Origin of the sequence: Streptomyces sp. NPDC047002, assembly GCF_040704505.1 — a bacterium.
Lineage (GTDB): Bacteria > Actinomycetota > Actinomycetes > Streptomycetales > Streptomycetaceae > Streptomyces.
In genome coordinates this window covers 114489-229831 of sequence record NZ_JBEYWC010000004.1, presented here as the reverse complement: position 1 = coordinate 229831, position 115343 = coordinate 114489, and the positions used below count along the sequence as shown (strand labels likewise).

The 115343-nt window shown below is 73.3% G+C and carries 91 protein-coding genes and 1 pseudogene (2 of these 92 cut by a window edge); 70 read left to right on the top strand and 22 right to left on the bottom strand.

Annotated elements, in window-relative coordinates; genetic code table 11:
• Nucleotides 1–717: the 3' portion of a hypothetical protein gene (locus AB0910_RS06760; RefSeq protein WP_366743448.1), read on the top strand. The gene continues 9 nt to the left of window position 1, outside the view; 717 of the gene's 726 nt are visible here — the last part of the coding sequence; its start codon lies off the left edge, out of view; it ends in the stop codon at nucleotides 715–717.
• Between the two features lie 47 nt (nucleotides 718–764).
• On the opposite strand, the gene AB0910_RS06755 is transcribed toward AB0910_RS06760, so the two are convergent.
• Nucleotides 765–1010 carry an antitoxin gene (locus tag AB0910_RS06755; protein ID WP_366743447.1) on the bottom strand — a complete coding sequence of 82 codons (246 nt, stop codon included), beginning with the start codon at nucleotides 1008–1010 and terminating at the stop codon, nucleotides 765–767.
• A 127-nt stretch (nucleotides 1011–1137) separates the two neighbouring features.
• Here AB0910_RS06755 and miaA point away from each other — a divergent pair, with 127 nt between their 5' ends.
• The 6 genes from miaA to hflX all read left to right on the top strand — a co-directional run bounded on the left by miaA (nucleotide 1138) and on the right by hflX (nucleotide 9344).
• Nucleotides 1138–2076: a tRNA (adenosine(37)-N6)-dimethylallyltransferase MiaA gene (gene miaA / locus AB0910_RS06750; protein ID WP_366743446.1), complete on the top strand. Its 939-nt coding sequence runs from the start codon at nucleotides 1138–1140 to the stop codon at nucleotides 2074–2076.
• Nucleotides 2077–2420: 344 nt separating this feature from the next.
• Nucleotides 2421–2822, top strand: coding sequence for a hypothetical protein (locus AB0910_RS06745; RefSeq protein ID WP_366743489.1), 402 nt, complete (start codon nucleotides 2421–2423; stop codon nucleotides 2820–2822).
• 49 nt (nucleotides 2823–2871) lie between these two features.
• Complete coding sequence (dapF, locus tag AB0910_RS06740; RefSeq protein WP_366743445.1) at nucleotides 2872–3753, top strand: diaminopimelate epimerase; 882 nt, start codon at nucleotides 2872–2874, stop codon at nucleotides 3751–3753.
• Nucleotides 3754–3904: 151 nt separating this feature from the next.
• Nucleotides 3905–5995: an HD domain-containing protein gene (locus tag AB0910_RS06735; protein WP_366743444.1), complete on the top strand. Its 2091-nt coding sequence runs from the start codon at nucleotides 3905–3907 to the stop codon at nucleotides 5993–5995.
• 120 nt (nucleotides 5996–6115) lie between these two features.
• On the top strand, nucleotides 6116–7684 hold the full coding sequence (locus AB0910_RS06730; protein WP_366743443.1) for a M1 family metallopeptidase: 1569 nt from the start codon (nucleotides 6116–6118) through the stop codon (nucleotides 7682–7684).
• 136 nt (nucleotides 7685–7820) lie between these two features.
• Nucleotides 7821–9344: a GTPase HflX gene (hflX, locus tag AB0910_RS06725; RefSeq protein ID WP_366743442.1), complete on the top strand. Its 1524-nt coding sequence runs from the start codon at nucleotides 7821–7823 to the stop codon at nucleotides 9342–9344.
• Between the two features lie 78 nt (nucleotides 9345–9422).
• Here hflX and AB0910_RS06720 read toward each other — a convergent pair whose 3' ends face one another.
• On the bottom strand, nucleotides 9423–10589 hold the full coding sequence (locus tag AB0910_RS06720) for a hypothetical protein (RefSeq protein ID WP_366743488.1): 1167 nt from the start codon (nucleotides 10587–10589) through the stop codon (nucleotides 9423–9425).
• A 381-nt stretch (nucleotides 10590–10970) separates the two neighbouring features.
• Between AB0910_RS06720 and AB0910_RS06715 the strand changes: the two genes are divergently transcribed.
• The 5 genes from AB0910_RS06715 to AB0910_RS06695 all read left to right on the top strand — a co-directional run bounded on the left by AB0910_RS06715 (nucleotide 10971) and on the right by AB0910_RS06695 (nucleotide 19062).
• Entirely contained in the window at nucleotides 10971–12353 is a 1383-nt protein-coding gene (locus tag AB0910_RS06715; RefSeq protein ID WP_366743441.1) for a diaminobutyrate--2-oxoglutarate transaminase family protein, read from the top strand.
• Between the two features lie 32 nt (nucleotides 12354–12385).
• A complete protein-coding gene (locus AB0910_RS06710) occupies nucleotides 12386–14251 on the top strand; it encodes an IucA/IucC family protein (protein WP_366743440.1) in 1866 nt (621 codons plus the stop codon).
• 67 nt (nucleotides 14252–14318) lie between these two features.
• A complete protein-coding gene (locus AB0910_RS06705; RefSeq protein ID WP_366743439.1) occupies nucleotides 14319–15005 on the top strand; it encodes a GNAT family N-acetyltransferase in 687 nt (228 codons plus the stop codon).
• 201 nt (nucleotides 15006–15206) lie between these two features.
• The gene (locus tag AB0910_RS06700; protein ID WP_366743487.1) at nucleotides 15207–17000 is read left to right on the top strand and encodes an IucA/IucC family siderophore biosynthesis protein; all 1794 of its coding nucleotides are present in this window, start codon (nucleotides 15207–15209) and stop codon (nucleotides 16998–17000) included.
• Nucleotides 17001–17091: 91 nt separating this feature from the next.
• The gene (locus AB0910_RS06695; RefSeq protein WP_366743438.1) at nucleotides 17092–19062 is read left to right on the top strand and encodes an ATP-dependent DNA helicase; all 1971 of its coding nucleotides are present in this window, start codon (nucleotides 17092–17094) and stop codon (nucleotides 19060–19062) included.
• Between the two features lie 200 nt (nucleotides 19063–19262).
• On the opposite strand, the gene lexA is transcribed toward AB0910_RS06695, so the two are convergent.
• The gene (lexA, locus tag AB0910_RS06690; protein WP_366743437.1) at nucleotides 19263–20054 is read right to left on the bottom strand and encodes a transcriptional repressor LexA; all 792 of its coding nucleotides are present in this window, start codon (nucleotides 20052–20054) and stop codon (nucleotides 19263–19265) included.
• Between the two features lie 703 nt (nucleotides 20055–20757).
• Here lexA and nrdR point away from each other — a divergent pair.
• The 3 genes from nrdR to AB0910_RS06675 all read left to right on the top strand — a co-directional run bounded on the left by nrdR (nucleotide 20758) and on the right by AB0910_RS06675 (nucleotide 24851).
• Nucleotides 20758–21273 (top strand): transcriptional regulator NrdR, encoded by a 516-nt coding sequence (gene nrdR / locus AB0910_RS06685; RefSeq protein ID WP_366743436.1) that lies wholly within the window; start codon nucleotides 20758–20760, stop codon nucleotides 21271–21273.
• A 150-nt stretch (nucleotides 21274–21423) separates the two neighbouring features.
• Nucleotides 21424–24333 (top strand): vitamin B12-dependent ribonucleotide reductase, encoded by a 2910-nt coding sequence (locus AB0910_RS06680; RefSeq protein WP_366743435.1) that lies wholly within the window; start codon nucleotides 21424–21426, stop codon nucleotides 24331–24333.
• 170 nt (nucleotides 24334–24503) lie between these two features.
• Entirely contained in the window at nucleotides 24504–24851 is a 348-nt protein-coding gene (locus tag AB0910_RS06675) for a VOC family protein (RefSeq protein WP_366743434.1), read from the top strand.
• Nucleotides 24852–24893: 42 nt separating this feature from the next.
• Here the strand turns inward: AB0910_RS06675 and AB0910_RS06670 are convergent, their stop codons facing one another.
• Entirely contained in the window at nucleotides 24894–25421 is a 528-nt protein-coding gene (locus AB0910_RS06670; RefSeq protein ID WP_366743433.1) for a TerD family protein, read from the bottom strand.
• 136 nt (nucleotides 25422–25557) lie between these two features.
• Between AB0910_RS06670 and AB0910_RS06665 the strand changes: the two genes are divergently transcribed.
• The 4 genes from AB0910_RS06665 (at nucleotide 25558) to AB0910_RS06650 (ending at nucleotide 28605) form a co-directional block, all read left to right on the top strand.
• Nucleotides 25558–26163: a YdbC family protein gene (locus tag AB0910_RS06665; RefSeq protein WP_366743432.1), complete on the top strand. Its 606-nt coding sequence runs from the start codon at nucleotides 25558–25560 to the stop codon at nucleotides 26161–26163.
• Between the two features lie 90 nt (nucleotides 26164–26253).
• A complete protein-coding gene (locus AB0910_RS06660; RefSeq protein ID WP_366743431.1) occupies nucleotides 26254–26910 on the top strand; it encodes a histidine phosphatase family protein in 657 nt (218 codons plus the stop codon).
• A 200-nt stretch (nucleotides 26911–27110) separates the two neighbouring features.
• Nucleotides 27111–27836, top strand: coding sequence for a ribonuclease HII (locus AB0910_RS06655; RefSeq protein ID WP_366743430.1), 726 nt, complete (start codon nucleotides 27111–27113; stop codon nucleotides 27834–27836).
• A 127-nt stretch (nucleotides 27837–27963) separates the two neighbouring features.
• Nucleotides 27964–28605, top strand: a complete 642-nt coding sequence (locus tag AB0910_RS06650) for a hypothetical protein (protein WP_366743429.1) — start codon at nucleotides 27964–27966, stop codon at nucleotides 28603–28605.
• A gap of 335 nt (nucleotides 28606–28940) precedes the next feature.
• On the opposite strand, the gene AB0910_RS06645 is transcribed toward AB0910_RS06650, so the two are convergent.
• Together AB0910_RS06645 and AB0910_RS06640 are read right to left on the bottom strand one after the other, a co-directional pair.
• Nucleotides 28941–29567 carry a hypothetical protein gene (locus tag AB0910_RS06645; RefSeq protein ID WP_366743428.1) on the bottom strand — a complete coding sequence of 209 codons (627 nt, stop codon included), beginning with the start codon at nucleotides 29565–29567 and terminating at the stop codon, nucleotides 28941–28943.
• A gap of 233 nt (nucleotides 29568–29800) precedes the next feature.
• Nucleotides 29801–31975: a DEAD/DEAH box helicase gene (locus AB0910_RS06640; RefSeq protein ID WP_366743427.1), complete on the bottom strand. Its 2175-nt coding sequence runs from the start codon at nucleotides 31973–31975 to the stop codon at nucleotides 29801–29803.
• Between the two features lie 423 nt (nucleotides 31976–32398).
• Between AB0910_RS06640 and AB0910_RS06635 the strand changes: the two genes are divergently transcribed.
• The 7 genes from AB0910_RS06635 (at nucleotide 32399) to AB0910_RS06605 (ending at nucleotide 43330) form a co-directional block, all read left to right on the top strand.
• Nucleotides 32399–34159, top strand: a complete 1761-nt coding sequence (locus tag AB0910_RS06635; protein WP_366743426.1) for a DUF4192 domain-containing protein — start codon at nucleotides 32399–32401, stop codon at nucleotides 34157–34159.
• A complete protein-coding gene (locus AB0910_RS06630; RefSeq protein ID WP_366743425.1) occupies nucleotides 34156–36258 on the top strand; it encodes a glycogen debranching N-terminal domain-containing protein in 2103 nt (700 codons plus the stop codon). Before AB0910_RS06635 ends, AB0910_RS06630 begins: the two co-directional genes overlap by 4 nt.
• A 118-nt stretch (nucleotides 36259–36376) precedes the next feature.
• Nucleotides 36377–37141 carry an NUDIX hydrolase gene (locus tag AB0910_RS06625; protein ID WP_366743424.1) on the top strand — a complete coding sequence of 255 codons (765 nt, stop codon included), beginning with the start codon at nucleotides 36377–36379 and terminating at the stop codon, nucleotides 37139–37141.
• 385 nt (nucleotides 37142–37526) lie between these two features.
• Nucleotides 37527–39302 (top strand): ATP-binding cassette domain-containing protein, encoded by a 1776-nt coding sequence (locus AB0910_RS06620; RefSeq protein ID WP_366743423.1) that lies wholly within the window; start codon nucleotides 37527–37529, stop codon nucleotides 39300–39302.
• A 115-nt stretch (nucleotides 39303–39417) separates the two neighbouring features.
• On the top strand, nucleotides 39418–40359 hold the full coding sequence (locus AB0910_RS06615) for an FCD domain-containing protein (protein WP_366743422.1): 942 nt from the start codon (nucleotides 39418–39420) through the stop codon (nucleotides 40357–40359).
• 385 nt (nucleotides 40360–40744) lie between these two features.
• A complete protein-coding gene (locus AB0910_RS06610) occupies nucleotides 40745–42304 on the top strand; it encodes an RNA polymerase sigma factor (protein ID WP_366743421.1) in 1560 nt (519 codons plus the stop codon).
• 141 nt (nucleotides 42305–42445) lie between these two features.
• Nucleotides 42446–43330 carry a serine protease gene (locus tag AB0910_RS06605; protein WP_366743420.1) on the top strand — a complete coding sequence of 295 codons (885 nt, stop codon included), beginning with the start codon at nucleotides 42446–42448 and terminating at the stop codon, nucleotides 43328–43330.
• 463 nt (nucleotides 43331–43793) lie between these two features.
• Here AB0910_RS06605 and AB0910_RS06600 read toward each other — a convergent pair whose 3' ends face one another.
• Nucleotides 43794–44024, bottom strand: a complete 231-nt coding sequence (locus AB0910_RS06600) for a hypothetical protein (RefSeq protein WP_366743419.1) — start codon at nucleotides 44022–44024, stop codon at nucleotides 43794–43796.
• 449 nt (nucleotides 44025–44473) lie between these two features.
• Between AB0910_RS06600 and AB0910_RS06595 the strand changes: the two genes are divergently transcribed.
• The 12 genes from AB0910_RS06595 (at nucleotide 44474) to AB0910_RS06540 (ending at nucleotide 62523) form a co-directional block, all read left to right on the top strand.
• Nucleotides 44474–46600 (top strand): DNA topoisomerase IV subunit B, encoded by a 2127-nt coding sequence (locus AB0910_RS06595; RefSeq protein ID WP_366743418.1) that lies wholly within the window; start codon nucleotides 44474–44476, stop codon nucleotides 46598–46600.
• A 160-nt stretch (nucleotides 46601–46760) separates the two neighbouring features.
• Nucleotides 46761–47267, top strand: coding sequence for a DUF1453 domain-containing protein (locus AB0910_RS06590; protein ID WP_366743417.1), 507 nt, complete (start codon nucleotides 46761–46763; stop codon nucleotides 47265–47267).
• A gap of 41 nt (nucleotides 47268–47308) precedes the next feature.
• A complete protein-coding gene (locus AB0910_RS06585; protein WP_366743416.1) occupies nucleotides 47309–48490 on the top strand; it encodes a histidine kinase in 1182 nt (393 codons plus the stop codon).
• Entirely contained in the window at nucleotides 48487–49200 is a 714-nt protein-coding gene (locus AB0910_RS06580; protein WP_366743415.1) for a response regulator transcription factor, read from the top strand. The genes AB0910_RS06585 and AB0910_RS06580 overlap by 4 nt, the downstream gene beginning before the upstream one ends.
• An 87-nt stretch (nucleotides 49201–49287) precedes the next feature.
• A complete protein-coding gene (locus AB0910_RS06575; RefSeq protein WP_366743414.1) occupies nucleotides 49288–49773 on the top strand; it encodes a DUF485 domain-containing protein in 486 nt (161 codons plus the stop codon).
• Nucleotides 49770–51401, top strand: coding sequence for a cation acetate symporter (locus AB0910_RS06570; RefSeq protein ID WP_366743413.1), 1632 nt, complete (start codon nucleotides 49770–49772; stop codon nucleotides 51399–51401). Before AB0910_RS06575 ends, AB0910_RS06570 begins: the two co-directional genes overlap by 4 nt.
• 412 nt (nucleotides 51402–51813) lie before the next feature.
• Nucleotides 51814–56088 carry a discoidin domain-containing protein gene (locus tag AB0910_RS06565; RefSeq protein WP_366743412.1) on the top strand — a complete coding sequence of 1425 codons (4275 nt, stop codon included), beginning with the start codon at nucleotides 51814–51816 and terminating at the stop codon, nucleotides 56086–56088.
• A 133-nt stretch (nucleotides 56089–56221) separates the two neighbouring features.
• Nucleotides 56222–57232: a LacI family DNA-binding transcriptional regulator gene (locus AB0910_RS06560; RefSeq protein ID WP_366743411.1), complete on the top strand. Its 1011-nt coding sequence runs from the start codon at nucleotides 56222–56224 to the stop codon at nucleotides 57230–57232.
• Nucleotides 57233–57390: 158 nt separating this feature from the next.
• On the top strand, nucleotides 57391–58758 hold the full coding sequence (locus AB0910_RS06555) for an extracellular solute-binding protein (RefSeq protein WP_366743410.1): 1368 nt from the start codon (nucleotides 57391–57393) through the stop codon (nucleotides 58756–58758).
• Nucleotides 58759–58764: 6 nt separating this feature from the next.
• A complete protein-coding gene (locus tag AB0910_RS06550; protein WP_366743409.1) occupies nucleotides 58765–59727 on the top strand; it encodes a sugar ABC transporter permease in 963 nt (320 codons plus the stop codon).
• A gap of 13 nt (nucleotides 59728–59740) precedes the next feature.
• Complete coding sequence (locus AB0910_RS06545; RefSeq protein ID WP_366743408.1) at nucleotides 59741–60700, top strand: carbohydrate ABC transporter permease; 960 nt, start codon at nucleotides 59741–59743, stop codon at nucleotides 60698–60700.
• A gap of 212 nt (nucleotides 60701–60912) precedes the next feature.
• Entirely contained in the window at nucleotides 60913–62523 is a 1611-nt protein-coding gene (locus tag AB0910_RS06540) for a glycoside hydrolase family 13 protein (protein WP_366743407.1), read from the top strand.
• 379 nt (nucleotides 62524–62902) lie between these two features.
• Here the strand turns inward: AB0910_RS06540 and AB0910_RS06535 are convergent, their stop codons facing one another.
• Entirely contained in the window at nucleotides 62903–64156 is a 1254-nt protein-coding gene (locus AB0910_RS06535; RefSeq protein ID WP_366743406.1) for a citrate synthase, read from the bottom strand.
• A 97-nt stretch (nucleotides 64157–64253) separates the two neighbouring features.
• Between AB0910_RS06535 and AB0910_RS06530 the strand changes: the two genes are divergently transcribed.
• The gene (locus AB0910_RS06530) at nucleotides 64254–65411 is read left to right on the top strand and encodes a citrate synthase (protein WP_366743405.1); all 1158 of its coding nucleotides are present in this window, start codon (nucleotides 64254–64256) and stop codon (nucleotides 65409–65411) included.
• A 201-nt stretch (nucleotides 65412–65612) separates the two neighbouring features.
• Entirely contained in the window at nucleotides 65613–66680 is a 1068-nt protein-coding gene (locus tag AB0910_RS06525) for a GTP-binding protein (RefSeq protein WP_366743486.1), read from the top strand.
• 92 nt (nucleotides 66681–66772) lie between these two features.
• On the opposite strand, the gene AB0910_RS06520 is transcribed toward AB0910_RS06525, so the two are convergent.
• Entirely contained in the window at nucleotides 66773–69226 is a 2454-nt protein-coding gene (locus AB0910_RS06520) for a DNA topoisomerase IV subunit A (protein ID WP_366743404.1), read from the bottom strand.
• A gap of 396 nt (nucleotides 69227–69622) precedes the next feature.
• Here AB0910_RS06520 and AB0910_RS06515 point away from each other — a divergent pair, with 396 nt between their 5' ends.
• Both AB0910_RS06515 and AB0910_RS06510 read left to right on the top strand, forming a co-directional pair.
• Nucleotides 69623–70984, top strand: coding sequence for a pitrilysin family protein (locus AB0910_RS06515; protein WP_366743403.1), 1362 nt, complete (start codon nucleotides 69623–69625; stop codon nucleotides 70982–70984).
• Between the two features lie 17 nt (nucleotides 70985–71001).
• A complete protein-coding gene (locus AB0910_RS06510) occupies nucleotides 71002–72363 on the top strand; it encodes a pitrilysin family protein (RefSeq protein ID WP_366743485.1) in 1362 nt (453 codons plus the stop codon).
• Between the two features lie 85 nt (nucleotides 72364–72448).
• Here the strand turns inward: AB0910_RS06510 and AB0910_RS06505 are convergent, their stop codons facing one another.
• Nucleotides 72449–72730 (bottom strand): HPr family phosphocarrier protein, encoded by a 282-nt coding sequence (locus AB0910_RS06505; RefSeq protein ID WP_366743402.1) that lies wholly within the window; start codon nucleotides 72728–72730, stop codon nucleotides 72449–72451.
• Between the two features lie 92 nt (nucleotides 72731–72822).
• On the opposite strand from AB0910_RS06505, the gene AB0910_RS06500 reads away from it, so the two are divergent.
• The 6 genes from AB0910_RS06500 to AB0910_RS06475 all read left to right on the top strand — a co-directional run bounded on the left by AB0910_RS06500 (nucleotide 72823) and on the right by AB0910_RS06475 (nucleotide 79899).
• Nucleotides 72823–75675, top strand: coding sequence for a GNAT family N-acetyltransferase (locus tag AB0910_RS06500; RefSeq protein ID WP_366743401.1), 2853 nt, complete (start codon nucleotides 72823–72825; stop codon nucleotides 75673–75675).
• 69 nt (nucleotides 75676–75744) lie between these two features.
• Nucleotides 75745–76341 carry a DUF5998 family protein gene (locus tag AB0910_RS06495; protein WP_366743400.1) on the top strand — a complete coding sequence of 199 codons (597 nt, stop codon included), beginning with the start codon at nucleotides 75745–75747 and terminating at the stop codon, nucleotides 76339–76341.
• Entirely contained in the window at nucleotides 76338–77552 is a 1215-nt protein-coding gene (locus AB0910_RS06490; protein ID WP_366743399.1) for a nucleotide pyrophosphatase/phosphodiesterase family protein, read from the top strand. The genes AB0910_RS06495 and AB0910_RS06490 overlap by 4 nt, the downstream gene beginning before the upstream one ends.
• Before the next feature lie 95 nt (nucleotides 77553–77647).
• On the top strand, nucleotides 77648–78298 hold the full coding sequence (locus AB0910_RS06485) for a thymidine kinase (protein ID WP_366743398.1): 651 nt from the start codon (nucleotides 77648–77650) through the stop codon (nucleotides 78296–78298).
• Nucleotides 78299–78453: 155 nt separating this feature from the next.
• Nucleotides 78454–79023, top strand: a complete 570-nt coding sequence (locus AB0910_RS06480; protein ID WP_366743397.1) for an NADPH-dependent FMN reductase — start codon at nucleotides 78454–78456, stop codon at nucleotides 79021–79023.
• Nucleotides 79024–79062: 39 nt separating this feature from the next.
• Nucleotides 79063–79899 (top strand): sulfurtransferase, encoded by an 837-nt coding sequence (locus AB0910_RS06475; RefSeq protein ID WP_366743396.1) that lies wholly within the window; start codon nucleotides 79063–79065, stop codon nucleotides 79897–79899.
• Between the two features lie 326 nt (nucleotides 79900–80225).
• Here the strand turns inward: AB0910_RS06475 and sepH are convergent, their stop codons facing one another.
• Complete coding sequence (gene sepH / locus AB0910_RS06470; RefSeq protein WP_366743395.1) at nucleotides 80226–81356, bottom strand: septation protein SepH; 1131 nt, start codon at nucleotides 81354–81356, stop codon at nucleotides 80226–80228.
• A 458-nt stretch (nucleotides 81357–81814) separates the two neighbouring features.
• Here sepH and AB0910_RS06465 point away from each other — a divergent pair, with 458 nt between their 5' ends.
• Complete coding sequence (locus AB0910_RS06465) at nucleotides 81815–82687, top strand: hypothetical protein (protein WP_366743394.1); 873 nt, start codon at nucleotides 81815–81817, stop codon at nucleotides 82685–82687.
• Between the two features lie 102 nt (nucleotides 82688–82789).
• On the opposite strand, the gene AB0910_RS06460 is transcribed toward AB0910_RS06465, so the two are convergent.
• Complete coding sequence (locus AB0910_RS06460) at nucleotides 82790–84199, bottom strand: D-arabinono-1,4-lactone oxidase (RefSeq protein ID WP_366743393.1); 1410 nt, start codon at nucleotides 84197–84199, stop codon at nucleotides 82790–82792.
• Nucleotides 84096–85412 (bottom strand): MFS transporter, encoded by a 1317-nt coding sequence (locus AB0910_RS06455; protein WP_366743392.1) that lies wholly within the window; start codon nucleotides 85410–85412, stop codon nucleotides 84096–84098. The genes AB0910_RS06460 and AB0910_RS06455 overlap by 104 nt, the downstream gene beginning before the upstream one ends.
• Nucleotides 85413–85554: 142 nt before the next feature.
• Between AB0910_RS06455 and AB0910_RS06450 the strand changes: the two genes are divergently transcribed.
• Together AB0910_RS06450 and AB0910_RS06445 are read left to right on the top strand one after the other, a co-directional pair.
• Complete coding sequence (locus AB0910_RS06450; protein WP_366743391.1) at nucleotides 85555–86682, top strand: ferrochelatase; 1128 nt, start codon at nucleotides 85555–85557, stop codon at nucleotides 86680–86682.
• 11 nt (nucleotides 86683–86693) lie between these two features.
• A complete protein-coding gene (locus tag AB0910_RS06445; RefSeq protein WP_366743390.1) occupies nucleotides 86694–87527 on the top strand; it encodes an inositol monophosphatase family protein in 834 nt (277 codons plus the stop codon).
• A gap of 94 nt (nucleotides 87528–87621) precedes the next feature.
• Here AB0910_RS06445 and AB0910_RS06440 read toward each other — a convergent pair whose 3' ends face one another.
• Nucleotides 87622–87795, bottom strand: coding sequence for a hypothetical protein (locus AB0910_RS06440; RefSeq protein WP_345640028.1), 174 nt, complete (start codon nucleotides 87793–87795; stop codon nucleotides 87622–87624).
• 394 nt (nucleotides 87796–88189) lie between these two features.
• Here AB0910_RS06440 and AB0910_RS06435 point away from each other — a divergent pair, with 394 nt between their 5' ends.
• From AB0910_RS06435 to AB0910_RS06420, 4 genes and pseudogenes are all read left to right on the top strand, one after another.
• Complete coding sequence (locus tag AB0910_RS06435) at nucleotides 88190–88843, top strand: response regulator transcription factor (RefSeq protein ID WP_366743389.1); 654 nt, start codon at nucleotides 88190–88192, stop codon at nucleotides 88841–88843.
• A 5-nt stretch (nucleotides 88844–88848) separates the two neighbouring features.
• A complete protein-coding gene (locus tag AB0910_RS06430) occupies nucleotides 88849–90084 on the top strand; it encodes a HAMP domain-containing sensor histidine kinase (protein WP_366743388.1) in 1236 nt (411 codons plus the stop codon).
• A gap of 405 nt (nucleotides 90085–90489) precedes the next feature.
• On the top strand, nucleotides 90490–90786 hold the full coding sequence (locus tag AB0910_RS06425) for a DUF4193 domain-containing protein (RefSeq protein ID WP_030350183.1): 297 nt from the start codon (nucleotides 90490–90492) through the stop codon (nucleotides 90784–90786).
• A gap of 346 nt (nucleotides 90787–91132) precedes the next feature.
• Nucleotides 91133–91831, top strand: a pseudogene (locus AB0910_RS06420) (hypothetical protein); the annotation flags it as partial.
• Nucleotides 91832–91882: 51 nt separating this feature from the next.
• Here the strand turns inward: AB0910_RS06420 and AB0910_RS06415 are convergent.
• Nucleotides 91883–92341: a DUF3093 domain-containing protein gene (locus AB0910_RS06415; RefSeq protein ID WP_366743387.1), complete on the bottom strand. Its 459-nt coding sequence runs from the start codon at nucleotides 92339–92341 to the stop codon at nucleotides 91883–91885.
• Nucleotides 92342–92414: 73 nt separating this feature from the next.
• Between AB0910_RS06415 and dut the strand changes: the two genes are divergently transcribed.
• From dut to AB0910_RS06365, 10 genes are all read left to right on the top strand, one after another.
• Nucleotides 92415–92927 carry a dUTP diphosphatase gene (dut, locus tag AB0910_RS06410; protein WP_366743484.1) on the top strand — a complete coding sequence of 171 codons (513 nt, stop codon included), beginning with the start codon at nucleotides 92415–92417 and terminating at the stop codon, nucleotides 92925–92927.
• A gap of 1 nt (nucleotide 92928) precedes the next feature.
• Nucleotides 92929–93729, top strand: coding sequence for a DUF3710 domain-containing protein (locus AB0910_RS06405; RefSeq protein WP_366743386.1), 801 nt, complete (start codon nucleotides 92929–92931; stop codon nucleotides 93727–93729).
• Nucleotides 93730–94030: 301 nt separating this feature from the next.
• Nucleotides 94031–94120, top strand: a complete 90-nt coding sequence (gene kdpF, locus AB0910_RS06400) for a K(+)-transporting ATPase subunit F (RefSeq protein WP_366743385.1) — start codon at nucleotides 94031–94033, stop codon at nucleotides 94118–94120.
• 2 nt (nucleotides 94121–94122) lie between these two features.
• On the top strand, nucleotides 94123–95847 hold the full coding sequence (gene kdpA, locus AB0910_RS06395) for a potassium-transporting ATPase subunit KdpA (protein WP_366743384.1): 1725 nt from the start codon (nucleotides 94123–94125) through the stop codon (nucleotides 95845–95847).
• A gap of 32 nt (nucleotides 95848–95879) precedes the next feature.
• Nucleotides 95880–97979: a potassium-transporting ATPase subunit KdpB gene (gene kdpB / locus AB0910_RS06390; protein ID WP_366743383.1), complete on the top strand. Its 2100-nt coding sequence runs from the start codon at nucleotides 95880–95882 to the stop codon at nucleotides 97977–97979.
• A gap of 5 nt (nucleotides 97980–97984) precedes the next feature.
• The gene (gene kdpC, locus AB0910_RS06385) at nucleotides 97985–98677 is read left to right on the top strand and encodes a K(+)-transporting ATPase subunit C (protein ID WP_366743382.1); all 693 of its coding nucleotides are present in this window, start codon (nucleotides 97985–97987) and stop codon (nucleotides 98675–98677) included.
• A 201-nt stretch (nucleotides 98678–98878) separates the two neighbouring features.
• A complete protein-coding gene (locus tag AB0910_RS06380; RefSeq protein WP_366743381.1) occupies nucleotides 98879–101422 on the top strand; it encodes a DUF4118 domain-containing protein in 2544 nt (847 codons plus the stop codon).
• A 26-nt stretch (nucleotides 101423–101448) separates the two neighbouring features.
• The gene (locus AB0910_RS06375) at nucleotides 101449–102171 is read left to right on the top strand and encodes a response regulator (protein WP_366743380.1); all 723 of its coding nucleotides are present in this window, start codon (nucleotides 101449–101451) and stop codon (nucleotides 102169–102171) included.
• A 47-nt stretch (nucleotides 102172–102218) separates the two neighbouring features.
• Nucleotides 102219–102605 (top strand): OB-fold nucleic acid binding domain-containing protein, encoded by a 387-nt coding sequence (locus tag AB0910_RS06370; RefSeq protein ID WP_366743379.1) that lies wholly within the window; start codon nucleotides 102219–102221, stop codon nucleotides 102603–102605.
• A gap of 3 nt (nucleotides 102606–102608) precedes the next feature.
• Nucleotides 102609–103400: a DUF3159 domain-containing protein gene (locus tag AB0910_RS06365; protein WP_366743378.1), complete on the top strand. Its 792-nt coding sequence runs from the start codon at nucleotides 102609–102611 to the stop codon at nucleotides 103398–103400.
• Between the two features lie 182 nt (nucleotides 103401–103582).
• On the opposite strand, the gene AB0910_RS06360 is transcribed toward AB0910_RS06365, so the two are convergent.
• Nucleotides 103583–104251, bottom strand: a complete 669-nt coding sequence (locus AB0910_RS06360; RefSeq protein WP_345640002.1) for a TrkA family potassium uptake protein — start codon at nucleotides 104249–104251, stop codon at nucleotides 103583–103585.
• Nucleotides 104251–104919, bottom strand: coding sequence for a TrkA family potassium uptake protein (locus tag AB0910_RS06355; protein WP_366743377.1), 669 nt, complete (start codon nucleotides 104917–104919; stop codon nucleotides 104251–104253). Before AB0910_RS06355 ends, AB0910_RS06360 begins: the two co-directional genes overlap by 1 nt.
• A gap of 438 nt (nucleotides 104920–105357) precedes the next feature.
• Between AB0910_RS06355 and AB0910_RS06350 the strand changes: the two genes are divergently transcribed.
• Nucleotides 105358–107436, top strand: a complete 2079-nt coding sequence (locus tag AB0910_RS06350; protein ID WP_366743376.1) for an APC family permease — start codon at nucleotides 105358–105360, stop codon at nucleotides 107434–107436.
• 175 nt (nucleotides 107437–107611) lie between these two features.
• Here AB0910_RS06350 and rpmB read toward each other — a convergent pair whose 3' ends face one another.
• Complete coding sequence (rpmB, locus tag AB0910_RS06345; RefSeq protein WP_030902726.1) at nucleotides 107612–107836, bottom strand: 50S ribosomal protein L28; 225 nt, start codon at nucleotides 107834–107836, stop codon at nucleotides 107612–107614.
• Between the two features lie 541 nt (nucleotides 107837–108377).
• Here rpmB and AB0910_RS06340 point away from each other — a divergent pair.
• The 3 genes from AB0910_RS06340 (at nucleotide 108378) to AB0910_RS06330 (ending at nucleotide 110707) form a co-directional block, all read left to right on the top strand.
• Nucleotides 108378–109712, top strand: coding sequence for a class I SAM-dependent RNA methyltransferase (locus tag AB0910_RS06340; RefSeq protein ID WP_366743375.1), 1335 nt, complete (start codon nucleotides 108378–108380; stop codon nucleotides 109710–109712).
• A 411-nt stretch (nucleotides 109713–110123) separates the two neighbouring features.
• On the top strand, nucleotides 110124–110318 hold the full coding sequence (locus AB0910_RS06335; protein WP_366743374.1) for a ribbon-helix-helix protein, CopG family: 195 nt from the start codon (nucleotides 110124–110126) through the stop codon (nucleotides 110316–110318).
• Nucleotides 110315–110707, top strand: a complete 393-nt coding sequence (locus tag AB0910_RS06330) for a Fic family protein (RefSeq protein ID WP_366743373.1) — start codon at nucleotides 110315–110317, stop codon at nucleotides 110705–110707. Before AB0910_RS06335 ends, AB0910_RS06330 begins: the two co-directional genes overlap by 4 nt.
• Before the next feature lie 135 nt (nucleotides 110708–110842).
• Here AB0910_RS06330 and AB0910_RS06325 read toward each other — a convergent pair whose 3' ends face one another.
• The 4 genes from AB0910_RS06325 to AB0910_RS06310 all read right to left on the bottom strand — a co-directional run bounded on the left by AB0910_RS06325 (nucleotide 110843) and on the right by AB0910_RS06310 (nucleotide 114195).
• Entirely contained in the window at nucleotides 110843–112060 is a 1218-nt protein-coding gene (locus tag AB0910_RS06325) for an IS110 family transposase (protein ID WP_366743372.1), read from the bottom strand.
• A gap of 632 nt (nucleotides 112061–112692) precedes the next feature.
• Nucleotides 112693–112929, bottom strand: a complete 237-nt coding sequence (locus AB0910_RS06320) for a helix-turn-helix domain-containing protein (protein WP_078992515.1) — start codon at nucleotides 112927–112929, stop codon at nucleotides 112693–112695.
• A 35-nt stretch (nucleotides 112930–112964) separates the two neighbouring features.
• Complete coding sequence (locus tag AB0910_RS06315; RefSeq protein ID WP_366743371.1) at nucleotides 112965–113732, bottom strand: hypothetical protein; 768 nt, start codon at nucleotides 113730–113732, stop codon at nucleotides 112965–112967.
• 304 nt (nucleotides 113733–114036) lie between these two features.
• Nucleotides 114037–114195, bottom strand: coding sequence for a hypothetical protein (locus AB0910_RS06310; protein WP_366743370.1), 159 nt, complete (start codon nucleotides 114193–114195; stop codon nucleotides 114037–114039).
• Nucleotides 114196–114440: 245 nt separating this feature from the next.
• Between AB0910_RS06310 and AB0910_RS06305 the strand changes: the two genes are divergently transcribed.
• On the top strand, nucleotides 114441–115343 hold the 5' end (the start) of the coding sequence (locus AB0910_RS06305; RefSeq protein ID WP_366743369.1) for a tetratricopeptide repeat protein. The gene runs 1857 nt beyond the window's last position; the window shows 903 of its 2760 coding nt (coding positions 1–903); the start codon lies at nucleotides 114441–114443; its stop codon lies off the right edge, out of view.

The following is a 115343-nucleotide window of genomic DNA, read 5'->3' as shown; positions in this document are numbered from 1 at the left end:
GCCGCCGCCGTATGCCCCTGCCCCCCGCTGCTCGTGCCCGAGGTGGCCGCCGGCGCGGCGCCCGAGCTCGACGCCGCCCGCACCGCGGCCTCCGACGCGCTGGCCGTGGCGGCCGCGGCCCGCGCCGACCTGCTGGTCGTCGTCGGCCCGGCGGGGGACGGCGCGCCGGGCCCCTACCCGGCGGGCAGCGCGGGCACGTTCCGCGGCTTCGGCGTTCCCGTCGACGTGGCGCTCCCCGGCCCCGACGCGCCCACGGCAGGGCCTGCCGCCGGCCCCGGCCTGCCGGTCTCCCTCGCGGTCGCCGCCTGGCTGCTCGACCGGGTCGGCTGGGCCGGTCCCGCGCCCACGGCGCTCGCCGTCGCCGACGGCCTCACCACCGCGGCGTGCCTGGAGGCAGGCCGCGAACTCGCCGCCGCCGCGCCCCGCGTGGCGCTCCTCGTGATGGGCGACGGCAGCGCCTGCCGCACCCTCAAGGCCCCGGGCTACCTCGACGAGCGCGCCGCCGGGTTCGACGCGGCCGCCGCGGGGGCGCTGGCCACCGCCGACACCGCGGCGCTCGCCGCGCTCGACCCCGCGCTCGCCCGCGAGCTGTCGGCCGCAGGCCGCGCCCCCTGGCAGGTCCTCGCGGGCGCCGGAGAAGGCGCGGGACTGGCCGGGCGGCTGCTGTACGACGAGGCGCCCTACGGCGTCGGATACCTGGTCGGTACCTGGTCGTAGGGCGCCTCCGAGAGCCAGGACCCCGCGGGGCCCCGCGGGACGCGGGGCTACGGGGTGCCGTCGCGCGGCGGCGTGCCGTCGTCGCCCTTCTGGGACATCCGGTCGATGGCGTCCTTCGCCTTGCCCGTGCCCGTCTCGATGCGCTCGGTGTACTTGCCCCCGGTCCGCTCGTCGACCGTGCGTGCGGCCTTGTCGAGTCCCTGGCCGATGCGGTCGCCGTGCTGCGCCGCCAGATCCGACACCTTGTCCTTCGCCGGGGCGAGCCTGGCCTTCAGCGTCTCCTTGAAGCCCATGGGGCACCTTCCGCCTTGCGGAGCCGCGGAACACTCCGCACCTCGTCACAGGCTACGGCCGGGGCGCGCGCCCCGCACCGCGGCGAGCGGGTCCATGGCGGCCCCCGGCGTTTGCGAGACTGGAGCCGTGACAAGCGCAGCTCCCGCACCACGGGTCATCGCCGTCGTCGGTCCCACCGCGGCCGGCAAGTCCGATCTCGGCGTCCACCTCGCCCGCGAACTCGGCGGCGAGGTCGTCAACGCCGACTCCATGCAGCTCTATCGCGGCATGGACATCGGCACGGCGAAGCTGACCCCGGCGGAGCGCGCGGGCGTCCCGCACCGCCTGCTGGACATCTGGGACGTCACGGAGACCGCGAGCGTCGCCGAGTACCAGCGCCTGGCGCGCGTCGAGATCGACCGGCTCCTCGCCGAGGGCCGCGTCCCCGTCCTGGTCGGCGGCTCCGGCCTCTACGTGCGGGGCGCCATCGACGCGCTCGACTTCCCCGGCACCGACCCCGAGGTCAGGGCCAGGCTCGAAGCGGAACTGACGCTGCGCGGCTCCGGCGTGCTGCACGCCCGCCTCGCCGCGGCCGACCCGCAAGCGGCCCGCGCGATCCTGCCGAGCAACGGCCGCCGCATCGTCAGGGCCCTCGAAGTGATCACCATCACCGGCCGCCCGTTCACGGCGAGCCTCCCCGGCCACGAGGCCGTCTACGACACCGTGCAGATCGGCGTCGACGTGCCGCGCCCCGAACTCGACGCGCGCATCGCGCTGCGCGTCGAGCGCATGTGGCAGGCGGGGCTCGTGGACGAGGTGCGGGCGCTCGCGGCGCGCGGCCTGCGCGACGGCCGCACCGCCTCGCGCGCCCTCGGCTACCAGCAGGTGCTCGCCGCGCTCGCCGGCGGCTGCACGGAGGAGGAGGCGCGCGCGGAGACCGTGCGCGCCACCAAACGCTTCGCGCGCCGCCAGGACTCCTGGTTCCGGCGGGACTCCCGGGTGCACTGGCTCCTCGGCGGCGACGAGGCCGCCGAGGAACTCCGCGACCGCGCCCTCGCCCTGATCGAACGGGCGGTCACAGCCTGATCACGTGATGGCATCGGGACGCCCCGCCCGCCATTCCGGCCCCCACGGCCGTGCCATCATCGAGCATCTATCCACCCGTGGAGTCCGAGTTGGGAGGGCGCGTGGCGATGGAGGCCGGCCCTCGCGATCCCCGGTACGCGACGCGGGACGCGCCCGCCGGACACGGCGCCGAAGACCCCAGACCCCTGGCTGCGCCGCCGTCCGTGCCCGCGCCCTCGAAGACCCCGGGCGAATCCGCCGACGGCCCTGACCGCGACGGCGCGCACCGGGACACCGGCCCCGACCCGCGGGCGGTCCGCGACCCGGGCACGCTCTCCCAGGACGGCCCGCTCGACGCCGCGCTCCTGCCCGGGGGCCTCGCCTCCGACGGCCCCGACGAGCAGGACCCCGAGGCCGAGCAGACCACCCCCGAGGTCGAGGTCGAGCTGCGGCCCCGCGGCAAGTTCAGGATCTGGCAGGTCGCGCCCATCGTGGTGCTCGCCGGGCTCGGCTCGCTGATGTTCGCCTTCCCGCTCGCCTTCGGTACCGGGGACGGCGGCTCGGTGATCGCGATGCTCGGCCTCCTCCTCGGCTGCTGCGCCGCCGGCTGGGGCATGACGACCGCCCGCAAGGTCGGCTACACCTGGCCGGGACTGCCCGCCAAGTCCTCAGGCGAGCGGGCCGACTGGCGCTTCGTGGCGCTCTACACGGCGATCGCCGCCCTCGTCGTCGCGCTCGCCGTGTGGCGCGTCGCCCGGCTGCGCTGACCGCAGGCAGCTTCGCCGCTTCCCCGCGCCTGCTCCTACGATGGGACGCGTGACCACCACACCGACCACGCCCTGGGTCTTCCTCAAGGGCCACGGCACGGAGAACGACTTCGTGATCCTGCCCGACCCGGACAACATCCGCGACCTGCCCCCGCACGTCGTCGCGGCGCTCTGCGACCGCAGGGCGGGCATCGGCGGCGACGGGGTGCTGCACGTGGTGCGCTCCGCCGCCCACCCGGAGGCGCGCGCCATGGCGGGCGAGGCCGAGTGGTTCATGGACTACCGCAACGGCGACGGATCGGTCGCGGAGATGTGCGGCAACGGCGTGCGCGTCTTCGCCCGCTACCTCCAGCACGCCGGGCACACCGGCGCAGGCGACCTCGCGGTCGCCACCCGCGGCGGGGTCAAGCACGTCCACCTCGCCAAGGACGGCGACATCACGGTCCGCATGGGCCGCGCCGCCCTGCCGGCCGAGCGCGTGGAGGTCACCGTGGGCGGCCGCAGCTGGCCCGCCTACCACGTCGACATGGGGAACCCGCACGCGGTCGCGTTCGTCGAGGACCTGACCCACGCGGGCGACCTGCTCAGCACACCCGGATACGCGCCCGCCGCCGTCTACCCCGACGGCGTCAACATCGAGTTCGTGATCGACCGCGGCCCGCGCCACGTGGCCATGCGGGTCCACGAGCGCGGCTCGGGCGAGACCCGCTCGTGCGGCACGGGAGCCTGCGCCGTGGCCGTCGCCGCGTCCCGCAGGGACGGCGCGGACCCGGCGGGGACCGGCCGGCCGGTGACGTACACGGTGGACCTGCCCGGCGGCCGGCTGGTGATCACCGAGCACCCCGACGGGGAGATCGAGATGACCGGCCCCGCCGTCCTCGTCGGGGAAGGACGGATCGCCGCGGAATGGCTCGAATCGGCCTTCGGTTGACACATGCAGACGTTCGCTTGAACGGGTGATCCGTTTCACGCTGAACGAGTGCGGGTCTGGTCCACGTGTTGGGCTCGATAGCATCAAGCACCGGCCCGGAGGGCGTACCCCTGTCCCTCGTACCGCCGGTCGATCCTGCCCGGAGGTGCCCATGAGTGCAGAGGCCACCAGCCCTGGTGTCCACGGCCGCAGGCGCGGTCTGCCCCGTATCGACCTCCGCAGGCTGGGCAGGGCCGCCCTGCTCGGACCGGCGTCACGCGACCGGCTCCCCGACGCCATAGGGCACGTCGCCGACGCGCACCGGGCGCACTTCCCCGACGCCGACCTCTCCGTCCTGCGCCGGGCCTACGTCCTCGCGGAGGCCTCGCACCGCGGCCAGTACCGCAAGAGCGGCGAGCCGTACATCACGCACCCGCTCGCCGTGACCCTCATCCTGGCCGAGCTGGGCGCCGAGACCACCACGCTGACCGCGGCGATCCTGCACGACACCGTCGAGGACACCGACGTCACCCTCGACCAGGTCGGCCGCGAGTTCGGCAAGGAGGTCCGCTATCTCGTCGACGGCGTGACCAAGCTGGAGAAGGTCGACTACGGGGCCGCCGCGGAGCCCGAGACGTTCCGCAAGATGCTCGTCGCCACCGGCAACGACGTCCGCGTCATGTCGATCAAACTCGCCGACCGCCTGCACAACATGCGCACACTCGGCGTGATGCGCCCCGAGAAGCAGGAGCGCATCGCCAAGGTCACCCGCGACGTCCTCGTGCCGCTCGCCGAGCGCCTCGGCGTGCAGGCCATCAAGTCCGAGCTCGAAGACCTGGTCTTCGCCATCCTCTGCCGCGAGGACGCCGCCCGCACCCGCGCCCTGATCTCCGAGAACGCCTCGGCGGGCGACGCGCTCTCCGCGACCGCCGACGCGCTGGGCCGGGTGCTGCGCGAGGCCGGCATCTCCGCCGAGGTGCTCGTCAGGCCGCGCCACCTCGTCTCCGTGCACCGCTCCCGCCTCAAACGCGGCGAGCTGCGCGGCACCGACTTCGGCCGCCTCCTCGTCCTCGTCTCCGAGGACGCCGACTGCTACGGGGTGCTCGGCGAGCTGCACACCTGCTTCACCCCGGTGATCTCCGAGTTCAAGGACTTCGTCGCCGCCCCCAAGTTCAACCTGTACCAGTCCCTGCACACCGCCGTCGTCGGGCCCGACGGAGCCGTCGTCGAGGTGCTGATCCGCACCCACCAGATGCACAAGGTCGCCGAGGCGGGCGTCGTCGCGCTCGGCAACCCCTACGCGTCCGCGCCGGGCGCGAACGAGAGCACGGAAGGCGAGGGCGAGGGCGCCGCCGACCCCACGCGCCCCGGCTGGCTCTCCCGCCTCCTGGAATGGCAGCAGTCCGCGCCCGACCCCGACACCTTCTGGACCACGCTCCGCGCCGACCTCGCCCAGGACCGCGAGCTCACCGTCTTCCGCGCCGAGGGCGGCATGCTCGGCCTGCCCGCGGGCGCGACCTGCGTCGACGCCGCCTACGCCCAGCACGGCGAGGCCGCGCACCGATGTCTCGGCGCCCGCGTCAACGGGCGCCTCGTCGCACTCGGCACCGTCCTCAAGGACGGCGACACCGTGCAGATCCTCCTCGCACACGACACCTCCTCCGGCCCCTCGCCCGAGTGGCTCGAGCACGCGCGCACCCCCGCGGCGCGCATCGCGATCACCGGCTGGCTCGCCGCCCACCCCGACGCCGCCGCCCTGCCGGACGCCGCGCCCCGCCCGCCCGCGGTGCTCTCCGCGGGGCCCCGCGGCCCCGTCGGCGTCGTCAGCGACCTGCCGGACGCGCCCGTACGCCTCGCGGGGTGCTGTACGCCGGTGCCGCCGGACGAGATCACCGCATTCCAGGTGCGCGGCGGCACCGTCACCGTGCACCGCACCGAGTGCCCCGCCGTGCGCCGCATGACCCTCAAACGCACCCCCGTACCCGTCAGCTGGTCGGCCGGGGACACCGCGGACTGCCATGTCACCCTGCGCGCCGAGTCGTTCGGCAGGCCCAGGCTCATGGCCGACCTCACGGAGGCCATGTCCACGGCGGGTGCCGCCATCATCTCCGCCACCGTCGAGCCGCCGATCCGGCAGCGGGTGCGCCACACGTACACCGTCCAACTCCCCGACGCCGCACTGCTGCCGGGTCTGATGCGCGCCATGCGGGACGTACCGGGCGTGTACGACGTCAGCCGCGCGCAGCAGCCCGCGGAGGCGTGAGGCCCGCTCCCGCGCACAGCGGGCGCCGCCCGTCCACCCCGCGGCCCGCCGCCCACCCGATCGGCTGAGCGGGACGCGCGCCGCCCCCGCGGGCCCCGCCCGCCCTGGTAGCGGTGGGGGATGCTCCTCACCTCCCGCCGGCTGCGCGCCGCCCTGCTCGCCGCCGCCTCGGCCACCCTGGTCGCGGCGGCGCTGCCCGCGCCCCGCCCGCTCGGCGTCGGCGACCGCCTCTTCCCGACCCTCGGCAACCCGGGCTACGACGTCCGCTCGTACGACATCGGCTTCGACTACAGCGGCGACAACAAGAAGCCGCTCACCGCCACCACCACCGTCGACGCCACGGCGACCAGCCCCCTCGACCGCTTCAACCTGGACTTCACCCACGGCACGGTCCGCTCGGTCCGCGTCAACGGCGCGCCCGCCGCGTTCGCCACCGCGGGCGAGGACCTCGTCGTCACGCCGAAGGCGCCCCTCGCGGCGGGCGACCCGCTGCGCGTCACCGTCCGCCACACCAGCGACCCCACCGGCAACAACAGCGGCACCGGCGGCTGGATCCGCACCAGCGACGGCCTGGTGATGGCCAATCAGGCCGACGCCGCCCACCGCGTGTTCCCCTGCGACGACCACCCCGACGACAAGGCGTACTTCACCTTCCACGTCACCGCGCCGAAGAAGCTCACCGTCGTCGCGGGCGGCGAGCAGGTCTCCCGCACCGCCCAAGGGCCCGACACCACCTGGACCTACCGCACCCGCCACCCCATGGCCACGGAGCTCGCCCAGGTCTCCGTCGGCGACTCCGCCGTCCTGCGCCGCACGGGGCCGCACGGGCTGCCCGTACGGGACGTCGTGCCGGCGGCCGACGCGAAGCGGCTCGAACCGTGGCTCAAGAAGACGCCCGGCATGATCGAGTGGATGGAGAAGCGCGTAGGCCGCTACCCGTTCGAGGACTACGGCGTGCTCGTCGCGGGCGCCGACACCGGCTTCGAGCTGGAGACCCAGACGCTGTCGCTGTTCGAGCGGAACATGTTCACGGACGGCGGCTACCCCGCCTGGTACGTCGACTCGGTGCTGGTGCACGAGCTGTCGCACCAGTGGTTCGGCGACAGCGTCTCCCCGCACCGCTGGTCCGACCTCTGGCTCAACGAGGGCCACGCCACCTGGTACGAGGGCACCTACGCCGAGGAGCACGGCGGCCCCTCCTTCGAGAGCCGCATGCGCGAGGCGTACGCCCAGTCCGACGGCTGGCGCACCGCGGGCGGCCCGCCCGCAAGGCCCAAGGCGCCCGAGCCCGGCCAGGCCATCAGCATCTTCAGGCCCGTCGTCTACGACGGCAGCGCGCTGGTGCTCTACGCCCTGCGCCAGGAGGTCGGCGCCGCCGCGTTCTCCCGCATCGAGCGCGACTGGGTGCGCGAGCACCGCGACGCGTCCGCGTCCACCGCCGACTTCACCGCCCTCGCCTCCCGCGACGCCGGCCGCGACCTGACGTCCTTCTTCCACACCTGGCTCTACGGCGCGAAGACGCCCCCGATGCCCGGCCACCCCGACTGGCGGCCCGCGCCCACCGCCCATCCCGCCCAGGGCCCGGGGAAGCCGGCCGGCGCGGGCAAGCGGCAGCGGCCCGCCGCCGTCCCCGCGGCCCCCACCGCCCCCGCAGGCCACGCTGCGGCCCCGACCGGTGGCGGTGCGTGAAACCCGCGTGACGGGGAACCCGGCGCGTGCCACCATCGACGGGCCGGTCAGGGCCGCGGCGGGAATCAATCGGCCGGCGCGGGCGTTGACCCGTTCGACGGCACACGACCGCCGCTCTCGACGACGTAAGGACCCAATGACCTCCTCTTCCTCCTTCTCCACGGACACGCGTTCCCAGGACACGCGGCACCCCGCGGGGGGCCGCCCCGCGGACCCACGCACCGACAGCCTCCGGGCCGATGCCCTGATGGAAGAGGACGTCACCTGGGGCCACGGCGTCGACCAGGACCGTGACGGCGACCAGTTCGACCGCTCCGACCGGGCGGCGCTGCGGCGCGTGGCGGGGCTCTCCACCGAGCTGGAGGACGTCACCGAGGTCGAGTACCGGCAGCTGCGCCTCGAACGGGTGGTGCTCGTCGGCGTCTGGACGTCCGGCACGCTCGACGACGCGGAGAACTCCCTCGCGGAGCTGGCGGCGCTCGCCGAGACCGCGGGCGCGCTCGTCCTGGACGGGGTCGTGCAGCGGCGCGACAAGCCGGACCCGGCGACCTACATCGGCTCGGGCAAGGCGCAGGAGCTGCGGGACATCGTCCTCGAAAGCGGCGCCGACACCGTGGTCTGCGACGGTGAGCTGAGCCCCGGCCAGCTCATCCATCTGGAGGACGTCGTCAAGGTCAAGGTCGTCGACCGCACGGCGCTGATCCTCGACATCTTCGCCCAGCACGCCAAGTCCCGTGAGGGCAAGGCGCAGGTGGCCCTCGCACAGATGCAGTACATGCTGCCGAGGCTGCGCGGCTGGGGCCAGTCGCTGTCCCGGCAGATGGGCGGCGGCGGCAGCGGCGGCATGGCCACCCGAGGCCCCGGTGAGACGAAGATCGAGACGGACCGGCGGCGCATCCGCGAGAAGATGGCGAAGATGCGCCGGGAGATCGCGGAGATGAAGACGGGCCGCGAGATCAAGCGGCAGGAGCGCAGGCGCCACCGCGTGCCCTCCGTCGCGATCGCCGGCTACACCAACGCGGGCAAGTCGTCCCTGCTCAACCGCCTCACCGGCGCCGGCGTCCTGGTGGAGAACGCGCTGTTCGCCACGCTCGACCCGACGGTGCGGCGCGCGCAGACGCCGAGCGGCCGGCTGTACACGCTCGCCGACACGGTCGGCTTCGTCCGGCACCTGCCGCATCACCTGGTGGAGGCGTTCCGCTCCACGATGGAGGAGGTCGGAGACTCCGACCTGATCCTGCACGTGGTGGACGGCTCGCACCCCGCGCCCGAGGAGCAGCTCGCCGCGGTCCGCGAGGTCGTCAGGGACGTCGGCGCCCACGGCGTGCGGGAGATCGTCGTCGTCAACAAGGCCGACGCGGCCGACCCGCTGGTGCTGGGGCGCCTGCTGGCCGCCGAGCGCAACGCGATCGCCGTGTCGGCGCGCACCGGCGAGGGCATCCCCGAGCTGCTCGCGCTGATCGACGCCGACCTGCCGCGTCCCGAGGTCGAGGTGGAGGTGCTCGTCCCGTACACGCAGGGCGGGCTCGTCTCCCGGATGCACGCCGAGGGCGAGGTCCTGTCCGAGGAGCACACCCCGGAGGGCACCCGGCTCAAGGCCCGCGTCCACGACGTGCTCGCGGCGGCGCTCGCGCCGTACACCCCGGCGCGCGCGCACTGACAGCGGCCCGCACCGCGGGCGCACACGCAGGGCCCGTGCCCCCGGACACCCGGGGGCACGGGCCCTGCGCCGCACGCGCTACCGGTCGGCGAACCTCCGGCTGACGCCCTCGTAGACGCCCTGCGCCTCCTTGCCGAGGTGCGGGCCCGCGAGCCAGCCCGCGCTGACCGGGCCGATCGACGTGTTCGAGACCAGCGCGGGCTTGCCGTCGGCGCCCGCCGCGAACCAGCCGCCGCCCGAGGCGCCGCCGGTCATCGTGCAGCCGATGCGGTACTCCGTGGGCTCGGACACATCGAGCGACAGGCGTCCCGGCCGGTCCGTGCACTGGAACAGCCGCTGCCCGTCGAACGGCGCGGCCGCCGGGTAGCCGTCGGCGGTGATCCTCGGGATGTCCGGCACGGCGGGCGCGTCGAAGTCCACCGGCGCCGCAGCGCCGACCGTCTCCTGGAGCGACCGGCCGCTCCCGCCGCTCTCCGGCTCCACGTGCAGCACGGCGAAGTCGAAGGGCGACCCCTTGCCGCCGGTCTCCGAGCCCTCCGAGATCCACTGCTGCGAGGTCTCGGCCCAGTCGGCCCACCAGACCCCGAGCGGGGCGAGGTCCTGCCGGTCGGCGCCCTGGAGCGCGGACGCCGGCAGCCCCTTGTCGTTGTACGAGGGCACGAACGCGATGTTGCGGTACCAGCCGCCGTCCTTGCCCGCGTGCACGCAGTGGCCCGCCGTCCACACCAGGTTCGACCTCCCGGGGTGCGCCGGGTCCGTCACCACCGTCGCCGAGCAGACCATCGAGCCCTGCGGCCCGTCGAAGAACAGCTTCCCCTCCACCGGCACACTGGCCGCGTACGGCGTCGCCGCCTCCCGGGCCTGCACCGGAGCGGGCTCAGGGTCGGTGACGCCCTGGTCGCCCGTGAGGTCGTGCGGCTGCACCGGCTGCTGCGGGGTCTGCTCGGCCCTGCGCATGCGGCCCGGGTCCCACAGCCCCTTGATGACCGGGTTCACGAAGTCCTGGGCCTGCCGCAGCCACTGGTCGCGGTCCCAGTCCTTCCACTCGCCGTGCTTCCACTTGTCGAGGTCGATGCCGTGCTGCTTCAGCTTGTCCCGGATGTCGGCAGGGATGCTGATCCTCGGGTCGGCCGTGGGAGCGGAGGCGGCGGCGGACGCCCCGGGGCCCGCGGCGCCTTCGTCGCCCTGGCCGCACGCCGTCGCGGTGAGGGCGAGCGCCGCGGCCGCGGCTCCGGCGGCGAGCATCCGCACCCCCCGCCGTCCTCGGGCGGCGCGCTGCGCTGGCATCGGGCGGGTCGGTCGCATCTGGTTCCCCCTGGAACGGTCGAGCGGAAGGGCGGCGTACGCGAGGTGCCGTACGCCCGCACACGGAACACCCGTCCCCCGTACGGACGGCGGCGGGCGGGCCGGCCCCACTATGCCCGCGCCATGACACACGGTGCGCGGCAGGTCCACGGTTCGGTCCCGGCGCGCGGGCCCGAGATCTTCCCCGGGCACCCGTGATCCCCCGCAGCCGCCGTCGTTGGTACGTGCGGGGGACACGGCCAGCGTCCACCGCCGGACGCCCGGCGGTCGAGCCGCGTACGGACGTGCGACGCAACCGTGACAGCCGGAGGACCGAACGACGTGGCCGTGACCGAGCCGACCCGCACCCCGCCCCAGGCGCAGACCGTCGCCCACGAGGGCATCCTGCGGCGCCAGGCGCTGCGCGAGTCGGCCGCCCGCACCTACGCGCGGTCCCTGCCGATCGTGCCGGTGCGGGCGCGCGGCCTGACCATCGAGGGCGCGGACGGCCGGCGCTACCTGGACTGCCTCTCCGGCGCCGGCAGCCTCGCGCTCGGCCACAACCACCCCGTCGTGCTCGAAGCCATCAGGCGGGTCCTCGACTCCGAGGCGCCGCTGCACGCCCTCGACCTGGCCACCCCCGTCAAGGACGCCTTCGTCACCGAGCTGTTCGCCACCCTGCCCGCCGGGCTCGCCGAGCACGCGCGCGTCCAGTTCTGCGGCCCGGCAGGCACCGACGCGGTCGAGGCCGCACTGACGCTCGTGCGCACCGCGACCGGCAGGGACGGCATCCTCGCCTTCACCGGCGCGTACCACGGCATGACGGAGGGGGCGCTCGCCGTCTCGGGCGGCGCCCGCGACGTACGGGTCACACGCCTGCCCTATCCGCAGGACTACCGCTGCCCGTTCGGGATCGGCGGCCCGCGCGGCGCCGAGCTCTCCGCGCGCTGGACGCGCTCCCTGCTCGACGACCCGCACAGCGGGGTGCCGCTGCCCGCGGGGATGATCGTCGAACCCGTCCAGGGAGAGGGCGGCGTGCTGCCGGCCCCCGACGCCTGGCTGCGCGCCATACGGGAGATCACCGCGGACCGCTCGGTGCCCCTGATCGCCGACGAGGTGCAGACAGGCGTCGGCAGGACGGGTACGTTCTGGGCCGTACAGCACAGCGGCATCGTCCCCGACGTGATGGTGCTCTCGAAGGCCATCGGAGGTTCGCTCCCGCTCGCCGTGATCGTCTACCACGAGGACCTCGACCTGTGGCGCCCCGGCGCGCACGCCGGTACGTTCCGCGGCAACCAGCTCGCGATGGCCGCGGGCGCCGCGACCCTCGCCCATGTACGGGAGAACGGCCTCGCCGAGCGCGCCGCCGTCCTCGGCGCCCGGATGACCGAGCGGCTGCGGCGGCTCGCCGAGGAGCACCCCTGCGTGGGGGACGTCCGCGGGCGCGGTCTCATGATCGGTGTGGAGATCGTCGACCCGGAGGCGGGTTCGGACGCCGGACCTGCGCCCGCCGACCCGGAGCTTGCCGTGGCCGTGCGCCGGGCATGCCTCGACCGCGGGCTCATCGTGGAGCTCGGCGGCCGCGACGGCGCGGTCGTACGCCTGCTGCCGCCGCTGACCCTCACCGACGAACAGGCCGTGGCCGTGCTCGACCGGTTCGCCGACGCGTTGGCGGCCGCGGAGCGGGCCGCCCTCGCACGCGCGTCCGCAGGACGGTCGCAGTGAACCCGGACCCCGGACCCACGAAGGAAGCCCCCGTGAACCCCACCCCCCCGTCCGACCTGCCGACGGCAGAGCCGCCCGCCGCCGAGACCGCCACGGTGCCGCGCCAGCTCCCCGGCGGGCGGCGGCCCGCGCAGAACGGGCACCGGCACCACCCGGGGCAGCCCGACCGCGCGGACCACCGCGACCACCTGGAGCACCCCGACGCCGAACGCGCGGCGGACGCCGCCACCGCGGAGAACCTGTTGCGCTGCTGGGTCAGGGAGAACGACCTCCGCGCTCCCGGCGACGGCGTCCTGCGGCTGCCCCTGCCGATGAGCGGCGCCGCGCTGCGTGTACCCGTGCGCTACTGGTCCCCGACCGGCTGGCACCGCTTCGGACCCGTCTTCCTCGACGGCGCGCCCGAGGACGCGCCGCCGCTCGACGCCGTCACCCTCGCAGCGCTCATCGGCCGCGAGTCCGGCAGCCGGCAGGGCGGCGACCTCGTCGCCAGGGTCGCCGACTCCGCCCACCACACGGCCCTCTTCCTCGCCCAGCGCCGCCGGCGGCCCGAACCGCCGCGCGACGCCGACCCGTTCCTCGTCGCCGAGCAGTCCCTCGTGCTCGGCCACCCCCTGCACCCCACCCCCAAGAGCAGACAGGGACTCTCCGAGGCCGAGGCGCTGCGCTACTCGCCCGAGACGCACGGCACCTTCCCGCTGCACTGGCTCGCCGTCGACCGGTCGGTGCTCGCCGCCGAGTCCGCGTGGACCGAGGGCGGCCGCCCGGTCGGCGCCGAGCAGCTCGCCGCCCGCCTGCTCGGCGACGTACCGCTGCCCGAGGGCACTGTCCCGCTGCCCCTCCACCCCTGGCAGGCCCGGGACATGACGCACCGCCCGGCCTACCGGCGCCTGCGCGAGGCGGGGCTCGTCCACGAACTCGGCGCGCACGGCGCCCCCTGGCACCCCACCTCCTCCATCCGCACCGTGCACCGGCCGGGCGCGCCCGCCATGCTGAAGCTCTCCCTCGGCGTGCGCATCACCAACTCCCGCAGGGAGAACCTCCGCAAGGAGCTGCGCAGGGGCGTCGAGGTGCACCGGCTGCTGCGCACCGGGCTCGGCAGGCAGTGGCGGGCCGCGTACCCCGGCTTCGACATCGTCCGTGACCCGGCCTGGCTCGCCGTGGACACCGAGGACGGAGCCCCGGTGCCCGGGCTCGACGTCATCCTGCGGCACAACCCCTTCGGGCCCGCAGACGACGCCGCGTGCGTCGCCGGGCTCACCGCGCCGCGGCCCTATCCCGGCAGGCCCGGCATGTGCTCACGGCTCGGCGACATCGTCGGCCGGCTCGCCGAGCGCACCGGCAGGCCGCGCGCCGCGGTCGGCGCCGAGTGGTTCCTGCGCTACCTCGACCACGTGGTGCGTCCCGTGCTCTGGCTCGACGGGAACGCGGGCATCGCCCTTGAGGCCCACCAGCAGAACACGCTCGTCCACCTCGACGCGGACGGCTGGCCCATCGGCGGGCGCTACCGCGACAACCAGGGCTACTACTTCCGCGCCTCGCACCGCGAAGCGCTCGACCGCAGGCTGCCCGGCATCGGGCAGGAGTCCGACACGTTCGTCTCCGACGCGGTCACCGACGAGCGGTTCGCCTACTACCTCGGCATCAACAACGTCCTCGGCCTGATCGGCGCGTTCGGCTCCCAGCGGCTCGCCGACGAGCGCGTGCTGCTCGCCGCGTTCCGCCGCTTCCTCGCCGGGGCCGCCGCGCTCGGCTCCCCGCTGCCCGAGCAGCTGCTCGCCGCGCCGACCCTGCGGTGCAAGGCCAACCTGCTCACCCGGCTGCACGGCCTCGACGAACTCGTGGGACCCGTCGACACGCAGTCCGTCTACGTCACGATCGCCAACCCGCTGCGGGACTGACCCCGCGCCGCGACCCCACCGCCGGGCGGCATCCGGCCGCCCGGCCCGTCGAGAGGAGAGCGCCGCGATGACCGCCCCGGCAGGAAGCCACCCCACCGAAGGCCCCCCGCCCCCGGCGCAGGAGAGGCCCGCACCCCCGCCCGGCGGGTTCGGCGCCGAGGGGACGCCCGGCGGTTTCGACGCCGGGCTGCTCGACGGGCTCGCGGGGTGGGGGCCCGCGGCGTCAGCCGTCGGGGAGTTCCGGCTCGCGCCGGTCGTCGCCGAGCGCGACCTCCCGCTGATCGCGGGGTGGATGAACGATCCGGCAGTCGCGGCCTTCTGGGAGCTGGCGGGACCGGAATCCGTCACCGAGCGGCACCTGCGGGCCCAACTCGAAGGCGACGGCCGCAGCATCCCCTGCCTCGGCCTCCTCGACGGCGCCCCGATGAGCTACTTCGAGATCTACCGGGCCGACCTCGACCCGCTCGCCGCGCACTACCCGGCGCGGCCCCACGACACCGGCGTCCACCTGCTGCTCGGCGGCGCCGGCAACCGGGGCAGGGGCCTCGGCACCGCGCTGCTGCGGGCAGTAGCCGACCACATTCTCGACCATCGGCCCCGCTGCACGCGCGTACTTGCCGAACCCGACCTGCGCAACACACCCTCCGTGTCAGCATTTCTGAGCGGCGGTTTCCGATTCGCCGCCGAGGTCGACCTGCCCGACAAACGCGCCGCGCTGATGGTCCGCGACCGCGCGCTGCGCGACCACCTCTGACCCCACGCCGACATCACCGGGCCCGGCACCCGCGCCCTCCCGGTGAACTACCGTAAGTGACCCGACGCTTCCGAACAGTCGTAGGCGCACCCGCCGGCCCCACCGCACCCGCTCCGAGGAGTCCCCGTGTCGACGTTCCCTGTGCATGACTTCAGCGACTCCACCGCCGTCACCACCACCCCGGCCCATACGGCCGCGCAGCTGTACGCGCCGCCCGAACTCGCCCCGGAGCGCTGGTCCCGCGTCTCCCGCCGCCTCCTCGCCAAGCTCCTCGCCGAGTTCGCCTACGAAGAGATACTGCGGCCCGAGCCGGATCCCGGCGCCCCCGGCCGCCACACGCTCGTCCTGGACGACGGCGACCGCCTCGTGTTCCACGCGCGCCGCGGCGCGTACGGCAGTTGGCGTGTCGACCCGCACTCCCTCACCCTGCGCGACCCGGACGGCGAGCAGCCGTTCACCGAGCCGCTGCGCTTCCTCGTGCTGGCCCGCCGCCTCATAGGCGTCGACGGCGACACCCTCGGCCACCTCATACGCGAACTCAGCGCCACCCTCGCCGCCGACGCCGCGCTCGACCACACCGCGGCCTCCGCAGCCCGCCTCGCCGACCTCGGCTACGCCGAGCTGGAGGGCCACCAGACGGGCCACCCCTGGATCGTCCTCAACAAGGGCCGCGTCGGTTTCTCCGCCACCGACACCGCACGCTGGGCCCCCGAGGCGAGGACCCCCCTCGCACTGCCCTGGATCGCCGTCTCGACCAGGCTCGCCGCCTACCGCGGCACCGGCCGCCTGAGCGACTCCGAGGCGCTGTACGGCACCGAGCTCGACCCGCACGTGCGCGCCGCCTTCGACGCGGTGCTCACCGAGCGCGGCCTCGACCCCGCCGCCTACCTGTACCTGCCCGTCCACCCCTGGCAGTGGGACGAGGTGCTCGTGCAGCTGTACGCCCCCGCGATCGCGGAAGGCGCCATCGTGCCGCTGCCCACCGACGGCGACCTGCGCCTGCCGCAGCAGTCCATCCGCACGTTCCTCAACCTCGACCGCCCCGAGCGCCACACCGTGAAGCTCCCGCTCTCCATCCTCAACACCCTCGTGTGGCGCGGCCTGCCGACGCGGCGCACGCTCGCCGCGCCCGCCGTCACCGCCTGGGTGCTCGGGCTGCGCGACGACGATCCCTTCCTGCGCGACGAGACCCGCGTGATCCTCCAGGGCGAGGTCGCCTCCGTGACCGTCGAACACCCCCTGTACGACCGGCTGCCCGAGGCCCCGTACCAGTACAAGGAGCTCCTCGGCGCGATCTGGCGGCAGCCCCTGCCGCCCGGCCTCGCCCCCGGCGAACGGGCCCGCACCCTGGCCGCGCTGCTGCACACGGACCCGGCAGGCCGCGCCCTCACAGCGGAGCTCGTCGAGCGGTCGGGGCTGGCGCCGGGGGAGTGGCTGCGCCGCCTCTTCCACGCCATGCTGCCGCCCCTGCTGCACTTCCTGTACCGGTACGGCACGGTCTTCTCGCCCCACGGCGAGAACGCGATCGTCGTCTTCGACGAGCGGGACAGGCCCACGCGGCTGGCGGTGAAGGACTTCGTGGACGACGTCAACGTCAGTTCCGTGCCGCTGCCGGAGCACGCCTCCATGCCCGACGACGTCCGGGAGATCCTGCTCACGGAGGACCCCGGCTTCCTCACCCAGTTCATCCACTCGGGTCTCTTCGTCGGCGTCTTCCGCTACCTCGCCCCGCTGTGCGAGGAGCAACTCGGCGTGCTTGAGGAGGAGTTCTGGGGCCTTGTCCGGGCGGAGATCCTGCACCACCAGGCGCGCTTCCCCGAACTCAAGGAGCGCTTCGAGACCTTCGACCTGCTCACCGAGCGCATCGAGCGCCTCTGCCTCAACCGCAACCGGCTCCACCTCGACGGGTACCGCGACCGCGCGGAGCGGCCGCACGCCGCCGTGCACGGCACGGTGCCCAACCCCCTCGCCGCCCCGCCGCACCCCGCCCCCTGACCGGGCAGGCCCGCGCGGGAGCGTGCACGGGCGGGTGAGACGGCCGGGAGTGGACGCCGCTGTCAGTCGCGGGCCGTAGGGTGGTCGCGCTATGACGAAGCCATCTCTCCCCGAGCTGCTCCACGCCGCCGTCACCGCCGTCGGCGGCACGGAACGGCCAGGCCAGGCCGCCATGGCCGAGGCCGTGGCCGAGGCCATCGACACCTCAGCCCACCTGCTGGTCCAGGCCGGCACCGGCACCGGAAAGTCGCTCGGCTATCTGGTCCCCGCGCTGGCCCACGGCGAGCGGGTGGTGGTGGCGACCGCGACGCTCGCGCTCCAGCGCCAGCTCGTCGAGCGTGACCTGCCGCGCACCGTGGAGGCGCTGCATCCGCTGCTGCGCCGCAGGCCGGAGTTCGCCATGCTCAAGGGCAGGAGCAACTACCTCTGCCTGCACCGGCTGCACGAGGGCATGCCGCAGGACGAGGAGGAGGGCCTCTTCGACCAGTTCGAGGCGGCGGCCCCGACCAGCAGGCTCGGCCAGGACCTGCTGCGCATGCGCGACTGGGCCGACGAGACGGAGACCGGCGACCGCGACGACCTCACCCCCGGCGTCTCCGACCGCGCCTGGTCGCAGGTATCCGTCTCCTCGCGGGAGTGCCTCGGCGCCTCCAAGTGCGCCTACGGCCAGGAGTGCTTCGCCGAGCTGGCACGCGAGCGCGCCAAGCTCGCCGACGTGGTGGTGACCAACCACGCGCTGCTCGCCATCGACGCCATCGAGGGCGCGCCCGTCCTGCCGCAGCACGAGGTGCTGATCGTGGACGAGGCGCACGAGCTGGTCTCCCGCGTCACCGGCGTCGCCACGGGCGAGCTGACCCCAGGCCAGGTGAACCGTGCGGTGCGCAGGGCCGCGAAGCTCGTCGACGAGAAGGCGGCGGACGCGCTCCAGACGGCGGCTGAGACCTTCGAGCGGCTGATGGAGCTGGCGCTGCCCGGCCGCCTCGAAGAGATCCCCGAGGACCTGGCGTACGCGCTGATGGCGCTGCGCGACGCGGCCCGCACGGTGATCACGGCGCTCGGCAACACCCGCGACCGGTCCGTGCAGGACGAGGACGTGGTGCGCAAGCAGGCGATGGCCTCGGTCGAGTCCGTGCACACCGTCGCGGAGCGCATCGCGAACGGCTCGGAGTGGGACGTCGTCTGGTACGAGCGGCACGACCGCTTCGGCGCGTCGCTGCGGGTGGCTCCGCTGTCCGTGGCGGGCCTCCTGCGGGAGAAGCTGTTCGAGGACCGCTCGGTGACGCTGACGTCCGCCACGCTGAAGCTGGGCGGCGACTTCAACGGCGTGGGCGCCTCGCTGGGGCTCGCGCCCGAGGGTACCGGGGGTGACGAGGTGCCGCAGTGGAAGGGCGTCGACGTCGGCTCGCCCTTCGACTACCGCAAGCAGGGCATCCTCTACGTGGCCAGGCATCTCAACACCCCGGGCCGCGAGGGCTCGCGCACCGACATGCTGGACGAGCTCGCGGAGCTCGTGGAGGCCGCGGGCGGGCGCACCCTGGGCCTGTTCTCCTCGATGCGGGCGGCACAGGCCGCGGCCGAGGAGTTGCGGGTCCGCCTCGACCTGCCGATCCTGCTCCAGGGCGAGGAGACGCTCGGCGAGCTGATCAAGGGGTTCGCGGCAGACCCGCGTACCTGCCTGTTCGGCACGCTGTCGCTGTGGCAGGGCGTGGACGTGCCGGGGCCGAGCTCCCAGCTGGTGGTGATGGACCGGGTTCCGTTCCCGCGGCCTGACGACCCGCTGATGAGCGCACGCCAGAAGGCGGTGGAGGAGGCCGGGGGCAACGGCTTCATGGCGGTCGCCGCCACCCACGCGGCCCTGCTGATGGCCCAGGGCGCAGGGCGCCTGGTCCGCGCGACGGGCGACAAGGGCGTGGTGGCCGTGCTGGACCCGCGGCTCGCGACGGCGCGCTACGGCAGCTATCTGCGGTCCTCGCTGCCCGACTTCTGGTACACCACGGACCGCAACCAGGTCCGCAAGTCGCTGGCGGCGATCGACGCGGCGGCCCGCGCGGACGGCATGTGACGCGCGGAGGCGGCGGCCTCCGCCGGCGGTCCCGCGGTCGGCCGTACGGCCCCGGCCCGCCGCCGTGCTCGGGGCTCGGCGGCGGCCCGGGGCCGTACGCGCGCACGCGACCGCCGCGTATCGCGCGGGGGATGCATCGCGAGGGAGGGTGAGGGAGAGGCGGTCCTGGTGCCCGGAGGCGGTGGTGGCGCCCGGCGGGCTCAGACGCGGCGGAGGACCGCCACGACCTTGCCGAGGATGGTCGCCTCGTCACCGGGGATGGGCTGGTAGGCGGCGTTGTGGGGGAGCAGCCAGACATGGCCGTCCTCGCGGCGGAAACGCTTGACCGTGGCCTCGCCGTCGAGCATCGCTGCGACGATGTCGCCGTTCTCCGCGACGGGCTGGCGCCGCACCGTGACCCAGTCGCCGTCGCAGATGGCCGCCTCGATCATCGAGTCGCCGACGACCTTGAGCACGAACAGCTCGCCGTCGCCGACGAGCTGACGGGGGAGGGGGAAGACGTCCTCGACGGACTCCTCCGCCAGGATCGGTCCGCCGGCGGCGATCCGGCCGACCAGCGGCACGTACGAGGCGGCCGGCTTGCCCGTGGTGTCCGTCTGCTGGGTGGTCGGCTGGTCCGACGCCCTGACCTCGTACGCGCGGGGGCGGTGCGGGTCGCGGCGGAGGAAGCCCTTGCGTTCGAGCGCCATCAGCTGGTGGGCCACGGACGAGGTGCTCGAAAGGCCGACCGCCTGGCCGATCTCCCGCATGGAGGGCGGGTACCCCCTGCGCTGCACCGAGTCCCTGATGACCTCGATGACCCGGCGCTGACGGTCCGTGAGCCCCGTGCTGTCCGCCCTGATCCCGGGAGGTCGGCCGGGGAGCGACCTGGTCGCCTTGGCGAGGCCCTCCTGGTCCGCGGTGGCGGGTTCCGTCACGGCGTGCACCGGCTCGAAGCGGCGCGCGGCGTGGTCCTGCGCGGTGATGGCGGCACTGTCGGCGGTCGTGGTCACATCGGCCCCTCTCAGGTGTGTTCTCCCTGCTGCACAACGGTAGTGGCTTTCGAAAGGTTGCGCCAAACACACGTTCGAGTGAAAAAGTCCCAAGTCCTGCTCGCGAGCGCCTCACTTGGGTGTATGGGCACGTTCCGTGAGCGCCCGGTCGCACACCGCGCCCGGTGCGGGTGGTGCCCCGGGTGCGGGTGACCGCGTCCCGTGGGGCGCCCGGGGTACCGAGGGGAGAGGGGTCGGTGCCGCCGGAGGGTGCGGGAGCGACTGCGGGACAGTACGGGGTGCCCGCAGGCGCGGAGGGCGCCGCGCGGGATCACCGTACCCGCTCCGCCCCGCCGGGCGGCTGCCGCCCGCGCGATCCGCCGCAATCCGCGGCGCGGCCCGTGGCGGGAACGCGCGGAGCGTGCCGGTCCTGTGTCCGCGTGGACTCTCCGGGACGCCTGCGGACGGGTGCCCCCGGCGTCCCGGCCACCCCTCACGTCACGTAATGTCATGGCCGACCTGCGGTGCTGCCCGGTCGGCCGGGCCCCGGGGCGCCCGACACGCGCGAGAGTGCAAAGTCCGCCCCAAGCCCTACATGTAGTGGTTGGCTAGGCGCTGTCGCCCACAGATTGTGGTGCGGCTATGCTGGGGAGCAGCTTCTCAAGGGTCGCTTTCCGGCCATTGCGGAGCTATGCAGCCATGCGGTCAGGGAGGAGTGGGAACGGTGCACTGTCCTTTCTGCAGGCACCCCGACAGCCGGGTCGTCGACAGCCGTACGACCGATGACGGCACGGCCATCAGGCGCCGCAGGCAGTGCCCCGAGTGCTCCCGCCGGTTCACCACGGTGGAGACCGCGTCACTGATGGTGATCAAGCGCAGCGGCGTGACGGAGCCCTTCAGCCGCACCAAGGTCATCACCGGCGTGCGCAAGGCCTGCCAGGGGCGGCCCGTCACCGAGGACGCGCTCGCCCAGCTCGGCCAGCGGGTCGAGGAGCAGCTGAGGGCCACCGGGAGCGCCGAGCTGAGCACCCACGACGTGGGTCTCGCCATACTCGGACCACTGCGCGACCTGGACCTGGTCGCATACCTGCGGTTCGCGTCCGTGTACCGGGCGTTCGACTCGCTCGAAGACTTCGAGTCGGCCATCGCGGAACTCCGCGAGCGGCCGCCCGCCGACAACGGCGGCACCGGCGGCGGGGGCAACGGGGACCCCGCGCCCGCCGCCACCGCGGCCGGCTGACCCGGCCGGGCCCCAGGGCCCGGCGGGACGGCGGCGGACACAAGGACTCGCCCCGGGCGCGCAGCCGCGCGCCCGAGGTGTCACGCATATGCCTTCGACCGCGGAACAGTGCGGCGTCGGCGAGTGTTTTGTACGTATATGGGAGGCGGCATGACAGAGACGACGAGTGGCCCGGCCCGGAGTTCCCGGTCCAAGGGCTCCAAGGCCGGCAAGGGGCTCCGGGTCGAGCGCATCCACACCACGCCCGGCGTGCACCCGTACGACGAGGTGGCCTGGGAGCGGCGCGACGTCGTCATGACCAACTGGCGCGACGGGTCGGTGAACTTCGAGCAGCGCGGCGTCGAGTTCCCCGACTTCTGGTCGCTCAACGCGGTCAACATCGTCACCAGCAAGTACTTCCGCGGCGCCCTCGGCACCCCGCAGCGCGAGACCGGCCTCAAGCAGCTCATCGACCGGATCGTGAAGACGTACCGCAAGGCGGGCGAGGACCACCACTACTTCGCGTCCCCCGCGGACGCGGAGATCTTCGAGCACGAGCTGGCGTACGCCCTCCTGCACCAGATCTTCAGCTTCAACTCGCCGGTGTGGTTCAACGTCGGCACGCCCCAGCCGCAGCAGGTCTCCGCCTGCTTCATCCTGGCCGTGGACGACTCCATGGACTCGATCCTCGACTGGTACAAGGAAGAGGGGATGATCTTCAAGGGCGGCTCGGGCGCCGGCCTGAACCTCTCCCGCATCCGCTCCTCCAAGGAGCTGCTCTCCTCCGGCGGCAACGCCTCGGGCCCCGTCTCCTTCATGCGCGGCGCCGACGCCTCCGCCGGCACCATCAAGTCCGGCGGCGCCACCCGCCGCGCGGCCAAGATGGTCATCCTGGACGTCGACCACCCCGACATCGAGGACTTCATCAAGACCAAGGTCACGGAGGAGGAGAAGATCCGCGCCCTGCGCGACGCGGGCTTCGACATGGACCTGGGCGGCGACGACATCACGTCCGTCCAGTACCAGAACGCGAACAACTCCGTCCGGGTCAACGACGAGTTCATGAAGGCCGTCGAGGCCGGCGGCAAGTTCGGCCTGAAGGCCCGCATGACCGGCGAGGTCATCGAGGAGGTCGACGCCAAGTCGCTGTTCCGGAAGATGGCGGAGGCCGCCTGGGCCTGTGCCGACCCCGGCATCCAGTACGACGACACGATCAACCACTGGCACACCTGCCCCGAGTCCGGCCGGATCAACGGCTCGAACCCGTGCAGCGAGTACATGCACCTGGACAACACGTCCTGCAACCTCGCCTCGCTGAACCTCATGAAGTTCCTCAAGGACGACGGCAAGGGCAACCAGTCCTTCGAGTCCGAGCGGTTCGCCAAGGTCGTCGAGCTGGTCATCACCGCGATGGACATCTCGATCTGCTTCGCGGACTTCCCGACGCAGAAGATCGGCGAGAACACCCGCGCCTTCCGCCAGCTCGGCATCGGCTACGCCAACCTCGGCGCCATGCTGATGGCGACCGGCCACGCGTACGACTCCGACGGCGGCCGCGCCCTCGCCGGGGCCGTCACCTCCCTGATGACCGGCACCGCCTACCGGCGCTCCGCCGAGCTCGCTGCGGTCGTCGGCCCGTACGACGGCTACGCGCGCAACGCCTCCGCGCACCGGCGCGTCATGAAGCAGCACGCCGACGCGAACGCCGCGGCCGTCCGCATGGACGACCTCGACACCCCGATCTGGGCCGCGGCCACCGAGACGTGGCAGGACGTGCAGCGGCTCGGCGAGAAGAACGGCTTCCGCAACGCGCAGGCGTCCGTGATCGCGCCGACCGGCACCATCGGCCTCGCGATGTCCTGCGACACCACGGGGCTCGAACCCGACCTCGCACTGGTCAAGTTCAAGAAGCTCGTCGGCGGCGGCTCCATGCAGATCGTCAACGGCACCGTGCCGCAGGCCCTGCGCCGCCTCGGCTACCAGGAGGAGCAGATCGAGGCGGTCGTCGCCCACATCGCCGAGCACGGCAACGTGGTGGACGCGCCGGGACTGCGCCCCGAGCACTACGAGGTCTTCGACTGCGCCATGGGCGAGCGCTCCATCTCCGCGATGGGCCACGTCCGCATGATGGCGGCCATCCAGCCGTGGATCTCCGGCGCCCTGTCGAAGACGGTCAACATGCCCGAGTCCGCCACCGTCGAAGAGGTCGAGGAGATCTACTTCGAGGCGTGGAAGATGGGCGTCAAGGCGCTCGCGATCTACCGCGACAACTGCAAGGTCGGGCAGCCGCTGTCGGCCAAGAAGAAGGAAGAAGAGAAGAAGGCCGTCACCGAGAAGGCCGAGGAGGCCATCCGCGAGACGGTCGAGAAGGTCATCGAGTACCGCCCGGTCCGCAAGCGTCTCCCGAAGGGCCGCCCCGGCCTGACGACGTCCTTCACGGTCGGCGGCGCCGAGGGCTACATGACGGCGAACTCGTACCCCGACGACGGCCTCGGCGAGGTCTTCCTGAAGATGTCGAAGCAGGGCTCGACCCTCGCCGGCATGATGGACGCCTTCTCCATCGCCGTCTCCGTCGGCCTCCAGTACGGCGTGCCGCTGGAGACGTACGTCTCGAAGTTCACCAACATGCGCTTCGAGCCCGCGGGCATGACGGACGACCCCGACGTGCGGATGGCGCAGTCCATCGTGGACTACATCTTCCGCCGCCTCGCGCTGGACTTCCTGCCCTTCGAGACGCGCTCCGCGCTCGGCATCCACTCGGCGGAGGAGCGCCAGCGCCACCTCGACACCGGCTCGTACGAGCCCGTGGCCGAGATCGACGACGAGGTGCAGGCCGAGTCGCTGGCCCAGTCGGCCCCGACGAAGCCCGAGCCCGCCCTGAAGGCGGTCGTCACCCCCGGCGCGCCGAAGACCGCCGCAGCGCCCGCGCCGCAGGAGGCCCACACCTCCGCCGAGCTGGTCGAGATGCAGCTCGGCATCAGCGCGGACGCCCCGCTCTGCTTCTCCTGCGGCACCAAGATGCAGCGCGCCGGCTCCTGCTACATCTGCGAGGGCTGCGGCTCCACCAGCGGCTGCAGCTGACACCGGCCGCGGTCACGCCGGGAGACCCGGCGTGACCGCGCCCGGGGCACGGCCTCCACGAGAGGGGGCGCAGGCCGCCCAGCGCCTGCGCCCCCTCTCGCGCGCGGTGGGCGCGGCGTAGTACTGCTGGGGGTGTGACAACAGGTCCGTTCTCAGTCCGGGAGTCGTCGATGGCCGTTCGCCGAGTCGTGCCCAACCTCCGGTCGGAGGCAGCCCAGGAGAACCGGGAGTTCTACGGTCTGCTGGGCCTTGCCGAGGTCATGAACCACGGCTGGATCCTCACGCTCGCCTCACCGTCGAGCCCCGCGGCGCAGCTCAGCGTCATGGCCGGCGACAAGACCGCGCCCGTCACCCCCGACCTGAGCGTGGAGGTGGACGACGTCGACGCGGCCTACGCGATCGTGCGCGAGAGCGGCGCGGAGATCGTCCACCCCCTGCAGGACGAGGAGTGGGGCGTGCGGCGGTTCCTCGTCCGCGACCCCGACGGACGCGTGGTCAACGTGCTGGGCCACCGCTGACCCGGGGGCCCGGGCCACCGCCGGCCCGGGCCTGCGCGGGTCTCAGGCTTCGCCCATGCGGTGGCCGAAGGTCTGCGGGTCGGTCTGCTCGAAGCCGCGCACCGCCCTGCGGAAGCCCCAGACCCCGCCCGGCTCCCTGGAGAACTCCGCGACGGTGGCCGCCGTCGCGCCCGGCGTGGTGCCGAAGTCGTAGGCCAGCAGCTCGTCGCGGTCCTCGACCACCGAGATCTCGGGGTTCGCGACCTCGCCGAAGGTCAGGTCGCCGTCCCCCTGCTGGATCGCGACGCCGACGATCACCCGGACGTACGCGTCGCCCAGCCGGTCGAGTTCGAGCGTCATCTCCTCGTCGGCGCCGAACCCCTGGCCCGTCCTGCTGTCGCGGTTCAGTGTGATCGTGCCGTCGGGGGAGCGGCTGTCGAAGTGCACCAGATAGTCGGGCGCGCCGTGCGGATCGTCCGCAGTGAACGTGCCCGCGATCAGATCGAGATCATGGTCGGGCTCGCCCAGCGGGCTCGGGTCCCACTTCAGCACGACCTCGATCTTCGAGAGTCCCTTGTTGGCGCTTCCCACCGTGTCCCTCCCCGGGCGGCGGGCCGAACTCCCGTGTGAACGGCCCTGTGTCGACCAGGCTAGTGGGCGCCACCGGCAGCGGGCCACGAGGCCGGGACCGTGACCGGCGCCACGCCCCTGGCCGTACGATGGCGCGGTGCTGGTCAAGTGGACGCACTGCACCGTCGTCGACCGTCGAGGATTCGAACGCGGGCAGCGGAAATGGGCGGGGTTGCTCGGTGAGCCGGGATTCCGTGGGCAGGGCGGCGGCTGGAGCAGGACGCGTCCGGGGGTGGCCCACGTCTTCGCGTTCTGGGAGAGCCGCGCGTTCTACGACTCGTTCATGGCGCGCTCCCACGACCGGCTCGCGGCCGCGCAGTCGGGGACGTTCAGGGACGGCAGGACCAAGCTGTTCGACCACCGCTTCGACGTGAAGACCGGCTTCGAGCCCCGCTTCACCGAGGCGGACGTGGTCAGGGTCGCCCACAGCAGGGTGCACGAGGAGCGCGTCGAGCACTTCGCCCTCATGCAGGAGAAGGTGTGGAACCCCGCCATGGCCGGCTCGCCCGGCATGGTGCGCGGCCTGTTCGGCGACGCCCCCGGCAACGAGTTCCTCGTGCTCTCCATGTGGCAGTCCGCAGCCGAGCACGGCAAGTACCGGGTGGAGCGCGTGGAGCGGCTGACGCTGCGCGCGCAGACCGCGGCCGACGTGGCCGCCCTGACCGGGGACATCGTCGACCTCGAAGCCTCCTGGACGGTGTGAGGCCCGCACCGGCGGGGGCGCCCCCCTCCGACACGGCCGGGCAGGGCCCCGGAGCGGCCCGCGGCACCCGGCGCCCTTAGGGTCGGTGACATGGCACGACCCAGGCGCATCGTCCTCGTACGGCACGGCGAATCGGAGGGCAACGCCGACGACTCGGTGTACGAGCGCGTCCCCGACCACGCCCTCGGCCTGACCGCGCGCGGCGAGCGGCAGGCGCAGGAGACCGGCGGCCGGCTGCGGGAGGCGTTCGGCTCCGAGCGGGTGAGCGTGTACGTCTCCCCGTACCGGCGCACACACCAGACGCTGCGCGCCTTCGGCCTCGACCCCGACCTGGTCAGGGTGCGGGAGGAGCCCCGGCTGCGCGAGCAGGACTGGGGCAACTGGCAGGACCGCGAGGACGTGCGCAGGCAGAAGGCGTACCGGGACGCCTACGGCCACTTCTTCTACCGCTTCGCGCAGGGCGAGTCGGGCGCGGACGTGTACGACCGGGTCGGCGCGTTCCTGGAAAGCCTGCACCGCGGTTTCGAGGAGCCGGACTCCCCGTCGAACGTCCTGATCGTCACGCACGGCCTGACCATGCGGCTGTTCTGCATGCGGTGGTTCCACTGGTCGGTCGCGGAGTTCGAGGCGCTGGCCAACCCGGACAACGCGGAGACCAGGACGCTGCTGCTCGGCGACGACGGCAGGTACACCCTGGACCGCCCCTTCGCCCGGTGGCGCGAGCCGGAGCGCTACGACGTCGCCTGACGCCCGGGGGCCGGTCGCGCGTCCGGCGCGCTTGCCGCCGCCGGGCCCTGCTCGTCCCAACCGACCTGCTGCACAAGGCCGTCGGCCCGGGCAGACCTGGCCGGCCGACGCGTACCGCGCCGTGCGCGCGGCCCCCGCGCACACGATGTCGGGCCCCCGGCTGTCGCGGGCCGTCCGCGCGGCGTACGCTTGCTGGCGCCATGCCGTACGAAGCACCCACGCACACCGTCGAGCGCTCGCTCCGCGCCACCACGGGCGCGAAGACCGTAGCGGGCATCGACGAGGTCGGCCGTGGCGCCTGGGCGGGTCCCGTCACCGTGTGCGCGGCGGTCACAGGACTGCGCAGGGCGCCCGACGGGCTCACGGACTCGAAGCTCCTGACCCCCAGGCGGCGCGACGAACTGGCCGCGGTGCTCGGCGACTGGGTCACCTGCCACGCGCTCGGCCACGCCTCGCCCGAGGAGATCGACGACCTCGGGATGACCGCGGCGCTGCGGCTCGCCGCGGTGCGCGCCCTCGATGCGCTGCCGGTCGTCCCCGACGCGGTGATCCTCGACGGCAAGCACAACTACTTGGGCGGGCCCTGGCACGTCCGCACGGTCATCAAGGGCGACCAGTCCTGCGTGTCCGTCGCGGCGGCGTCCGTGCTCGCCAAGGTCCGCAGGGACTCGATGATGGCCGAACTCGGCGCCACCACCGCCGCGTACGAGCCGTTCGCCTTCGGGGACAACGCCGGCTATCCCTCGCCGGTGCACCGGGCCGCGCTGGAGGAATGGGGTCCGACACCGCACCACCGGGTGTCGTGGTCCTATCTCGACGCGCTGCCCAGATGGCGTCACCTGAAGAAGATCCGCGTCCCGGTGGACACGGCTGTGCCGGGGAGTCCGGAAGGCGGGGGCGGAGTCCAACTCGGTCTCGATTTCTGAAACTTCCGACAAAGCCTCCCGTTCTTCTGTGCCTTACGGCCACAGACATGGGTACAGCCCGCTACATGGGCACAAATGTGCCCACCCGCCGGTGCTCGACAGGCCGGCGTTTGATAGACATCAACTCATGCCTCTCACCCCCGAGGAGCCTCAGATTCACGAGAGAGCCCAGGGTCCCCGCGCGACGCCGACCGCAGGCCACGCCGCGCCGACCCCTCGTCCCGTACCCGGTCCGCGTCCCGTTCCAGGGCCGCGATCGGCGGCCACCCCGCGGCCTGGGCGACCGGGCCCTGGTCCCGCGAGGCCGGCCGCACCGCCGGCCCAGCGCTCGCACGCCTCCGCCGGGCAGCCCCAGGCGCCCGCGCGCGAGAACGCGGCCGCCAAGCCCCAGATCCAGCTGATCCCCGCCCCCGTCGACGGCGCGCTCGCCGCCGCGGAGGAAGCGGTCGACCTGCTGCTCGACTCGGGCCGCGCGCCCGGCGACGTCCTCGTGCTCACCACGGGTGAGCAGCATCCGTGGGCGACGCACGAGCTCTCCTTCGGCGAGGCGTCCTACTGGGCGCAGCAGGACGCCAGGGAGGACGTGTTCTTCGCCGACGGCTCGGCCGTGGCACGGGCGCAGGCCCGGCCGGTGGTCGTCGTCGCGGTCAACGGCGCGGAGGACTCCGCCGCCTCCGTGGTGCGCTCGGCACGGGAGCGCGCCACGGCGCTGCTCGTCGTGTGCGGCGACCCGGAGCGCGTCGACTCCGTCCTCGGCGCGGGCGTCTGAGCCGTACGTGACCCGGCCTGCCGGTCCCGTGAGGGGCGGCGGCCGGGCCCGCGCGGCGGCACGGCGGGCCGTCCTGCCGTGCCGCCCGCGTGCCCGCCCTGCCGCGGCCTCGCGGCGCGGGGACCGGTGTGTACGCGCGTGCGCGGAGGCGTCGGGGCGTCCGCGGAGGCGTCCCCGGCGCTTGCCAGGTGCTTCTCGATGCTTGCCGGGGCGCGCCCGCCCGGTGCCTGTCGACGCTTCCCGGCAACGGGCCCGCCCGGCGCTCCCGACGCTTCTCGGGGTACGCCCTGCCGACGCGCGAAGAAGACGTGTGCCGGAAGCGAGGAGGGCCCGGGTCAGCGCGCGGCCGCGCGGCTCATCGCCGCCGCGGCACCGCCGCCCGTGCTCGTCGGTACGGGGTCCTGCTCCGCCGCCCACGCGAGGTCGGCGGGCACGGAGTGCGCGTGCGGCCGCCTGCCGCCCCTGCCCTCACCGAGGACCTGCCAGCCGACCTCCGTCAGTGTGAGGTACGCGCCGCACCGCAGGCCGTGCAGGGTACAGGCGTCCCGCAGGCCCCACATCCACGCGCCGTCCTCCTCCGTCCACCGCTCGTCGCCCTCGCGGCAGTAGAGCAGCGCCGCGGTACGCACCGGGGTGCGGCGGCGCAGGTCGTGCGGGATGACGCGGCGCAGGTGCGCGAGGAGCGCGTTGCGGAACTCCCACCCGTCCGCGTGCCCGGCGCGGCGCGCGAACGACGCGCTCGCCACGAGACGTTCCTCCGGATCGAGCACCGCCACCACCGCCGTGCCGAGGACGGGCCGGTGCCTGCTGTGCAGGCCGCCGACGAGCTCGCGCGGGCTGCGCAGCAGCGGTATCCCCGCGGCGGCCCACTCCGACGGTTCGAGCGTCCTCGCCTGGTGGCCGGAGTGCCCGCCGCCCGTGGTGACCGGGGCGGCCGCGGACGAAGCGAATCCGAAGGTCACGGTTCTCCCTTCGCAAACGCGCCCACGCTGCGGGCGGGGTCCAGTAGGAGGCGCACCGCGGAAGCCGCCCGGGACACGAGCCGGGATGCGGGAGCACGCGGAGGCATGACCAATTCTCGCTGCCCGGAGGTAATGCGGCAACGAGCAATTGGGGCAGCTGGCCGGAATGATCCGCTATGTCCGTCATATTCGTCACAGCGGGACGGCGCACCGGCATGCCCCGCGCGCCGGGGTCACGCCTGGACGGCGAGCACCAGCGGGAACACGCCCTCCGCGCCCGCGCCCCGCAGCAGCCGCGCCGCCACCGCGAGGGTCCAGCCGCTCTCGGCGAGGTCGTCCACCAGCAGGACGGGTCCCCCTGCCCCGGCCAGCGCCGCCGACAGGTCCTGAGGAACCGTCAGCGCGCCGTGCAGCCCGCGCACCCGCTGCGCGCCGTTCGTCCTGGACAGGAGCGGCGCCTCCGCGCCGTCCTGGGTGTACGCCACCGAGCCGAGCAGCGGCATCCGGCCGATCTCCGCGATGCCCGCGGCGAGCGAACCCACCAGGCGGGGCCGCCCCCGCGAGGCCATCGCCACCACCCCGACCGGCCGCCGGGGCGCGCCCTGCGCGCCCGAGGCCCAACCTCCCGGGCCCTTCGCCCAGTCGGCGAGCACCGTCACCACCGCGTCCAGCACATCGCGCGGCACCTCGGTGTCCGGCGCGCCGGGCGCCAGCAGAGGGCGCAGCCGGTTGCCCCAGCCGATGTCGGAGAGCCGGCCGAGCGCGCGGCCCGGATACGGCTGCTCGCCCTGCGGGATGCGCCCCTTGAGGTCGACGCCGACCGCGCCGAGGCCGGTGGGCCACATGCGGCGCGGCTCCACCTCCACGCCCGGCCTGCCCAGTTCACCGCGGGCCGCGTCCAGCGCCGCCTCGGCGACCTTGTCGTCGAAGCGCCGCCCCGCGCAGTTGTCGCAGCGGCCGCAGGGAGCGGCCTCCTCGTCGTCGAGCTGGCGGCGCAGGAACTCCATCCGGCAGCCGTCCGCCGCCGCATAGTCCCGCATGGCCTGCTGCTCGGCAGCGCGCTGCCTCGCCACCCACGCGTAACGCTCCGCGTCGTACTCCCAGGGGCGACCCGTCGCCGTCCAGCCGCCCTTGACCCGGTGCACGGCGCCGTCCACGTCGAGGACCTTGAGCATGGTCTCGAGCCGGGTCCTGCGCAGCTCCACCAGTGGTTCGAGCGCGGGCAGCGACAGCGGGCGCTCCGACCGCGCCAGCACGTCGAGGGTGCGCCGCACCAGCTCCTCGGGCGGGAAGGCGACCGACGCGAAGTACTGCCAGATCGCCTCGTCCTCCTTGCCCGGCAGCAGCAGCACCTCGGCGTGGTCCACCCCGCGTCCGGCGCGCCCCACCTGCTGGTAGTAGGCGATGGGGGAGGACGGCGAGCCGAGGTGGACCACGAACCCGAGGTCGGGCTTGTCGAAGCCCATGCCGAGCGCGGACGTCGCGACCAGCGCCTTGACCCGGTTCGCCAGCAGGTCGTCCTCGGCCTGCCGGCGCTCGGCGTCCTCGGTGCGGCCGGTGTACGAGGCGACGGGGTGCCCGCACTGGCGCAGATATGCCGCCACCTCGTCCGCGGCGGCCACCGTGAGCGTGTAGACGATGCCGGAGCCAGGCAGCTCGTCGAGGTGGTCCGCGAGCCAGGCGAGCCGGTGCGCCGCGTCGGGCAGCCGCAGCACGTGCAGGCTGAGGCTCTCCCGGTCGAGCGGGCCGCGCAGCACCAGGGTGCCCGTGCCCGCGCCGGTGCCGAGCTGCTCGGCGACGTCGGCCGTCACCCGGGCGTTGGCCGTCGCGGTCGTCGCGAGCACCGGCACCCCGGCGGGCAGCTCGGCCAGCATGGTCCGCAGCCGCCGGTAGTCGGGCCTGAAGTCGTGGCCCCAGTCGGAGATGCAGTGCGCCTCGTCGACCACGAGCAGCCCGGTGGCGGCGGAGAGTGCGGGCAGCACCTGGTCGCGGAAGTCCGGGTTGTTCAACCGCTCGGGGCTCACCAGCAGCACGTCCACCGCGCCGGCTGCGACCTCGCCGCGCACGGCGTCCCACTCCTCGGGGTTGGACGAGTTGATCGTCCGCGCCGTGATCCCGGCCCGCGCCGCGGCCTCCACCTGGTTGCGCATGAGGGCGAGCAGCGGCGAGACGATCACGGTGGGGCCGCTGCCGCGTGCGCGCAGCAGGGAGGTGGCCACGAAGTACACCGCCGACTTGCCCCATCCGGTGCGCTGCACGACCAGGGCCCGCTGCTTCTCGGCGACCAGCGCCTCGATCGCGGTCCACTGGTCCTCGCGCAGCCGGGCAGCGCCGCCGGGGTCCCCGACCAGCCTGGCAAGCACGGCATCGGCCTCGGCCCGCAGGGCCGCTCGGTCTGCGTTCGTCATACGCCCATGCAACAGCATCCGCCGCGCCCCGGGCGAACGGCCTGTGGACAACCAGGCAGTAGGTCCGATCGGCACACCGGCCGACCGCATGCGACGCCGTGCATGCGACCACCCGGCGACGGACGCCGGCACCCAACCGGGCCCGGCGACCGACCCGGCTGTCGGATGTCTCGCAGAGCCACGGCTGCGACCTCGCGGGCTGCCTCGAGCCGGGCCACGCCCTCATCACGGACACCTCGACCAAGGTCACCCTCCTCGCCGCCCGCACGACACCGGAATCAGCGGACCGCTACAACCTGACCGCCGACCAACTGCATGCGTAATAGCGGTCGGCTGTATGCGGGCATATGAGCTGATCAGGGCTGTGGATAAGGTTATCCACAGGGGTCGCGGTGGTGGGGGTCGGCGCGAGACGGTCGGGTCATGAGCAAGCACCAGCACACATCAGGTCCGGCGGGCGAGCAGCCGATCACGTTGCGCGGTCCGGCGGAGCTCGTCGACGCACTCCCGTACATTTTGGGCTTCAGGCCCACCGACTCCGTCGTGGTCATCACGCTGCACGGTAGGCAGGCCAGGTTCGGCAGCAGGCTCAGGCTCGGTATCCCCGCGGACACCGAGGGGTGGCAGGCCGCGGCGGACCACGCCGTCGCGCACGCGGTGGAGGCCGCAGGCCGGCGCCGCGCCCGCCCCGACGGCGTTCTCCTCTTCCTCTGGCGCGACCCCGACACCGCGGCGGGCGAGACCGGCCGGCAGGTCATGGAGCGGCTGCGACCCCTCGCCGAACTGCTGCGCACCGCCTGCGGCACGCGCGACCTGCCGGTCATGGAGGCGCTGTGCGTCTCGGGCGGCCGCTTCTGGTCCTACTGCTGCGAGGACCCGCGGTGCTGCCCGCCGGATGGCGGGGAGGCGATGCTGCCTGGCACCTCGGTGATCGCGGCGCACGCCGCCTACGCGGGACTGCGGGTCCGCGGCTCGATCGAGGAACTCGAAGCGAGAATCACCCCGCGCTCGCGTACCTGCCCCGAGGCGCAGGCGCGGGCCTTCGACAGGGCGGGCGGCACCGCCGTGCCGGAGATCCTCGGCGGCGGGCGGGAGGCCGTCGCCGACCGGACACTGAGCCTCGCCCGCGACCTGATCCGCCGCCTCGCCACGGTCCAGGGGCCGCCGCCCGCCGTCCCCGGTGGCGAGCCCGCGGCGGAGGCCGCCGCCGACGCCCTCGACGACGCCCTCCTCCAGGACGCCGAGGTCGCGGCCGTCGTGGTCGGGCTCCAGGACCGCGACACCCGCGACCGGGCCGCGGCCTGGACGGACGACCCGCAGGCCGGCGCCGCGCTGCGGCTGTGGCGTGCGCTCGCCCGCCGCTGCTCCGGCGTCTACGTCGAGTACGGCGCCGCGCCCCTGGCGCTCGCGGGGTGGTACGCCTGGGCCGCGGGGGACGAACCGTCGGCGCGGGCCGCCGTGTCGCGGGCGCTGGCCGTCGATCCCGACTACCAGCTCGCCCGGCTGCTGAACGAGGCGTACGACAGGGGCGTCGACACGGCCGCCCTGCGCTCCTGCTTCGACCCGGCGCCCGCGCGGGAGCCCGGCCCGGGCGACCCGGACCCGGGCGTCAGGCAGCCCGGCGGCTCCCGGCCGTGGCGCTTCCCCAGGCCCAGGCGCCCGCGATCCCCCGAGGAGATCGTGCGGGACGGCATGGCCGCGGCGCGCAGAACGCTGACAGCTGTCAGCCAGATCGAGTGGCTGGTCGAGGAGCCGGACCTGCCCGGTGCCGCGCCGTTCCCGTTCCCGTTCCCGTCCCGCGAGGACCGCGCCCCGGCCGACGGGGGCGCGGCGGCCCACGCTCCCGGACCCGCCCCCGCGAGCCCGTCACCGGAGGTCGCCCCGCCCGCGCGGCCCGCGCTCCCGGACGGTCGGGACACCCCCGTTCCGGCCACTCCGCCCGCGCTCCCGGCCGGCCCGGCCGCCCCGGCTTCGGACGCTTCGGCCCCCGCTGCGGACAGCCCGGCTCCGGCCGCTCCGGTCCGCTCCGGCCGGCGCGGACTGCTGCGCAGGACCCGGCCGGGGCCGTCCAGGCCACCGGGCAGGAACGCGCAGGCAGGGCCCGCCGGCCGAGCAGCGGAGGGCGCCGCGCGGCGACGCCCCCGGCTGCGCGGCGGCCCCGACGGGGCGGGGAGCGCGCGATGAGGAGCGTGACCACCCGGCGCCCCCACGCGTTCACCCAGGCGTCGGAGTACGAGCCGCGCCACCACAGCGGCCCGGTGCACAGAAGGCGGACCAGACCACCCATGGCGCTCACCGCTCCTCCTCCCGTACGCGGCGACCTGCCGCGCGCCCCCGCCGGCGGCCCTCCGCCCCTGCACCGGCTGCTGCTCTGCGTCGCGCTGCCCCACCTCGCCATCAGCGCCGACCACGGCCAGCTCACCGGCAGCGGGGTCGAAGGCTGCTACCAGGCGGGGCGGCGGGTGCTCGCCCGCTGTCGGCTCCGCGTCGCCGACCGCGAACCCATGGCACTCCAGGGCCGGATGGGGCCGGCGGACCGGGCGCACTTCCTCGCGGTGGTCAGGACGCCCACCGACGCGGGCCCCGACCCGGAGCTCAGCGTCGAGCGGCTCAGGGACGCCGACGGCACCGAGCGGATCACCGTGCACAACGCGTCAAGGGCGGTGCGGCGCTTCCCCGTCGAGATCGCGCTCGGGACGGACCTGAGCGACCTGGCGGCGATCGCCGCGGGCCGCGCGGGCCCCGAGCTCCCGGCCACGGTGCACGGCGGCGGCCTGCGCTGGACCGCCGACGACGGCGCGGGGGCCGTCGTCACGGCCGAGCCGCCGCCCCACGAGGCGCTGGCCGCGCCCGGCCTGCTGCGCTGGGCGTTCGAACTGCCGCCCGGCGGTTCCCGCACCGTCGAGCTGCGCGTGCGGGCCGACCGTCCGGCCAGGGCACCGGGCCGGAGCCCCGGCCTGCTGCCTGCCGCAGCCGCGGCGGAGGGCGACGACCACCGGGTGGGCCGGCTGTTCGCGGCGAGCATCGACGACCTCAGGGCCCTGCTCCAGCGTGGGCCCGCAGGCCCCGCCGACATCTATCCGGCGGCCGGTGTCCCCTGGCGCTGCGGGCCGCCGGCGGCCGAGGCCCTCTGGGCGGTCAGGATGGCGCTGCCGCTCGGCACAGGACTCACCGCAGCGACCCTGCGCGCGGTCTCCCGCGGCCAGGTACGCGGCAGGGGAGCGGACGCCGGACGCATCCCCGGCCCCCTGCGGGACGCGGGACCACACCTGCCGCCGAGCTGCACGGGCATCGAGGCGACGCTCGCCTTCCCCGTCGTCCTTGCCGAGGCCAGGCTCTGGGGCCTGCCTGAGCAGGACCTGGAGGAGCTCCTGCCGTCAGCCGAGCGCTGCCTGCGGTGGCTGCGCACGGCCCTCGGCGAGGGGGAGCCGCTGGGTGAGCCCGGTCCCGAGGGGCCGCGGCGCGCTGCCACCCAGGCCCACGCACACCGGGCGGCGCTGCTCGGCGCCGACCTGCTCGCGGCCTGCGGCAGACCCGGCGCCGACGACCTGCGTGCGGCCGCGGAGGAGCTGCGGGAGCGGTTCTTGCGCACGTTCTGGATCGACGACGCCTCCGGCGGGCGCCCGGCCGTTGCCCGTACGGCGGACGGCAGGCTGCTGCCCTTCCCGGGGGCCGACCTCGCCCATCTGCTGGACACCGGCCTCGCCGCAGGCGGCGGCAGGGCCCTGGGGCTGCTGGACGCCCCGCGCCGCGCCCGGGTCGCCGAGCTGCTGACGAGCCCCGCCCTCGACTCGGGCTGGGGGCTGCGGGGCCTCGGTGGCCGCGACCCAGGGCACAACCCCTTCGGCCACCGCGCCGGTGCCGTCCGGGTCCACGAGACGGCGGTGGCGTTCGCCGGCCTGGCCGCCGCGGGGCACGGGACCGAGGCGGGCCTGCTGCTGCGGGGTCTGCTGGATGCTGCGGAGGCGTTCGGGTACCGGCTGCCCGAGATGTACGCGGGGCGGCGGCGGGCCGAGGGCGGGATGCCGGTGCCGCACCCGGCCGCGTGCCGCCCGGCTGCGGTGGCCGCGGCCGCGGGCGTCCACGTGGTCGCGGCGCTCGCGGGCATCGGGCCCGACGCGCCGGGCGGGCTCGTCGCGCTGCACCCGCTGCGGGAGGCGCCGCTCGGCGCGGTGCGGATCACCGGCCTGCGGGTGGCGGGGGAGCCGTTCGCCGTCCGGGTGGGGCGTACGGGAATGGGCGTCGTGGAGGAGGCGGCCGCGCGACTCCAACTCGGCGTGTAGGCAAGGGCGGAGAGAAACCACCGGCCGCGCGGGGCGGGCGTGGGGGCCGCCGGGGCGTGATCGGCCGGTGTGGGCGAGCGGAGTGTTTATCGTCAGGCAGACGACTATGATCGGCGCCATGTCGCCCTACGACCCGTCGGCCTTTCTCCCGTTCGCCGTCACCGTCGATCTGGTCGTGCTCACCGTGCGCGGCCAGGGCCTGTGCGCGCTGGCCGTCCGCCGCGGCGAGCCCCCTTTCCAGGGGCGCTGGGCCCTGCCGGGCGGTTTCGTGCGCGGCGAGGAGAACCTCGCCCAGGCAGCAGCCCGCGAGCTCGCCGAGGAGACCGGCCTGTGCGTGCAGGACGCGGGAGGCGCCGAGGCCGCGCACACGGCTCACCTCGAACAGCTGGCCACGTACGGCGACCCTGGCCGCGACCCCCGGATGCGGGTCGTCAGCGTGGCGCACCTGGCGCTCGCGCCCGACCTGCCGGCGCCGCGCGCGGGAGGCGACGCCAACAGCGCGCGCTGGGCGCCCGTCGTGGACCTCCTCGGCAGGGACGGCGCCACGGGACCGGACGGGGAGCCGCCCGTCCCGCTGGCGTTCGACCACGCGCGCATCCTCGCCGACGGTGTGGAGCGCGCCCGCTCGAAGATCGAGTACTCCTCGCTGGCCACGGCGTTCTGCCCCCCGGAGTTCACCGTGGGCGAGCTGCGCAGGGTCTACGAGGCGGTGTGGGGTGTGGCGCTCGACCCGCGCAACTTCCACCGCAAGGTCACCGGCACGCCCGGCTTCCTTGTCCCCACCGGCGGTACGACGACCCGTCAGGGCGGCAGGCCCGCCCAGCTGTTCCGGGCCGGAGGCGCGACCGTGCTCAACCCGCCCATGCTCCGCCCGGAGATCTGAGCCCCGTCCCCTCCCTTCGAACCCGTGTCGCCCGGCCTTGACCTTGTGTCACCTGAACCCTGTGTCACCTCGCGGGGGCGCCATCGGCACCTGACGGGGTGCCGCAGCACCTGATGGGACGCCCCCTCGCCAGGCGGCACGCCCGCCCGGCGGCCACCGGCCGTGAACGTGACCCCATTCGGACCAGGCGGGCCCCCGCCCAGCGGCCACCGGCCATGGGCGGGACCCCCGTTCGGGCCGGGCGGCCCCCCGGCCGCACGCCCCCGTCCTCCCCGCGAAGGACACAGCACACTTCTGGTTACGTAGCAAATCGGACATATAGCGTTATCGTGCTGGCGTACTCGCTCTGCCGCGGAGCGGTCTCACCCCCTGCGAGAGATGAACGATGCTCCAGGCCATCGGACTGACCAGTGCCCCCCGTCGCGACCAGCAGCCCGCCGTGGACGACCTCACCTTCGAGGCGAGACCCGGCTCGGTCACCGCGCTCCTCGGCGCCCCCGGCGCCGGCAAGACCACCACCCTGCGCCTCATGCTCGGCCTCGAACAGGGCCGCGGCGTCGCCTACTTCAGGGGCAGGCCGCTGCACCGCATCGCGCATCCCGCGCGCGAGGTCGGCGTCCTGCTCGGCGACGTGCCGGGCCATCCCGGCCGTACGGCCAAGGGGCAGCTGCGCATGCTGTGCGCCGCGGCGGGCGTGCCCGCCTCCCGCGCCGACGAACTGCTCGACGTGGTGGGCCTCGGCCCCCTGCGCGACGAGCGCCTCGGCAACCTCTCCCTCGGCATGGACCGCCGCCTCGGCATCGCCGCAGCGCTGCTCGGCGACCCGCACACCCTGCTGCTCGACGCCCCCTCCGCCGACCTCTCGCCCCGCGAGACCAGCTGGCTGCACGGACTGCTGCGCGCGCACGCCGCCCAGGGCGGCACGGTCCTGTACACCACGGCCGACCCCAAGGAGGCGGCGCGCGCGGCCGATCACGTCGTCACCATCGACGCGGGCCGCCTCGTCGCCGACCAGGACGCCGCCTCCTTCTCCGGCACGAGGCTGCGCCCCCGCGTGGCGATCAGGACGCCGCACGCGGCCCGCCTCGCCGACGCCCTCAGCAAGGAGGCCCGCGCGGGCCGGCGCTCCGTCGAGGTGGTCGCCGAGGGCGGCACCCGGCTCACCGTCTACGGCAGCAGCTGCCCCGAGATCGGCGAGACCGCCTTCCGGCACGGCGTGCTCGTACACCAGCTCGCCGACGAGATCGGGGACAGCGGCCCGGTGCCCGCGGCCCGGCAGAGCGGCGACGACCCGCAGGACGACGGGCGGGAGACCACGGCGCTGCTGCCCGTCCAGGCGGGCACGGGCCGTGCCGCCCCGCTGCCGCCCGTGCTGGACGCCCGGCCCACCCGGGGTCCGCTGCGGCCCCTCCGCTACGAGTTGCGGCGGATGTTCGGCGTCAGGACCTCCCCGCTGATCGCCGCCGCCGCGCTGCTCGTCTCGCTTGCCCTCGCCCTGCCGCTCGCGCACACCGGGACCACGCCGCCCGCCGGGCTGCTCGCCGCCTGGCCCGCCCTGCTCCCGCTGCCGCCCGCCGCCATGGGGGCCGGGCTCATCGGCGCCCTCGCGTACGGGGACGAGTACCGCCACCCGGCGCTCGCGGGTGCCCGCGGCACCGTGCCGAGGCGGCTCGGACTGCTGCTCGCGAAGCTCGCGGTCACCGGTGCGGTCGCCGTACTGCTCGCGCTGGCGGCCGCCGCCGTCGACGGGGCGGCGCTGCGGCTTCTCCACGGCGCGGACGCCCTGCCGGCCCCCGGCGCGTGGCCCGCCCTCGGCGCCGGCTGGGCCGGGCTCGCGCTCGGCTGCGCCTGGGCGGGGTTGCTGGGCGCGGGCATCTTCCGGGTCACCGCCGCGGGTGTCACCGCCGTCATCGCCGTCCCGGTGCTGGTGGTCCCGCTCGTGAAGAAGGTGCCGGCCGGGCCTTCCGCCCATTCCCTGGCCGGACTTCCCGAGCCCGTGCGCCAACTCGTCAGGCTGGGGCGGCCGCACGAGACGGACAGCTGGCTGATCGGGATGCTGCGCCTGGTGACGCGGCCCGAGGCGACGGCTCTCGGGCTCTCCCTGACTGTCCTGTTCTGCGCGTTCGTGTTCACCAGTCTTCGTAGTAGGGCCCGTTGGTGAGCGCTATCGGTACGACTCTGATCGCCATGGCCATAACTCGCCGGGCAAAGCAGGCGTTTCGGGCGGAGAAATCACGGTCCGTCAATGAAGCCGCGGGCGCAGATCACCCTTTCGTGTGCTTTTCACCAAAGCCCTCAAGGGCAGTCGGAGCAACGCCGACAAAGGATGCGTGAGTACCCTTGCGCACACCATGATGACCTCCGCCCGTTCCGCCGACTCCGGCCTGACGGGACCGGGTGACCTCGACCGCTACCCCTTCTCCCAGGCCACCGGCGCCGACCGCGCGGCCGCCCCCGTCTGGGAGGGCCCGGACGTGGACCTCTCCCGCACGGGCCGGCGCCCCACGGGCAGCCGGGGCCGTGGACTCCACGGCCAACTCGTCCAGCAGCTCGGTCAGATGATCGTCTCCGGCGACCTCGGCGCGGACCGTCCGCTGGTGCCTGAGGAGATCGGCCAGCGCTTCGAGGTCTCGCGCACCGTCGTGCGCGAGTCCCTCCGGGTGCTTGAGGCCAAGGGCCTCGTCAGCGCCCGGCCCAACGTCGGCACCCGGGTCCGCCCGGTCAGCGACTGGAATCTGCTGGACCCCGACATCATCGAGTGGCGCGCCTTCGGCCCCCAGCGCGACGACCAGCGCCGCGAGCTCACCGAGCTGCGCTGGACGATCGAGCCCCTGGCCGCCCGCCTCGCCGCAGGGCACGGCAGGGAGGACGTGCAGGCCCGCCTCACCGACATGGTCGAGATCATGGGGCACGCTCTCGCGCAGGGCGACGCGATCACCTTCGCCCGCGCCGACGCCGAGTTCCACTCGCTGCTCATCCAGCTCGCCGGCAACCGCATGCTGGAGCACCTCTCCGGGATCGTCGCCGCCGCCCTCCAGGTCTCCGGCGGCCCGGCCACCGGCTGCGACCGCCCGGGCGAGGCGTCGCTCGCGCACCACGCCCGTATCGCCGACGCGCTGGGCGCGGGGGACGGGGCGGCGGCCGAGGCCGCGATGCGCCAGCTGCTGACCGTCCACCCGGACGTCGAGCGAGTGGTGCCTGCCCCGCGCGAGCACTGACCCCTGGCGCACCCGCCGCGGGGCCGGGCAATGTCCGGGTGCCCCGCGCGGCGGGCCGCCGGGCCCAGGTGTGGTCCGGCGGCGCGGAAGCGGGGTGCCGCGCGCCATGGCAGGGCGCCACAAGGGGCGCTTTGCCGATACTTGGCGTATATGTCGCATATGTGGTGTGACTCGGGCCACGCGGATTGGGCGTAACACTCCCCGAGGCAGTGCGATGACCTAAGAGGTGGCAGCCGAGAGAGGAATACGCCCGCCGCAGGCGGGGCTGTGGTCCTCCCCTGGCTCAAGCCCGCGCCGTCGGTGACATCCCCAGCCGTCGGTCGTCGGCTCCGGTCCGTTGTCGGGCGGGGCCGGAAGCCCTTCCCATCGTTCCGAGAGGTTGTTCGTGTCGGCCAGCACATCCCGTACGCTCCCGCCGGAGATCGCCGAGTCCGAGTCTGTGATGGCGCTCATCGAGCGGGGTAAGGCTGATGGACAGATCGCCGGCGATGACGTGCGTCGGGCCTTCGACGCCGACCAGATTCCGCCAACCCAGTGGAAGAATGTTCTGCGCAGCCTCAATCAGATCCTCGAGGAAGAGGGTGTGACGCTGATGGTCAGTGCCGCGGAGTCGCCGAAGCGCACCCGCAAGAGCGTCGCTGCGAAGAGTCCGGTCAAGCGAACCGTCGCCCCCAAGCCTGTCGCGGCCAAGCCCGCCCCGGTGAAGACGGTGGCGGCGGCCGCCACCGCACCGCCGGCAGCCGAGGTCGTCGAGGCGCCCGCCGACGAGGAGGCCGCCCCCGCGAAGAAGGCGGCGGCGCCGAAGAAGGCGGCAGCCAAGAAGGCCACGGCGAAGAAGACCGCGGCCAAGAAGACGACGGCGAAGAAGACCGCCGCCAAGAAGGACACCGACGAGCTCGGCGAGGCCGAGGAGCCGGTCGAGGACGTGCCCGCGGGCAAGGCGGAGGAAGAGGAGACCGAGGGCGAGGCCAAGGGCTTCGTCCTCTCCGACGACGACGAGGACGACGCGCCCGCGCAGCAGGTCGCCGTCGCCGGTGCCACCGCCGACCCGGTCAAGGACTACCTCAAGCAGATCGGCAAGGTCCCCCTCCTCAACGCCGAGCAGGAGGTCGAACTCGCCAAGCGGATCGAGGCGGGCCTCTTCGCCGAGGACAAGCTGGCCGGCACCGACAAGCTCGCGCCGAAGCTCAAGCACGAGCTGGAGATCATCGCCGAGGACGGCAGGCGCGCCAAGAACCACCTGCTGGAGGCCAACCTCCGCCTCGTGGTCTCGCTGGCGAAGCGCTACACCGGCCGCGGCATGCTCTTCCTCGACCTGATCCAGGAGGGCAACCTCGGCCTGATCCGCGCGGTCGAGAAGTTCGACTACACCAAGGGCTACAAGTTCTCCACGTACGCCACCTGGTGGATCAGGCAGGCCATCACCCGCGCCATGGCCGACCAGGCACGCACCATCCGTATCCCGGTGCACATGGTCGAGGTCATCAACAAGCTCGCGCGCGTCCAGCGCCAGATGCTCCAGGACCTGGGCCGCGAGCCCACCCCTGAGGAGCTGGCCAAGGAGCTCGACATGACCCCGGAGAAGGTCATCGAGGTCCAGAAGTACGGCCGCGAGCCCATCTCGCTGCACACCCCGCTCGGCGAGGACGGCGACAGCGAGTTCGGCGACCTGATCGAGGACTCCGAGGCGGTCGTCCCGGCCGACGCGGTCAGCTTCACCCTCCTCCAGGAGCAGCTGCACTCCGTCCTCGACACCCTCTCGGAGCGCGAGGCGGGCGTGGTCTCCATGCGCTTCGGCCTCACCGACGGGCAGCCGAAGACGCTGGACGAGATCGGCAAGGTCTACGGGGTGACCCGCGAGCGCATCCGCCAGATCGAGTCCAAGACCATGTCGAAGCTGCGCCACCCGTCCCGCTCGCAGGTCCTGCGGGACTACCTGGACTGATCCGCCGCGGCACCCGCACACCTGGTTGGGCCCGGTTCCCCTTTCGAGGGGTTCCGGGTCCGCTTCGTTTCGCGCTCGGGCCGAAGGACAGGTTGGATGACTCCGAGTGGATGACCTTTCCACGGAGAGTCAGGAGAACCTATGCGTCGCCCCCTTGCCAGCGCCTTCCGTGCCACGTGCCGCACCCGGGCCGTACGGCCCTCCCGAGCGGTGTATGCGGGGCTCGCGGCCCTGAGCGCCTCAGCGCTGCTGCCGCTCGCCTCCGCGGCCCCGGCCCAGGCCGACAGCGTCGTCGTGGGCGGCAGGCCCACGACGACGGCCGCCCATCCGTGGGTGGTGGCACTGGTCAGCCCCGACCGGTTCGGGTCCGGGCGCGCGGGGCAGTTCTGCGGGGGCGCGCTCGTCGGGCCCACGAAGGTGCTCACGGCGGCGCACTGCATGAGCGACGACGTGCTCGGGCAGGGCCCGGACAACGTGGGCGACCTGCGGGTGATCGCGGGCCGCGACCGGCTCACCGGCACCGGAGGCCACTCCGTCGCCGTCGCGTCGTACGAGGTCGACCCGGCGTACCACGCGAGCAGCAACGAGAACGACATCGCCGTGCTCACCCTCAGGACGCCGCTGCCCGCCTCTTCGGCCATCGAGCCCGCGGCCCCCGGCGACCGGGCGGCCGCGCCGGGCAGCGGGGCGCAGGTGCTCGGCTGGGGCGACACGACGGGCCGCGGCGACTACGCCTCCACGCTGCGCGCCTCGCCCGTGACGGTGCTGCCGGACGCCCAGTGCGAGAAGGCGTACCCGGGCGGCGGCTCGGGGGCGCGCTACGCGGCGTCCTCGATGCTCTGTGCGGGTGATCCGCGGGGCGGCCACGACGCCTGCCAGGGCGACAGCGGCGGCCCGCTGGTGGCGCAGGGGCGGCTGATCGGCCTGGTGTCGTGGGGGAGCGGCTGCGGGCTCGCCGACGCCCCCGGGGTCTACGCCAGGGTCACGTCCGACCTGCCACCGGTCGCCGACGCGGTCGGGCGCTGAGGACGGTTCCCGGGTTCCGACGCACGGGCTCGGGCCCGGAAGAACCCCCGCGGCGCGCGGGCGCGGGGCTGGAGGGCCGCCCCCGCGCCGGGCCCGGGTCCACAAGACCGCCCCCGCGCGGGCCCCGGGTCCACAAGACCGCCTCCGCGTACGGGTCCCGGGTCCACAAGGCCGCCCCCACGTACGGGCCCCGGGTCCGGTAGGCCGCCCCGCGCACGGGCCGGGGACCCGGTAGACCGCCCCGGCCCGCGTGCCGGGGCAGGGGGCCGCCTCAGGATCCCGGACCTCGCCCGCGTGCTCCTCCCGTACGGCCCGGCGCCGCACGGGGCCGCAGCGCGCCGCTCAGGGCCGGGAAGGGCGCGTGCCGCTACGAGAACGGGCGGCCGCCACCGCGGAAAGCGGTGGCGGCCGCCCGTCGGCCGTCCGGGGACGGCGCTCGGCTCGTCGTCGGTGGTGCGAGGCGTCAGCGCTCCTCGTCACCGGCCACGGCGGGAACCGCCGTCAGCCGGTCGGTCTCGTCCTGTATTTCCGCGGCGATCTTCTTGAGCTCCGGCTCGAACTTGCGCCCGTGGTGGGCACAGAAGAGGAGCTCACCGCCGCTGGTCAGCAGGACACGCAGGTAGGCCTGGGCGCCGCATCGGTCACAGCGGTCGCCCGCCGTCAGGGGGCTCGCGGGTGTCAGAACAGTAGTCACGTCGCCTCTTCTCTAGCTCGACGAGCTGTCGTACCAGGGTCAACATCCAACCAGGCCGAAAACGTTCCCGCTCGCGGCGCCATTCCTCGAAATTTTCTTCCGAAGTGCTGGAGTGCTGACGGTTGGCGGCGAATGAGCCGTATTGCTGAGCTTTACGGATTTCGCATCGATGTCGGTGGGTGGTTCCTGGGCTTGTGTCCGCCCGGCGGGCTTGCCGGTTGTTGATGAGGACGTGCCCGGAGCCTAAATGGTTCATGCCTGGAAGGGAACGTGAGCTGTGCTGCACGGCCGTCCGTGATCGAACACGTATGCGAGCGTGCACTAGCATGGTGCCGGACGAGGGTGGCGTGACAACGGCTCTACCAGGCGTCTGTACCCTCTGAGCGATGACACGAGCCGGGCCTTTACCCCACGGGGCCATATCTCAAATTCAGCGAGGAGCGAACCGAGTGACCGCCGATACGTCCGTGCCGTCCACCGCGCTGCTGACAGCGGACCGTGACGGTTCCAACTACACCGCGCGGCATTTGCTCGTCCTTGAGGGCCTGGAGGCCGTACGGAAGCGGCCCGGGATGTACATCGGGTCCACCGACAGCCGGGGCCTGATGCACTGCCTGTGGGAGATCATCGACAACTCCGTCGACGAGGCCCTCGGCGGATACTGCGACCACATCGAGGTCGTCCTCCACGAGGACGGATCCGTCGAGGTCAGGGACAACGGGCGCGGCATCCCGGTGGACGTCGAGCCCAAGACGGGCCTGTCGGGCGTCGAGGTCGTGATGACCAAGCTGCACGCGGGCGGCAAGTTCGGCGGCGGCTCGTACGCGGCCTCCGGCGGCCTCCACGGCGTCGGCGCGTCCGTCGTGAACGCGCTCTCCGCCCGGCTCGACGTCGAGGTGGACCGCAACAGCTCCACGCACGCCGTCAGCTTCCGCCGCGGCGTGCCCGGGATCTTCACCGAGCAGGGCCCCGACGCGCCCTTCGACCCGGCGGGCGGCCTGCGCAAGGGCAAGCGGATCCCGAAGAACCGCACGGGCACCCGCGTGCGGTACTGGGCCGACCGGCAGATCTTCCTCAAGGACGCCAAGCTCTCCCTGGACACCCTGCACCAGCGGGCCCGGCAGACGGCCTTCCTGGTGCCCGGACTGACGATCGTGGTCAGGGACGAGCGGTTCGCCGAGGCGGCCGAGGACGGCAGGCCGTCCGTCGAGACGTTCCACTACGACGGCGGCATCAGCGAGTTCTGCGAGTACCTGGCCCAGGACAAGGGCGTGTGCGACGTCCTCAGGCTCAGCGGCCAGGGCACCTTCAAGGAGACCGTGCCGGTCCTCGACGACCGCGGGCACATGACCCCGACCGAGGTCACCCGCGAGCTGGGCGTCGACATCGCCCTGCGCTGGGGCACGGGGTACGAGACGACCCTCAGGTCCTTCGTCAACATCATCGCCACCCCCAAGGGCGGCACCCACGTGACCGGCTTCGAACGCTCGGTGACGCGGACGGTCAACGAGGTCCTGCGCTCCACCAAGCTGCTGCGCGTGGCCGAGGACGACGTCGTCAAGGACGACGCCCTGGAGGGCCTGACCGCTGTCGTCACGGTGCGGCTCGCCGAGCCCCAGTTCGAGGGCCAGACGAAGGAGGTGCTGGGCACCTCGGCGGCCAACAGGATCGTCGCCAACGTCGTCGCCAAGGAGCTCAAGGCGTTCCTGACCTCCACCAAGCGCGACGCCAAGGCGCAGGCGCGCGCCGTGCTCGACAAGGTGGTGGCGGCCGCCCGCACCCGCATCGCCGCCCGCCAGCACAAGGAGGCCCAGCGCAGGAAGACCGCGCTCGAGTCGTCCTCGCTGCCGGCCAAGCTCGCCGACTGCCGCAGCGACGACGTGGACCGCAGCGAGCTGTTCATCGTGGAGGGCGACTCGGCGCTCGGTACCGCCAAGCTCGCGCGGAACTCCGAGTTCCAGGCGCTGCTTCCGATCCGGGGCAAGATCCTCAACGTCCAGAAGTCGTCCGTCTCCGACATGCTGAAGAACGCCGAGTGCGGGGCGATCATCCAGGTCATAGGAGCGGGGTCCGGCCGGACCTTCGACCTGGACGCGGCGCGGTACGGCAAGATCGTGCTGCTGGTGGACGCCGACGTCGACGGCGCGCACATCCGCTGCCTGCTGCTGACGCTGTTCCAGCGCTACATGCGCCCGATGGTGGAGGCGGGCCGGGTCTTCGCCGCCGTGCCGCCGCTGCACCGGGTCGAGCTGGTGCAGCCGAAGAAGGGCCAGGACCGCTACGTCTACACGTACTCGGACGCCGAGCTGCGACAGACGCTGCTGGAGTTCCAGCGCAAGAACATCCGGTACAAGGACTCGATCCAGCGCTACAAGGGCCTCGGCGAGATGGACGCGGACCAGCTGGCGGAGACCACGATGGACCCGCGCCACCGCACGCTGCGGCGCATCAACATCAGCGACCTGGACGCCTCCGAGCAGATCTTCGACCTGCTCATGGGCAACGAGGTCGCGCCGCGCAAGGAGTTCATCAGCAGCTCGGCCTCGACGCTCGACCGCTCGCGCATCGACACCTGACCGGCGGGGGACCTCACCTGACCCGGCGGGCCCCCGGTCTCCACCCCCGGGTGGAGGCCGGGGATCCACCGGAGTTCAACCCTGGCGCCGATCCGCTGACCTGCGGTTCTCCGTACCTTCGAGGTGTCGGAGAACGCCTCGTCACCGGAGAGGGCCCCTCATGAATGAGCTGCTGTACGTGCTCGCGGCCGTCGCAGTCGCCGTACTGATCATCGCGCGCCAGGTCAGGCCCCAGCGGATCGGCGGTGGCGGCCGCAAGTGGCTCGTCGTGCCGGTCGTCCTGGTCGTGCTGGGCGCCAAGCAGGGCGGGGTGATCGACCCGCACCACACCGCCCTGTCCGCGGGGCTCCTCGCCGCCGAGCTGGTGGTCGGCCTGGTGATGGGCGCCGGCTGGGCCTGGACCAGCCGGGTGTGGGCCGAGCCCGACGGCTCCGTCTGGTCGCGCGGCACCAAGGCGACCGCGGGCGTCTGGGTGGGCGGGCTCGTCGCCCGGCTCGCCCTCATGGGCCTCGGCGCGCTGGCCGGGGTCCACCAGTCGACCGGCGCGCTGCTCATCGCCCTCGGCGTCTCGTTCGCCCTGCGCGGCGCCCTGCTGCTGCACCGCGGGGGCGCGCTGTCGCCCGCCGGGGGTCCGTCGTACCGTGGCCGCGTGGCCGACCGGGTGTGAAGGGACCGCAGGTGACTCCAGGACCGTGGACGGCGTGGCCCGTGGCCGAGCCCCAGGAGGGCCGGCTCGGGGCACGCCCCCCGCTGCCGGCGGGCAAGGGCGAGAGCGGGCCCGCGCGGCTGCGCAGGCTCATGCTCCGCTCGGTCCCTGCCGCCGCCGTGCTCTACTCCGTCTTCGCCGACCACCACCCCGGGGGGCTCGTCGAGGGGCTCGCCGCGGCCGCGGGCGTCCTCGCCGTCGGCTTCCTCATCTGGGCCTTCCACCGCGCCACCCGGCTCCAGACGGCCTGGGTCTCGCTCGGCTGCGCCGCCCTGCTGCTCGCGGTCGCGGGCCTCGCCGAGTGGCGCGGCTTCACGGTCGCCGCGGGCGTCCTCGCCTTCGGCTGCTCCATCGTCGCCATGCAGCGGCTGCCGCTCGCCCTGGGCGCGGCCGTCCTTGCGGTCGGGCTCGGGGGCTGGGTGCTCGTCACCCACCAGAGCTGGCTCGGCGCCGTGCTCACGCTCGGCGCGAGCTCGCTCGGCGGGTACGTGCTGCGCATCGACGGCGAGCAGCGCCACCGCCTCAGAGTCCAGGAGCGTGCGGCGCGCGCGGCCGAGGCGGAGTCGGCCGCGCTCGGCGAGCGCGCCAGGATCGCCCGCGACATCCACGACGTGCTCGCGCACAGCCTCTCCGCGCAGCTCGTCCACCTGGAGGCGGCACGGCTGCGCATCGAGCAGGAGGAGCCGGGCCCGTTCAGGGACCAGATCCTGCAGCGGGTGGTGGCCGCGCGCTCGATGGCGCGCGACGGCCTCGCCGAGACCCGGCAGGCGCTGTCCGCGCTGCGCGGCGACATGGCGCCGCTCGGGGACTACCTGCGGGAGGTCGCGGCGAGCGACGGCGCGGAGATCGAGGTGGCGGGCACCCCGCGCCCGGTGCCCGCCGAGGCCTCGCAGACCGTGCGCAGGGTCGCGCAGGAGGCGCTGACCAACGTGCGCAAGCACGCGCCGGGCGCGCGGGTGCGCATCGACCTCACGTACGGGCAAGGCGAACTGGTCCTGTGCGTACGCGACTGGGGGCGCGGGGGAGGGGGCGCCGCCGCACCCGCGGAGCTCGCCTCGTCCGGTTCCGGATACGGTCTCCTCGGCATGCGGGAACGCGCCGAACTGCTCGGCGGGACGCTCGACGCGGGCCCCGAAGGGGCCGGGGGGAAGGGGTACAGAGTGCGGCTGCGGGTGCCGGCATGACCGGCGGTGCGGCGGAGGCCGCGGGGGGCGCGGGCAGGCCGCCGGCCAGGCTCGTCGTCGCCGACGACCAGGCCGTGGTGCGCGAGGGCATCGTGATGCTCCTCGGGCTGCTGCCGGGGATCGAGGTGGTCGGCGCGGCCAGGGACGGCGAGGAGGCCGTGGCGCTCGTCGCGGAACTCGCCCCCGACGTGGTGCTGATGGACCTCAGGATGCCCCGCTGCGACGGGGTCGAGGCGACCCGGCGCATCCGGCAGGACCACCCGGGGACCCAGGTCGTCGTGCTGACCACGTACGCGGACGACGAGTCGCTGTTCGCCGCGCTCCAGGCCGGCGCGCGCGGCTATCTCACCAAGGACGCGCAGGGCGAGGAGATCGTCCGCGCGGTCGACGACGTGCTCGCGGGCCAGGCCGGACTCGCGCCCGCCGTGCAGCGCAGGCTGCTCGAACGGTTCACCGCGCCGCCGCCCCGGGCCGCGGCGCCCGCCGAGCTGCCCGACGGGCTCACCGCGCGGGAGGCCGAGGTGCTCGGGCTCGTCGCCGACGGCCTGTCCAACAAGGAGATCGCGGCCCGGCTGCACATCGGGGCCGCCACGGTGAAGACGCACATCAACAACCTCTTCGCCAAGACCGGCGTGCGGGACCGTGCGCAGGCCGTGCGATACGCCTACCAACGGGGACTGATCGAGCCTCCTGGGACATCGGTCACCTGATGGGGTGAAGAGGGTCAGGTCCTGGCATGTCGGCCCTGCGGGGCCCCCATCCTTGTCGGACGGCTGGAACGGCCGCCTGACAAGGAGATGCGACCGGTGGACATGCAGCAAGGGCCGAAGGCCGCCGCGGTGCGGCCCGGCGGCCCCCTGGACGACGACGCGGACACGCCCCCGTACGGAGGCGGGCAGGACGGCCCGCAGGTGGCGCCGCCCGCCGCGCGCGACGGCCGCGCCGCCGCCGACGTCTACCTGGAGGTGCAGCGCGGCGCCGCCTTCCAGGAGGTGCGCGGGCGCTACCGCGGCTTCGTCGTCCCGGCGAGCGCCGCCTTCCTCGGCTGGTACCTGGCGTACGTGCTGGCCGCCACGCTCGCGCCCGGCGTGATGGCGCGCCCCGTGGCGGGCGCGGTCAATGTGGCGATGGTCGCAGGGCTCGCCCAGTTCCTCACCACGTTCGTGCTGACCTGGGCCTATGTGCGCAACGCCCGGCGCGGGCGCGACCGGGCCGCGCTCGAACTGCGCTGGGCCGTGCTCGACCGGGGCGTCGGGGGCGGCGCGGGCAGGGGGACCTCGTGAGGGGCGACCACCAGACCCTGGCGCTCGTGCTGTTCAGCGCGTTCGTCGCGGTCACCCTCGCCATCACCACCTGGGTCAGCCGCAACAGGCACGGCTCGCCCGAGGAGTTCTACGCGGGCGGGCGGCTGTTCTCGCCGATGGAGAACGGCTTCGCCATCGCGGGCGACTACATGTCGGCCGCGTCCTTCCTCGGGATCTCCGGCGTGATCGCCCTGTTCGGCTACGACGGCATGCTGTACTCCGTCGGCTTCCTCGTCGCCTGGCTCGTGGTGCTGCTGCTCGTGGCCGAACTGGTGCGCAACGTCGGGCGGTTCACGCTCGCGGACGTGGTCGCCGCCAGGATGCGGGAGCGGCCGGTGCGGGTCGCCTCCGGCACCGCGTCCGTGACGGTCTCCGTGCTCTACCTGGTGGCGCAGATGGTCGGCGCGGGCAGCCTGGTGTCGCTGCTGCTCGGCGGTTCGGGGCCGGCGGCCCGCGCCTGGACGGTGATCGGCGTCGGCGCCCTGATGGTCGTCTACGTGACCCTCGGCGGGATGCGGGCGACGACCTGGATCCAGATCGTCAAGGCCGTCCTGCTGATGGCCGGTGCGATCGCGCTGACCGTGCTGGTGCTGCTGCGCTTCCACGGCGACGTCAACACCCTGCTGACGCGGGCCGCCGCCCACAGCGACTACGGCAAGGACTTCCTCACGCCGGGCCGCGCGTACGGCGGGAGCTGGGCCGCACGGCTCGACTTCATCAGCCTCGGCCTCGCACTGCTGCTCGGCACGGCGGGGCTGCCGCACATCCTGTCGCGCTTCTACACGGTGCCCACCGCGCGCGCCGCCCGCAGGTCCGTGGTCTGGTCCATCGGCCTGATCGGCGGCTTCTACCTGATGACGATCGTCCTCGGGTTCGGGGCCGCGGCCCTGGTCGGCTCCGACGCGGTGCGCGCCTCCAACGCCGCGGGCAACACGGCGGTACCGCTGCTCGCGCTCCACCTCGGCGGGGGAGCGGGCTCCACGGGCGGCACGGTGCTGTTCGCGGTGGTCGCAGCCGTGGCCTTCGCGACCATCCTCGCGGTGGTCGCGGGCGTCACCCTGGCCTCGTCCGCCTCGGTCGCTCACGACCTGTACGCCTCCCGCAGGCTCCGCATCCCGAAGCAGCGGCGGGGCGAGCCGGCGAAGCGGCCCGCCGCCGCGCAGCGCAGCGAGGTGTCGGTGGCGCGGCTGTCGGCCGCGGGGATCGGGGCCGTGGCCATCGCGCTGAGCCTGCTCGCCCAGGACCTGAACGTCGCCTTCCTGGTGGGGCTCGCGTTCGCGGTGTCCGCCTCGGCCAACCTGCCCGTGCTGCTCTACTCGCTGTTCTGGCGTTCCTTCACGACGCGCGGCGCGGTCTGGTCCGTCTACGGCGGACTCGTCCCCGCCGTGCTGCTCGTGGTCCTCTCGCCGGTGGTCTCCGGCGGGCCCGACGCGATGTTCCCCGGCGTGGACTTCCACCTCTTCCCGCTGGAGAACCCGGGGCTCGTGTCGATCCCGTGCGGCTTCCTCGCCGGCTGGCTCGGCACGGTGTGCTCGCGGGAGCCCGCGGACCCGACCGCGTACGCGGAGACCGAGGTGCGTTCGCTCACCGGAGCCGGCGCCGTCTGACACCCGTTGCGTCCGGGCCCGCAGCGCTTGCGCCGGCCCGCTCACCGTCGCCACGCTGCGCGGGAGCGGGCCGGCGCCGTCGTACGGGCCCCTGGCGGCGACTGGGCGGCGACGGTCCGGCCGACAGGACGCCGCAAGAATTTGCAGGGTTTCCAGCGGCTTGCGGCCGGCTTCTAGGCGCGTAAAGCACGGTCGGAAACCCGCTGGGGTACGGGAATTGGCCTCCGGTCCCGGGAGGCCGCCTGACGGGCGGGTTCTGTCCAAGACGTAGACGACATGGTATTTCTCTGCAACTCTCTGACCGCACTACGCAAAAGACTCCGTTCGGCAGTGCAGAAACGCATGCCGGGGACCGGTGTGCGACCAGAGCCGCGCCTCGCCGCTCCCGTGCGAGGCCGAGGATCGGAGATCCATGAGATCGCAACGTCCGAGACGGCGCACCCTCGCCGTCGTCACCACCACCAGCCTCCTGCTGGTCGGCTGGCCCGCGTACGCCGCGGCCTCCGAGGGGCCGGCGGCCGGCGCTTCTGCGGCCGCGGCGAGCAGGACCACCGCAGCGCGCGCCGTCGACGGCGACCAGTCCACCTACTGGCAGGGCACCGGCAGGGGCGAGCAGTCGGTGCAGCGCGACCTCGGCTCGCTCGAACGCGTGGACCGGGTCACGCTGAAGCTGCCCCGCGACTGGCAGGCCCGCAGGCAGACCCTCTCGATCCAGGGCAGCAGGGACGGCTCCGGCTTCGAGACGCTCAAGTCCTCGGCCACGTACACCTTCAGCCCCGGAGCGGGGAACACGGTCGCCGTCTCCTTCCCCGCCACCCAGGAGCGCTACATACGCGCCGTCTTCACCGGCAACTCGGCCGGGAAGAAAGCCCAGTTGTCGGAGCTCGAGGTGCACACCGCGGCCGCTGCCGCCACCCCCGACCTCGCGCTCGGCAAGCCCATGACGGCGAGCGGCTTCAACGACGTCTACCCGGCGTCCAACGCCAACGACGGCAACCAGTCGACCTATTGGGAGAGCAAGAACAACGCCTTCCCGCAGTGGCTCCAGACGGACCTCGGCTCCTCCGTCGCCGTGAACAGCGTCGTGCTCAAGCTGCCGGCGGACTGGCCTGCCCGCAGCCAGACCCTGCGCGTCCAGGGCTCCACCGACGGCAGCAGCTTCTCCGACATCGCCGCGTCGAAGTCCTACGCCTTCAGCCCGGCGTCCGGCAACACGGTGACGGTCTCCTTCAACTCCACCACCACCCGGTACGTACGGGCCGCCTTCACGGCCAACTCCGGGTGGCCCGCGGGCCAGGTCTCCGAGTTCGAGGTCTACGGCCCCGCCACCGGCGACACCCGGGCGCCCTCCGCCCCCGCGGGCCTCACGCTCAGCCGGTCGGCCGCCGGGCAGGTCCAGCTGGCCTGGAAGCCGTCGACCGACGACACCGGCGTGACGGGCTACGACATCTACTGCAACAACCAGCTGGTCAGCAGCGTCGCGGGCAATGTCACCTCGTACACCGAGAGCCGGCCGGCCGACGCGACCGTCACCTACTTCGTGCGCGCGAAGGACGCCGCGGGCAATGTCTCGGGCAACAGCAACAGCGTGACCAGCGCGGGGGAGAGCGGCGACACCCAGGCGCCCACCGCGCCCGGCTCCCTCGCCTACACGGAGCCCGCGGCGGGCCAGGTCAAGCTCACCTGGCAGGCGTCGAGCGACGACAAGGGCGTGACGGGCTACGACGTCTACCGCAACGGCCAGTTGCTCGGCAGTGCCGCGGGCAGCGCCACCTCGTACACCGACGCGAACGCGGGCAGCGGCACCGTCACCTACGTCGTGCGGGCGAAGGACGCCGCGGGCAATGTCTCGGGCGACAGCAACAGCGTGACCCGCAACGGCTCCACCACCGCCGCGTCCAACCTGGCCGCGGGCAAGCCCATCACGGCCTCCTCGTCCACTTTCACCTTCGTCGCCGCGAACGCCAACGACAACAGCACAAGCACCTACTGGGAGGGCGCGGGCGGCAGCTACCCCGACACCCTCACCGTGCAGCTCGGCGCCAACGCCGACACGCAGAGCGTCGTGGTCAGGCTCAACCCGGACTCCTCGTGGGGCCCGCGCACCCAGAACATCCAGGTGCTCGGCCGCGAGCAGAACGCCTCGGGCTTCACCGGCCTGGTGGCCGCGAAGGACTACTCCTTCACCCCGGCGAGCGGCAACACGGTGACCATCCCGGTCTCCGCCCGTGTCGCGGACGTCCAGCTCAAATTCACCTCCAACACCGGTGCGCCCGCGGGCCAGGCGGCGGAGTTCCAGGTGCTCGGCACCCCGGCGCCCAACCCCGACCTCCAGATCACCTCGCTCACCGTGTCGCCCGCCTCACCGGTCGAGTCCGACCCGGTCACCCTGTCGGCGACCGTGAAGAACACCGGGGCCCTCGCAGCGCCCGCCGGTACGGTCCGGTTCGACCTGGGCGGCTCCACGGCGGGCACCGCGGCCGTCGGCGCGCTCGCGGCCGGCGCCCAAGCCACGGTGACGGCAGACATCGGGGCGCAGAACGCCGGCACGTATCAGCTCAGCGCCGTCGCCGACCCCGACAACAAGATCATCGAGTCCAACGAGACCAACAACACCTACACCGCGCCCTCAGCCCTGGTGGTCAAGCCCGTCGCCAGCTCCGACCTGGTCGCGGCGGGCGTCGCCGCCTCCCCGTCCGCGCCGTCGGCGGGCGACACCGTCACCTTCTCTGTCGCGGTGCGCAACCAGGGCACGGTCGCGGCGGCGGCCGGCGCGCACCAGGTCACCCTGACGCTCCTGAACTCCTCGGGGGGCACGGTCAAGACCCTCACGGGATCCTTCAGCGGGGCCCTCGCGCCCGGTGCCACCTCTGCCCCGGTCGCCCTCGGGGGCTGGACCGCCGCCGACGGCTCGTACACCGAGAAGGTGGTCATCGCCGACGACGCCAACGAACTGCCGGTGAAGCGCGCCAACAACACCTCGACGCAGTCCTTCTTCGTGGGCCGCGGTGCCGACATGCCGTACGACACCTACGAGGCTGAGGACGGCGTCCTGGGCGGCGGCGCGCAGGTCGTCGGCCCCAACAGGACCATCGGCGACCTCGCGGGCGAGGCGTCGGGCCGCAGGGCCGTAACGCTCGACAGCACCGGGAACTACGTCGAGTTCACCACGCGCGCCGCCACCAACTCGCTGGTGACGCGGTTCTCCGTCCCCGACTCCGCGGGCGGCGGCGGCACCGACGCCACCCTCGACATCTACGTCGACGGCAAGCTGCTCAAGCCGGTCGACCTCACCTCCAGGTACGCCTGGCTGTACGGCGCGGAGACCGGCCCGGGCAACTCGCCGGGATCCGGCGCACCCCGGCACATCTACGACGAGGCGAACGTCCTGCTCGGCACGACCGTCCCCGCGGGCAGCACCATCCGCCTCCAGAAGGACGCGGCCAACACCTCCAGGTACGCGATCGACTTCGTGGACCTCGAACAGGTCGCCCAGGTCCAGAACCCCGACCCGGCCGCCTATGCGACCCCGGCGGGACTGGGGCAGCAGGACGTGCAGAACGCGCTCGACAAGGTGCGGATGGACACGACGGGCAAGCTCGTCGGCGTCTACCTGCCGGCGGGCGACTACCAGACCTCGGGCAAGTTCCAGGTCTACGGCAAGCCGGTCAAGGTGGTGGGGGCAGGGCCCTGGTTCACCCGGTTCCTCGCCCCCTCGACGCAGGAGAACACCGACATCGGCTTCCGGGTCGAGTCGACGGCGAACGGCTCCATGTTCTCCGGCTTCGCGGCCTTCGGCAACTACACCTCGCGCATCGACGGGCCCGGCAAGGAGTTCGACCTCACGGACGTCTCCGGCATCACCGTCGACGACGTCTGGGTCGAGCACATGGTGTGCGCGATCTGGGGCACGCACGTCACCGGTCTGAAGGCCACCGACATGCGGATCAGGGACACCTTCGCCGACGGCATCAACCTCACCAACGGCAGCCAGGACAACCTGGTGGCCGACGACGAGGCGCGCAGCACGGGCGACGACAGCTTCGCGCTGTTCGCCGCCGAGGACCACAACTCCTCGCCGCTGACCGGGAACACGTTCCAGAACCTCACGGCGAAGCTGCCGTGGCGCGCGGCCGGGCTCGCCGTCTACGGCGGCCAGGGCAACACCCTGCAGAACATCACCGTGGCCGACACCCTGACCTACTCGGGCCTCACGCTCAGCTCGCTGGACTTCGGCTACCCCTTCTCCGGGTTCGGGTCCAGTCCGCAGACGGTGGTCAAGGGGCTGTCCCTGATCCGCGACGGCGGGCACTTCTGGGGGCAGCAGGTCTTCGGCGCGGTCTGGGTCTACTCGGCGACCGACCCCTTCCAGGGCATCCGCGTGAGCGATCTGGACATCACGGACCCCACCTACGGAGGGATCATGTTCCAGACCGACTACGTGGGCGGCCGGCCGCTCAACCCGATCAAGGACACGGTCTTCACCGACGTGTCGATCAGCGGCGCGCACAGGAGCGGCGACCAGTTCGACGCCAAGTCCGGCTGGGCGCTGTGGGCGAACGAGCTGCCCGAGCCCGGCCAGGGGCCCGCGGTCGGCGAGGTCACGTTCAACGGGCTGAAGCTCAGCGACAACAGCCAGGACGTGCGGAACACCACCAGCACCATGAAGATCGACATCAACCCGTGAGCATCCGCCCGTAGGGCGGTGCGGCGGGGCGCGCGGGAGCGATGCCGGCCGGGTCATCCGGCCGGCATTCGCTTGTCGCCACCTTTGCACCAGCGAGAAAGAAGCTTGCATATATTGCGATAGCCTTGCAGCCATGACGCGACGACTTGCTCAGGTGGCCAAGAAAGTGGGAGTCAGCGAGGCCACGGTCAGCCGGGTCCTCAACGGCAAGCCGGGGGTCTCCGAGGCGACCCGGCAGTCCGTGCTGACCGCGCTCGACGTCCTGGGCTACGAGCGCCCCACCCAGCTGCGCGGGGAGCGTGCCCGGCTCGTCGGCCTGGTCCTGCCGGAGCTGCAGAACCCCATCTTCCCCGCGTTCGCCGAGGTCATCGGCGGCTCGCTGGCCCAGCAGGGGCTCACTCCCGTGCTGTGCACCCAGACCAAGGGCGGCGTCTCGGAGGCGGACTACGTGGAGCTGCTGCTCCAGCAGCAGGTGTCAGGTGTGGTGTTCGCGGGCGGCCTCTTCGCGCAGGCCGACGCGCCGCACGACCACTACCGGCTGCTCGCCGAGCGCAGGATCCCGGTCGTGCTCATCAACGCCCCCATCGAGAACCTCGACTTCCCCTGCATCTCCTGCGACGACGCCGTCGCCGTGGAGCAGGCGTGGCGCCACCTCGCCTCACTCGGCCACGAGCGGATCGGCCTGGTGCTCGGCCCCGAGGACCACGTGCCCTCCCGCCGCAAGCTGGGCGCGGCGCGCGCCACCGCGGAGGCGGGCGGCACCGTGCTGCCCGAGGAGTACGTGGAGCGCACGATGTTCTCCCTCGAAGGCGGTCAGGCCGCCACCTCCCGGCTGCTGGACCGCGGCGTGACCGGCTTCATCTGCGCGAGCGACCCGATGGCGCTCGGCGCCGTGCGGGCGGCCCGCAGGCGCGGCCTCGGCGTGCCGTCCGAGGTGTCCGTCGTCGGCTTCGACGACAGTGCGTTCATGAACTGCATGGAGCCGCCGCTGACCACCGTGCGCCAGCCCATCGAGGCGATGGGCAGGGCGGCGGTGGAGATGCTCTCCGCGCAGATCCAGGGCGGCGCGGTGCCGCCGGGCGAGCTGCTCTTCGAGCCCGAGCTCGTGGTCCGCAGCTCCACCGCGCAGGCGCCGAGGGGCTGACGCGACGCACCCCGGTCCCCGGATGCAGCGAGCTGTCAGGTATTTGCGAAATAGGAGCGACATATTGCGGACATCCGTAGTTAGTGGTTGAGTGAGCGCCGCCACACAGCGAGCAGCTGTGCGGGTTCCCACGCTCCTGCCCTAGAGGGGTCCCACCGATGAGAAGTCCCGGGTTCCGCCGCACGTGCACCGCCGCCACAGCCGCCGCGATGGCTCTCACCGCAGTGGCGGCCTGCTCCTCAGGCAAGGGCGGCGGCGCGACGACCGCCGACGGCAGGACGGCACTCACCGTCAACTGCATGCCGCCCAAGTCGAACAAGGTCGACCGCGCGGCCTTCAGGAACGACATCGCCACGTTCGCGAAGCAGAACCCGAAGATCCAGCTCACCGCGCACGACACCTTCCCGTGCGAGGACCCCAAGACGTTCGACGCCAAGCTCGCGGGCGGGCAGATGGAGAACGTCTTCTACACGTACTTCACCGACGTGAAGCACGTCGTCGGCATCAACCAGGCCGCGGACATCACCCGTTACGTGAAGGACCTGCCCGGCTGGAACGAGATCGACCCCAAGCTGCGGGCGATGTACACGGTCGACGGCAAGGTGTACGGCGTCCCGCGCACCAACTACACGATGGGCCTGCTCTACAACCCGACCCTCTTCAAGAAGGCCGGGCTCGACCCGGCCGAGCCGCCCACCACCTGGCAGGAGGTGCGCGCCGACGCCAAGAAGATCGCGGCCCTCGGCCACGGCACGGTCGGCTACGCCGACTACAGCGCGCAGAACCAGGGCGGTTGGCACTTCGTCGCCGAGCTGTACTCACAGGGCGGGCAGGCCGTGAGCGCGGACGGCAAGAAGGCCACCGTGGACACCCCCCAGGGCAGGGCCGTCCTGCAGAATCTGCACGACATGCGCTGGACGGACGGGTCCATGGGCTCGAAGCAGCTGCTCATCCTCAACGACGTGCAGCAGATGATGGGCACCGGCAAGCTCGGCATGTACATCGCGGCGCCGGACAACGTGCCCACCATCGCCAAGCAGTACGGCGGCGACTACAAGGACATGGCGCTCGCCCCGATGCCGGGCGGCAAGGCCACCCTCGCGGGCGGCGACGGCTACATGTTCAACAAGAAGGACACTCCCGCGCAGATCAGGGCCGGACTGAAGTTCCTCGCGCTGGAGACCAACACCCCCGGCAAGGGCCTGAGCAACTGGCAGTACCTGAGCGAGCAGAAGTCCCCCGTGGGCCTGCCGGAACCCCGGCTGTGGACCCAGGGCGGCAGCTACGACACGAAGAACCTGGCGCTCAAGAAGCAGTACGCCAACATCCCGGTCGGCAACTACCGGGCGTTCGCCGACGGCAACCCGAAGCTCACCCCGGTGATCGAGCCGCCCGACGCCCAGCAGATCTACTCCGTCCTCGACTCGGCGGTCTCCGCGGTCCTCACCGACAAGGGCGCGGACATCGACGGGCTGCTCAAGGACGCCCAGACCAAGATCGACTCCGTGCTGGCCCAGCAGGGCTGACAGCCGATGAAGACCGCCCAGGCACCCGCAGGGCCCGCCGCGGCCCGTCCCCTCACCGAGGGGGCGCGCCCGCCGGGCCGGACCGCGGCCCCCCGCAGGCCCCTGAGCCGCAGGCTGACCGAGCAGGCCCGCGCCTACGCCTTCCTGCTCGGCGGCCTGATCTGCTTCGCGCTGTTCTCCTGGTACCCGGCGATCCGCGCGGTGGTCATCTCCTTCCAGCGCTACATCCCCGGCTCGCCGCCGCAGTGGGTCGGCACCCGCAACTTCACGCAGGTCCTGCACGACCCCGAGTTCGCCGCGGCGTGGCGCAACACCTTCTCCTTCACGGTGATCGCGCTGCTGATCGGCTTCCTCGTCCCGTTCGTCACCGCGCTCGTGCTCAACGAGCTGCGGCACGCGAAGTCGTTCTTCCGGGTCGTGGTCTACCTGCCGGTGATGATCCCGCCGGTGGTCAGCGCCCTGCTGTGGAAGTGGTTCTACGACCCGGGCGCGGGCCTCGCCAACGAGGCGCTGCGCTTCGCGCATCTGCCGACCTCGAACTGGACCAACGGCACCTCCACCGCGCTGGTCTCTCTGGTCCTCGTCTCCACCTGGGCCAACATGGGCGGCACCGTCCTCATCTACCTCGCGGCCCTCCAGGGCATCCCCGGCGAGCTGTACGAGGCGGCCGAGCTGGACGGCGCGTCCGTCCTGCAGCGCGTGCGCCACGTGACGATCCCGCAGACCCGCTTCATCATGCTGATGCTCATGCTGCTGCAGATCATCGCGACGATGCAGGTGTTCACCGAGCCGTACGTGATCACCGGCGGCGGGCCGCAGGACGCCACCGTCACGGTGCTGTACCTGATCTACAAGTACGCCTTCCAGTACAACAACTTCGGCGGGGCGTGCGCCCTCAGTGTCATGCTGCTGGTGCTGCTCGGCCTCTTCTCCGCCCTCTACCTGCGGCTCACCCGCACCGACGACTGAGGAGCGCGCCGTCATGACCACCACCATCGCGCCTCCCGAGCCGCAGGCGCCCGCGGTCCCCGCGCGCCGGGCAGACCGGCGCAGCGGCGCGGGCTCCGGCGTCCGCACCCTGGTCTCGCCGCTGGCCCTCGCGAGCCGCCGGGGCAGGGCCGTCTACTGGAGCGTCTTCGGGCTCGTCCTGCTCCTGTTCGTGCTCGCCTTCCTCTTCCCGGTGTACTGGATGGCCACCGGCGCGCTGAAGTCGCCCGACGAGCTCAACCGCAACCCGCCCACCGTGGCGCCGGAGAAGTGGCACTTCGGCAACTACGGCGAGGCGTGGAACCTGATGCAGCTGCCCGACCACCTGTGGAACACGGTGGTGCAGGCGGCCGGTGCCTGGGTGCTCCAACTGGTCTTCTGCACCGCGGCCGCGTACGCGCTGTCCAAGCTGAAGCCCGTCTTCGGCAAGGTGATCCTCGGCGCGATCCTCGCCACCCTGATGGTGCCGGCGCAGGCGCTCGTCGTACCGAAGTACCTGACCGTCGCCGACCTGCCGCTCCTGCACACCAGCCTGCTCGACAACCCGGCCGGGATCTGGCTGCCGGCCGTCGCCAACGCCTTCAACCTGTACCTGCTCAAGCGGTTCTTCGACCAGATACCCCGCGACGTGCTGGAGGCGGCCGAGATCGACGGCGCGGGGAAGCTGCGCCAGCTCTGGTCGATCCTGCTGCCGATGTCGCGGCCCGTGCTCGGCGTCGTGTCGATCTTCGCGCTCGTCGCGGTCTGGCAGGACTTCCTGTGGCCGCTGATGGTCTTCTCGGCCGCCCCCGACCACCAGCCCATCAGTGTCGCGCTCGTCCAGCTCTCCCAGGACGTGCCGCAGACGGACCTGATCGGCGCGATGGTGATCGCCAGCGTGCCGATGGTCGTCATGTTCCTCGTCTTCCAGCGCCACATCATCGCCGGGATCAGCGCGGGCAGCACCAAGGGCTAGGCAGGGCAGGCCGCGTGGCGCCTCCGGGCGGCGGGCGGCGCGCGGGGGCCCGCCGCCCCGCGCCGCCCGCCCGCGCCCGTCCCTGCCCGTACGACCCGCGCACCGCAGCCCGACGACGCCCCGCCGCTGCGGTGCGCGGCCCGCGAACCACCGACGCCCCGTCACGGACGGCACCGCCGTGCGGCCGACGCACACGCCTGAAAGGATCACGCATGAAAGGCAGCCCCCTGGAGCCCGCCGACCGGAACTGGTGGCGCAGCGCCGCGATCTACCAGGTCTACGTGCGGAGCTTCGCCGATGGTGACGGCGACGGGACGGGCGATCTCGCCGGCGTCCGCGCCAGGCTGCCGTACCTGGTCGAACTGGGCGTCGACGCCCTGTGGTTCACCCCCTGGTACCTGTCGCCGCTGGCCGACGGCGGCTACGACGTCGCCGACTACCGCACCATCGACCCGCAGTTCGGCACGCTCGCCGAGGCCGAGAAGCTGATCGCCGAGGCCGGGGAGCTGGGCATCAGGACGATCGTCGACATCGTCCCCAACCACGTCTCCGACCAGCACCCGTGGTTCCGCGCCGCCGTCGCCGCGGGGCCGGGCAGCCCCGAGCGCGCGCTGTTCCACTTCCGCGCGGGCCGCGGCGACGCGGGTCAGATCCCGCCCAACGACTGGATCGGCGAGTTCGGCGGCACGCCCTGGACCCGGCTGCCCGACGGCGAGTGGTACCTCCACCTCTTCGCACCCGAGCAGCCCGACCTCAACTGGGACCACCCGGCCGTGCGCACCGAGCACGAGGACGTGCTGCGTTTCTGGTTCGACCGCGGCGTCGCGGGCGTACGGATCGACTCGGCGGTGCTGCCCGCCAAGGACCCCGCGCTGCCCGACTTCACGCCCGGCACCGACCCGCACCCGTATGTCGACCGGGACGACCTGCACGACATCTACCGCTCCTGGCGCGCCGTCGCCGACCAGTACGACGGCGTCTTCGTCGGCGAGGTCTGGCTGCCCGACACCGAGCGGTTCGTGCGCTACCTGCGCCCCGACGAGCTGCACACCGCCTTCAACCTGAGCTTCCTCGCCTGCCCCTGGGACGCGGGGCGGCTGCGCGCGTCCATCGACGAGACGCTCGCCGAGCACGCGCCGGTGGGCGCGCCCGCCACCTGGGTGCTGTGCAACCACGACGTGACGCGCACGGTCACCCGCTACGGCCGCGCCGACGACACCGGCTTCGCCTTCGAGCGCAAGCGCTTCGGCACCCCCACGGACCTGGAACTCGGCACCCGCAGGGCCCGCGCGGCCGCGCTCCTCTCGCTCGCCCTGCCCGGCGCGGTCTACCTCTACCAGGGCGAGGAACTCGGCCTGCCGGAGGCGGAGATCCCGCGCGAGCTCATCCAGGACCCGATGCACAGCAGGTCGGGCGGTACCGACCCGGGGCGCGACGGCTGCCGGGTGCCGCTGCCGTGGGTCGCGGACGCGCCGTACGCCGGGTTCGGCTCGACGGGCGAGCCGTGGCTGCCGCAGCCCGCGGGCTGGGCCGCCTACGCGGCGGACCGGCAGGCGGCGGACCCTCACTCCATGCTCTCCCTCTACCGCGCCGCGCTCGCGCTGCGCAGGGCCAGACCCGGGTTCCGCTCCACGGGCCTCACCTGGCTCGACGCGGCACCCGGCGTGCTGGCCTTCGAACGCGGCGAGGGGCTGCGCTGCGTGGCCAACCTCTCCGCGGCGCCCGTACGGCTGCCCGCGCACGGCGCTGTGCTGCTGGCGAGCGGGCCGCTCACCGAGGACGGGCGGCTGCCCGCCGACACGGCGGTCTGGCTGAGCGCCTGACGCCGCCTTCCGCACTCCGCGGCCCGCGCCCCGGTCCCGAGGCCCTCACCGGCAGCCCGTACAGCGCCTTCGGGTCCGTCTCAGGCGGCGGCACGGGCAAGCGGTGAAGAGCGTCACCGTGGACGCGCGACCGGCGACGGCGCGGGCACCGTCGCCGTGCAGGCCGAGCCCCCGGACCGGCCTCCGTCCGCAACGTGCGCGCCACCGGAGTCGGCGCCGCCGGCGTCTGCGACTGACCCTTCCCCCAGGGCAGCGGCACCTTCACGCTCGACCTGGGCCCCGGCGACTCCGGCTGGGACACGGCGTGGGACGACCGCCCGGCCGGCCGCAGCCGAAGCAGCGCCCGCGCGTCCTCCCGCGTCCGCCCCGGCCCGCCGCCTCAGGGCAGCGGCCGGGGCGGACGCGGCCCCGTGTAGTGCCCGCTCGGCCGCATCCGCAGCGGCGGCTCGCCGTACTCCTCCATCGCGTGCGCGATCCATCCCGCCGTCCTGGCCACCGCGAACACCGTCTCGCCCGCTTCCGGTGGCATCCCCGCGGCCACCGTGAGCGCGCCGAGCGCCAGGTCCACAGTGGCGCCCGACCGGTCCTGCGGCGCCGCCACCGCGGCCACCTCGCGCGCCGCCGCCACCGCGGACGCGGCCTCAGGCACCGCGCCGAGCGCCTCGAACAGGGCCGTCGCGCGCGGGTCCTGGCGCGGATACAGCCGGTGGCCGAGCCCCGGCACCCCCCGACCCGCCCGCAGATGGTCCGCCACCACGGCCGCCGCGCCGCCCCGGTCGAGCACCTCGGCCAGCATCCGGTGCACCAGACCGCTCGCCGCGCCGTGCAGCGGCCCGTCCACCGCGCCGAGCCCCGCCGAGACCACCGCGTACGGATGGGCGCGCGCCGACGCCGCCACCCGCACGGCCAGCGTGGAGGCCGCGAGGTCGTGGTCGATCAGCAGGGTGAGCGCCGTGTCCAGCGCGCGCAGCGCGGGCGCGTCAGGCGGCCTCGGCGTCAGCCGGGCCCACAGCCGGGCCGCCAGCGGCCCGGCGTCGCCGCCGCTCGCGCCCGCGGCCACGGGCAGCGCGTCCACCAGCGTCGGGATCAGCGAGCGCGCCGTGCCGAGCACCGCGTCCCCCGACAGGTCGAAGCGGAGCGGGTCGGCGGCCGCCGCGGCGACCACCGCCACCCGCAGCCGGTCCGTGCTCGCGCTGTACGGCGGCAGCGCGCCGACCGCGCGCCGCGCCGCCGCCAGGGGCCCCGCGGGCGCGGTGAGGCGCAGCCCCGCCCGCAGCGTGCCCGTCCAGAGCCACTCCGCGACCTCCTCGTACCGGTGGCGGCGGGCCAGCTCCACGGCGTCCACCCCCCGGTACCAGTAGCGGTCCGCCTCGATCAGCGTGATGCCCGTGCTCACCCGCAGGCTCGCGTCCTGGTCGGCGGGCGGCTCGCGGCGGCCCCTGCGCACCAGCGCGTCGACCTCCCGCGGGTCGAAGGTGCTGCCGCGGCCCGCCGGGTCGCGGCGGCTGGTGAGCTGGCCGCGGCTGACATAGGCGTACACGGTCTCGGGCTTCACCCCGAGCCGCCGCGCGGCCTCCCGGGTGGTCAGCCGGGCGCCGTCGACCGCGGGCCCCTCGCCCGTCGTCTCCGTCATGAGATCACTGTACACAGACCCTGACACATTGATTCAATCAATATTGACACGTATTTATCCACCATGGACAGTCGAGTCAAGCCGAGGAGGAGAGACCATGCAGGACAGCAGGACGCAGCCCGCCGCCGTCGACGTGCCCCGGGGGCTCGCGGGTGTCGTCGTCACCGAGACCGCGCTCGGGGACGTGCGCGGCGGCGAGGGCTTCTACCACTACCGCCAGTACTCGGCGATCGAGCTCGCGCGGCGCCGCAGCTTCGAGGACGTGTGGCACCTGATGTTCCACGGGGAGCTGCCCGACGCCGAGCAGTCGGCCGCCTTCGCCGCCCGGGTCGCCGCGCTGCGCCGGCTCCCCGACGCCGTGCGCGACGCCCTGCCGGCGATCGCCCGCGCGGGCGGCGGACCGCTCGCCGGGCTGCGCACGGCGCTCTCCCTCTACGGCTGTGCCACCGGCCTGCGGCCCCTGTACGACACCGGCCCCGCGCGCCGCGCCGAGGACGCGCTCGCCGCCTGCGCCGCCGTCCCCGCCATCCTGACCTCGCTGCACCGGCTCGGCCGCGGCCTCGCCCCCGTCGCACCCCGCGACGACCTCGGACACGCGGCCGACTACCTGCACATGCTCACCGGCCGCGAGCCCGAGCCCGCGCACGTGCGGGCCGTCGAGCAGTACCTCGTCGCCACGATCGACCACGGCTTCAACCCGTCGACCTTCACCGCCCGGGTCGTCGCCGCCACCGGTGCCGACCTCGCCGCCTGCCTCACCGGCGCGGTCGGCGCCTTCTCCGGACCGCTGCACGGCGGCGCGCCCGCCCGCGCCCTCGAAGCGCTCGACGCGATCGGCTCCGTCGACCGGATCGACCCGTGGATCAGGGAGCGGGTCACCGCGGGCGAGCGGATCATGGGCTTCGGGCACGCCGTCTACCGCACCGAGGACCCGCGCTCCCGGCTGCTGCGCGGCATCGCGCGGGAGCACGGCGGCCCGCTCGCCGACTTCGCCGTCCAGGTGGAGGAGCGCGTGGAGGCGATCCTCGCCGAGCTCAAGCCGGGCCGCGCACTCCACACCAACGTCGAGTTCTACGCGGGCGTCGTGATGGACCAGTGTGGGCTGCCACGTGCCATGTTCACGCCCACCTTCGCCGTGGCGCGGGTGGTCGGCTGGAGCGCCAACGTCCTGGAGCAGGCCACCGACACGAAGATCATCCGCCCGGCGGCGCGCTATGCGGGCCCGCCGCCCCCGCAGCCGGTTCCCGCGCCGTGACGGGCGTCGCCGACGCGGGCTGCGGCCGCACCGCGACTACGATCGGGGCCCGTGACCACGCCTGATCCGCAGCCCGACCCCGCCGTGTCCGATCCCGCCGCGACCGGCCCCGCCGCGTCGGACCTCGCCGCGTCCGATCCGGCAGAGCCCGCATCGGCAGAGCCCGCACCCGCAGAGCCCTGGGCGGCCGCAGAGCCCGGCATCCGGCGGCCCGCGCCCGCGGAGCCCGTGCCGGTCGTCCTCCTCACCGGGTTCCTCGGGGCGGGCAAGACCACCGTCCTCAACCACCTGCTGCGGGAGAGCCGCGGCACCAGGATCGGCGTCGTCGTCAACGACTTCGGCGCCATCGAGATCGACGCCATGACCGTCGCAGGCCAGGTCGGCTCGTCCATGGTCTCCCTCGGCAACGGCTGCCTGTGCTGCGCGGTCGACGCGAGCGAACTCGACGCCTACCTGGAGCGGCTCACCGACCCCGCGCTCGGCATCGACGTCGTCGTCATCGAGGCGAGCGGCCTCGCGGAGCCCCGCGAACTGGTGCGGATGCTGCTCGCCTCCGACAACCCGCGCGTGCGGTACGGCGGCCTCGTCGAGGTGGTGGACACCGCCGGGTTCGAGGCGGTGCGCGCGCGCCACCCGGGCCTCGCGCAGCAACTCGCCGTCGCCGACCTGGTGGTGCTCAACAAGGCGGACCTGGCGGGCGACGAGGGGCTCGCCGCGGTCCGCGCCGCCGTGGCGGAGGCGGCGCCCGGTGTGCCCGCCGTCGCCGTGACCCACGGCCGCCTCGCCCCCGACCTGCTGCTCGACCGCAGGCCGCGGGGCGAGACGGCCGGCCAGCTGTCGTTCGAGGACCTCCTCGCGCCCGCTGACCACGGCGCCCATCTGCACGCCGCCTACGACAGCGCGGAGTTCACCGCGCGGCGGCCGATGGACCCGCGCGCCCTGATGGCGTTCCTCGACGACCGGTCGGAGGGCCTGTACCGCATCAAGGGCCATGTCGACTTCGGCCCGGCCGACCCGGGCAACCGGTACGGCGTGCACGCGGTCGGCCGCTTCCTGCGCTTCACCCCCGAGCCCTGGCCGCCCGGCGCCGAGCGCCTGACCCAGCTCGTCCTCATCGGCATGGGCATCGACAAGGACGCCCTGACCGCGGCCCTCGCCGCGTGCGAGGCACCGGAGGGCGCCCCGCCCGCCGCCGACCCCGAGCCCGCGCCCGAGGGCAGGCCCGCCATGTGGGGCGTCCTGCGCTACGTCGCGGCGCCGGAGACCTGAGCCCGCCGCGCCGCCGCCCGCTTCCCGGCGGCCTCGCGCGGGAGCAGGGGCGGCCCGCCGGGTCCGCGGGGGACCCGGCGGGCCGCCGCGCCTCAGTGCGCCGGGCCCGCGAGCGCCGCGACCTCGTGGGTCAGCGGCGTGCCCGAGCCGTCGCGGCGCGGGTCGGGCTCGGGCAGCGCCGCGGCCGAGCCGTCCGCCTTCGCGGCCCGCACCGGGCTCGCGCCCGCCCATGCGAGGACCAGCGTGTCCTCGCCCTTCAGGAACCGCTGGCAGCGCACGCCGCCCGTGGCGCGGCCCTTGCGCGGGTACTGGTCGAACGGCGTGAGCTTCGCCGTGCGCGCCGAGTCGTCCAGCGTGCCGTGGGAGCCCGCGACCGTGAACACCACCGCCTCCGCCGACGGGTCGACCGCGGTGAACGAGAGGACCCGCGCCCCCTCGGCCAGCTTGATGCCCGCCATCCCGCCCGCGGGCCGGCCCTGCGGCCGCACCTGCGCCGCCTGATACCGCAGCAGCTGGGCGTCGGACGAGATGAAGACCAGGTCCTCCTCGCCGGTGCGCAGCTCGGCCGCGCCGACGATCCGGTCGCCCTCCTTCAGCGTGATGACCTCCAACTCCTCCTTGTTGGAGGGGTAGTCGGGCACCACCCGCTTCACCACTCCCTGGAGCGTGCCGATCGCGAGGCCGGGCGACGACTCGTCGAGCGTGGTCAGGCAGATCACCGACTCGTCCCCTTCGAGCGTGAGGAACTCCGCGACGGGTGCACCGCCCGAGAGGTTCGGCGCACCGGACATCTCGGGCAGCTGCGGCAGGTCGACCACCGGCACCCGCAGCAGCCGCCCCGCCGAGGTGACCGCGCCGATCTCGCCGCGCGCGGTCGCGGGGACCGCGGAGGCGATCACGTCGTGCTTGACGCGCTTGCCGTCGCCCGCGGGCAGCGGCCCGTCGTCCGCCGTGCGGGCCAGCAGCCCCGTGGACGACAGCAGCACCCGGCACGGGTCGTCCGCGACCTGGAGCGGCACGGGAACCGCCGCGACCGAGGCGCCGCCCTCGATCAGCGCCGTACGGCGTGGGGTGGCGAACTTCTTCGCGACCGCGGCCAGTTCCGCCGAGACGACCTTCCGCAGCTCCGCGTCGGAGTCGAGGATCCTGGTCAGCTCCTCGATCTCCGCCTTGAGGCGGTCGCGCTCGCTCTCCAGCTCGATCCGGTCGAAGCGGGTCAGCCGCCGCAGCGGCGTGTCGAGGATGTACTGCGTCTGCACGTCGGAGAGCGAGAAGTGCTCCATCAGGCGCTCCTTCGCCTGCGCCGAGTTGTCGCTGGAGCGGATCAGCCTGATGACCTCGTCGATGTCGAGCAGCGCCACCAGCAGGCCCTCGACCAGGTGCAGCCGGTCGCGCCGCTTCGTGCGGCGGAACTCGCTGCGCCTGCGCACCACCGAGAACCGGTGGTCGAGGTAGACCTCAAGCAGCTCCTTGAGGCCGAGGGTCAGCGGCTGGCCGTCGACCAGCGCGACATTGTTGATGCCGAAGGACTCCTCCATCGGGGTCAGCTTGTAGAGCTGTTCGAGCAGCGCCTCGGGCACGAAGCCGTTCTTGACCTCGATGACGAGCCGCAGCCCGTGCTCCCGGTCCGTGAGGTCCTTGACGTCGGCGATGCCCTGGAGCTTCTTCGCCGACACCAGGTCCTTGATCTTGGCGATGACCTTCTCGGGGCCGACGGTGAACGGCAGTTCCGTGACGACGAGACCCTTGCGGCGCGGCGTCACGTCCTCCACCGAGACCGTCGCCCTGATCTTGAACGTGCCCCGGCCCGTCGCGTACGCGTCCTGCACGCCCGAGAGCCCGACGATCCGGCCGCCCGTCGGCAGGTCGGGGCCCGGCACGAACCGCATCAGGGTCTCCAGGTCGGCGCCCGGGTACCTGATCAGGTGCCGCGCGGCCTGCACGACCTCGCCCAGGTTGTGCGGCGGCATGTTCGTCGCCATGCCGACCGCGATGCCCGAGGCGCCGTTGACCAGGAGGTTCGGATAGGCGGCCGGCAGCGTGAGCGGCTCGCGCTCCTGCCCGTCGTAGTTCGCCTCGAAGTCGACGGTGTCCTCGTCGATCGACTCGGTCATCAGCGACGTCGCGTCGGCCATCCGGCACTCGGTGTACCGCATCGCGGCCGGCGGGTCGTCGTTGCCCAGGGAGCCGAAGTTGCCGTGCCCGTCGACCAGGGGAAGCCGCATCGAGAAGGGCTGCGCCATGCGCACCAGCGCGTCGTAGATCGAGGCGTCGCCGTGCGGGTGCAGCTTGCCCATGACCTCCCCGACGACCCGGGCGCACTTCACATAGCCGCGGTCGGGGCGGAGGTTCATCTCGTTCATCTGGTACACGATCCGGCGGTGCACCGGCTTCAGCCCGTCCCGCGCGTCCGGCAGGGCGCGCGAGTAGATCACCGAATACGCGTACTCGAGGTAGGAGGCCTGCATTTCATCGACCACGTCGATGTCGAGGATGCGCTCCTCGAAGTCCTCGGGCGGCGGGGTCTTCGTGCTGCGGCGGGCCATCGCTGCTGCGGCTCCTTCACAGGGACAGCGCGGCGCGTACGACGACGCGCGCGCCGGGTTCGGCGACAACTTCTGGGGCTGACACGGACCATTGTGGACCGCGCCACGGACAACGCCGGAATCGACCCGGGCCGCTCCCGCGCGTCGGAGCGTACGCGCGAAACGGCGCGGGGCCGTACGCGCGTGCCCGCCCGCGGGCCGCGCCGGCCGCGCGCACCGGCCGTGAGCGGACGCCCGCACCGACGTGAGCCGACGCCCGCACCGCCGTAGCGGCGCCTGCGCGCACCGCCGTAGCAGACCCGTCCGAGCCGCTTCACGGCCCCGGCGGCCGACGGCGGGCTTGCCTACAGTGGCAGGCTGGCACCAGCACAGTTCACCGCGAGCGAAGGGACGTACATGCCCATGGGTCACACGGCCACCGAACAGGCCGGTTCAGGCGGCCTGACAGCTACCGAGCACCGCCTGGACAACGGTCTGCGCGTGGTGCTCTCCGAGGACCACCTCACCCCGGTCGCCGCGGTCTGCCTGTGGTACGACGTCGGCTCACGCCACGAAGTCAAGGGACGTACGGGACTCGCCCACCTCTTCGAGCACCTGATGTTCCAGGGCTCGGCGCAGGTGAAGGGCAACGGCCACTTCGAACTGGTGCAGGGCGCCGGCGGCTCGCTCAACGGCACCACCAGCTTCGAGCGCACCAACTACTTCGAGACGATGCCCGCGCACCAGCTGGAGCTCGCCCTGTGGCTGGAGGCGGACCGGATGGGCTCCCTGCTGTCCGCCCTCGACGAGGAGTCGATGGAGAACCAGCGCGACGTCGTCAAGAACGAGCGCCGCCAGCGCTACGACAACGTCCCCTACGGCACCGCGTTCGAGCGCCTCACCGCCCTCGTCTACCCCGAGGGCCACCCGTACCACCACACGCCCATCGGCTCCATGGCCGACCTGGACGCGGCCACGCTGGAGGACGCCCGCGCGTTCTTCCGCACCAACTACGCGCCCAACAACGCGGTCCTCTCCGTCGTCGGCGACATCGACCCGGAGCAGACCCTCGCCTGGATCGAGAAGTACTTCGGCTCGATCCCCTCCCACGACGGCAAGCAGCCGCCGCGCGACGGCACGCTGCCCGACACCATCGGCAGCGAGCTGCGCGAGGAGATCAGGGAGGAGGTCCCCGCGCGCGCGTTGATGGCCGCCTACCGGCTGCCGCACGACGGCACCCGGGAGGCCGACGCGGCGGACCTCGCGCTGACCGTCCTCGGCAGCGGCGAGTCGTCCCGCCTCCACAACCGCCTGGTGCGCCGCGACCGCACCGCCGTCGCCGCGGGCTTCGGCCTGCTGCGGCTCGCCGGAGCCCCCTCGCTCGGCTGGCTCGACGTCAAGACGTCCGCAGGGGTGGAGATCCCGCAGATCGAGGCCGCCGTCGACGAGGAGCTCGCGCGCCTCGCCGAAGAGGGCCCCACGGACGAGGAGATGGAGCGCGCGCAGGCCCAGCTGGAGCGCGAGTGGCTCGACCGGCTCGGCACCGTCGCCGACCGGGCCGACGAACTGTGCAGGTACGCCGTCCTGTTCGGCGATCCGCAGCTCGCGCTCACCGCGGTGCAGCGCGTCCTCGACATCACCGCCGACGAGGTGAAGGCGGTCGCGGCGGCCCGGCTGCGGCCCGACAACCGGGCCGTCCTGGTGTACGAGCCGCTGCCCGCGGACGAGGCGGCGGACGGCGCGGCGGACAGCGACGAGCAGGAAGGGGCGGCCGAGTGAGCGGCGCCGACGTCACCATGGAGTTCCACCCGCGGCCCGTGCCGGGCGAGCCCAAGCCGTGGGCCTTCCCCGCGCCCGAGCGCGGCGCGCTGCCAGGCGGCCTGACGGTGCTGCGGTGCCACCGCCCGGGGCAGCAGGTCGTCGCCGTCGAGGTCTGCCTCGACGCGCCGCTCGACGCGGAGCCCGAGGGGCTCGACGGCGTCGCCACGATCATGGCGCGCGCCCTGTCCGAGGGCACAGACAAGCTGAGCGCCGAGGACTTCGCCGCCGAGCTCGAACGCTGCGGCGCCACCCTCGACGCCCACGCGGACCACCCCGGCGTCCGGGTCTCCCTCGAAGTGCCCGTGCGCCGCCTGCCGAAGGCGCTCGGCCTGGTCGCCGACGCGCTGCGGGCGCCCGCCTTCGCGCCCGGCGAGGTCGAGCGGCTCGTGCGCAACCGGCTCGACGAGATCCCGCACGAGACCGCGAACCCCGGCCGGCGCGCCGCCAAGCAGCTCTCCAAGGAGCTGTTCCCCGCGTCGCTGCGCATGTCTCGGCCCCGCCAGGGCACCGAGGAGACCGTCGCGCGCATCGACGCCGCCGGTGTGCGCGCCTTCTACGAGGCGCACGTGCGCCCCGCGACGGCCACCGCCGTCGTGGTCGGCGACCTGACCGGCGTCGACCTGGACCGGGTGCTCGCCGACACGCTCGGCGCCTGGACAGGCGACCCGGGCTCGCCGCGCCCCGTGCCCGCGGTCACCGCCGACGACACCGGCCGCGTGGTGGTCGTGGACCGGCCGGGTGCCGTACAGACGCAGCTGCTCCTCGGCCGGGTGGGACCCGACCGGCACGACCGGGTGTGGCCTGCGCAGGTGCTCGGCACGTACTGCCTCGGCGGCACGCTCACCTCGCGGCTCGACCGCGTGCTGCGCGAGGAGAAGGGCTACACGTACGGCGTGCGGGCCTTCGGCCAGGTGCTGCGCTCCGCGGCCGACGGCACGGGCGCGTCGCTCCTCGCGATCAGCGGCTCCGTCGACACCGAGTCCACGGGGCCCGCGCTCGACGACCTGTGGAAGGTGCTGCGCACCCTGGCGGCCGAGGGACTCACGGACGCCGAGCGCGACGTCGCCGTGCAGAACCTCGTGGGGGTCGCCCCGCTCAAGTACGAGACGGCGGCGTCCGTCGCCGGCACCCTCGCCGACCAGGTCGAGCAGCACCTGCCCGACGACTTCCAGGCGCGGCTGTACGCGCGCCTCGCCGAGACCGGCACGGTCGAGGCGACCGCGGCCGCGGTGGCGGCCTTCCCCGTCGACCACCTGGTCACGGTGCTCGTCGGCGACGCGGCTCGCATCAAGGAGCCGGTGGAGGCGCTGGGCATCGGCCCCGTGTCGGTGGTCTAGCGCTGCGGCAGACGGCACCCGGGCCCGGCGCATGCGCGCCGGGCCCGGGTGCCGTCGCGGTGCCGGGGCCGGTGGCCCCGGGCGTTCAGACGGTCTCGGGCAGCTCGTCGAGGCCCTCGGAGACCAGCTTCGCCAGCCGGTCGAGCGCGGCGTCCGCGCCCTCGGCGTCCGAGGTGAGGACGATCTCCTCGCCGCCCTGGGCGCCCAGGCCGAGCACCGCGAGCATCGAGGCTGCGTTGACGGGGGAGCCGTCGGCCTTGGCGATGGTCACGGGGACGCCGGAGGCGGTCGCCGCGCGGACGAAGATGGAGGCGGGGCGGGCGTGCAAGCCCTCGGCCCAGCCGACGTTGACACGGCGCTCAGCCATGGTGTTGCCCTTCGGATCTGCCAGAGGTTGTCTAGACCAGTATCGCACCCGCCGCCGAGGCCACCGGATGTGCCCCGCCGTAGGCTTTCGTCATGGAGATGCCCTCCGAGACCGCCTACCCGGCGCACTGGGAAGCGGACGTGGTCCTGCGCGACGGCGGCACCGCCAGGATCAGGCCCATGACGCCCGCCGACGCGGGCCGCCTGGTGAGCTTCTACGAGCACGTCTCGGACGAGTCCAAGTACTACCGCTTCTTCGCGCCCTACCCGCGCCTGTCCGACAAGGACGTCCGCCGCTTCACCCACCACGACTACGTCGACCGGGTGGGCCTCGCGATGACCGTCGGCGGCGAGATCATCGCGACCGTGCGCTACGACCGCATCGGCGCCGACGGGCGCGCGGCCGCCGGGACCGGTGCCGACGAGGCCGAGGTCGCTTTCCTGGTCCAGGACACCCACCAGGGGCGCGGCGTCGCCTCCGCGCTCCTCGAGCACATCGCGGCCGTCGCGCGGGAGCGCGGCATCAGGCGCTTCGCCGCCGAGGTCCTCCCGCAGAACGGCAAGATGATCAAGGTGTTCATGGACGCCGGGTTCACCCAGCGCCGCAGCTTCGAGGACGGCGCGGTCCGGCTGACGCTCGACCTGGAGCCCACGGAGCGCTCCCTCGCCGTGCAGCGAGGACGCGAGCAGCGCGCCGAGGCGCGCTCGGTGCAGCGCCTGCTCGCGCCCGGCTCCGTCGCCGTCGTCGGGGCGGGCCGCGAGGTGGGCGGCGTCGGCCGCAGTGTCCTGCGCAACCTGCTGGCCGGCGGCTACCGCGGCCGTACGTACGCGGTCAACGCGGCCTTCCCGCCGGGCACCACCGAGATCGACGGCGTACCGGCGGCGCGCGCCGTCGCCGACCTGCCGGGCCCCGTCGACCTCGCGGTCGTCGCCGTGCCCGCGGAGCGGGTGCCCGAGGTCGTCACGGACTGCGGGGAGCACGGCGTGCAGGGCCTGGTCGTGCTCTCCGCCGGGTACGCGGAGAGCGGCGCCGAGGGCCGGGCGCGCCAGCGCGACCTGGTGCGCGGGGCCCGCACGTACGGCATGCGGATCATCGGCCCGAACGCCTTCGGCATCGTCAACACGGCCGACGGCGTGCGGCTCAACGCGTCGCTCGCGCCGGCCCCGCCCGCGCGCGGCAGGATCGGCCTCTTCACCCAGTCGGGCGCGATCGGCATCGCGCTGCTCTCCGGGCTGCACCGGCGCGGCGCCGGCCTGTCCTCCTTCATCTCGGCGGGCAACCGCGCGGACGTGTCGGGCAACGACTTCCTCCAGTACGGCTTCGAGGACCCGGACACCGACGTCGTCCTCATGTACCTCGAATCCATCGGCAACCCGCGCAAGTTCACCCGCCTCGCGCGCCGCACAGCGGCCGCCAAGCCCGTCGTGGTCGTCAAGGGCGCCCGGCACAGCGGCTCCATGCCGCAGGGCCACGCGGTCCCGGTGACCCGCATCCCGGACGCGACCGTCTCCGCGCTGCTGCGGCAGGCGGGCGTGCTGCGCGCCGACACCGTCACGGAGCTCGTCGACGCCGGGCTGCTGCTCGCGGGCCAGCCGCTGCCCGCGGGCCCGCGCGTGGCGATCGTCGGCAACTCCGAGTCGCTCGGCCTGCTCACCTACGACGCCTGCCTCACGGAGGGGCTGCGCCCGCTGCCGCCGCGCGACCTGACCACCTCGGCGACGGCCGAGGACTTCCGCGCCGGCCTGGCGGCGGCGCTGCACGACCCGGAGTGCGACGCGGTCGTCATCACCGCGATCCCGCGCGTCGGCACCGAGGCGCCCACGGCGGGCGGTGCGCTCGCCGCGGCCCTGCGCGAGGCGGCCGCCGCCGCACCCGCGAAGCCCGTCGCCGTCGTGTACGTCGAGATCGGCGGCCTCGCCGAGGCGCTCTCCGCGGCCGCGAGCACCGCCCCCGCCCAGCCGCCGGTCCCGCAGCCGCCCGCGGAGGCGCCGGAAGAGGCGGCCTCCCCTGTCGCGGCCGGGGCGCCCGCGCCCCACGCCGGGCCGCCTCCCGCGCCCGCGCCCGCGCCGAAGGAGCCGAGGATCCCCGCCTACCCGGCCGCCGAGCGCGCCGCGCGTGCGCTGTCCGTCGCCGCCGCGTACGCGCGCTGGCGGCACGAGGCGGCCGAGCCGGGGCGCGTGCCGGAGTACGACGACATCGAGGAGGCGGCCGCCGGGGCGCTGATCGCCCGGGTGCTCGCCGCTTCCGACCGGCCGCAGGGCACCGCCCTCACCGAGGCGGACAGCCGCGCACTCCTCGGCCACTACGGCATCCGCGTGCTGGGCACCAGGCCCGCGCAGGACGCCGACGAGGCCGTGCGGGCCGCGCGCGCCGTGGGCTACCCGGTCGCGCTGAAGACCACGGCGCCCCATCTGCGCCACCGCGCCGACCTCGGCGGGGTACGGCTCGGGCTCGGCGACGAGGCCCAGCTGCGCGCCGCGTACCGCGACCTGACCACCGCGCTCGGCGCGCCCGCCGAACTGCGGCCCGTCGTCCAGGCGATGGCGCCGCGCGGCGTCGACACCGTGGTGCGCGCCACCCTCGACCCCGCGGCGGGCGCCGTGCTGTCCTTCGGCCTCGCAGGCCCGCCCTCCGAACTCCTCGGCGACCTCGGCCACCGGCTGATCCCCACCACCGACCGGGACGCCGCCGAACTGATCAGGTCCATCAGGACCGCGCCGCTGCTGTTCGGCTGGCGCGGCGCCGACCCGGTCGACACCGACGCGCTCACCGAGCTGCTGCTGCGCGTCTCGCGCCTCGTGGACGACCACCCCGAGATCGTCTCGCTCACCCTCGACCCCGTCGTCGTCGCGACCGGCGGCCTGACCGTGCTGGACGCGCACACCCGGCTCGCGCCGCCGCCCGCGCTCGACGACCTCGGGCCGCGGCGGCTGCCCGAGTACTGAGCGCCGCGGCCCTTCCCGGCCGCCGCGCGGGTGCCGGGGCGGCCGGGGCGCCCCCGTAGGATGGGGGCCATGGCGAAGACCGGCACGACGACCCAGGGGCTGCGCACGGCGATCGAGCGCAGCGGCTACTACCCCGCCCTCGTGGCCGAGGCGGTGGAGGCCGCCGTCGGCGGCGAGCGGATCGCGTCGTATCTGGTGCACCAGGAGACCACGTTCGACGCGAACGAGGTGCGCCGCCATGTCACGGTCCTGGTCCTGACGGAGCGCCGGTTCATCGTCAGCCACACCGACGAGCAGGCCGCCGACTCCGGTTCGCCGACGCCGTACGCCACCACGTCGACCGAGTCGGTCAAGCGCGACCGGATCTCGTCCGTCGTCGTCAGCCGGGTCGTCGCCAACCCGGAGTCGTACGCGCCAGGCACCCTGCCCCGCGAGGTCGTCCTCACCATCGGCTGGGGCGCCGTCTCGCGCATCGACCTGGAGCCCGCGGCCTGCGGCGACCCCGACTGCGAGGCCGACCACGGCTACACCGGCAACTCCACCGCCGACGACCTGAGCCTCAGGGTCAGCGAGGCGGGCGACGGCATCGAGGCCGTCAAGGAGACCCTCGCCTTCGCGCAGGCGCTCTCCGAGGCCACCGCGAGCCCGGCGGCCGGCCGCGCATGACCGACGGCTTCGAATGGCCCGGGGCAGCGGCCGCGGCAGAGCCCGAGCAGCTCGACCCGGCCGCCGCACCGCTGCCCGCCTACGGCTCGGGCTCCCTCGCCGACCTGCTGCCGACGCTCGCCGCCGGCCAGGGTGTCCCCGGCTGCACCGCCGCCATCGGGGAACTCGCGCCCGCCGACCGCAACTGCGTCTTCCTCGTCGACGGCCTCGGCTGGGAGCAGATCAGGGCGCATCCCGACGAGGCGCCGTTCCTCACCTCGCTCCTCGGCACCTCGCGCGGCGGCACGGGCCGCCCCCTCACCGCCGGCTTCCCCTCCACAACGGCGACCTCGCTCGCCTCCGTCGGCACGGGCACGGTGCCCGCGGCCCACGGCCTGCTCGGCTACACGGTGCGCGACCCCGCCAAGGACGTGCTCATGAACCAGCTGCGGTGGAAGCCGTGGACCGACCCGCACGCCTGGCAGCCCCACCCCACCGTCTTCGCCGCCGCGCTCGCGGCGGGCGTGCACACCGCGCAGGTCTCGGCGCCGTCCTTCGAGTCCACGCCGCTCACCAAGGTCGCGCTGAGCGGTGGCACCTACCGGGGGAAGCTCGCGGGCGAGGACCGGATGGACGCCGCGGCCGAGGAGCTGGCCGCGGGCGACCGCTCGCTGGTGTACACGTACTACAGCGAGGTCGACAGCAACGGGCACCGCTTCGGCGTCGACTCCGACGCCTGGCGCGGCCAGCTGGCGTACGTGGACCGGCTCGCCCAGCGGCTCGCCGAGTCGCTGCCCCCGCGCTCCGCGCTCTACGTCACCGCCGACCACGGCATGATCGATATCCCGTTCGACGAGGAGTCGCGCATCGACTTCGACGAGGACTGGGCGCTGCGCGCCGGGGTCGCCCTCCTCGGCGGCGAGGGCCGGGCGCGGCACGTCTACGCGGTGCCGGGCGCCGCGGCCGACGTGCTGGCCGTCTGGCGCGATGTCCTCGGCGACCGGTTCTGGGTGGCGGGCAGGGACGAGGCCGTCGCCGCGGGCTGGTTCGGCCCGCCGGACTCCGTGGACGAGCGCACGTACGGGCGGATCGGCGACGTCGTCGCCGCGGCCTGCGCCGATGTCGTCGTCACGGCGTCGGAGCGCGAGCCGCGCGAGTCGGTCATGGTCGGCATGCACGGCTCGATGACGCCCGTCGAACAGCTCGTACCGCTCCTCGAAGTCCGTACCTAGCCCGCGCAGAGCCGGTCCGCCCGCGCCCGGCGGGCCGCGGGCGCGCACCGGATCAGCGCCCGGCCGCCCCGATCGTGAAAGGTTTCTGCTCTCCCATGCCTGAACTGGTGTTCTTCTCCGGAACGATGGACTGCGGAAAGAGCACGCTGGCGCTCCAGATCGGGCACAACAGGTCCGCGCGCGGCCTCCAGGGCGTCATGTTCACCCGGGACGACCGGGCGGGGGAGGGCAAGCTCTCCTCGCGGCTCGGCCTGGTGACGGACGCGGTCGAGGCGGCCGAGGGGCTCGACCTGTACGCGTTCCTGGTGGAGATGATGTCCGGCGGCGGCCGGGCCGACTACGTGATCGTGGACGAGGCGCAGTTCCTCGCGTCCGAGCAGATCGACCAGCTGGCCAGGGTCGTGGACGACCTGGGGCTCGACGTGTTCGCCTTCGGCATCACCACGGACTTCCGCACCCGGCTGTTCCCCGGCTCGCAGCGGCTGATCGAGCTGGCGGACCGGATCGAGCAGCTCCAGGTGGAGGCGCTGTGCTGGTGCGGCGCCCGCGCCACCCACAACGCCCGCACGGTGGACGGGGAGATGGTGGTCGAGGGCGCGCAGGTCGTGGTCGGCGACGTGAACCGCCCGGCCAGGGAGACCGGTTACGAGGTCCTCTGCCGACGCCACCACCGCAGGCGCATGACCGCTGCGGCGGCGCGGGCGGCCGCGCTCTCGCCGGACGTGCTGCCCGTCAACCCGGCCTGAGCCGGGCACGTGGCGTCCGTCACGCGGGACCGGGGTTCTCGGGCGGCGCCTCGGGTACGTACACTAGTTGAACTCGCAACAACTGGAGTCGCACCAACTGTCCGCGACCGCGGCGCGGCCGCTACCGCGCGCGCGTACGCATCCGAGGAGCACGTATGCCGAAGCTGGGGATCATCGTCGCGAGCACCCGCCCGGGAAGGGTGGGCCTGCCCGTGGCCCAGTGGGTGGAGAAGGAGGCCGGCGCGCACGCGGGCTTCGACGAAATCGACCTGATCGACCTCGCCGAGGTCGGCCTGCCCTTCATGGACGAGCCGAACCACCCGCGGCTCGGTCAGTACACCCACCAGCACACCCGCGACTGGAGCGCCCGCGTCGCCGCCTGCGACGCGTTCGTCTTCGTCATGCCCGAGTACAACTCCGGCTTCAACGCCGAGCTCAAGAACGCCATCGACTTCCTGCACAGCGAGTGGCTCTACAAGCCCGTGGGCCTCACCACCTACGGCGGCGTCTCCGCCGGCACCCGCGCCGCCCAGATGATCAAGCAGGTCGTCACCACGCTGAAGATGACGCCGGTCTTCGAGGCCGTCTCCATCCCGTTCGTCCAGCAGTTCCTCGACGACGAGGCCGTCTTCACGCCCAACGAGCTCCTCGAAGGCGCCGTGAAGACCATGCTCGACGAACTGGTGCGCACCGAGGCCGCGCTGCGCCCGCTGCGCGCGGCCTGACGTTCGCCGCGCCCGCTGCCCGTGCGTGATGATGGCCGTATGACAGCCATCATCAGCGCCCGGGAACTGAGCGACGCCCTGGCGGGGGAACACCCGCCCGTCCTGCTGGACATCCGCTGGCGACTGACCGCGCCGGGCGCGCCGCCCTTCGACGGGCGGGCGGCCTTCGCGGCCGGACACCTGCCGGGCGCGGTCTTCGTCGACCTCGACCGGGAGCTGGCGGGCCCGCCGGGCGACCGCGGCCGCCACCCGCTGCCGGACACGGCCGAGTTCGGGGCCGCCATGCGCCGCGCGGGGGTACGCTCCGACACCCCCGTGGTCGCCTACGACGACGGGCAGGGCTGGGCCGCCGCCCGCGCCTGGTGGCTGCTGCGCTGGTGCGGCCACCCGGACGTACGGGTGCTCGACGGCGGCCTCGCCGCCTGGGGCGAGCGCCCGCTGAGCACCGGCGAGCCGGTCCCGGCGGGGGGCGACTTCCGGCCCGAGCCCGGCGCGCTCGCCCTGCTCGACGCGGACGGCGCGGCCGCCCTCGCCAGGGACGGCCTGCTGCTCGACGCGCGGGCGGGGGAGCGCTACCGCGGCGAGGTCGAGCCCGTCGACCGCGTCGGCGGCCACATCCCCGGCGCCGTCTCCGCGCCGACCACCGAGAACGCGGCGGCGGACGGCACGTTCCGCCCCGCTGCCGAACTGGCGGCGCGCTTCGCGGCCCTGGGCACCGACACGGCGCCCGCGGTCGGCGTGTACTGCGGCTCGGGCGTCTCGGCGGCCCACGAGGTCCTCGCCCTCGAACTCGCGGGCGTACCGGCCGCGCTCTACGCGGGCTCCTGGTCCGAATGGTCGCGCGACCCGTCCCGCCCGGCGGCCACCGGCGCCTGACCCCACCCCGGCACCCACGGCCCCACGACCGCGACGCGGGGCGCACTCGCGGCAGCGAGGGGGCGCCTGCCCTGACGACCGCGACCGCCGACCGGCGAGCGGCAGCCACGGGCGCACTCGCGCCGGCGGGGGCGTCTGCTTGACGGCCGCGGCTCCACGGCCGATGGCGCGCGGCGCCTGCCCTTGGGCGCCCACGGCCGTCGGCGGCGAGCGGCATCCGGTCTCGGCGGCCGCGGCGACGAGTGTGCCTGCCCCGGTGGTCCCGGGAGCGGCGAGGGGCCCGGCCTCCCGGCCGGGCCCCTCGCCGTGCGGTGCCCCCCCGGGGGCTACTCCTTCTTCTTGCGGCGCGTGCCGAAGACGATCTCGTCCCAGCTGGGGACCGCGGCGCGGCGGCCGGGACGTACGCCGTCGGCCTCCGCCTGACGGTCCGTCGTGCCGGTCAGGCGCTCGCGGTGGCCCGCGACTGACCGGGGCATCAGCACGTCCGCGTACGCGGAACCCGCCGACGCGGCGGGCGCCACCGGCTCCTCCTCCTCGGGCTCCTCGGCGATCTCCGGGACGGTGGGTTCCGACGGACCCGTGCGGTCCGGGACCACCAGGTCGCCGCGGAAGCTCGGCACCGCCTCGAGCAGGCTCGTCAGCGAGTCGCGCTCGCGGCCGTCCGCGCCTTCGAGCACGTCGGCGCCGCCGGTGCCTGTGCCGGCACCGTCGTCGTCGTACCGCTCGCCGGTGACCGCGGGGCGCTCGGGCGCCCGGTCGAGGGCGCGCTCGAGCGAGCGCTCCTGGCGCTCCCTGGGCAGCCGGGCGATCCTCGGCACGAACGGGAAGCTCGGCTCCTGCGACATGACCGTGTCGTCGGTGTCGCCGATCAGCGCGCGCGCCTCGTCGTCCACCGCCTGCACCAGCCGCCGCGGCGGGTCGTACGTCCAGCTCGCCGAGTGCGGCTCGCCCGCGACCCGGTAGACGAGCAGCACCTCCCAGGTGCCGTCGTCGCGCCGCCAGGAGTCCCACTGCACGGTGTCCTTCTCGGCGCCGCGCAGCAGCAGCCGCTCCTGCACCGCCTCGCCGAGCTGCGGCCCCGCGTTCTCCCCGGGGCGGCGTACGGGCGTCTTGCGCGCGCGCTCCGCCATGAAGGCCCGCTCCGCGAGCACGGGCCCCTCGAAGCGGCGCACCCGGTCGACGGGGATGCCGGCGAGCTGCGCGACCTCCTCGGCCGAGGCACCTGCTCGTATCCGCGCCTGGATGTCACGGGGGCGGAGGTGGCTCTCCACCTCGATCTCGATCTGGCCGAGACGCGCACGGTCGTTGCGGACGGCGGCGCGCAGCCGCTCATCGATGGGAAGGGTGTATTCCGTGCTGTCGGCAGCCTTGAGCACCAGTCGTGTGCCGTCGTTCGAGACGGCCACGACACGCAGTTCGGGCATGGGAACCTCCCGGGTGGTGCCTGCCGACGTCACGTGCGTCGCTGCTTCCGCTGGTCGAGTGTGGCCTGCCCGGGTGCAGCCTGCCACAACCTTGCCGTGTTGCCCGGCGTGTCGGGCAGGGCCCCTGGATCGCCGTTATGCCACGGTTACCTGTTTGCGACGCAGAGTGACGTACCCGGTCACTCTGTGCAGCAGGCGTCCGTGCGGTGCAACGGCCCCGCCGGATCGAGTGCCACGTGCGGCCCCCTTCCGAAGGTCCCGGACGCGCTGGTGGGGGCGTCCGGCCCCAGGGCTCGCAACAGTACTCCATTCGGGGCCACCGGGGAGGAGAGACGCGCCGCCCGGGTTCCGCGTGGCCCGTGGGAACACGCGTTTCGCTTCCCGCCCCGAGGGTGTTGCCCTTCACACAATCCGCCGGAGCGGAACCTCTCGCTTCGCCCATCGGTCCCCATCTGGTGCAAGCTGGGGCAGTCGTCGAGCAGGGGTTGGAGATGGATCAGAAGCTGGACAGCGGGGCGAAACGCCACGACGGCGGGGCGCACCCGGGGGAGGAAGGGGCGGAACGCAGGGGCAGGCGCCTCGATCTGAGCGTTCCCCAGGTCGCGGGCAGCGCCCTCGCCGCCGTCGCGGCCGCCGTCCTCGCCTCCCAGCTCGACGTGTACGGCACGATCATCGGCGCGGGCGTGGTCAGCGTGATCGCGACCTGCGGCGGATCGATTTTCCACTACCTCTTCCGGCGCACGGGCGAGCGCATCAAGGACGTCGCCGAGCAGACGCGCCCGAGGGGCCGTCAGATCCCCGCGCAGGCCGCGGGCCCCGACAGCCGCGGCGGCCTGCCCGACACGCTCGACGTGCTCGGCGCCGACTACGGCGAGGCCACCAGCCACGGCAGTCGCCGCCGCGGCTGGAAGCGGCCGGTGCTCGGTGCCGTCGTCGTCTTCCTCCTCGCCATGGTCTGCATCACCGGCTACGAGCTGGCCGCGGGCCACGACCTGGGCGGCAACGCCCGTACGACCATCGGCTCCGTGGTGAGCGGCGGCGGCAGCGGCGGCCGCAGCCCGTCGCCGGCCACCCCCTCCACCGGCGACTCGGGGAAGCCGGACAAGTCCGCCGGTACCGGGCAGGGCGGCTCCACCGAACCCGGCGGCGCGAGCACCTCGCCGAGCCCCGGCAGCGGCCGGGGCGAGGGCAGGGGGAGCACGAGCCCCGGCGGCCGCACCCCCTCGCCCGGCACGACGCCCTCGGGCGGCACCGGGCAGAGCCCCGCCGCGCCCACCCCCTCGCCGAGCACCGGAGACGGCGGCGACGGCGCGAGTGCGCCCGCCGAGGCCCCCGAGGGCGCGGGCGCGCCCTCGGGGGGCTGACCCGCCCGCACCCGGAAGGGCAGGCCGGGCGTAAGCCCACCGAGCGCGGCGAACGGGGTGCAAAGGTACGTATGTTCTCCGGAGGAGCCGCGCGCCCCCGGCTCACCCGCCCAGCACGCGCCGCAGGTAGTCGTTGCCGAAGACCCGGTCGGGGTCGAGCCGGTCGCGCACCGTGGTGAACTCGCCGAACCGCGGATAGACCCCCGCCAGGTACTCCGCGTCCCGCGAGTGCAGCTTCCCCCAGTGCGGCCGCCCGCCGTGCGCGACCATGATCCGCTCCACCGCGCCGAAGTACGCCTGGTGCGGCGTGCCCCGGTAGAGGTGGACGGCGATGTACGCGCTGTCCCGGCCCGAGGCCGTCGACAGCGCGATGTCGTCCGCGGGCGCGGTGCGCACCTCCACGGGGAAGCTCACCCGCAGCGGCGAGCGGTCCACCGCGGCCTTCAGCTCGCGCAGCGCCGCGGGCGCCGCCGCGCGCGGCACGGCGTACTCCATCTCCACGAAGCGCACCCGCCGCGGCGAGGTGAACACCTTGTAGGGGATGTCCGTGTACGTACGGGCCGACAGCGCGCGGCTCGACACCCGGGCGATCGCGGGGATCGCGGCCGGCGCGGCCCGGCCGACCGAGCAGGCGACCTTGAACGCGCCGTTGGACAGCACCTCGTCGTCGAGCCAGCCGCGCAGCAGGCCGGGCGGCGCCGCGGGGCCCGCGCTGCGGTTGTTGCGCTTGGTGTTGCAGTTCGAGGTGTGCGGGAACCAGTAGAACTCGAAGTGCTCGTTCCCTGCGACGTGCTCGTCGAACTCGGCGAGCACCCGCTCGAAGCCCATCGGCTCCTCGCGCGCCGTCAGCAGGAAGACCGGCTCGACGGCGAAGGTCACCGACGTCAGCACGCCGAGCGCGCCGAGCCCGACCCGGGCCGCCGCGAACACGTCGGGGTTCTCCTCCCGCGAGCAGCGCAGCGGCGTCCCGTCGGCCCTGACCAGTTCGAGCGCCGTGATCTGTGCCGCGATCGACGCGGACGCCCGGCCGGTGCCGTGCGTGCCGGTGGAGACGGCGCCCGCCACCGTCTGGGCCATGATGTCGCCCATGTTCGTGAGCGAGAGCCCCGCGCGGGCGAGCGCCGCGTTCAGCGCGCGCATCGGGGTGCCCGCCGCGACCGTGACCGTGCCCGCGGCGCGGTCGAGCGCGAGGATGCCGGTGAGCCGGTCGGGGCGTATCAGTACGCCGTCGGTGGCCGCGGCCGCCGTGAAGGAGTGGCCCGTGCCGACCGCCTTCACCTTCAGCCCGTCCGCCGCCGCCGCGCGCACCACCTGTGCGACCTCCGCTGCGGAACCGGGGGCCGCGGTGCGGGCGGGGCGCGCCGCGACGTTGCCCGCCCAGTTGCGCCAGGGTCCCTGCGCGCCGGGGTCACGCCACCGGAGCCGCGGCCTCCTGGCCGTCCTGGTCCTCACCGCCGCGCCCGGCCCCGTCGGCCTGTTCGCGCTGTTCTCCGAGGTGCTGCGGGACTCCATCGGCCTCACGCCCTTTCCGCCAGGACACGGTGGCCGGCCTGGTCAGCCGGCGGTGGCCGAGCAGCGCCACCACGGCCGCGACCGCCCCCGCCGCACCGGGCACCGCGTACCCCGCGCGCGCCCCCGCGGCGTCGACCACCCAGCCGGCGGCCGACGAGCCGAGTGCGACGCCGACGGCGAGCCCGGTACTCGTCCAGGTCATGCCCTCGGTCAGCGCGCTGCGTGGCACGTGCGCCTCGACGAGGCCCATCGTCGACACCATGGTCGGTGCCACGGCGAGCCCCGCGACGAACAGCGCCGCGGCCAGGAGCGGCAGGCTCCCGGCCAGTTGGAGGGGGATCATACTCACGGCCATCGCGAGGACGCCCACGAGCCAGCGCCGCGCCACCGGGCCCGAGAGCCGCACCAGGCCGAACAGCGCGCCGGCGAGGCACGAGCCGAGCGCGTACACGGCGAGCACCAGGCTGGCGCTGCCCTTGTGCCCCAGCTCGTCCGCGTAGGCCACGGTCACCACGTCGACCGCGCCGAAGACGGCACCCGTCGCCACGAAGGTGGCCACGAGCACCTGGAGCCCGGCCGAGCGCAGCGCGGAGCGGCCGCCGTGCTCTGCGGGCGGGTGCACCGAGGGCTCCGTCGAGCGCTGGGCGCACAGCCAGGCCACCCCGGCCAGCAGGAACACCCCGGCGACCAGCGGCCCGGCCTCGGGGAACCACGACGTCGAAAGACCGATGGAGATGATCGGGCCGACGACGAAGCAGAGTTCGTCGACCATCGACTCCCAGGAGTAGGCCGCGTGCAGCCGCCGGCCCCCGCCCCGGTGCAGCGCCGCCCAGCGGGCCCGCACCATCGCGCCCACGCTCGGCACGCACCCCGTGCAGGCGGCGAAGAGGAACAGCGTCCAGTCGGGCGCGCGCCCGGCGGCGCACACCAGCAGCCCGGCGAGCGCCACCGCCGAGAGCAGCGCCGCAGGCCTGAGCGTGCGCCGCTGCCCGTGCCGGTCGGCGAGCCGGGAGACCTGCGGCCCGAGCAGCGCCACCGACATCGCCATCGTCGCCGACAGCGCGCCGGCGAGCCGGTAGCGCCCCGTCAGCTGCGAGACCATCGTCACCACGCCGATGCCGGTCATCGAGAGCGGCATCCTGCCGAGCAGCCCCGCCGCGCTGAACTTCCAGGCGCCGGGGGCGGCGAAGATCTCGCGGTACGGACTGGCCACGGCACCCTCCGGCGCTGCTGTGGTGGGGACATGCGGTGGGAAGAAGGGGCGCCGCGGTAAGGAACCGTACGCGCCCGTACAGGTTACGAGCTCCGCGGTGCCGGTTGTGACGCGATATGCGCGCGGTGGGAGGATCGGAACCATGCCCGAGCACCCAGACACCACCCCCTACGACGCCCTCCTGCTGCTGTCCTTCGGCGGCCCCGAAGGACCGGATGACGTCATTCCGTTCCTGGAGAACGTGACCCGCGGACGCGGCATCCCGCGTGAGCGGCTCAAGGAGGTGGGGCAGCACTACTACCTGTTCGGCGGAGTGAGCCCGATCAACGAGCAGAACCGGGCGCTCCTCGACGCCCTGCGCAAGGACTTCGCCGAGCACGGCGTCGGCCTGTCCGTGCACTGGGGCAACCGGAACTGGGCGCCGTACCTCACCGACACCCTGCGCGGCATGGTCCTCGACGGCCACCGCAGGATCGCGGTCCTCGCCACCAGCGCCTACGCCTCCTACTCGGGCTGCCGCCAGTACCGCGAGAACCTCGCGGACGCCCTCGCGACCCTGGCGGCCGAGGGGCTCGCGCTGCCGCGGGTCGACAAGCTCCGGCACTACTTCAACCACCCGGGGTTCGTGCGCCCCGTCATCGACGGCGTCCTCGCCTCGCTCGCCGACCTGCCGGGCGAGGTGCGGGACGGCGCCCACCTCGCCTTCACCACCCACTCCATCCCGACCGGCGCGGCCGACACCTCGGGCCCCGAGCCGGGCCACGGCCACGGCGGCGCCTACGTCGCCCAGCACCTCGACGTGGCGCGCGTGGTCGCCGCGGCCGTCACCGAGGAGACCGGCGTCGAGCACCCCTGGGAGCTCGTCTACCAGTCCCGCAGCGGCGCCCCCGGCACGCCCTGGCTCGAACCGGACATCTGCGACCACCTGGAGTCCCTGCACGGCGCGGGGGCCCCCGCCGTCGTCATGGTGCCCATCGGCTTCGTCTCCGACCACATGGAGGTCCTCTACGACCTCGACACGGAGGCCACGGCCAAGGCCGCGGAACTCGGCCTCCCGGTCCGCCGCTCGCCCACCGTCGGCGCCGACCCGCGCTTCGCGGCCGCCGTGCGCGACCTCGTCGTCGAGCGCGCGGCGACCGAGCGGGGCGAGCCGCGCGAGCGGTGCGCGCTCGGCGCCCTCGGCGCCGACCACGACCTGTGTCCCGTCGGGTGCTGCCCGGCACGCGCCCCCAGGCCCGCCGCGGCGGGCGCCGACAGCCCGTACGCCTGAAGGAGCCCCGCGTGAGCGACGCGTCGCACGACCCGTACACCGACCCCGATCCCGAGCTCACCGCGCGGCTGCTCGCCCTCGCCGTCGAGGCGGCAGAGGCGGCGGGCGCCCTGCTGCGCGACGGCAGGCCTCAGGACCTCGCCGTCGCCGCCACCAAGTCCAGCCCCATCGACGTGGTGACCGAGATGGACATCGCGGCCGAGAAGCAGATCACGGCCTTCCTCGCCCGCCACCGCCCCGACGACGGGATCCTCGGCGAGGAGGGCGCGAGCACCGAGGGGACCTCGGGCGTCCGCTGGGTGGTCGACCCGCTCGACGGCACCGTCAACTACCTGTACGGGCTGCCCACCTGGGCCGTGTCGATCGCCGCGCAGCGCGACGGCGAGACCGTCGTCGGCGTCGTCGCCGCGCCCATGCGCCGCGAGACCTTCCGCGCGGTGCGCGGCGGCGGCGCCTGGGCGGGGGAGCGGCGCCTCGCCGTCCGCCCCTCGCCCTTCCTCGACCAGGCCCTGGTCTCGACCGGCTTCAACTACGTCACCGCCGTCCGCGCCCACCAGGCGGCCGTGGCCCAGCGGCTGATCCCGCAGCTGCGGGACATCAGGCGGGCCGGCTCGGCGGCGATCGACCTGTGCGACGTGGCCGCAGGACGCCTCGACGGCTACTACGAGCGCGGGCTGCACCCCTGGGACTACGCGGCGGGCGACCTGATCGCCCGCGAGGCCGGCGCCCTCACCGGGGGCAGGCCGGGGGAGCGGCCGCACGACGGGCTCACCGTGGCCGCCTCGCCCGGCGTCTTCGGCCCCCTCCAGGCCCTGCTCGACGAGTACGGCGCCTGGCACGACTGAACCGGCTCGCCCCGGCACGCGAAGGGGCCCCGGTGCCGATCCCCTCGGCACCGGGGCCCCTCACGTCTCCGCCACGGCGGCGGGCGGTCTGCGCTCACACGCCGGCCGCGCCCACCTCGACGCCGTGTTCCGCGGCGAGCCGGCGCAGGTCCTCCAGCTCTTCCTGCTCGACGTCGGCGAGGAAGTCGTCGCCTTCTTCGCGTGCCCTGGTCAGATCGGTCTCGGTCGTCCTTATGCGCTGCAGCAGTCCTGCGGTGAATGCGTCCATTGCGCCCCCTCGTCGTGGGTCAGTGGCACGGGGGTGTGCCGACGTGGTGGTGTCGGGTGGCACGGAAGTGCCGACGGCGGGTGATCACGATCCCTCTGCCTACTGGAAAACAGAACGCGGAAGGAGCGGCCGCGCTCGGGCGTGATCTCGGGTGTGAAGGGCTCATCCCCATGCCGGGCGCGCAGGAAACCTCAACTTCTCCGGTCTTCACGGCTATTCCCGCCGGATCTTCGCCCCGCCGCCCGCCCGGCGACAGCCGCGGGTGCCCGCCGCCCTCGGCCCGCCTGCGCCTTACCGCCGGTTTACGCGTGAAAAGGGCAGGATGGGGGCGCAAGCAGCATGGTGACGCCTGCCCCGGCGAGGGGCACGGGGTCTCGGAGGAAGGAACACGGACGTGCGTGTACTCGTCGTCGAGGACGAGCAGCTGCTCGCCGATGCGGTGGCGACCGGACTGCGCCGGGAGGCCATGGCGGTCGACGTCGTGTACGACGGGGCGGCCGCCCTCGAACGGGTCGGGGTCAACGACTACGACGTGGTCGTGCTCGACCGCGACCTCCCCCTGGTCCACGGGGACGACGTCTGCCGCAGGATCATCGAGCTCGGCATCCCCACCCGCGTCCTCATGCTGACCGCCGCAGGGGACGTCAGCGACCGCGTCGAGGGGCTGGAGCTGGGTGCGGACGACTACCTGCCGAAGCCGTTCGCCTTCACCGAGCTGACCGCCAGGGTCCGCGCGCTCGGCCGCAGGACCACCGCGGCGCTGCCGCCCGTGCTCGAACGCTCGGGGATCAAGCTCGACCCCAACAGGCGCGAGGTCTTCCGCGACGGCGCCGAGATCCAGCTCGCGCCCAAGGAGTTCGCCGTACTCGAAGTGCTCATGCGCAGCGAGGGCGCCGTCGTCTCCGCCGAGCAGCTGCTGGAGAAGGCGTGGGACGAGAACACCGACCCGTTCACGAACGTCGTGCGGGTCACGGTGATGACGCTGCGCCGCAAGCTCGGCGAGCCGCCCGTGATCGTGACGGTGCCCGGCTCCGGCTACCGGATCTGACCGCCGTGGCCTCGCACCCGACGCCGCCCGAGGCGCCGCCGAAGCCGACCTGGGACCCGCGCCGGCCCGCGGAGCAGGTCGTGCCGTGGCTGCGCCCCACGATCCGGATACGGCTGACGCTGCTGTACGGCGGCATGTTCCTGATCGCCGGCATCCTGCTGCTCTCGATCATCTACCTGCTGGCCGCGCAGGCGCTGAACGTGGGCAGCGACCTGCCGTTCCAGATCGTCTCCGGCACCATCACCAGCAAGGTCTGCAACTTCGGCGGCCTCACCACCGCCGACCAGTTCAACAGCGCCATGAACCAGTGCGTGAACCACGAGCGCGCGCAGGCCCTCGACGACCTGCTCACCCGCTCGCTGTTCGCGCTGGTCGGCCTGACGGTCATCGCGTTCGCCTTCGGGTACGCGATGGCGGGACGGGTCCTCTCGCCCCTCGGCCGGATCACCCGCACGGCGCGCCGCGTCGTCGGCTCCGACCTGTCGCGGCGCATCGAGCTCGACGGGCCCGACGACGAGTTCAAGGAGCTCGCCGACACCTTCGACGAGATGCTGGAGCGCCTGGAGCGCGCCTTCTCCTCGCAGCAGCGGTTCGTGGCCAACGCCTCCCACGAGTTGAGGACACCGCTCGCGATCAACAGGACACTCCTCGAAGTGCACCTCTCCGACCCGGGGGCGCCGGTGGAGCTCCAGCAGCTCGGCCGGACGCTGCTCGCCACCAACGAGCGCAGCGAGCAGCTCGTCGAGGGGCTGCTGCTCCTGGCCCGCAGCGAGAACGAGCTGGTGGAGCGAAAACCGGTCGATCTGGCCGAGGTCGCCACGCGCGCCGTCGACCAGGCGTACGCGGAGGCCGAGCAGAAGGGCGTCGAGGTGCGCGCGCACTGCGGCCCCGCCGTCGTCCAGGGCAACGGGGTGCTGCTGGAGCGGATCGCGCTCAACCTCGTGCAGAACGCCGTCAGGTACAACGTGGCGGAGGGCGGCTGGGTCGAGGTCCGCACGGACGTCGAGCAGGGTCAGGCGGTCCTGGAGGTCTCCAACACGGGGCCCGTCGTGCCCGCCTACGAGGTGGACAACCTGTTCGAGCCGTTCCGGCGGCTGCGGACCGAGCGCACCGGCAGCGACAAGGGCGTCGGCCTGGGCCTTTCCATCGCACGTTCGGTCGCCAGGGCGCACGGAGGGCGCATCGTGGCAGATCCGCGCGAGGGAGGCGGACTCGTGATGCGTGTCACGTTGCCCATGTGACCCCGTGCCTCAGGTGCCACAGGAGCCCCGAATCTGTTCGCTTTGCGCGGAATTTCGCCCTGGTGCGCGATCGGTCTCCTGTGCGAGGGATCACAGGAATGTTTTCGCATTCATCTACGTTCAGTGATCAAACATCTGTCGGAAGGCCGGTAACGTCCGGGTTTCCGAGGGGTGAGATCACGGGAAGTACACGGGGTGGTGCCTGCGTCGCACGACCTCAGGACCGTGTACGGTCCCCTTCGCCACCCGGAGCCGATCATCCGTGAGCAGCGCTTTTGGGTGTCGATTGAGTAACAGACCTTGATGTGAGGCAAAATCTCCGCCTCAGGTCGGGCACAAGTCCGGCCTCTCACGCGTTACGTGCGCTGGAGACACCACAGACACCCACAGGGGGAGAGCACTGAGATGGCTACCGACTACGACACCCCACGCAAGACCGACGACGACGTCGACCAGGACAGCCTGGAGGAGCTGAAGGCCCGGCGGAACGACAAGTCGACCTCCGCGGTCGACGTCGACGAGTTCGAGCAGGCCGAAGGGCTCGAACTGCCCGGCGCCGACCTCTCCAACGAGGAGCTCTCGGTCCGCGTCCTGCCCCGCCAGGCGGACGAGTTCACGTGCATGAGCTGCTTCCTCGTGCACCACCGCTCGCAGCTGGCCCGCGAGAAGAACGGCCAGCCGATCTGCCGCGACTGCGACTGATCGGGCCACCGTGGCAGGCGACTCCTCTTCCGGGAAGTCACGGGACTCCCGGGATTCCGGGGACTCACGGGACGCGAGGGATTTCCGGAAGTCCGGGAAACGGCGCTTCGGGCCGAAGTCCGACCAGGCTTCGACCCCGGCGCATCAGGGCGGCGAGGACACGGCGGCGGGCGCCTCGAAGGCCCCCGAGCGCTCCGGACACTGTGCCGCCCCCCTGCCCCCGAGCGGCGGCGCACAGGACGGCGAGCGGGGCCTGCCGGCCTCGCTCGGAGCTGCGGACCAGGACACCGGCGCTTCCGCGGGCCAGGACGGCACGGCGGAGCCCCCCAGGACGAAGGGGCGCTTCGACGCCGTGCGGCGGGGCGTACGCAGGGGCGGGGCAGGCGCCAAGGCCGGCCTCGGATTCGTCGCCGACCGCATCCTCGACATCGCACCGCGCATTCCGGTACGCGACCTGGAGACCCTGCGCGGACACTTTCCCGGGCTGGGCCCCGAGGAGATCGCGGACAAGCTCGTGGCGGGCGCCGCGGCGAGCAGCGCCACGGTCGGCGCGGGCGTCGGAGCCGCCGCGATGCTGCCCGTGCCCCCGGCCCTCCCGGCCGAGCTGGCCGCCGAGATCACCGCCGTCGCCGCCATCGAGATCAAGCTCATCGCCGAGCTGCACGAGGTCTACGGACGGCGCCCGCCCGGCGGCATCAGAGAGCGCGGCCTCGCCTATGTGACGGCGTGGACCGAGGAGCGCGGCGTGGACGTCACCAGGCCCACCACGTTCAACGGCGCCCTCAGCAACACCGTCAAGCGCGAGCTGCGCCAGCAGATCATGAAGCGCACCGTGCGCAGCCTCCCCAACCTGGTCCCGTTCATGATCGGCGCCGCCGTCGGCGCGATGATGAACCGCAGGGACACCCGGCACGTCGCCGAGCACGTGCGCAAGGACCTGCGCAAGAAGCAGGTGGCCTGAGACGACCTGCCCGCGCTCCCGCCGATCGAGCGCCCGGCGCCCGCCGAGCTGCCGCCCGAGCTGCCGAAGGGCCTCGACGACTGACCCGGCGCCGCCCGGCCCGGCGGTCGGAAGGCTCGGCCGGGACCGCTCGGGTCAGAGCGCCCGCGCGCCGTCCAGCGCGGCGGCGAGCCCCCGCGGGTCCCGCGTCGACAGGTACGCGTAGGGCGTCGGGTCGGCCGGGTCCGTGATCTCCACCCGTACCGCCGTGGCCACATAGCTGCGCAGCAGCATGAACGCCCGCGGGTCCGCCTTGTGCAGCCGCCAGGCCCTGGTCTCCTCCGGATCGAGCACCTCGGGCTCCCCGAGCGCCGACAGCGGGATCTTCGCGTCGCCCGCCACCAGGGAGTCCCCCACCACGCGGATGCGCACCGAGCCGTACGAGCTGACGCAGCCCATCGCGACCGCGCCCGCGCCCACCAGGCCGGCGAGCATCGGGACCGGGCCGAGTGGAAGCAGGATCAGTGCCCCGCAGACGCCGAACAGACCGGCGATGACCCACCAGGACTTCGGCGCGGTGAGGCGCTCTTCGTAACGCACGGCGGAAGGCTCCATGAGGGCCAGCTTGGCATGCCGGCCTGTGGGAGCCTTCGCGCGGGTAAGGTCTGCGCATGTGAGCCACACCCCACTGAGAACCCCCGTTGACGTCCTCATCCGCCGCGTCGACGCCGAGGTGCCGATCCCCGCTTACGGGCACCCGGGCGACGCCGGAGCTGACCTGGTGACCACCGAGGCGGCCGAGCTGGCGCCCGGCGAGCGCGCGGTACTGCCGACCGGAGTGTCCATCGCCCTGCCGGACGGGTACGCGGCCTTCGTGCACCCGCGCTCCGGCCTCGCCGCCCGGTGCGGGGTGGCTCTCGTGAATGCCCCCGGGACGGTGGATGCCGGGTACCGTGGAGAGATCAAGGTGATCGTGGTCAATCTGGACCCGCGCGAGAGCGTGCGGTTCGAGCGGTTCGACCGGATTGCCCAACTGGTGGTCCAGCAGGTCGAGAAGGTCCGCTTCCACGAGGTGGCGGAGCTGCCCGGTTCCGCTCGGGCCGAGGGGGGCTTCGGGTCCACCGGTGGTCATGCCGCCACGGACGGTTCACAGGGTGGGAATCGATACGCTTCGGTCGTATCCGACCGGGAAGGACAGTGACGTGTTCGGACGTCGCAAGAAGAACGGTTCCGCACAGGACGCGACGGACGCGGCCGGCGAGGACGCGACGCTCCTCGACGGCACTGAGGCCGGCGAAGACGTGACGGTCCAGGAGCAGGACCCGTCCGAGGACGACGGCGGCCGCCGCGCGAACCTCCCTCCTGCGCCCCGCCCCGACGGCCCCTGGGACATCTCCGAGGTCTCAAGGCCCGACGAGGGCAGGGTCGACCTCGGCGGCATGTTCGTGCCCGGGGTCGAGGGCATGGAGCTGCGCGTCGAGGTCGCGGGCGACGCGATCGTCGCCGCCACGGTCGTGCTGCGCGACAGCGCCGTGCAGCTCCAGGCGTTCGCCGCGCCCAAGCGCGAGGGCATCTGGGGCGAGGTCCGCGAGGAGATCGCCACGGGCATCACCCAGCAGGGCGGCATCATCGACGAGGTCGAGGGCCCGCTCGGCTGGGAGCTGCGGGCTCAGGTGCCCGTGCAGCTGCCCGACGGCACGGGCGGGGTGCAGATGGTGCGTTTCGTCGGCGTCGACGGCCCGCGCTGGTTCCTGCGTGGCGTGATCTCGGGCCAGGGCGCGGTCCAGCCCGAGGCGGCGGGCCTGCTCGAACAGGTCTTCCTCGACACCGTCGTCGTGCGCGGCGAGGGCCCGATGGCCCCGCGCGACCCGATCGTGCTGAAGCTGCCGAACGACGCGCAGATGGTCCCCGAGGGCGTGCAGCAGGAGGAGCAGGAGGGCTCCCGCTTCTCCGGCGGCATGGGCCAGCTCCAGCGCGGGCCCGAGATCACCGAGGTGCGCTGAGCCGCACCGCGTCAGCGCCGACCCGCCGAGGGCCGCACTCCCCACGGAGTGCGGCCCTTCGCCGTGCCTGCGGTCCGCCGCAGGTCACGGGGTGCGGCGTACGGACTCCGTCAAAGCCGCGGCCCGTGCCGTACGGGACGCGTCAACGCGCGTCACCTGCTCCTCCGCCGGGGGTTTCCTCAAGACGTCAGGAACTTCCCTCCCGTACCTAGGAGCACACGATGGCCGACGTGGCCTTCGTCCTCACCGCGCTCGCCGCGTTCGCGCTGGTGGCCGTCGTCGCGAAGGCGGTGGCGAAGCTGTGAGCGCAGAGGACATCATCGGGCTCGCCGTGGCCGCCGCCCTGCTGGTCTACCTGGTGGTGGCGCTCGTCCTCCCCGAGAGGTTCTGAGCATGGGCCCCGTACCTTCCGCCGTGCTCCAGCTGCTGGCCCTGGTCGCGGCACTCGGGCTGGCCTACCGCCCGCTCGGCGACTACATGGCAGGCGTCTACCAGGCGAAGAAGCACCTGCGGGTCGAGAAGTGGATCTACAGGTGCGTCGGCGCCGACGCCGACACCGGGATGCGCTGGCCCGCCTACCTGCGCGGCGTCCTCGCCTTCTCGCTGGTCGGTGTGGTGTTCCTGTATGTGATGCAGCGCCTCCAGGGCGTGCTGCCCGGCTCGCTCGGCTTCGCCGCCGTGAGCCCGGCCCAGGCGTTCAACACCGCCGCCTCGTTCGTCGCCAACACCGACTGGCAGTCGTACGCGGGCGAGCAGACCATGGGCCACCTCGTGCAGACCGGTGGCCTCGCCGTGCAGAACTTCGTGTCGGCAGCCGTCGGCATGGCCGTGGCGATCGCCCTCGTACGCGGCTTCGCCCTCCCGCACGCCCGGCTCCGCTCGGGCGGAGGGACCTCCCCGCACACCGGAGAGCTCGGCAACTTCTGGGCCGACCTGGTGCGCGGCACCGTCCGGATCCTGCTGCCCCTCGCGCTCGTCGGCGCGGTCCTGCTGGCCGCGACGGGCGTCATCCAGAACTTTGCCGGCATCCACGAGGTCGGCCAGTTCACGGGCGGCCCGCAGCAGTGGAACGGCGGAGCCGTCGCCTCCCAGGAGGCCATCAAGGAACTGGGCACCAACGGCGGCGGCTACTTCAACGCCAACTCCGCGCACCCCTTCGAGAACCCCAACGGGCTCTCGAACCTCCTGGAGATCTTCCTGATCCTCGTCATCCCCTTCGCCCTGACCCGCACCTTCGGCACGCTGGTCGGCTCGGTCAGGCAGGGGTACGCGATCCTCGCCGCGACGGCCGCGATCTGGATCGGCTTCACCGCCCTGATGCTGTGGACGGAGTTCCACCACGGCGGCCCGGCCTTCGACGCCGCGGGCGCCGCCATGGAGGGCAAGGAGACCAGGTTCGGCGTCGGCGGCTCCGCGCTGTTCGGCACGGCCACGACGCTCACCTCGACCGGCGCCGTCAACTCCTTCCACTCCTCGTACACCGGGTTCGGCGGCGGCCTGGCCATGCTCGGCATGATGCTCGGCGAGGTCGCGCCCGGCGGCGTCGGGTCAGGCCTGTACGGCATGCTGGTCCTCGCGGTCATCGCCGTGTTCGTGGCCGGTCTGATGGTCGGCCGCACGCCCGAGTACCTGGGCAGGAAGATCGGCTCGCGCGAGATGAAGTGCGCGGCGCTCTACCTCCTGGTCACGCCCATGCTGGTGCTGGTCCTCACCGCCCTGTCCGTGGCGCTGTCGACCCCGCAGGACTCGGTGCTCAACACGGCGGCGACCGCGGTGTCCGGCTCCCACGCGCACGGCTTCTCCGAGATCCTGTACGCCTTCACCTCGGGCGCCAACAACAACGGCTCCGCCTTCGCGGGCCTGAACGCCGACACCGACTGGTACAACACCACGATCGGCCTCGCGATGCTGCTCGGCCGCTTCGTGCCGATGGTCTTCGTGCTGGCGCTCGCAGGATCGCTCGCCGAGCAGCGGCCCGTACCCGAGACCGCGGGCACCCTGCGCACCCACAAGCCGCTGTTCGCGGCCCTCCTCGTCGGCACGACCGTGCTCGTCACGGGCCTGACGTACTTCCCCGCCCTTGCGCTCGGCCCGCTCGCAGAAGGGCTCGCGTCGTGACCCCGTCCCGTCAGGAGCAAGAGGACGCCCCCATGTCCACCGCCCCCCAGGCCCCCGCGCCGCACCGGGAAGGGCCCGCGGACAGCGGGCGCGTCAAAAGCGGCCTCTTCGACCCCTCGGCGCTGCTGAAGTCCTTCCCCGAGGCGTGCAGGAAGCTCGACCCGCGGCTGATGGTCACGTCTCCCGTCATGTTCGTGGTCGAGATCGGTTCCGTACTGACCACGGTCTACGCCTTCAGGACGCCGGGCGACTGGTTCGGCTGGGCCGTCGCCGCCTGGCTGTGGCTGACGACGGTCTTCGCCAACCTGGCGGAGGCCGTCGCGGAGGGCCGCGGCAAGGCGCAGGCCGACACGCTGCGCAAGGCCAAGACCGACACGGTCGCGCGCCGGCTGAGCGGCGGCGTCGAGGACCGCGTCCCCGGCACCGACCTGCGCGTGGGGGACCTGGTGGTGTGCGAGGCGGGCGACGTCATCCCCGGCGACGGCGATGTCGTCGAGGGCGTCGCGTCCGTCGACGAGTCGGCCATCACCGGCGAGTCCGCCCCCGTGATCCGCGAGTCGGGCGGGGACCGCAGCGCGGTCACCGGCGGTACGAAGGTCCTCTCCGACCGCGTCGTCGTCAGGATCACCACCATGCCGGGGGAGACCTTCATCGACCGGATGATCAAGCTGGTGGAGGGCGCGGCGCGGCAGAGGACGCCCAACGAGATCGCGCTGAACATCCTGCTCGCGTCCCTCACGATCGTCTTCCTGATCGCCGTCGTCACGCTCCAGCCGTTCGCCTCGTACGCGGGCGACCCGCAGAGCAGCATCGTGCTGATCGCGCTGCTTGTCTGCCTGATCCCGACGACCATCGGCGCCCTGCTCTCGGCGATCGGCATCGCGGGCATGGACCGCCTCGTGCAGCGCAACGTGCTCGCCATGTCCGGCCGCGCGGTCGAGGCCGCGGGCGACGTCTCGACGCTGCTGCTCGACAAGACAGGCACCATCACGCTCGGCAACCGCAGGGCGGCGGAGTTCGTGCCCGTCCCGGGCGTGGCGGAGGAGGCGCTCGCCGACGCCGCGCAGCTGTCCTCCCTCGCCGACGAGACCCCCGAGGGGCGCTCCGTCGTCGTGCTCGCCAAGGAGCGCTACGGGCTGCGCGAGCGCAGCCAGGGCGACCTGGAGGGCGCCGAGTGGATCGGGTTCACCGCGCAGACGCGGATGTCAGGCGTCGACCTCGGCGCGGACGGCGCCCTGCGCCGGGTGCGCAAGGGCGCGACGGGCTCGGTCGTCGCCTGGGTCCGCGACCACGGCGGCACCGTCCCCGAGGACGCCGAGGCCCTGACCCGGCGCATCTCCGCGGCCGGCGGCACCCCGCTGCTGGTCGCCGAGACGGACGCCCGCGGCGCCCGGGTGCTCGGCGTCGTCCACCTCAAGGACGTGGTCAAGGACGGCATGCGCGAGCGCTTCGACGAGCTGCGGCGCATGGGCATCAGAACCGTCATGATCACGGGCGACAACCCGCTCACCGCGAAGGCGATCGCCGACGAGTCCGGCGTGGACGACTTCCTTGCCGAGGCGACGCCCGAGGACAAGATGGCGCTGATCAAGCGCGAGCAGGCAGGCGGGAAGCTCGTCGCCATGACGGGCGACGGCACCAACGACGCCCCCGCCCTCGCCCAGGCGGACGTCGGCGTCGCCATGAACACCGGCACCTCGGCCGCCAAGGAGGCCGGGAACATGGTCGACCTGGACTCCGACCCGACGAAACTCATCGAGATCGTCGAGATCGGCAAGCAGCTGCTCATCACGCGCGGCGCCCTGACGACCTTCTCCATCGCCAACGACGTCGCGAAGTACTTCGCGATCCTGCCGGCGATGTTCGCCGCGGCCTACCCGGGCCTCGACAAGCTCAACATCATGCGGCTCGACTCGCCGCAGTCCGCGATCATGTCCGCGGTCGTCTTCAACGCGCTGGTCATCGTCGCACTCGTGCCGCTCGCCCTGAAGGGCGTGCGCTACCGGCCGCAGAGCGCCGACCGGATGCTCCGCAGGAACCTGCTGGTCTACGGGCTCGGCGGACTGGTAGCGCCCTTCGTCGGCATCAAGGCCATCGACCTTCTCCTGTCCACCGTCCCCGGCATCCGGTGATCCCCATGGCACACACCACCACCTCCGCCCGCGGCACCGTCCGGCTCCTGTGGGCCGGGCTGCGCGCCCTGCTCGTCCTCAGCCTCGTCACCGGCGTCCTCTACCCCCTCGCCGTCACCGGGATCGCGCAGGCCGCCTTCCCCGGCAGGGCCGAAGGATCCGAGATCACCGACCACGGCAGGGTCGCGGGCTCCTCCTCCATCGGGCAGACGTACGACCTGCCCCTGAAGAAGGGACAGCAGACGCCGGAGCCCGACCCGCGCTGGTTCCAGCCGCGCCCCTCCGCCGGGCTCGGCTCCAACCGGGCAGGCGGGGTCAACACGCAGTACGACCTGCTGGTCTCCGGGGCCTCCAACCTGGCGGGCGACAACAAGGACCTGATCTCGGCGGTGCGGGACCGCAGGGCCGCCGTGGCCGAGGAGAACTCCGTGCCCGGCTACACCGTCAAGCCCTCCCAGGTGCCCGCGGACGCGGTCACGTCCTCGGGCTCGGGGCTCGACCCGGACATCTCGCCCGCGTACGCGGACCTCCAGGTCCACCGGGTGGCCAGAGCCAACGGCCTGGGCGTCGCGCAGGTCAGGAAGGTCGTCGACGACCACGCCAAGGGCCGGCTCCTCGGCTTCGTCGGCGACCCGAGGGTCGACGTCCTGCAGCTCAACATCGCCGTGCGCGACCTGGCCGGGGCCCACGGCCGCTGACCTCGCCGGCGCCGGGCCCCGCCCCTCGCGGCGGGGCCGCGGCCGCCGTCAGAATCGTGTCAAGACGCCCCCTCGCGCCCCCTTCCCGTACCTTTCCTCCTGGTGGGCGGGGGTAGCGTCGAATCCGCCGGCGCGGCCAGTGCGCCGGACGTACCGGCTCGTACCGGCTCGTACCGGGAAGCACCGGAAGACAATGGAGCCATGGGACGCGGCAAGCTTCGGATCTACCTCGGCGCCGCACCGGGCGTCGGCAAGACGTACGCGATGCTCTCCGAGGCCCACCGCAGGGCGGAGCGCGGCACGGACGTCGTCGTGGCCTTCGTCGAGCACCACGGCAGGCCGCGCACCGAGGTCCTGCTGCACGGCCTCGAACAGGTGCCGCGCAGGCGGACCGAGTACCGCGCCGCCGCCCTCACCGAGATGGACGTCGACGCCGTGCTGGCCCGCAGGCCCGCCGTGGCCCTGGTGGACGAGCTGCCGCACACCAACGTCCCCGGCTCCCGCAACGCCAAGCGCTGGCAGGACGTGGAGGAGCTGCTCAAGGCGGGCATCGACGTCGTCTCCACCGTCAACATCCAGCACCTGGAGTCACTCGGCGACGTGGTGGAGACCATCACCGGCGTCCGCCAGCGCGAGACCGTCCCCGACGAGGTCGTCAGGCGCGCCGACCAGATCGAGCTCGTCGACATGTCGCCCGAGGCGCTGCGCCGCCGCATGGCGCACGGCAACATCTACCAGCCCGACAAGATGGACGCCGCGCTCTCCCACTACTTCAGGCCCGGCAACCTGACCGCGCTGCGCGAGCTGGCGTTGCTCTGGGTCGCCGACCGGGTCGACGAGTACCTCCAGCAGTACCGCGGCGAGCACAACATCCGCTCCACCTGGCAGGCGAGGGAGCGCATCGTCGTCGGCCTGACCGGCGGCCCCGAGGGCCGCACCCTGATCCGCCGCGCCGCCCGGATGGCCGCCAAGGGCTCGGGCAGCGAGATCCTCGGCGTCTACATCGCCCGCAGCGACGGCCTCACCGCCCCCTCGCCCAAGGAACTCGCCGTCCAGCGGACCCTGCTAGAAGACCTCGGCGGCACCTTCCACCACGTCATAGGCGACGACATCCCCTCCGCGCTGCTCGACTTCGCACGCGGCGTCAACGCCACCCAGATCGTGCTCGGCTCAAGCCGCCGCAAGACCTGGCAGTACGTGTTCGGGCCCGGCGTCGGCGCGACCGTCGCCCGCGACTCGGGCCCCGACCTCGACGTGCACATCGTCACCCACGACCGGGTCGCCAAGGGCCGCGGCCTGCCCGTGGCCCGCGGCGCGCGCCTCGGCCGCTCCCGGATCATCTGGGGCTGGCTGCTCGCCGTCGTCGCACCGGTCCTGCTCACCCTGCTGCTCTCGTCGCTCTCCGACCCGCTCGGGCTCTCCAACGACGTCCTGCTCTTCCTGTTCATGACGGTGCTCGCCGCCCTCTTCGGCGGCCTGCTGCCCGCGCTGGCCTCCGCGGCCCTCAGCTCGCTGCTGCTGAACTTCTACTACACGCCGCCGACGCACACGCTGGACATCGCGGAGCCGAAGAACATCGTCGCGCTCGTGGTGTTCTTCGCGGTGGCCGTGTGCGTCGCGTCCGTCGTCGACCAGGCCGCACGCCGCACCCACCAGGCGGCCAGGCTCAGAGCCGAGTCCGAGATCCTCTCGTTCCTTGCGAGCAGCGTCCTGCGCGGCGAGACCACCCTGGACGCGCTGCTCGAACGCGTGCGGGAGACGTTCGCGATGGAGTCGGTCGCGCTCCTCGAACGCAGCAGCGACGTCGACCCGTGGACCCGCGCGGGCAGCGTCGGGCCGGAGCCGTGCCTGCGCCCCGAGGACGCCGACGTGGACATGCCGGTGGGCGACCACATGGCGCTCGCCCTCTCCGGCCGCGTGCTGCCCGCCGAGGACCGGCGCGTCCTCGCCGCTTTCGCCGCACAGGCCGCCGTCGTACTCGACCGGCAGCGCCTGATCGGCGAGGCCGCGCGCGCCCGCGAGCTCGCCGAGGGCAACCGGATCCGCACGGCGCTCCTCGCCGCCGTCAGCCACGACCTGCGGACCCCGCTCGCCGGCATCAAGGCCGCCGTCAGCTCGCTGCGCTCGCAGGACGTCGACTGGTCGCGGGAGGACGAGGCGGCGCTGCTCGAAGGCATCGAGGACGGCGCGGACCGGCTCGACCACCTCGTCGGCAACCTCCTCGACATCACCCGCCTCCAGACCGGCACCGTCACCCCGATGATCCGCGTCGTCGACCTCGACGAGGTCGTCCCGATGGCGCTGGTCGGCGTGGAGGAGGAGAGCGTCGACCCGGACATCCCCGAGACGCTCCCGATGGTCGCCGTCGACGCCGGGCTGCTGGAGCGCGCTGTCGCCAACATCGTCGAGAACGCCGTCAAGTACAGCCCGGCGCGGCGGCCCGTCTCCGTCGCCGCGAGCGCCATCGGCGACCGCGTGGAGCTGCGCGTCGCCGACCGCGGCCCCGGCGTCCCCGACGACGCCAAGGACCGCATCTTCGAGCCCTTCCAGCGCCACGGCGACGCGCCGCGCGGCGCGGGCGTCGGCCTCGGCCTCGCCGTGGCCCGCGGCTTCGTCGAGGCCATGGGCGGCACCCTGGCGGCCGAGGACACCCCGGGCGGCGGCCTCACCATGGTCCTCACCCTCAAGGCGGCCGCGGGGGACACCCCGGCACGCCCCGGAGTCCCCGCCGAGGCCGCCTCGTGACCCGGCAGGCAGAAAGGCAGACAGGCATGCCGCATCCCGCCGGGGGAGAACCCCGCGCCCCCGTCCGGGTGCTCGTGGTGGACGACGAGCCGCAGATCGTGCGCGCCCTGGTGATCAACCTCAGGGCCCGCAAGTACGAGGTGGACGCGGCCGCCGACGGCGCGTCCGCGCTGGAGCTCGCGGCGGCCCGCCACCCCGACGTCGTCGTCCTCGACCTCGGCCTGCCCGACATGGACGGCGTCGAGGTCATCAGGGGGCTGCGCGGCTGGACGCGCGTGCCGGTCCTGGTGCTCTCCGCGCGCCACACCTCGGACGAGAAGGTCGAGGCGCTCGACGCGGGCGCCGACGACTACGTCACCAAGCCCTTCGGCATGGACGAGCTGCTCGCCAGGCTGCGCGCCGCGGTCCGCAGGGCGCAGCCGGTCGCTGCGGACGGCGACGACGGGGTCGCCGTCGTGGAGACCGGGGACTTCACCGTCGACCTGGCGGCGAAGAAGGTCCACCGCGAAGGACGCGACGTCCGCCTCACCCCCACCGAGTGGCACCTCCTGGAAGTGCTCGTACGCAACGCGGGCCGCCTCGTCAGCCAGAAGCAGCTCCTCCAGGAGGTCTGGGGCCCGAGCTACGGCACCGAGACGAACTACCTGCGCGTGTACATGGCGCAGCTGCGGCGCAAACTCGAACAGGATCCGTCCCACCCCCGGCACTTCGTCACGGAACCGGGCATGGGCTACCGCTTCGAACGATGATTCGACCAGGAGGCATGGGGGCCCTCGGGCCCCGGTACGCTCTAGGTATGAGTGCTGAGAAGGCCACCGGCCGGTTCCGCCGGATGCTCGACCGGCTCTCCAGTTCCCAGGAAGACCTTGAGTCCGAGGAGCTGCGGGAGGACGCCCAGGCATCCGGCTGCACCCGCATCGCCGAGTGCGACGACCGCCAGATGGCGCGTGTCACTGGTACGTTGCGGACGGTCACCTTCCGGCCCCGTGCGGGCGTGCCCGCGCTGGAGGCGGAGCTGTTCGACGGCACCGCGCTGCTCGACGTGGTGTGGCTCGGCCGGCGCTCCATCGTGGGCATCGAGCCGGGCCGCAGGATGACCGCGTACGGCAGGATCTCGATGAGCCACGGCCGCCGGGTCCTCTTCAACCCCCGATACGAGCTGCGACCGCTCGGACAGGAGTAGTCCGTGACGTCACTGGACAAGCCCGCGGAGTCGGCAGAGCCCTCTGCGAGCGGTTCCTCCGACGACGCGAGGGCGGTCACCGAAGCCGCGCTCTTCGAGGCGTTCGGCGGCCTGCGGGGGATGGTCGAGACCGTCCTGCCCGGCCTGCTGTTCGTCACGATCTACACCGTCGACCAGAGCCTGAAGACGTCCGCGATCGCCGCGCTCGCGGTGTCGCTCGTGCTGGTCGTGGTGCGGCTGGTGCGCAAGGACACCGTGAAGCACGCCTTCAGCGGCGTCTTCGGTGTGGCCTTCGGCGTCGTCTTCGCGATGATCACAGGCAACGCCAAGGACTTCTACCTGCCGGGCATGATCTACACGCTCGGCCTCGCCGTGGCCTACCTCGTCACGACCATGGCGGGCGTCCCGCTGATCGGCCTGATCCTCGGCCCGATCTTCAAGGAGAACCTCTCCTGGCGCACCCGCAACCCCGGCCGCAAGAAGGCCTACGCGAAGTCCAGTTGGGCCTGGGGGCTGATCCTCCTCGCCAAGTGCGCGATCCTCTTCCCGCTCTACCTGTGGGCCGACACCGCGCAGCTCGGCTGGGTGCTGGTGTCGTTGAAGATTCCGCCGTTCCTGCTGGCGGTCTGGCTCACCTGGGTCTTCCTCGCGAAGGCGCCCGCGCCGATCGACGTGTTCGCCGAGATGGAGGCGGCGGAGGCGGCCGAGAAGGCCCGCACGGAGGGCACGGCGCCGGCCGCCGCCCCCGAGGAGCCGGCCGCCAAGGGCCCGGCCCGCCACCGCAGGGAGGCGTAGCCGCCCCGGCTCCCCTCGCCTCGCACGCCGCAGCGCCCCCGCCGCCCTCACGCGCCGGGGGCGCAGCCGCGCCTGCAGGGGCCCGTACGGAACCGGGGGTGTGGGACGCGCGATGCGGCCCGCGCGGGCCGGGGCGACGCGCGGGCCGGGCCGCGGGGGAGCGGGCCGCGGGGCGGTACGGGTCAGGGCTCGCGGTGGACCGAGAGGAGTTCCTCCAGTTGCTCCTCGCGGGCCTGGGCCGCCACGAACAGCAGCTCGTCACCGGCTTCGAGGGTCTCCTCGGGGCTCGGCGTCAGCACCCGCGTCCCGCGGATGATCGTCACCAGCGAGGTGTCCTCCGGCCAGGTGACGTCCCCGACCTGCGTGCCCGAGATCGCGGACTCCGGCGGCAGCGTCAGCTCCACCAGATTCGCGTCCCCGTGGCTGAACCGCAGCAGCCGCACCAGGTCGCCGACGCTCACGGCCTCCTCGACCAGCGCGGACATCAGACGCGGCGTGGACACCGCCACGTCCACCCCCCACGCCTCGCTGAACAGCCACTCGTTCTTCGGGTTGTTGACCCGGGCCACCACACGCGGCACGCCGTACTCGGTCTTCGCGAGCAGCGACACCACCAGGTTGACCTTGTCGTCGCCCGTCGCGGCGATGACCACGTTGCACCGCTGGAGCGCGGCCTCGTCCAGCGACGTGATCTCGCACGCGTCGGCGAGCAGCCACTCCGCCATCGGCACCCGCTCGACCGAGATCGCGGTCGGCGCCTTGTCCACGAGCAGCACCTCGTGGCCGTTCTCCAGCAGCTCACCGGCGATGGACCGGCCCACCGCGCCCGCTCCGGCAATCGCGACGCGCATCAGCTGTGCCCTCCGTCCGGGCCGGCGGCGAACGCCGACTCGACCTTCTCCACCTCGTCCGTCCGCATCATCACGTGCACGAGGTCGCCCTCCTGGAGGACCGTGCCTGACGTGGGCAGCATCGCCTCGCCGAGCCGCGTGAGGAACGCGACCCGCACGCCCGTCTCCTCCTGCATCCTGCTCACGCGCTGGCCGATCCAGGTGTCGGGCGTGTGCACCTCGGCGAGCTGCACCCCGCCGCTCGGGTCGCGCCACAGCGGCTCGGCGCCCGCAGGCAGCAGCCGCCGCAGCATCTGGTCCGCGGTCCAGCGCACCGTCGCCACCGTGGGGATCCCGAGGCGCTGGTAGACCTCGGCGCGGCGCGGGTCGTAGATCCGGGCCGCGACGTTCTCGACGCCGAACATCTCGCGCGCCACCCGGGCCGCGATGATGTTGGAGTTGTCGCCGCTGCTGACCGCGGCGAACGCCCCGGCCTCCTCGATGCCCGCCTCGCGCAGCGTGTCCTGGTCGAAGCCCACGCCGCTCACCCGGCGGCCGCCGAACCCGGCGCCGAGCCTGCGGAACGCCGTGGGGTCCTGGTCGACCACCGCGACCGAGTGGCCCTGCTCCTCCAGGGTCTGCGCGAGCGCGGCGCCCACCCGCCCGCATCCCATGATCACGATGTGCACGTGACGTACCCCGCACTCCTGGTCGCCGCACCGATCTGCGAAAACACCTTGTCACTCATCCTTGTCGACGTGCCGGGCACCAGGGCTCCGCCGTCCGGACCGCGCCGGGCTGGTGCGAGCGGGAGAGACCCACGGGAGCGCCGTGCGTGACGACCCCGCCGTACGAGCTTATGCGGCACCCCCCGGCCCGCCGCCATCCCCGTACCGGCGCGGACCCGCCCGCGCACCCGCGCGACCGCCTGCCACCGCTTTCACCGCGCGCACGCCGGGCGGCAGCGGGGCCCGTACGAACGCGGCGCCGCAGGCCCGACACAGGTGCGACACGCGACACCGCCGAGGTGTGTGTTCGCGGCGGGTCGCGTGCGGTGTGAGCAGGGAAACCGAGGATTCCGGGTGCTGGCTGCGCACTCAGCTGTTCGAACGCATACCATCCTCCCCGTGTCCAAACTGACCGACGTGCCCAAACGGATCCTCATCGGGCGGGCGCTGCGCAGCGACAAGCTCGGGGAGACGCTGCTCCCCAAGCGCATCGCGCTGCCCGTGTTCGCCTCCGATCCCCTCTCCTCCGTGGCCTACGCGCCGGGCGAGGTGCTGATCGTCCTGTCCGTGGCGGGTGTGTCGGCCTACCACTTCTCCCTCTGGATCACGATCGCCGTCGCGATCCTGATGTTCACCGTCGTCGCCTCGTACCGGCAGAACGTGCACGCCTACCCGAGCGGCGGCGGCGACTACGAGGTCGCCACCACCAACCTCGGCGCCAAGGCGGGCCTCACCGTCGCGAGCGCCCTGCTGGTCGACTACGTGATGACCGTCGCGGTCTCCATCTCCTCGGGTGTCGAGAACCTGGGCTCCGCGATCCCGTTCGTGGTCCAGCACAAGGTGATCTGCGCGGTCGTCGTCATCGCCCTGCTGACCGTGATGAACCTGCGGGGCGTGCGCGAGTCGGGGAAGCTCTTCGCCATCCCGACCTACGTCTTCGTCGGCGGCGTCTTCGTGATGATCGCCTGGGGCGCCTTCAAGGGGCTCGCGCTCGGCGACACCATGCGCTCGCCCACGTCCCACCTGCACATCAAGCCCGAGCACACCGGGCTCGCGGGCTTCGCCATGCTGTTCCTGCTGCTGCGGGCGTTCTCCTCAGGCTGCGCCGCGCTGACCGGCGTCGAGGCGATCAGCAACGGCGTACCGGCCTTCCGCAAGCCCAAGAGCAGGAACGCGGCCAGCACCCTGGCCCTCATGGGCGGCCTCGCCGTCGTGATGTTCTGCGGCATCATGGCGCTCGCCATCACCACCAAGGTGCGGATGGCGGACAACCCCGCCGTCGACCTGCTGCGCGCCGACGGGCACGCGGTCGGCGGCGGCTTCGTCGTCGACCCGGTCATCACCCAGGTCGCCGCCGCCGTCTTCGGCCAGGGCACGTTCCTCTTCGTGGTGCTGGCGGCGGCGACCGCGCTCGTGCTGTTCCTCGCGGCGAACACCGCGTACAACGGCTTCCCGCTGCTCGGCTCGATCCTCGCGCAGGACCGCTACCTGCCGCGGCAGCTGCACACCCGAGGCGACCGGCTCGCCTTCTCCAACGGCATCATCCTGCTCGCCGGCGCGGCGGCCCTGCTGGTGGTCATCTACGGGGCCGACTCGACGCGGCTGATCCAGCTGTACATCGTCGGCGTGTTCGTCTCCTTCACGCTCAGCCAGACCGGCATGGTCCGGCACTGGAACCGGCACCTGCGCACCGAGCGGAACCCCGCCAAGCGGCGCCACATGATCCGCTCGCGCGCCATCAACGCGTTCGGCGCGGTCCTCACGGGCCTCGTCCTCGTGGTCGTCCTCGCCACCAAGTTCACCCACGGCGCCTGGGTCGCCGTGCTCGGCATGGTGATCTTCTACGGCACGATGACGGCGATCAGGAAGCACTACGACCGGATCGCCGAGGAGCTCGCCGCGCCCGAGGGCCCGTCGGAGGACACGGTGAAGCCCTCGCGCGTCCACTCCATCGTCCTCGTCTCCAAGGTGCACAGGCCCACCCTGCGCGCCCTCGGCTACGCCAAGCTGATGCGCACGGGGACGCTGGAGGCGCTCAGCATCAGCGTCGACCCGGCCGAGACACGTGCCCTGCGCGAGGAGTGGGAGCGGCGCGACATCAATGTGCCGCTCAAGATCCTCGACTCCCCGTACCGGGAGATCACCCGGCCGATCATCGAGTACGTGCGCTCGCTCCGCACGGAGAACCCGCGCGACGCGATCAGCATCTTCATCCCCGAGTACGTCGTCGGCCACTGGTACGAGCACCTGCTGCACAACCAGAGCGCGCTGCGCCTCAAGGGCCGGCTGCTGTTCATGCCGGGCGTCATGGTCACGTCCGTCCCCTACCAGCTGGAGTCCTCCGAGCTGGCCAAGCGCCGGGCCCGCAGGCGCGCGGAGTGGAGCGCCCCCGGCTCGGTGCGCCGCGGCCCGGTCGACGTCCGCCGCAAGGAGCCGACCAGCACGGGCGCGGGCGGGACGCCGGGGCAGAAGGGCTGAGGCGCGCCCAGAACACGCCTGGAGTCCTGCGGGGCCCCGGAATCGGCGGGCGGGCCCCGGAAAAGCGAAACTCCCCCTCGGTCAATTCCCAGGGGGAGTAAGCGCGGTGGCGCCTGGTGCCAATCTCGGACGGACGCTCGAACCGGCCACGCGGACCATCCGGCGCGTCAAGTCGTCAGGCACTCACGGCGCGCGTGGCCTTGCCGGCCTTCAGGCAGGACGTGCACACGTTCAGCTTCTTGGGGGTGCCGTTGACCACCGTGCGCACCGACTGGATGTTCGGGTTGAAGCGGCGGGGGCTGCGGCCCTTCACGCGGCGCTTGATGGCCTGGCGACCGAGACGCGAGACGGTCCTGCCGAAAACGGGTGCCTTGTCGCAAAAGTCGCAACGCTGAGACATTGGAATTTCTCTCCACGTGTTGGTAGGGGGTGCGATCAGCCGATTACGAGCCAGGCACCAAAAGTTTCGCCAAGGTAGTCTACCCTACCAGAGGCAGAGCCCCTCAATCGTCGGGTCCCTCTGTCGAGGCCCACCCCGTCGTGCCTGGTCAGGCGGGTGGTGCGCGCCGTCCGCCGGACAGGACCCGACCGGGCCGACCTCAGGCTACACGGGCCGGGACTGCCCCGATGACCCGCCCGCTCAATTCGCCCGCGCCCCCGCGCCCGGGTAATGCGAAAGGGAATTGCGCACCCCGGAAAGGCGGTTTTCCACGCGATGCACCGCCGCCTTTTCCCGAGCCGGGCGCCGCAGGAGCCGCCGCCGGGCGCGGCCCACGGGACGCACGCCGGACGCCGGGCGGGAGCGGGGGAGTACGTGTACGGCACCGCGACCGGAGCACGGCGCGCCGGGACGTAAACTGGACCGCTGCCGTGTCTCCGGGTCCCCCGCGCGATCCCGTCACGGTCCGCCGCCTCTCCCGACCCCCTGGAGCCACCCCCTCATGCCAACCGAGTCGAACGCCGCCGCCTCACCCGTCGGCGACGAGTACGAGGTCGAGGTGGGCCCGGTGGCGCACGGCGGCCACTGCGTCGCGCGCACGGACGAGGGCCGGGTGCTGTTCGTACGGCACGCGCTGCCCGGCGAGCGGGTCGTCGCGCGGATCACCGAGGGCGACGCGGAGGCACGTTTCCTGCGGGCCGACGCCGTGAAGATCCTCGACGCCTCCAAGGACCGCGTCGAGGCGCCGTGCCCGTACGCGGGCCCCGGCCGCTGCGGCGGCTGCGACTGGCAGCACGCCAAGCCCGGCGCGCAGCGCAGGCTCAAGGGCGAGGTCGTGGCGGAGCAGCTCGCGCGCCTCGCGGGGCTCACCCCCGAGGAGGCGGGCTGGGACGGCACCGTCGTCCCCGCGCCCGGCGACAAGCTGCCCGCGGGCGAGGTGCCCGCCTGGCGCACCCGCGTCCAGTACGCGATCGACGCCGAAGGCCGCGCCGGCCTGCGCAGGCACCGCTCGCACGACGTCGAGCCCGTCGACCACTGCATGATCGCCGCGCCCGGCGTCGACGAACTGGGCGTGGAGCGCCGCGCGTGGCCCGGCATCGCGACGGTCGAGGCGATCGCGGCGACCGGCTCTGCCGACCGCCAGGTCGTCCTCACCCCCCGCCCCGGCGGGCGCCTCCCCCTGGTCGAACTCGACAAGCCCGTCTCCGTCCTGCGGATCGAGGAGCGCGACGGGGGCGTGCACCGCGTGCACGGCCGCGACTTCGTGCGCGAGCGCGCCGACGACCGTACGTACCGGGTCGGCGCAGGCGGCTTCTGGCAGGTACACCCCCAGGCCCCGCAGATGCTGGTGGACGCGGTCATGCAGGGCCTGCTGCCCCGCAAGGGCGACACGGCCCTCGATCTGTACTGCGGCGTCGGCCTCTTCGCCGGCGCCATCGCGGAACGCGTCGGCGACACCGGCGCCGTCCTCGGCATCGAGTCGGGCAAGCGCGCGGCGGAGGACGCCGCGCACAACCTGCGCGAGATGCCGCGCGTCCGCATCGAGCACGGCAAGGTCGACCAGGTCCTGCCGCGCACCCGCATCACGGACACCGACCTGATCGTCCTCGACCCGCCCCGCGCGGGCGCAGGCCGCAGGACGGTCGCCCACCTCACCACCCTCGGCGCCCGCCGCATCGCCTACGTGGCCTGCGACCCGGCGGCCCTCGCCCGCGACCTCGCCTACTTCAAGGAGGGCGGCTACCGCCCCCGCACCCTCCGCGTCTTCGACCTCTTCCCGATGACGCACCACATGGAGTGCGTGGCGATCCTGGAGCCGGTCGCGAAGGGTCGCTGACCTGCTACTTTGCATTTCAGGTGGTTAGCTCGACCTGTTTTCGCTCGCGGAATGCGTCGACTGAGGTTCGCTTGTGCAGAACGCTCTGAGCTGCAGGTTCAAAGGTCGGCGTGGGTCTCGCGGCGACGTGGCAATGCGCAATGCAGAATCTTTGACGCTCGAATATCGGAAGCCTCAACCTCGGACCTCTCCGGCCCTGGGCCGCAGATCGGGGCCGTCGGTGCGGGGCAAGGACTCCGGTTCGGGGGGCGACTGCACCTCGCCAGCGGCGGCGCGTGCTGCTACCTCGTCGTACGCACCTTGGAACCGAGAGCGCGGCCCGACCGGCCACAAAGGGCAGTGCCGTGGTCCGAGGTGTTGAGTGGCTGGTATCACCTCGCCACTCAGATACCAGGCCGGTATCATGACTGTATGGCGATGACACTGCGACTCCCCGAGGACCTGGACGCGAAGCTCACCGAGCGGGCTCGGCGGGAGGGCCGCAGCAAGCAGGAACTTGCCATCGAGGCTATCCGTGACGCCCAGAATCGGGCCGAGCTGAAGGTTGGCGACGTCCTGAGCGAGCTCATGGACAGCGATGCGGAGATCCTGGACTACCTGAAGTGACCGAAGTGCGCTATCTCCAGATTGACGAGGTCTTGGCCATCGCCCGCACGGTCAACGGTACCGAGCACAGCGTGCGTGACATGGGGCTTTTGGTGTCAGCGATCGAACGGCCGCGGACGAACGTGTTCGGGGCCGAGCTGTATCCCACGCTGCACGGGAAGGCGGCGGCCCTGCTGCACTCCGTCGCTCGCAATCACGCGCTGATCGACGGCAACAAGCGCACCGCCTGGCTCGCCATGCGCGTCTTCCTGCGGTTCAACGGCGTCAGCGCCAGTACCGTCCCGCCGCCCGTCTCCATCGCAGGCCCGTTCGTCGAAGAAGTCGCGCAGGACAACATCGATGTTCCGGCTATTGCCAAGCGTCTGTCGGCCTGGTTCCCCGTTTCCTGACGTTCGACGTCGCGGAGTACGGGACGGAACGAGGTTCTGGGAGCGGTGCTGGCTCCTGGCAGTCCGCCGGGGGGTGCCTCTATGTCTTTCGTCAAGGCGCCCGGGTTGGGTTTGGGGTGGTTTAGCTGGGTGGGGTCATGCGGTGAGTTCGACGTCCTTGGGGATGCGGGGTTCGTAGAAGGTGCCGTCGCGGAGCATGGCGAACAGGACGCTGATGCGGTGGCGGGCGAGGCGGAGGAGGGCCTGGGTGTGGGTTTTGCCGCGGGTTCGTTGCTTGTCGTAGTAGGTGCGGGAGGCGGGGTCGGCGTTCATGCAGGCGAAGGCGGAGAGGAACATGGCTCGTTTGAGCTGGCGGTTTCCGCCTCGGGGTGCGTGTTCGCTGTGGATCGAGATCCCGGAGGACTTCGTGGCCGGGGCCAGACCGGCGTAGGAGGCGAGGTGGGCGGCGGTGGGGAAGCTGGTGCCGTCGCCGACGGTGACCAGCAGGACGGCGGCGGTCCTGACGCCGACGCCGGGCATCGACGTCAGGACCGGGGAAAGAGGGTGGGCCTCCAGGAGGGCGTTGATCTGGGCTTCCATGGCCCGGCGCTGGGTGTGGACGGTGGTGAGCGAGGCGGCCAGGGAGGGCATGACGATGTCGAGGGTGGCGGTGCCCGGGACGATGACGGTCTGTTCGTCGAGGGCGTCGAAGACGTCGTCGATCAGCCGCTGGGCCATGCGTGGCGCCTTGGGCCGGATCAGTTCGACGAGTCGGCGGCGGCCGGCCTTGCGCAGGGCGGCCGGGGAGCCGTGACGCTCCAGGAGCCAGGTGACGGCCTGGTGGTCGAGGCGAGGGCCCAGGGCACGCTCCAGCGAGGGGTGGAATTGCGTGAGCAGGCCGCGTATCCGGTTGCTGGTGCGGGTGGCCTCGGCCGCGAGGTCCTGGTCGAAGCCGACGAGCACGGTCAGCTCGGCGGTGATCTCGTCGGTGAGTTCAAGCGAGCGCAGGGTGTGGGGCATCGTGCGGGCGGCGTCCGTGATCACAGCCGCGTCCTTTGCGTCGGTCTTGGCCTCACCCGGGTAGAGGTCGGCGATCCGCCGCATGGCGAGCCCGGGCAGGTAGGCGACGTGGCAGCCCGCGTCCCGGGCCACGGTCAGCGGGAGGGCTCCGATCGAGGCGGGCTGGTCCACGATCACCAGCACGGTCCCGAACTTCTCGGTCAGCTTGTCGAAGACGGCCCGCAGCTTCGGCTCGCTGTTGGGCAGCTGCTTGTCGAAGACTTTCTTGCCGGCCGGGGTCAGCCCGTGGCCGTGATGATTGCTCTTGCCGACGTCCAGGCCGAGGAACCCGCCCACGTCTTCGGTGTCGAACACTGCGCCCTTTCCAGGGGGTTGACGGTGCCGGCCTCGGCAGTGGTGTCGTGCTCGCGCATCCACGTTATGCAGACCTGCCGCCCGCGGACCGCCCGGCGTTGCGCCGGACCAGGCGGTGGCCGGACCTCTGATCAGCGTCTCCGACGGACACCTCCCGGGCCCGGTGACCCCCCCCAGGTCATGCCTTCGACAGGGGGACACAGTCATGCCGGGCCCGGAGGCCAGCGGCCCTCTTGCAGGACCGCGAAAAAGATAACGGGGGCTGACCCGTTCGTTCGAGCGCTGCGTAGGGCTGGGCCGCCGGGCCGTTCAGATCCGCACCCCGGCCGGGCGCCGCGATCATGACGCGGGCGCCGAAGCGTGCGTCGACGGCTCACCGGCAAGTTCGGGGTTGACGGGCGTGCTCGCCGTAGCTCGAGTCGGTGATCGCCGGCGGGTCCACGAAGTGGCCGACGCGCGCGGGCTGTCGCCCGCCGAACCGCGCAGCGAAGAAGGAGGGCATTTCTTCGCCCTCCGATTGCCGAGCAGCCGTGGAGAACCGTGCGGCGCACGTCGGCGGCGAACGGCCCGTCTTAGGAGGCAGGGCCGTGCGGCTCCGTGGCGGATGCCACGGAGCCGCACGGCGGTTACCGTCAGAAGCCGACGCTCGGATCGTCCGTGTCCTCTTCCGGGTCCACGCTGTACAGCGGGCGGTCCTCGATCCCCAGGGCGCGCATCAGCTCGTTGGTCGGAATCCTGTACCTACGTCCGATGCGGAGGACGGGGCAGGGGAACTCGTGCTCGCGGATCAGCCGGTACGCGGTCGTCGAGCCGATTCCGAGTGCTCGGGCCGCCGTGCGCAGGTCCACTGCGACGGGCAGGTCGAACATCTCCGTGAAACTGAGGCGGGCCTCTGCCGGGCCCTTCACCCTCGCCTTCCCGCAGGGCGGACCGGCCGGGTGTCCGCGCGGCGCCCGGGCCGTCGCCTCTTCCCGGGGCTGTGACCAGCCGAACGGTCCTGCGATCCGTCGTCGGTGTCGATGAAGATTCCCTGTCGGCGTAGATGCTCCGGGCGGACCCGGAAACGCAGCGGTGCGCACAGCCCGTCCGGGCCGTCTGGACGGTCGACCCGTACGTCCAGGCTCTCCGCCGCCGGAGCGTCCGCCTCCTCGCCGGGCGCAGTGAGAGCGCGCTCCTCGGTGATGCGTTCGATCTGGGTGGAGGGAAGCTCCCGCAGCCCTTCCCGGGCGAGATGCCACGCCCTGGTGCGCGCCGCATGCAGCAGGGAGGAGTCGTTGAGACAGCTCGCGCCGTCCCGATCCGCCAGTTTCTCCAGGAGAGCCAGGACCATCTCGGCCTCCACGTCCGACCGGTCAGCCCGCAGGCGCGTGCAGACCCGGTGGACCGTTCCGGTCAATCGAGGCAGGGCCAGCCAGATCGCCAGGAGTTTCCCCGTGCTGTCTGAAGTCAGGTCGCTCTGCGCCCTGCGGATGACCTCCTTCCAGACCGCGGTGGCGAACTGCGGGTCAGAGCCGGGGCCGTACAAGGCCTCGTGCGTCTCGGCGGCGGTCAGCCGGACCGGATCAGCCTCGCCGGCGTCCGTGGGGACGAGCACGAAGACCGCGTCACTGGTCCGGGGATCGTCGAAGTGCCGCCTCACCGAGGCGAACGCACTGCTGTGCGGTGGATACATCAGTAAATGTCCTCTCTTCGGACTGCGGAAATCTGAGTCCGGAGGTGCTGGAGATACCGAGGAGCTGGACGAGGTGGGTCCTGTGGTGGGGACGTACCGCCTCATATCCGCGTCAAGCGGAGACGAGTCCCACCAGCCTTACTTTGAGGCGTGAGCATGCGGTAGTGGTCTTCTCGACCAGGTAACGCCGCCTTTGACCACGAGCGTGTAACAAGCACGGCGGCCACGCCGCGAGCTCGCCGGTGACGAAGTTCGCGAGGCTGGTGGGTGCCCGTACAGAACGGGCACCCACGAGCTGTTGCGCTCAGGCGGTCTCGGAGGACGAGGTGCCCGGCGCCTCGGTGGGCGGGCTCGCCGGGGTGGTGTCCTCGGTCCGGACGGCCGCCCGCCGGCGGCGGCTCGGCGGCCAGTCGGGGGACTGGCGCAGACGGGCTGCCCGGCGGTTGCGCTGACGGCTGTTCATCGGGTTCGCGGTTCCTCTCTGATGAGTCGATGGATGATTAAGCCGCCGTTTCGTGCTTCTGTGAGCGGCTGGTGCCATCGTGCCCGGGGGCGAAGCGGGGCCGCAGAGCGAAAACTGAGGGATAACTGAGTCCCCGGGGGGCGTGAAGAAGCAAACGCGTGTGAAGTGGCACAGCGCGGCGCACAGATGAAGGAGCGTCGGCGAGGGGCCGGATCACTGACTGCGGCGCGGTGAGGGGGAGGGCGATGGAGGGGTACGTGCTGGGCCCGGTGCGAGCCGAAGGGGGCGGCGGCAGGAGGGTGGTCGAAGGGTCGAAGGTGGCGGCCCTGTTCGCGCTCCTGGTGACCTCGCCGGACTGCCGATGTAAGAGGAAGGACATAGCCGAAGTCCTCTGGGAGGGCGTCGAGGACGTCGGCGATCTGGTTAACCGCGTCGTCGCCGACCTGCGGAAGCGGCTGGGCCAGGAGTCCGTGCCCCATAGCGGCAAGTCGGGTTACTGCACGCTCCGCGTGCCAGTGGGAGACGTCGACCTGCTCCGTTTTCGCGAAAAGGTGAAGCAGGCTGAGGGGCTGACCAGCAAAGCGCAGTTCGAGCTGCTCGGTGCGGCCTTGGAGGAGTGGGACGACGAGGACGAACCGCTGCACGGACTGTCCGAGACCGGCTTCCACCTGCGTCGGGAGGAGCTACGGGCCGAGTTGATGGCCGCCGTGTACGCGCGGCTGGACGCAGCGTACAAGTCCAGGGAGGTCAAATGGCTGCGCGAGGAGACGGAGAAATGGTTCGAGCGCGCGCCTGAATTATCCCAGATATTCCGATTCTACCTGCTCGCCCACGCAGACCTGCCGGAGTCCCGACGTGAGCGGCTCATCAAGAAGTGGGAGAAGCGCAACGGAAAAGCGGATGTCGATGTACAGAGCGCCATTGACCAGGTCCGGGGAGAGAGCCACCGGCCGGGCGGGGTGCTCCTGCCCCCCGTTCCCGACCAGTTGCCCGGCGGCAGGCGCAAGCCGATCGGGCAGGACGAGCTGATCGGCGACCTCTTCGAGGCCGTGTGCGAGGAACAGGATGCCGGCAACCTGGCGCTGGTCCTGATCAGCGGCATGGCGGGTGTCGGGAAGACCACGGTGGCCGAGAACCTCGCCGGTCGG

Excerpts from the sequence above, each read along its gene's own strand:
- AB0910_RS06360 (WP_345640002.1), bottom strand. The coding sequence starts at position 104,251 with ATGCGCGTCGCGATTGCCGGAGCGGGCGCGGTGGGCCGGTCCATCGCC.
- AB0910_RS06650 (WP_366743429.1), top strand. The coding sequence starts at position 27,964 with ATGCCTCTCACCCCCGAGGAGCCTCAGATTCACGAGAGAGCCCAGGGT.
- AB0910_RS06540 (WP_366743407.1), top strand. The coding sequence starts at position 60,913 with ATGAAAGGCAGCCCCCTGGAGCCCGCCGACCGGAACTGGTGGCGCAGC.
- AB0910_RS06660 (WP_366743431.1), top strand. The coding sequence starts at position 26,254 with ATGGCACGACCCAGGCGCATCGTCCTCGTACGGCACGGCGAATCGGAG.
- AB0910_RS06675 (WP_366743434.1), top strand. The coding sequence starts at position 24,504 with ATGGCCGTTCGCCGAGTCGTGCCCAACCTCCGGTCGGAGGCAGCCCAG.
- AB0910_RS06695 (WP_366743438.1), top strand. The coding sequence starts at position 17,092 with ATGACGAAGCCATCTCTCCCCGAGCTGCTCCACGCCGCCGTCACCGCC.
- AB0910_RS06520 (WP_366743404.1), bottom strand. The coding sequence starts at position 69,226 with ATGGCCCGCCGCAGCACGAAGACCCCGCCGCCCGAGGACTTCGAGGAG.
- AB0910_RS06640 (WP_366743427.1), bottom strand. The coding sequence starts at position 31,975 with ATGACGAACGCAGACCGAGCGGCCCTGCGGGCCGAGGCCGATGCCGTG.
- AB0910_RS06565 (WP_366743412.1), top strand. The coding sequence starts at position 51,814 with ATGAGATCGCAACGTCCGAGACGGCGCACCCTCGCCGTCGTCACCACC.
- AB0910_RS06680 (WP_366743435.1), top strand. The coding sequence starts at position 21,424 with ATGACAGAGACGACGAGTGGCCCGGCCCGGAGTTCCCGGTCCAAGGGC.
- AB0910_RS06530 (WP_366743405.1), top strand. The coding sequence starts at position 64,254 with ATGCAGGACAGCAGGACGCAGCCCGCCGCCGTCGACGTGCCCCGGGGG.
- AB0910_RS06590 (WP_366743417.1), top strand. The coding sequence starts at position 46,761 with ATGAATGAGCTGCTGTACGTGCTCGCGGCCGTCGCAGTCGCCGTACTG.
- AB0910_RS06735 (WP_366743444.1), top strand. The coding sequence starts at position 3,905 with ATGAGTGCAGAGGCCACCAGCCCTGGTGTCCACGGCCGCAGGCGCGGT.
- AB0910_RS06510 (WP_366743485.1), top strand. The coding sequence starts at position 71,002 with ATGGAGTTCCACCCGCGGCCCGTGCCGGGCGAGCCCAAGCCGTGGGCC.
- AB0910_RS06560 (WP_366743411.1), top strand. The coding sequence starts at position 56,222 with ATGACGCGACGACTTGCTCAGGTGGCCAAGAAAGTGGGAGTCAGCGAG.
- AB0910_RS06495 (WP_366743400.1), top strand. The coding sequence starts at position 75,745 with ATGGCGAAGACCGGCACGACGACCCAGGGGCTGCGCACGGCGATCGAG.
- kdpB (WP_366743383.1), top strand. The coding sequence starts at position 95,880 with ATGTCCACCGCCCCCCAGGCCCCCGCGCCGCACCGGGAAGGGCCCGCG.
- AB0910_RS06515 (WP_366743403.1), top strand. The coding sequence starts at position 69,623 with ATGCCCATGGGTCACACGGCCACCGAACAGGCCGGTTCAGGCGGCCTG.
- AB0910_RS06605 (WP_366743420.1), top strand. The coding sequence starts at position 42,446 with ATGCGTCGCCCCCTTGCCAGCGCCTTCCGTGCCACGTGCCGCACCCGG.
- AB0910_RS06340 (WP_366743375.1), top strand. The coding sequence starts at position 108,378 with ATGCCAACCGAGTCGAACGCCGCCGCCTCACCCGTCGGCGACGAGTAC.
- AB0910_RS06505 (WP_366743402.1), bottom strand. The coding sequence starts at position 72,730 with ATGGCTGAGCGCCGTGTCAACGTCGGCTGGGCCGAGGGCTTGCACGCC.
- AB0910_RS06545 (WP_366743408.1), top strand. The coding sequence starts at position 59,741 with ATGACCACCACCATCGCGCCTCCCGAGCCGCAGGCGCCCGCGGTCCCC.
- AB0910_RS06580 (WP_366743415.1), top strand. The coding sequence starts at position 48,487 with ATGACCGGCGGTGCGGCGGAGGCCGCGGGGGGCGCGGGCAGGCCGCCG.
- AB0910_RS06535 (WP_366743406.1), bottom strand. The coding sequence starts at position 64,156 with ATGACGGAGACGACGGGCGAGGGGCCCGCGGTCGACGGCGCCCGGCTG.
- AB0910_RS06465 (WP_366743394.1), top strand. The coding sequence starts at position 81,815 with ATGGATCAGAAGCTGGACAGCGGGGCGAAACGCCACGACGGCGGGGCG.
- AB0910_RS06730 (WP_366743443.1), top strand. The coding sequence starts at position 6,116 with ATGCTCCTCACCTCCCGCCGGCTGCGCGCCGCCCTGCTCGCCGCCGCC.
- kdpC (WP_366743382.1), top strand. The coding sequence starts at position 97,985 with ATGGCACACACCACCACCTCCGCCCGCGGCACCGTCCGGCTCCTGTGG.
- AB0910_RS06490 (WP_366743399.1), top strand. The coding sequence starts at position 76,338 with ATGACCGACGGCTTCGAATGGCCCGGGGCAGCGGCCGCGGCAGAGCCC.
- AB0910_RS06380 (WP_366743381.1), top strand. The coding sequence starts at position 98,879 with ATGGGACGCGGCAAGCTTCGGATCTACCTCGGCGCCGCACCGGGCGTC.
- AB0910_RS06480 (WP_366743397.1), top strand. The coding sequence starts at position 78,454 with ATGCCGAAGCTGGGGATCATCGTCGCGAGCACCCGCCCGGGAAGGGTG.
- AB0910_RS06555 (WP_366743410.1), top strand. The coding sequence starts at position 57,391 with ATGAGAAGTCCCGGGTTCCGCCGCACGTGCACCGCCGCCACAGCCGCC.
- AB0910_RS06475 (WP_366743396.1), top strand. The coding sequence starts at position 79,063 with ATGACAGCCATCATCAGCGCCCGGGAACTGAGCGACGCCCTGGCGGGG.
- AB0910_RS06415 (WP_366743387.1), bottom strand. The coding sequence starts at position 92,341 with ATGGAGCCTTCCGCCGTGCGTTACGAAGAGCGCCTCACCGCGCCGAAG.
- AB0910_RS06440 (WP_345640028.1), bottom strand. The coding sequence starts at position 87,795 with ATGGACGCATTCACCGCAGGACTGCTGCAGCGCATAAGGACGACCGAG.
- rpmB (WP_030902726.1), bottom strand. The coding sequence starts at position 107,836 with ATGTCTCAGCGTTGCGACTTTTGCGACAAGGCACCCGTTTTCGGCAGG.
- AB0910_RS06500 (WP_366743401.1), top strand. The coding sequence starts at position 72,823 with ATGGAGATGCCCTCCGAGACCGCCTACCCGGCGCACTGGGAAGCGGAC.
- AB0910_RS06630 (WP_366743425.1), top strand. The coding sequence starts at position 34,156 with ATGAGGAGCGTGACCACCCGGCGCCCCCACGCGTTCACCCAGGCGTCG.
- AB0910_RS06335 (WP_366743374.1), top strand. The coding sequence starts at position 110,124 with ATGGCGATGACACTGCGACTCCCCGAGGACCTGGACGCGAAGCTCACC.
- AB0910_RS06425 (WP_030350183.1), top strand. The coding sequence starts at position 90,490 with ATGGCTACCGACTACGACACCCCACGCAAGACCGACGACGACGTCGAC.
- AB0910_RS06655 (WP_366743430.1), top strand. The coding sequence starts at position 27,111 with ATGCCGTACGAAGCACCCACGCACACCGTCGAGCGCTCGCTCCGCGCC.
- AB0910_RS06320 (WP_078992515.1), bottom strand. The coding sequence starts at position 112,929 with ATGTTCGACCTGCCCGTCGCAGTGGACCTGCGCACGGCGGCCCGAGCA.
- AB0910_RS06315 (WP_366743371.1), bottom strand. The coding sequence starts at position 113,732 with ATGTATCCACCGCACAGCAGTGCGTTCGCCTCGGTGAGGCGGCACTTC.
- AB0910_RS06485 (WP_366743398.1), top strand. The coding sequence starts at position 77,648 with ATGCCTGAACTGGTGTTCTTCTCCGGAACGATGGACTGCGGAAAGAGC.
- AB0910_RS06620 (WP_366743423.1), top strand. The coding sequence starts at position 37,527 with ATGCTCCAGGCCATCGGACTGACCAGTGCCCCCCGTCGCGACCAGCAG.
- AB0910_RS06370 (WP_366743379.1), top strand. The coding sequence starts at position 102,219 with ATGAGTGCTGAGAAGGCCACCGGCCGGTTCCGCCGGATGCTCGACCGG.
- AB0910_RS06450 (WP_366743391.1), top strand. The coding sequence starts at position 85,555 with ATGCCCGAGCACCCAGACACCACCCCCTACGACGCCCTCCTGCTGCTG.
- AB0910_RS06310 (WP_366743370.1), bottom strand. The coding sequence starts at position 114,195 with ATGAACAGCCGTCAGCGCAACCGCCGGGCAGCCCGTCTGCGCCAGTCC.
- AB0910_RS06720 (WP_366743488.1), bottom strand. The coding sequence starts at position 10,589 with ATGCTCGCCGCCGGAGCCGCGGCCGCGGCGCTCGCCCTCACCGCGACG.
- hflX (WP_366743442.1), top strand. The coding sequence starts at position 7,821 with ATGACCTCCTCTTCCTCCTTCTCCACGGACACGCGTTCCCAGGACACG.
- AB0910_RS06705 (WP_366743439.1), top strand. The coding sequence starts at position 14,319 with ATGACCGCCCCGGCAGGAAGCCACCCCACCGAAGGCCCCCCGCCCCCG.
- AB0910_RS06755 (WP_366743447.1), bottom strand. The coding sequence starts at position 1,010 with ATGGGCTTCAAGGAGACGCTGAAGGCCAGGCTCGCCCCGGCGAAGGAC.
- AB0910_RS06635 (WP_366743426.1), top strand. The coding sequence starts at position 32,399 with ATGAGCAAGCACCAGCACACATCAGGTCCGGCGGGCGAGCAGCCGATC.
- AB0910_RS06550 (WP_366743409.1), top strand. The coding sequence starts at position 58,765 with ATGAAGACCGCCCAGGCACCCGCAGGGCCCGCCGCGGCCCGTCCCCTC.
- AB0910_RS06375 (WP_366743380.1), top strand. The coding sequence starts at position 101,449 with ATGCCGCATCCCGCCGGGGGAGAACCCCGCGCCCCCGTCCGGGTGCTC.
- kdpA (WP_366743384.1), top strand. The coding sequence starts at position 94,123 with ATGGGCCCCGTACCTTCCGCCGTGCTCCAGCTGCTGGCCCTGGTCGCG.
- AB0910_RS06575 (WP_366743414.1), top strand. The coding sequence starts at position 49,288 with ATGCGACCGGTGGACATGCAGCAAGGGCCGAAGGCCGCCGCGGTGCGG.
- AB0910_RS06625 (WP_366743424.1), top strand. The coding sequence starts at position 36,377 with ATGTCGCCCTACGACCCGTCGGCCTTTCTCCCGTTCGCCGTCACCGTC.
- AB0910_RS06460 (WP_366743393.1), bottom strand. The coding sequence starts at position 84,199 with ATGGAGTCCCGCAGCACCTCGGAGAACAGCGCGAACAGGCCGACGGGG.